Raw genomic sequence first — 107,114 nt, 5'->3', positions numbered from 1 at the left:
TGACCGGTGGCGGTGCCCGGACCGTCACGAGTCCCGGTGGAAACTGGGGAAGCCACGGTTCACGGGGAGTCGGTCGTCCCGTCCACCAGTCGAGGGGTCGTTTATGTCACTCGCCCACGAACCGTGCGACCACCGATCATGGACCTGTTCTCGTCTCCCGCCCGACGCCGATGGGTCGGCTGGGGCCTGCTGGCGGCGGCGTTCTTCCTCGTCAGCCTCCACCGCTCGTCGACGGCCGTCCTCTCCGAGCAGTTGATGCGGTCGTTCGACACCACCGGAACGAGTCTCGGCCTCCTCCACGCCTCTTTCTTCTACCTCTACGCGGCCTTCCAGGTGCCGGCGGGACTGCTCACGGACCGCTACGGCGCGCGGGTCATCGCGGCGGGCGGGACGGCGCTCATGTCCGGGGGAGCGCTCGCGTTCGGCCTGAGCGGGACCTACGCGGTGGCGTTCCTCGGCCGCCTGCTGGTGGGGCTGGGCGCGAGCGTGCTGTTCGTCACCGTCCTCCGGTTCTGCGCCAACTGGTTTCGCCCGGACGAGTTCGGGACGATGACCGGCATCACGTTCACCGTCGGCATCCTCGGGGGGCTGGCGGCGACGACGCCGCTCGCCGTCGCCGTGACGACCCTCGGCTGGCGGCCCACGATGGCCGGACTGGGGGGTGTCGGTCTGCTGGTCGCACTCGGCGTCGTCCTCCTGTCGCACGATACCCCCGCACGGGCCGGGTTCGAACCCATCGACGGCGTCCCCGACCGTCCGGCGGTGTCCGCGAACGACCTCAAGGGACACACCATCGCGGCGCTCCGCGAACCCGAGACGTGGCTCATCGGCGTGATGCTCTTCTTCATGACCGGCGTCGGCATCACCGTCTTCGGCCTGTGGGGCATCCCGTATCTCGTCCAGACGTACGGCATCTCCGTGACCGAGGCGTCGGTCTACCTGCTCGTGGGCAACGTCGGGGGGATGGTCGGGCCGACGGTGTTCGGGTGGCTCTCGGACCGCCTCGGCCGCCGGACTGAACTCATCGTCCTCTCGACGGTCGTGTTCGCGGCGACGTGGGGCGTCTTCGCCGTCTTCGGCTCGATTCCCCTCCTGCTGGTGGGTGTCGTCTTCCTGTTCGGGCGCGTCCTCCGGGGCGGCGTCCCCCTCGCGTTCGCCGTCATGAAAGAGCGCCACCCGGACGGCGCGAGCGGAACCGTCGTCGGCATCGTGAACACAATGGGCTGGGCGGGGGCCGCGGCGTTCCCCGTCGTCCTCGGTGCCGTGCTGGACGCCTACTGGACCGGCGAGACGGTCGGCGGCACGCGCGTCTACACGGCGACCGGCTACCGGGTCGCCTTCGCCGTCGCCGTTGCCGCCGGTCTCGTCTCGATACTCTGTGCCCTCTCGCTCCACCGTCGCGTGCGCGAGGAACGCCGGACGGCCGCCGAGTCGGGGACCGAGCACCCGACGGACTGACCTCGCCCGGTCGGGTCAGTGCTCCCGCTGGCTCTCGCCCTCACCCTCGTCCCCGCCCCCACCCACGTCGAACAGGCCGGCAACGTCGGACTCCCGGTGCTCGCGCCGGTCGACGTGTTCGCCGAGTCGCCGGACGACCAGCCCCCGGTTTCGCCCCTCCACGAGGTCGTACAGCAGGGCGACGAACGGACTGGTCGCCCGCCCCTCGTCCAGGTCCGCCCGGGCGAACTCGACTGCCCGCTCCACCATCGCCCCGTCGAGCGCGTACTCCTCGACCAGCGCCTCGACCGCGAGAACGAGCGCGTCGAACGGGAGGTCCGCGGGGTCGAGCGCCCGCCCCGCGACGGTCAGTCTGACTGGGGGGCCGCGCTCGACGACTTCGGGGTCCGCGGCGAGGGCTTCGAGGTACTGCCTGACCGGAGCGAGGGCGACCCCGCGGTAGGTCTCACCGAGACCGTCGAGGTAGCCGAGTGCGCCCGCGGCGAGGCCCGTCGCGCCCGTCCAGTTCCCCCGACGGGCGTGGTAGACGGCGGCCGTCGTCTGGACGAGTCCCTGGAAGAACCGACGTTCGGTGCCGTCCTCGGGCGTGTCCTCGCGGTCCGCGAGCGCCAGCCAGTGGGCTTCCCACGGGTCGTGGGCGGCGTGGTACTCCCCGGCGTCGTAGAGGACGACGCCGGCGTGGAGGCGGCGCTCCGCGACCGACTCCTCGGACTCGCCCGGTCCCCCGCCCGCGCCGTCGGTCCCGTGCATACCCGTCCGTGCGCCCGCGGGGGCAAGTGTCTCTCGCACCACGAGTCCGCCCCGCCTGCGAACGCTTATCGGGGGCCGCCGAGACGGGTGGGCCGTGAGCCACGACCAGACCTACGAGGACGTCACCGTCGGCGAGACGCGCTCGTTCGGCGAGTACGAGGTGACGCGCGAGGAGATCCTGCGGTTCGCGGGGCAGTACGACCCCCAGCCGTTCCACGTCGACGAGGAGGCCGCCGAGTCGTCCATGTTCGGCGGCCTCGTCGCCAGCGGCTGGCACACCGCCGCGATGACGATGCGGATGCTCGTCGACGGCGAGTTGAACGAGTCGGGCGCGCTCGGCGCGGTGGGCGTGGACGAACTGCGCTGGCCGAACCCGGTCCGCCCGGGCGACACGCTCTCGATAGAGACGGAGGTGCTGGAGAAAGAGCCGTTCCGCGAGGGTATCGGCCTCGTCCACTCACGGACGGTGACGACGAACGACGACGGCGAGACGGTCATGTCGATGGTCGGTCGCGTCCTCTTCCCGATGGGCTGATTCGACGGCCGCCTCAGCGTCGCTTCGTGGCGACGCTGAACGTCTCCACCTGCCCAGGCATCTCCCGGACGAGGCGGGCGGCCCGGCCGGGCGCGTAGAAGTCGTCGCGACCGAAGTACGGCATCGCGTACAGGGCGCGAACGCCGTCGCCCGCGCGGTCTAGCGCCTCCCCGAGCGTCACCGACGCGTACTCGCCGAGTATCGACTCCCGCGAGAGGCCGTAGGCGACGGCCGTCCCATCGCCCGACGCCGTCGCGGCCGGTTCGGGTGCCGAGGCGGCGTCCGGGAACAGCGACCCGAGGTCGGCGACGGCCCCCGCCGCACCCCGCCCGACGACCCAGAGGTCGAACGCCGCGTCCGGGTCGAACCCCGCCGAGCGTTCCGCCGACGCCAGTGCGTCGAGGGTGTCGCCCCACCCGGGGTGGACCAGCGACGCGAGCGGGCGGTCCGGGTCGCTCACGGGGACCGACACCTCGACGCGCCCGCCGGGGTCGAGGGCGGCGTCGACCGATCGCGTCCCGCGGGCGACGGGCGAGACGTCGCGGTCGGCCACCAGACGGGTCGCCTCGAGTTCCGAGACGTACAGGCCCGCGTCGAACGGGAGGACGGACACCCCGTGGAGGTGGCCCGCGTTCCCGTCGTCTGGCGTCTCGATTCGCACGTCGAGGGTCCCCTCGCGGACGAACCGGACGTCGTCGAGCGCGTGGAACACGGAGACGTGGTCGCCGTCGCCGGCGTAGGTGCCGGCGGCGTACCCGGAGACGTCGCCGACGAACGTCCACCCCTCGGCGGTCCGGACCGAGACGGCGTGGTCGTGGAAGCCGAGCGAGGAGCCGTGGAGCCACAGGTCCACCCGGGGGCGGGCGTCGGGACCCCTCGCCGTCGCGAGCGTCTGGGCGTAGGCGAACAGGTAACGGTCGCGGGCGACGGTGAGCGTGTTCACCCGCGGGGCGTCGGGGACGGCGTCCTCCCCGGCCCGGTTCGGGAGGTAGGGGTCGAAGCCCGTCCGGGTCTGCTTGTAGGCGGTGCGGGCGTACCATCCGACGCCCGCCGCGCCCGCGCCCGTGGCGGCGCGCAGGTCCATCCGCATCGCGGCTTTGCTCGGCGTGTGCCGCGGGTTGACGGTGTGGGCCTGCCCGAGGAAGAGGGCGGGCGCGTCGGCGTGTCGCCGCGCGTTCGCGACGAGACTCCGGACTGCGGCGTTCGCGGGGCCGGGACCCACGTCCTTCTCGTACCACCCGCGGTAGAAGTCGGTGAACACGAAGTCGGGGCGGGCGTCCCGGTCCGCGAGTGCGTCCATCAGGTCCGCGAACACCGCCGGCTGGCGCGACTCGACGACGTACGGGAAGTGCAGGAAGGTTCCGACCGCGACGTCCGGTGCCGCCTCGTTCACGGCCGCCAGTTGCGCCTCGAATATCTCCGGGCCGTACGACTGGAGGTTCTCGACGGACTGGTCGTTCCACGCGCCGCCCTCGACCCAGTCGCCGGCGACGGGTGCCTCCTGCCAGAGGACGAGTCGACCCTCGGGCATCGCCTCGCCGTACCGTCGGGCCACCCTGCGCAGGGCGTCGAGGTGTCGCTCGCGGGCGTCCGGGTCGGAGACGAACGCCTCGGCGGTGAGGCTCTTGAGGACGCCCGTGTTCAGCCAGACGGGGACGTCGCGGGCGGCGGCGGCATCGAGGACCGTCGAGAGGCGGTCGACCCCATCGCGGTCCGTCGCGTCGGCCTGTGCGACCATCATCGCGAGGCCGTTCCGGGCGGCGAACGCCAGCAGGTTGCGCCGCAGGCCCGCTTCGCGCCAGAGGTCGCGTTCGGCCCAGACGAAGTCCTCCCGGCCCGTCGCGTCGGACCCGGGGGTGGCCGTGGCTGACCCGGCGGTGCGCGTGCGGTTCGCGTCGGTGCGCTCGGGCGTCCGGTTCCCACCGTCACCCAGCAGCGACGACCCGACGACGGCCCCCGTCGCCCCGGCGGCGAGGAGACCACCGGTGGCGAGCACCCGACGGCGCGTGGGGTCGGTCATCGTCACTCACCAGTGGGGCCGTCGACAAGAAACGTTGCCCTACTCGCCCCGGGCGACGACGAGCGACCCCGTACCGTCCGGCGAATCCTACCCGGCGTATTCGACGTCGTGACGCTCCCTCCCGCCGAGAGGAGCCACAAAGTACTCCCCGGTCGCCCCCACACGGGAGTGGTACGGTTCGGACAGCCGAACCGTGCTCTGCATGACAGCAGTTCCGGCGGGATGCCGGGACGAGGAGGACGGGCGGTCCCACCTCGCCGTCCGTCGGGAGTGAGGTCGATGGTCGTTCCTCGATGACCGTCTGGTTCGGCGGAGAAGAGACAGACAGTTCTCGGCGAAAATTTCTCACAGATTTAGCGTCCTGACGGAGTCTCACGCGAGCTGCGCGGGACCGAAGGTCCCGCTGGAAGCCGGCGCGAAGCGCCGGCGACGAAACGAGCGTGAGGCACGTCAGGGCGCGCACGAGCGAACCGCTCTGCGGTTGTGAAGTAAGCGTCCTGACGGAGATTTGAACGCGCCGAGACTCGCTGGCGCTCGTCTCGTCTGCTCAAATCACCGCGCGGCGTTTCGGTGCGCGGTCGCTCGCTACGCTCGCGACGTTGCGCACCTGAAAACGTCCTGACGGAGATTTGAACTCCGGTCCCTGGCTCCGCAAGCCAAGAGGATAGTCCACTACCCTACCAGGACTCATCCTTTCGTACCGGCCTTCCAGTTAAGTCGGTTACGGTTCGTCCGTCCCCGTGAACATCGCTAGCGATACAGTTATCACACAGTAATATTACATTCATACGAATGGGCGCGACGGACGATTACCAGTCGTCGGTGGGTGAGGGGGCACTCACCACCTGCGACAACGTGCTGTACCAGACGCCATCGATGGGATACGCCGCTACCGGTGCCTGTCTCGACGCGTGTCACGACGTGAGCGACGACCTCGACCGGATGGACCTGCTCGCGGTCACCTACACTCAGTCGGCCGAGGAGTGGCTGAGCGAGTGGACCACGGAGGTCGGGGGGCTCCCCGGCCGGACCGCCGTCGTGGGCGTCGAGGACACCACGCGGTCGGCCGCCGCCTCGTCGTTCCCCGCTGGCGAGGTAACCGGCCAGAACCACGCGCTCAAATCCGCCGAGAGCCCCGACGACCTGACGGGCATCGGCATCACGCTGAGCCAGCACCTCTCGTCGTGGGGCGGCGACGACACCGAGACGGTGCTCTGTTTCGACTCGCTGACTGCGCTGCTCCAGTACGTCTCGCTCGAACGGGCCTACCGGTTCCTGCACGTCCTCACCTGGCGGACGGCGGCCGTGGGCGCGCACGCACACTTCCACGTCGACCCGGACGCCCACGGCGAGCGAACCCTCGCCACGCTGACCTCGCTGTTCGACGGCGTCGTCGAGACGGGCGAGGGCACAGACCGGCGAGTCCGCACCCGGTAGTTCGGACCCAGAAGTTCACACCCGCGAGTTCGCACCACTCCCGAACGTTTTTGCGGGAGGCCGGGACCATCCCGGACCATGCATTGTCGCACGGACCGACAAGGATTAACAGCGCTGTTGCCATGAGCGAACTAATGGGTTCTATCGAGGACGTCTACGCCGACCTCGAGGCGGATGTCGAGGAGGAGGAGTTCCGCGAGGCGGTCGCCGAGAAGGTCGAGCAGATGAACGGACTGGTCGACGAGGAGACTGCGGCGATGCTCCTCGCCAGCGAGTTGACGGACGACGACGTCAACGGCGTCGCCGACATCGAACCGGGGATGGAGGAGGTGAAGTTCCTCGCGAAGGTGGTCAGCGTCGGCGACCTCCGGACCTTCGAACGCGACGAGGGCGAGGGGAAGGTGCTGAACCTCGAGGTGGCCGACGAGACGGGCCGCGTGCGCGTGGCCCTCTGGGACGAGGACGCGGAGGCCGCGACGGAGGAACTCGCGCCCGGGGACGTCCTCCGCATCTCGGGTCGGCCGAAGGAGGGGTACAACGGGCTGGAGGTATCCGCCACCCGCGTCGAGGGCGAACAGGACGTCGACATCGACGTCGACCTCGGCGAACCGGGGACCGTCGAGTCGCTCTCGCTCGGCCAGAGCGACGTCACCCTCCGGGGGAAGGTTCTGGGGACGGAACCCGTCCGGACGTTCTCGCGCGACGACGGCTCCGAGGGGAAGGTGTCGAACCTCGTCCTCGGCGACGAGACGGACCGCGTGCGCGTGACGATGTGGGACGGGCAGGCAGACACCGCCGACGACCTCTCGGAGGGAGTGGTCGTCGAAATCGTCGACGGCTACGTGCGCGAACGCGACGGCGCGCTCGAACTCCACGTGGGCGAGCGCGGGAAGATAACCGAAATCGACGAGGAGGTCACCTACGTCCCCGAGACGACGCCCATCGACGACCTAGAAATCGACACCGTCGCCGACATCGCGGGCGTCGTCCGCTCTGCGGACCCCAAGCGCACGTTCGACCGCGACGACGGCTCCGAGGGGCAGGTGCGGAACGTCCGCGTCCAGGACAAGTCCGGCGACGTGCGCGTCGCCCTCTGGGGCGAGAAGGCCGACGCCGACATCGGCCCTGGCGACGAGGTACTGTTCGCCGACGTGGAGATCAAGGACGGCTGGCAGGACGACCTCGAGGCGTCCGCCGGGTGGCGCTCGACCGTCTCGGTCCTCGACGAGGGGAGCGCCAGCGCGAGTCGGGAGCGTACCACCGAGGACACCGACACCGGGGCGACCGAGACCGGTCTTTCGGCGTTCGCGAACGGGTCGAACTCCGGGGACGACGGCGGGAACGCCGACGCCGGGGCGACCGTCGACGTCGGAGAGGAAGCGACCGACGACGCCGGGGCGACCGTCGACGTCGGAGAGGAAGCGGCCGACGACGGCCCCGTCGAGTTCACGGGCACGGTCGTCCAGACGGGCGACCCGGTGATGCTCGACAACGGGAGCGAGACGGTCACCGTCCTGACGAGCGAGGACGTGCGTCTCGGTCAGGAGATCACCGTCCGCGGGCGGTTGACCGACGGGCGACTGGACGCCGAGGAGGTGTTCTAAGGGCGACCCCGGGAGGAGGTCGGGTCAGCCCGCCTGCTCGACGCCGTCGTCGACGCCGGCCCACTCGGTGACGGCCCGGAGGAGCGGTTCGGTCGCGTCGAACCGCGGTCCCTTCTCGACGGAGTCGGTGGCCGGTCGCCACTCGATGACGCGTGCGTCGTCGAGTTTCGGCAAGTGGACGTGGCGGTAGTGCTTCCGCGTCGTCCCCTCGGTGTCGGCGAGGCGGTCGGCGGCGTCGACGGCGCCGTCTGCGAGTGTGCGAAGGAGTCGGCGGCGGTCGCCGTCCGCGAGCAGTTCGAGCGGGTCGGCGGCGGCGCCCGTGTGGTCGTGAGGACGGATCGCGTCCCCGGCTGTAGGTCCGGTCATCGTGGGTGGTGGAACGCGTCTAGACCGTCTGGTGCGCCCCGGACACGATGGGGGTGGTGGGTGTCGGCGGCCCTCCGGCCGCCTGCACAGTGTGTACTCTCGGTTCCACCGGGCTAATATCACGCGCTCGGAAAAGCGCTTTGCCGGACCGTCACCCGCTGAGGGCGCGCTGTCACGGCGAACAGCGGGGTCGCTCGCGAGGGCCGGATGCGGGTCCGACCTGGGCGGCGGGCAGCGACTGCCGGACGCGGAACGCTTAAGCCCGCGACAGTCCCGTGTCACGCTATGAGCGTCGAGCTTCCGTTCGCGCCGGTTGACGCCATCATCCGGCGGAACGCGGACGAGCTCCGGGTGAGCGCCGACGCCGCCGAGGCGCTCGCGCGACGCATCCAGGACCACGGCGCGCGGCTGGCGGTGGAGGCCGCCGAGCGGGCGACCGACGACGGTCGCAAGACGCTGATGGCGGCCGACTTCGGGGCCGAGGGCCGGAAGGTGGGTCTCGAACTCCCCATCGCCCCCGTCGACCGTATCGCTCGGCTCGACATCGACGACCGGTATCGCGTCTCGATGGACGCCCGCGTCGCGCTGGCGGCCGTCCTCGAGCAGTACGCCGACGACGTGGCGGCCGCCGCGGCCGTCCTCGCTCGCCACGCCGACCGACGGACGGTCGTCGCCGCCGACGTCGAGGCGTACTTCGAACTCATCCCACACTTCGAATGAGGTTCGGCTACCGTGAGGTCTGTCTCGACCACGACACAGGTGCTCGCCACCCCGAGCGACCGGACCGCCTCCGCGCCATCCGCAGGGCGCTCTCGCGCCTCCACGGCGTGGTCTACGACGACCCCGACCGGGCGAGCGTCGAGGCGGTGAAGGCCGTCCACGACGCCGACTACGTCGAGTCCGTCCGCGAGTTCTGCGAGGGCGGCGGCGGATCGTGGGACGCCGACACGGTGGCCGTCGAGGCGACGTGGGACGCCGCCCTCGCCAGCGCGGGGCTGGCGCAGTGGGCCGCCCTCGAGGCCCTCGACGGGGCCGACGGCAACGACACGACGTTCTCGCTCGGCCGGCCGCCGGGCCACCACGCCGTCGAGGACGACGCGATGGGCTTCTGTTTCTTCAACAACGTCGCCGTCGCCGCACAGACCGCCCTCGAGGCGGGCGCGGAGCGCGTGGCGGTGTTCGACTGGGACGTCCACCACGGCAACGGCACGCAGGACATCTTCTACGACCGGGGCGACGTGTTCTACGCCTCGGTCCACGAGCGCGGCCTCTACCCCGGCACGGGGGAGGTCCCGGAGACCGGCACGGGCGACGGCGAGGGGGCGAACCTCAACCTCGCGTACCCCCCCGGCGCGGGGGACGCCGAGTACGCCTACGGCTTCGACGAGGCCGTCGCGCCCGCCGTCGAGCGCTTCGACCCCGACCTCTTCCTCGTGAGCGCGGGCTTCGACGCCCACGAACGCGACCCCATCTCCCGCATGCGCGTCTCGACGGAGGGGTACGGCCTGCTCACCGAGCGCTGTATCGACCTCGCCGAGGGGACGGACGCCGCACTCGCGTTCGTCCTCGAAGGGGGGTACGGACTGGAGTGTCTCGCCGAGAGCGTCAGCATGGTCCACGAAGTCTTCATGGGCCGGGACCCGATGACGCCCGACCGGGACGCCAACGACGGGGCGCGCTCGGTCGTCACGGACGTCCGCGAGGCGCTGAACCTGGAGTAGAGACGGAACCGGGTCAGGGCCGCGGGTCGAAGTACGCCGCGAGGTCGGCGCCGAACCGGTCGGCCAGCACCGCCGTCTCCTCGCCGACGAGTACGTCGTAGCCGCCCCGGAGTGCCGACTCGACGCGGACGCCGAGTGCCACGTCGAACAGTGCGTCGCTCGCGAGGAGGACCTCCGGGGTCGTGAACTCGCGTTCGCGTTCGACGACGTAGCGGTCGCCGTCGACGAACGGGCCGTACACCGACTCGTCGGCCGCGTACGTCTCGTAGAAGCCGGCCGCGTGCGCGTCGACGTGGACCGGCGGGCCCTCGTGGCGCTCGACGCGCGGGCGCTCCGCGACGGCACACTCGACGAACAGGGCGGCGATGGGCACGTCCCCGTCGTCGCCGTCGTCGCCGTCGTCCCCTGCGGCGGAGTCGAGCGAACGGGTGCGCTCCGCCTCCGGCGCGGCGAGCACCGTCCCTCGGAGGGCGTCGAACCCGCGTCGGTCGAGTTCGCCGACGATACCGCCGAGGGACTTCTCTAACTGGGGGTACAACTGGTCGTCCACGAGGGCAGGCGCGTCGAAGACGACGGCGAGGGCCGTCGTCCCGCGCCGATCGAGTTCGGCGGCCATCGCCTCCGGCGTGAGCGGGTTGCGCGGCGACTGGTCGAAGACCGACTCGTCGGGGGCCGCGAGGAACTGCCGGGCGTGGTGCGTGAGGCGGGCGACGTTCGCCGCCGAGCAGACGGCCGCGACGTTGCGTGCGGGGTCGGTGGGGTCGACCACGACCAGCGGGTCGTCGTGGACGCGGGTGCCGTGGCCCTCCGGGTCGAGTTCGACCGGGGGGAGCCAGTCGCGGGCGGCGTCGAGGAGCGGGCGAAAGCCCCCGTACTCCAGGACGAGCAGTTCCGTGAGGTACCCCGAGAACCCCTTCGTCCGGAGGTCGCTCCCGTAGACGCCGACGCCCTTCAGAAACGCCTTGGCGACGCGCACGTCGTCCGCGAGGTCCGGGCCGATGCGCTCGGCGAGGTAGGCGTTGTGGAACGGCGTGCGATCCACCGCCGAGCGGATGTCCGTCGCGCGCTCCAGTCGGTAGCAGGGCACGAGGTCCACGTCGAACCCCTCGACCTCGCCCTTGATGTAGGGGTGTTCGGCGAACTCCTCGCGCCCGTCGGGGACCGCGGCCCGGCCCACCTGCAATCCGTAGCGTTCGAGGTCCTCGCGCGCGACGTCCGGCGGGAAGCGGACGAACACGTCGATGTCCCGGTCGCCCGCCACCCACGTCCCGCGGGCCGTCGAGCCGACCTGTACCACGTCCGCCTCGACGGGCAGGTCCACGATGGCCTCGCGCGCGTCGGCCATCACCCGGTCCGCGACCGCCCGCAGGCGCTCGCGCTCGTCGGCGTCGGGAGTGACCCGCCCGCGGACCGCCGCGAGGACGGCCTCGACGTCGTCGCCCGCTGGCTCGTCGCGCTCGGTCATTGCTGGGGGTTCGCCGCTACCGGGTGAAAGCGTGTCGATGGGGTGGGGCCGTGCGATTTCGTGTCGAAGGCGTGACGAAGCGAAACCCCTATGAAGCAACTGCGGCAATGGTGAATCGAGCCGCCGTAGCTCAGCTGGTAGAGCACCTCGCTGTTAACGAGGTTGTCCCAGGTTCGAGCCCTGGCGGTGGCGCTCACATTTCTGCGAGCGGTCTCGTCCGCGAGCGACCGTTCCGTGAGTGCCGCGTCGAGAGGTCGAGCAGACCGGAGGCAGTCCGCGGAGCCGAATGTCGTGAGGCGAGCAGGAACCTCCGGGCGTGTTCGAGCCCTGGCGGTGGCGCTCACTACTCTTTGGGAAGCTACGTCGCCAGCGTCGGCTGTACCCCGTCGATACCGCCTGCTATCCCGCGAGGAAGTCCGCGACGAGTCCGGCGTCCTCACCGTCGGCGCGCCGGCTGGCGGCGTAGTCGTCGGCCACCGCATCCCACGCGCGCCGGACCGCGCCGCGTCGGTGCTGCATGGGACAGGGAGGGGCCGCAAGAGGTTCGCTGTTGCGCCCGGACGAGGCGAACGGGGAGGCGAGGCGGGCAGACCCCGGCGGCGTTAAGCCGTCGGGGCGAAACCACGAGACAATGCGACTGGAGGACTACTGGGGGGTCGGACCGAAGACCGCCGGGGCGCTCCGAGAGGAACTGGGCGAGGAAGCCGCCATCGCGGCCATCGAGGCGGCGGACAGCCGTGCGCTCGTCGGCGCGGGCGTGAGTCGGGGGCGCGCGACGCGCATCCTCCGGCGGGTCGAGGGGGGCGAAGGACTGGACCTGCTCGCGACGCGGGACGCGCGGGCGGTGTACCGGGACGTGGTGGAACTCGTCGAGTCGTTCGCCATCACCGAGTACGCCGCAGACCAGTTACGGGTGCTGACGCCGCTGACCGACCGCGAGGCCATCGAGTCCCGGCTGGACGAGACGATGGCAGCCGTCGAGGCGTGGCGAGCGCTCGACGAGGGGACCCGCGAGGCGGTCCTCGACGCCTTCTCGGGCTACGACAGCCGTGCCGGGGGGGAGGCCGCGAGCGTCGAGACGGCCCTCGCCCTGCGCGAGGTGGGCGTGCGCGAAGGGGTGTTCGCCCCGCTCGCGGACCTCGACGCGGACGCGCTCTCGGAGGCGGGCGTGGCGCTCCGGGCGCTTCCCGAGGACGGTGGGACGGTCGAGACGGGCGCGGACGACGAACTCGACCGCCTGCGGGCGGATCTGGGCCGTGTCGAGGACATGGCCGCCGCGCCCGACGAGGTGCTGGAAGCGGTGCAGGGGACGGCCCGCGACGCGAGCGCGTTCCGGGACGCACTCGCCCGTCACGTCACCGACGAGACGGGCGTGGAGGGGGCGGCGGTCCGGGAGGCGATGCCCGGCGAGGCGACGGACGCCGCCGACTTCGTCTCCGAGACGCTCCGCGGACTGGCGCGCGCACTCCGCGAACGGGTGGACGAACGCGAGGCGACCGTCCGGGAGGAACTGGAGGCGGCCGTCGAGACGGCCCGCGAGGACGTGGACGCGGCGGTGCAGGCCGTCGACGACATCGCGGTGCAGGTGTCGCTCGCCCGGTTCGCGCTGGCGTTCGACCTGCGGCGACCGACGCTCACGACGGGCGAGGGCGGGGCCGAGAGCGACAGCGTTCTGGCCGTCGAGGCGGCGCGGAGCCTCGACCTGCTGGCCGCCGGGGTGGACGTCCAGCCCGTCACCTACGCCGTGGGCGACCACGACCTGTCCGACGTGCCGACGGGCGACCGGGTGGGCGTCCTGACGGGGGCGAACTCCGGCGGGAAGACGACCCTGCTGGAGACGCTCTGTCAGGTCGCCCTCCTCGCGCACATGGGTCTGCCCGTCCCCGCAGAGCGCGCCGAGGTGTCGCTGGTGGACTCGCTGGTCTTCCACCGGCGACACGCCTCGTTCAACGCGGGCGTCCTCGAATCCACTCTCCGGTCGGTCGTCCCGCCGCTGACGGGCGGCGGGCGGACGCTGATGCTCGTCGACGAGTTCGAGGCCATCACGGAGCCGGGGAGCGCGGCCGACCTGCTCCACGGTCTCGTGACGCTGACCGTCGAACGCGACGCGCTGGGGGTGTTCGTCACCCACCTCGCCGAGGACCTCGAACCGCTGCCCGACGTGGCGCGCATCGACGGTATCTTCGCGGAGGGCCTCACGCCGGACCTCGACCTGCAGGTGGACTACCAGCCCCGGTTCGGGACGCTCGGGCGCTCCACCCCGGAGTTCATCGTCTCGCGACTCGTCGCACAGGCGAGAGACGGCGAGGAGCGCGCGGGGTTCCAGACGCTGGCGCGGGCCGTCGGGAGCGAGGCCGTCCAGCGGACGCTCGCCGACGCGAAGTGGACCGCCGAGAACTGACTCGGTCGCGAACTACCCCTCCCGTTCGAGCACCGCGGGCCGGTCGAGGGCGAGTTCGAGGTCGGTGCCGTCGTCGAGTTCCCCGACCGCATCGACCGACTGGGTCGGCCAGTCTCCCCCGTCGGTCGCCGTGAGTACCTCGTAGCCCTCCCCGGTGACGAGCACCGTGTCCTCGCTCTTGGCCCCCTCGACCGTCGGGTTCCACGCGTAGCCCATCGGGAGGACCACCGGCGCTTTGCCCCCCGGCGTGGCGATCCACTCGCGGCCCGCGAACCCCGCCGCGCCCCCCTGGTGGTGCCGTCGCCACTCGTCGGGCCAGCCGACCGCCTCGTAGGCCGACTGGAGGGCCGCGAACACGTCGCCCGCGGTGCCGCCTTTCGCCTCCTTGGCCGCCTCGGGGGAGCCCTCGAACCCCACCGCGCGGGTCGCGGCGAGGGCGCTCACCTCTACGGCGGAGGCGGCGTCGTGACGTTCTTCGAGCCACTCGGGCGGGTCGAACGCCACCGTCCGGGTGCAACTGGCGTACAGGCCGCCGCGCCGGGCCGTCACCGACGCCAGCGCGTACCCCCCGATTTCGGTGTCCGTCGGTGTGTAGTGGCGGTACGTGGGGGCGCGTTCCTCTCCGCCGACGAGTGCCACCGGGGAGTCGATGCCCGCGCGCGCCAGTCGCTCGCGCAGGTCGGCGGCCACCTCGCGTTCGGTGTCCTCGGGCGAACACTCGCGGCAGACCGCCTCGACGGCTTCCGCCGTCTCCCGGCCCAACGCACGGTAGGCCTCGCAGTCGTCGTCGGTCAGCGGTTGGCGGAGGGGCGAGGCGTCGAGGTCCTCGAACGACGACCCCGGCACGTCGAAGTCCACGGCGGCGGGGCGGGCGCTTCGCTCCGCGACGGCCTCCCCCAGTGTCGCGCCGAACCACTCGTAGGCCTCGACGGGCACGTCGTCGGGGAGTTCCTCCGCTCGCAGTCGGGGAGCCTCGATGTCGTCGGTGACGACTTCGAGTCCGTCGCCGTCGTAGCCCACCGCCGCGACGCCGACGTCGCCCGCGCGGTCCACGACGTTGTCGCCGCCGGTGAGCCACGCGAAGGAGGCGGAGCGGGCGAACCAGACCGCCTCGACGTCCTCCTCGTCGAGGAACTCGTCGAGTCGGGCGCGTTTCTCGGGGTGCATGCGTGGAAGTGGCAGGGTGGACGGTTGGGTCTGTCGGCGAGGGAGAGGAAACTACTTGACGACGGGGCGTTCACGCGAAAACGAGGGCCCTTAGCTAAGTCTGGTTACAGCCCCCGGCTCATATCGGTTCGCTGTCGTCGTGGCAGGTCCGTGGGACACCGGGTGATCGCTGGTTCAAATCCGGCAGGGCCCATGAGACCGACGCGCGTCAGCGCGTCGTGTCGAATCACCGCTGCCGATTTGAATGAAGGAAGTCGCAACCGCGAGCGGAGCGAGCGGTCCGTCTTCCTCTGGTTCAAATCCGGCAGGGCCCATCTCTGACGCGCGTCACCATCGAGCACCGCCGAGCGGCAGCGAGGCGTGTGCGAGAGCCGAGCAACTCGCGTCGGAGGGGCCGACCCGGATTTGAACTGTCGAGCAACTGGGAGGTGCGAGGTCTGGTTCAAATCCGACAGGGCAGACGGGAGCGACCAACTATCGGACTCGAAACGGAGGAGAGATGTGTTTCACTTCTCGGCCAGTACCTTCCGCATCGCCGTCGCCACCTCCTCGAACTGGGCGATTGGCATGCGGTCGGTGGTCGCGAACGCGCCCCGGTCGCCGTGCATCACGCGGACGACGTAGCCGTGGGAGAACGCCCGGACGGTGTACTCGTAGTCGCCCAGTTCCGTGTCGCCGTAGGTCTGCTGGGCGTCCACGCCGTGGCGTTCGTTCTCGACGAAGGCGTCGAGGGCCGCGCCGCGTTCGAGGTCGCTTCGCAGGTACAACTGCTCGAACTCGTCGGGCGTGAAGTAGACGAGGCTCCGCAGGTCGTCACCGATTGCGGTGCGAGAGGCGCTGACGAGCGATTCCCGCAGGGGGTCGGGGAGTGTCGTGGTGCTCATACGGGTAGGTACGGGGCCGGAGCGACATAGCGTTGTCCCGTGTTATCAATACTCACGATTCCGGCTGGTCGCGGACCCGACGCTCACCACCCCGAGAGCGCACGTCGCCCGTGGCTCCGCGAGAGGACGCCGAGGAAGGTGGCGACGTCACCGAGCGAAGCCCGGTTGGCCAACCGAAGCGCGATGCGCACCGGTGACGGCGGTGAGCGCCGCGCCCCCGCCGACCCTTCGGGGCTACTCGACGACGACGTGTTCCTCGACGACCAACTGGAGCATGTCGTCGTCGCCGGCGAAGTTCGCGAGGTCCGTCGCCGTCGCCTCCCCTGCCTCGCTCGCGAGGGCGGCGTCGAGTGCCGCCCGGTCGTCGAACCAGAGTTCCGCGAGGCCGTCGTACTGCGAGCGGTCCGGATCGTCGGGGAAGGAGACGGTGTACCGGCGGAGACCCGGGAGTTCGGCGGCGATGGGGGCGTGTTCCTCCAGCCAGTACTCCCGGAACGCCTCGAAGTCGGTGTCGTCGGGACGGTTCAGCCCGAAGACGAGTTTCTGCATGTCTCCCGGAACGTGTGCGCCGACCTAACCGTTCGGGCCGGACCAGTTCGGTAAGGGTGATAAGACCGGGGCAAGAACCACCCCGACAACCGTGAACACCGGAGACAGCTACGACCGGCGGACGTTCCTGAAGGCGAGTGCTGGCGCGGGCGCGGCGGCCCTCGGCGCCGCGACCGGCGCGGCGAGCGCACAGCAAGGTAACGAGAGCGGCAACCAGACCGCGGGGAACGGGACCGGTGGCAACCAGACGAGTGGGAACCAGACCGGGGGGAATCAGACCGGGGGGAATCAGACTGGGGGGAACGCGACGGCCGGCAATGCGACGGCTGGAAACGCCACGACGGGGAACCAGTCGACCGGAAACCAGACGAGCGGGAACGGCACCGGGGCAGGCAACGCCACCGGCAACGGGAGCGGTGGTGGCCAGACCGGCGGCGACGCCTCCGGTAACGGGTCCGGAAACGCCAGCGGCGGAGGCGGGTCCGGCGAGGGCGGGCCGGACGTCGACCCGACCTCCCTGCTGCTCATCCTCGGAGCGGCGGTGACGGCGGCGCTCTCGCCCGTCGTCCTCGCCGTCGTCCTCGCCATCACCGGTCGGGGCAGGCGGGAGGACGGCGGCCGAAGTCAGAAGTTCTGAGGCGAACGGGCCGGACGCTTATCAGCGTCCCCGTCCTTCCTCGGCCATGAGTGGCCTCTCGCTCGACCCGGAACAGCTAGACAGGTACTCCCGGCACATCATCATGGACGACGTGGGGCCGGCGGGCCAACAGCGCCTGCTCGACAGCCGCATCCTCTGTCTGGGCGCGGGCGGCCTCGGGTCGCCGGTCATCCAGTATCTCGCCGCCGCGGGCGTCGGGACCATCGGCATCGCCGACGACGACGTCGTCGAACGCTCGAACCTCCAGCGACAGGTCATCCACGGCGAGAGCGATATCGGCCGGTCGAAAGTCGAATCCGCCGCGGACTTCGTCGCCGAGCAGAACCCCGACGTGACCGTCGAGACGCACGAGACGCGCGTTACGAGCGAGAACGTCGAGGACCTCATCGGGGAGTACGACATCGTCGTCGACGGGTCGGACAACTTCGCCACCCGCTACCTCGTCAACGACGCCTGCACGCTGGCGGGCGTCCCCTTCTCCCACGGCGCCATCCTGCGCTTCGAGGGACAGGTGACGACCTTCGAGGCGCGCGAGGACGGCCCCTGCTACCGGTGTCTCTTCCCCGAGGCACCCCCCGCCGGGACGGTCCCCAGTTGCGCCGAGGCGGGCGTCCTCGGCGTCCTCCCGGGGACCGTCGGCTGCATCCAGGCGACCGAGGCGGTCAAGCTCGCGATGGACTACGGCGAGACGCTGGACGGCCGGCTCATCCTCTACGACGCGGGCGACATGACGTTCGACACCGTCGAGGTCAGGAAGAACCCCGACTGCCCGGTCTGCGGGGAGGACCCCGACATCGAGTCGGTCCACGACGTGACCTACGAGGACACCTGCTCGGTGGACGCGGACTGACTAGTCGACCCGGACCGCCTCCTCCTCGAACCGCTCGCCCGTCCAGCGCCAGCTCCCCACGAACGGCGCTGTCCCGTCCAGCGAGACGATGACGTAGGAGGCGTCGGGCCACGTCGCCTGCGCCTCGTCGGTGGCGCTCGGTCGCCGCGGCCCCCTCGGGTGGGAGTGGTAGAACCCCACCACCTCCCCATCGGCGTCCTCGACGGCACGCATGGCCGCCAACTGGTCGCCCGGGTCCAACTGGTAGCGCGTCTCCGGCGTCGAAGCGACGTTCGGGACTCGTTCGGCGCGTGAGACGCGACAGGTCCCAGCCTCCCGGCGACCCCCGAGCACCCCGCAGACCTCCTCGGGCGCGCCCTCGCGAGCGTGGGCGACCACGGCGTCGTACACCTCGGCGGGGAGTTCGAGCGTCGCCATCTCAGGGCGTGCCGTCGGACACCGTGCGGAGGGCGTCGAGGGGTCGGGCGGCGCTCGCCGGCAGCGTCTCGAACAGGTCCGGGTGGAGCAGGGCCGCGAGGTACTCGAGTGAGTCCACGAGGCGCACGCCCGGTCGGTTCACGTACTGGTGGCCGTCCATCGCGTAGGCGCGCCCCTCGCGGACGGCCGTCAGGTCCGCGAACCCCTCTCGGTCGGTGAGGTCCGCGAGGTTCTCGGCGGTCTGGTCGAGGTCGAACCCGCAGGGCGCCGCGACGAGCACCTCCGGGTCCACCTCGCGCACCGTCTCCCACTCCCGGGGCGTGGACGCGTCGGCGGGGAGGACGCACTCGCCCCCCGCCCACTCGATCATCTCGGGCACCCAGTGGCCCGCCGTCATCACGGGGTCCAACCAATCCAGGACGAGCGTCCGGGGACGCTCGTCGGCACGGGCGGCCGTCTCGCGGACCGCCTCGACTCGCCCCCGGAGGTCCGCGATGAGTTGGTCGGCGCAGTCCTCGCGGCCCGTCGCCGCCCCGATCCTGCGGACGTCGTCGAGGACGTCCGCGAGGCTGTGGGGGTCGGTGGTGAGTATTTCGCAGTCCAGCCCCAGTTCGTCGACGGCCTCCTCGACCAGCACCTCGTCGACGGCGCAGACGTCACAGAGCCCCTGCGTGACGACGAGGTCCGGGTCGGCCGCCGCGAGGACGTCGAGTCTCAGTTCGTAGACGCCGCCCCCCTCGCGTTCGGCGGCGAGGACCTGTCGGTCGATCTCGGCGCTCGACGCGCTCGCGTCCACGCGGGCGGCGTTCACGGCGGGCTTCTCCGCCGCCTCTGGCGGGTAGTCACACTCGTGAGAGACGGCCACGGGTTCGACGCCGAGGGCGTAGACGAGTTCGGTCGCCGACGGCAACAGCGAGACGACGCGCATACCTCGCCTACGCGGGCCACCGCCGTCAACCTCCGGGTAGTGTGCGATTTGAACTGAAGGTCACTATATAGAGAAAGTACTTATCGTCTGACTACCAACAGGGGGTATGGACAGCGCAGAAACCACCGTCGGATGGGGCGAGGGCGACAGTACGATTCGGCGTCTCGTGAGCGAGGCGGCAGAGGCGGGCGTGAACGCGTATCTCCGACACCGGTAGGCGCGTCGTTTTCGACAGCGAATTAGGCCGCGGCCCGATAGTGCCGCCGATGGACCGACTCCGCGTCCTCGACAGCACGCGCGCGGCCGACGAGTTCCTCCTCCTCGACCCCGAGACGGCCGACCCGACGTACGTCGCCCGGACAGGCTACGACGACCCGCTCGCGGAGCACGTCGCCGCGGTGGAACCCGGCAACCTCGTGGCGTGCGAGGTGGACTGGACCGGCGAGCGACCCCGCTTCGACGCCTGCGAGGTGGTCGAACGGACACGTTTCGCGTTCGCCCGCGACGTGACGAACCTCTTCGAGGCGGCCGTCGAGTGCTGGCGCGAGGCCGAGCACGGCGGCGAGGCGATGAACTCTCGCCTCACGCGGGGCACCGACGGGGACGTCAACGGCGTCTGTTACGTCTTCGCCGACCAACCCGGCCAGCGCGACCTGTTCGAGGAGTTCCGCGACGGCACGAAACCCCTCGACCCCCTGCTCGCGGCCGTGACGGGAGCCGACCCCCCCTACGAGGTGTTCGTCCTCGACCCGGCCGACCACCCGTTCGTCGTCGTCTACATCGCGCTCGAACGCGGCGGCCTGCTGGCCCGGACCGTCCGCGAGACGTACGGGCTGGACGGCGAGGCGGACGACGGAAGCGGCAGGGCGGACGAAGACGGCGGCGATAGAGCCGGCGGAGACGACGAGTTCGGCGGCCTCGCGGACCTCGACGGGCTGACGGGCCCCGACGACGCCGGGGACGACCCGACGGGCTGACGTGGCCGACCGCACGCTTTTGTCCGCGCCCGCCGTTCCTCGGGGTATGTCCGGGCTCGACGTCGATGCGCTCGCCGACCACCTCGAGACGAACCTGATGAGTCAGAACGTCTACCTCGTGGACGCGGGGACGGTCGACGGAACGCTCGAACTCGTCTACGAGACGGTCGTTCCCGCCGGGGGGGTCCCCCCGCGACAGGTCGGGCAGGTGGTCGTCGCCCTCCGGAAGTACGACGGGTGGGAACACCGGGACATCGGGGCGACCCTCACCAACCCCGAGGGCGTCGTCCACGGGACGTGGGAGGTCCGCGAGTCGTGGCTCCGCGCCCTCGACGACGGCGAACTGAGCGAGGTGGAGTTCTCCGAGAAGGCCATCGACGCCGTCCGTGGGTGGGGACCGCGGACGGAGACCGACGCCGAGACCGAGGCCGACGCGGGCACCGAGACCGAGTAGTTACCTCCCCCCGCGACCCTCCCCCGATATGCACGACGTCTTCGAGAACCGCGTGCGCTTCGCCGAGACGGACCAGCAGGGGGTCGTCTTCTACGGCGAGTACGTCACCTTCCAGGACGAGGCGATAAACGCCTTCTTCCGGGCCATCGACTACGACTACGCGGCCATCCGGGCCGCCGACTGGGACGTCCACGTCGCGCACGTCGACCTCGACTACCGCCGTCCGGCCCACTTCGAGGACGAACTGGTCACCGCCGTCCGGGTCGAACGCATCGGTCGCGCGAGCATCTTCTTTGCCACCCGGACCCGACGAAAGCGCGACGACGAGGTGCTCGCAGAGGGCCACGTCGTCCACGTCGCCGTGGACGGGGACGGCGAGACGACCCGCGTCCCCGACGACTTCCGCGAGGCCGTCGACGCCTTCCAGGACGAACCGCCCGAACAGGAGTGAGCGAGGGTTCAAGTGAGAGGGCGGGACCACCCGACCCCATGCACTGACGAGCGACGCCGGACGTGACGCGGGTGCGGGGCGCGACGCGCCCCGGCGTCGGTCACGACGCGCGACTGGGCGTTCGGTGAGGGAAAGTCGCCTGTTCGCCAGACGGAATCGTAGCGTTGCGGTCGGGGGAAAGAGAGCGTCCGCGTCGCGGAGCGACGCGGTTCTGGGAGCCTGCGAGACGCTTCGCGTCTCGCAATGCAGGGTTTTTCGAGGAGGGCGAGACGGCGGAGCCGTCTCGCTTCCCCACGGGCGACTCACGGGTCGCCCGTGGAGAGCGGTGGCGCTTCGCACCATCCGACGACGAAAAGCGTGGGGACTCCTAGCAGACGGGCTTCGGGTCGATGCCCATCCCTTCGAGGCTCTCGGCGTACTCCTCGTAGGCCAACTGGATGGTCTGGACGGCGGCCGTCTGCGCGCGCTCCCACTGGGCGTCCTCGGCACAGAGGTCCGCAAGGAGCCGTGCGCCCGACTCCACCTGTTCGTCCGTCTCCGCACGGATGTCCCGGAAGAGGTCGGCCGTCGCCTCGTCCGACTCGTTGACGAAGTAGTTGATGGTCTGGAGGAGCGACCGCGAGGAGACCATCCCGCGGGCGACGACGCCGGCGGCGACGCGCTCGATGGCGTCGTCCAGGCCGCGGAGATACTCGTGCAGTTCGTCCTCGTCGGCCTCGGAAACCGTCTCCAGGTGTTCTGCGATGCGGTCGTAGTGGTCCTGCTCCTGTCCGAGGATGCGCTCGAAGGTGGTCTGCGCCTCGGTGTTGGCCTCCGTCGTCGACCACTGCTCGAACGTCTCGATAGCGCGCTGCTCGGCCTGCGCCGCTGACTCGAGGACGCGGTCGTCCTCCAGCTGGGCAGCCGTCGTCGCGACCAGCGCCTTCTCGCTGCCGAGGCGGTCCAGTTCCTGTGCGCACTCCTCGCGGACGGTCGCGGTGAACTCCTCCTCGTTCATGCTCGACGGGACTCGCGCCGGCCGTATGAAGGATGTCCCCCACGAGCTGATACGTTCGCCCGGGAGCTTATTCGCCCGCCGAGCGTCCCCCGGTACGTGAGCCAGGAGTACCCGGATCCCGAACGACCGGTCACGTCGCTCGACGCGCGGGAGGTGCGGCGTCGACTCGCCGCCGGGGAGTCGGTCCACCTCCTCGACGTGCGCAACCGGAGCGAGATAGACGCGTGGCGCATCGAGGGCGAGAACGTCGACCGGACCGACGTCCCCTACATGAAATTCGTCGCCGCCGAGGCGACCGACAGCGTCGCGGACCTCGTCGAGAACGTCGCGGAACCCGTCGTCGCCGTCTGCGCCCGTGGGGAGGCGAGCGCGTACGTCGCGAGCCTCCTCGAAGGGGAGGGCATCGAGGCGGCGAACCTCGCCGGCGGGATGGAGGGGTGGGCGCGCCTCTACGAAGCGACGACCGTCTCCGAGGAGCCACGGGTCGTGCAGTACGCGCGCCCGTCCAGCGGGTGTCTGGCCTACCTCGTCGTCAGCGACGGCGAGGCGGCCGTCGTCGACCCGCTTCGCGCGTTCGCCGACCGCTACGTCGAGGACGCACGGGAGTACGGCGCCGAACTGCGCTACGCACTCGACACCCACGTCCACGCCGACCACGTCTCCGCACTCCGCGAACTCGCCGAGGAGGGAGTCGGGCCGGTCCTTCCGGCCGAGGCGACGGAGCGTGGACTCGCCGACCCGGAGCGGTTCACGCTCCTCGAAGCGGGCGACTCGCTCGCGGTGGGCAGAGCGACCGTCGAGGCGGTGGCCGCGCCGGGCCACACCACCGAGATGACGGCCTATCGCGTTCGGAGTGGAGGCGACGAGACCGAGGACGGCGGACGCGAGGAGGGAGGAGACGTCCTCCTGACCGGTGACGGCCTGTTCACAGAACGCGTCCCCCGGCCGGACCTCGAAGCGGGCGACGAGGGGGCCGCCGACCACGCCCGCGACCTCCACCGGACGCTCGTCGGGCGGTTCGCCGACCTGCCCGACGACGCCCTCGTCGCGCCGGGGCACTACGACCCCGCGGACGGCGGGGCCGGCCCGCACGTCGCCCGACTCGGGGACCTGCGCGAGTCCCTGCCCGCCTTCGGGATGAGCGAGGAGGAGTTCGTCGCGTACGTCACCGAGCGCATGGGGGCGCGCCCGGCGAACTTCGAGCGAGTCATCGCGGTGAACCTCGGGCGCGAGGCGGTCGACGAGGGAACCGCCTTCGAACTCGAACTCGGGCCGAACAACTGCGCAGCGGGATGAACGTCGAGAGCGACGTGCGGGCGTACCTGCTCTCCGAGCACCGGTCGCTCGTGGTGGCGGTGCTGTCGTGTGCGGAGGCCGTCGAGGGGACGCCGGACGACCGACTCGGGGACTACCTGGAGGCGTGCCTGCGCGAGTCGGGCGTGTTCGATCGCCTTCCGAACGTCCTCGCCGGAGCGGTCGACGCCGCGGGCGAGGAACTCCGGGCGCGGCCGGTGGCCGGACCGCCCTACGTCGTCGTCACGGGCGTCGGCCCCGTCCTCCGTGCCACCCTCGACCCGGGGCGACTCGTCGTCACCGTCGCGGCCTTCGAGAAGGGGCCCTCGGGATACGTCCGGGCGGGCCGGACGCCCGAGGAGGCCCTCCGCGTCGAACTGCGCTGAGTTCGGAACCCCCAGGACTCAGAACAGCGTCAGTTTGTCGCGGTTGTAGAGGTCGAGTTCGCTCACCATCGAGGGGGACTGTCGGGCGACGTAGGCGACGGCCTCGGCAACCTCCTCGGGTTCGACCGCCTCGCCGGGCGCGAACCGGTCTTTGAACTTGCCGCTCCCGTCGAGGTCACCGCTGCCGGGCACCTCGAACTCCGTGCGGACGGCCGCGGGGTTGATGACGGAGACGGCGACGCCCTCGTCGCCGACCTGTGCGGCCACGCTGTGGGCGAACCCGCGGGTCCACCACTTCGTGGCGGCGTACACCGGGTTGAAGGGGCGGGGGTACTGCCCCGCGAAGCTCCCGATGAAGACGATCGTCCCCTCGGACTCGCGGACGTGAGGGAGGGCCGCCCGCGTCGCGAAGAACATCCCGTCGACGTTCGTGTCCATCATCAGCCGGTACTCGTCCGTCGAGAGGTCCTCGACGCTGGACCCGCGGGCGAGGCCGGCGTTGTTCACGAGGACGTCGAGGCCGCCGAACCGGTCGACCGCCGTCTCGACGAGCTCCTCGACCATCACCTCCTCACGCACGTCGGTCGGGACGGCGGCCGCCTCCACGTCGAACTCGTCTTCGAGTTCCTCGCGCAGGTCGACGAGGTGCTGTTTGCGCCGGGCCGCGAGCGCCACGTTCGCGCCGTCCCGAGCCAGGTGGCGGGCCGTCGCCGCGCCGATGCCGGAACTCGCGCCAGTCACTACCGCCGACTTCCCGTCGAGGGGTCGTGTCATGCGATGACGTTCCGCGGGGGAGGGCGTCGTTCTTTCGCTCCGGACGACGCCTACGCGGACGTGCCGCCCCCGTCGAGGGCAGCCAGCACCTCTTCGGCGTGGCCCGCCGGCGAGACCCCCTCGAACACCGCCACCACGTCGCCGTCGCGGACGACGAACGTGTTCCGGAAGGCCCCCTCGAAGGTCTTCCCGCCCACCCGTTTCTCGCCGTAGGAGTCGTACTGTCGGGCGACCGACCCGTCGGCGTCCGACAGCAGGCGGAAGGGCAGATCGTACTTCTCCGCGAAGTCGGCGAGGTCGTCGACGGAATCGTCGCTGATGCCGAAGACGGGGACGGCACGCTCCTCGAAGGCGTCCCACGCGTCGCGGAAGCCGCAGGCCTCGGTGGTACAGCCGGGCGTGTCCGCCCGGGGGTAGAAGTAGACCACCGCGGCCCCCTCCTCGGGGAGTTCGACGGTGTCGCCGTGCTGGTCGGGCAGTTCGAACCGGGGGGCGTCGTCACCGGGAGCGAGCATGGAGGTGTGTGGGCACAGGACGGGGAATCGCTTGCGGTCGACGCCGGACCTGCTCCCGGTTTTATGTCACCACACCCCGTGGCCCGTGTATGCGATTCGACGGCAAGACGGTCTTCATTACGGGTGCTGGTGCGGGTATCGGGGAAGCGACGGCACTGCGGGCCGCCGAGGAGGGTGCACACGTCGTCGTCACCGACGTCGACAGGGAGGGTGCCGAGGCGACGACGACCGCCATCCGCGAGGCGGGTGGCGAGGCTGTCACCCACGAACTCGACGTGACGAACGCCGACCGCTTTCACGACCTCGTGCAGGCCACCGACGAGAAGTACGGCCTCGACGTCCTCGTCAACAACGCCGGGACGGGCCATCCGCCCGCCTACACGGAGGAGACGGACGCCGAGACGCGCGACTTCGTGATGGACATCAACGTCAACGGGGTCTGGAACGGCTGTCACGCCGCGTTGCCCATCATGAAAGAACAGGGGTCGGGGAGCATCGTCAACGTGGCCTCGCTGGCGGCGCTGTACGGTCTCCCGAAGCAGGCCGTCTACTCGCTGACGAAGGGCGCGGTGTTGAACTTCACGCGGGCCGTCGCCGCCGAGGCGGGGCCGAAGGGCGTGCGCGCCAACGCCGTCTGTCCGGGCTTCGTCAACACCGACCTCGGCAGACAGCACTGGGAGTCGAAGGAGGACCCGGAGGCGGCGAAGCAGGCAATGTTGCGTCGGTACCCCCTGCGCCGACTCGGCGAACCCGAGGAGATCGCGGACGCCATCTGCTTTCTCGCCAGCGACGAGGCGTCGTGGGTGACGGGCCACGGACTGGTCATCGACGGCGGGTTCTCGACGAGCTAGGGAGGGGAACGCGGTTCTTCAGCGCCGCCGGCCGAGCAGGAGTGCCGAGAGGGCGAGGGCGAGGGCGGCCGCGAGGACGCCGAAGCCCGGCCCGTCGCCGCTGGAGGTGGTCGTGGTGGGGGCGGGCGTGTCGGTGGGTTCGCTGGTGGTCGGTTCGGGCGTGTCGGTCGCCGTCCGGGTCGCCTGCCCGGCGCTGACCCCCTCGACGGTCACCGACTCGGCGGTGACGTTGCCCGTCGTCGCGGCGAGTTCGTGGTCGCCGGCCGACGGGATGCGGACGCGGGCGACGCCGTCGGCGCCGGTGGTCGCCACCGACTCGCCGTCGAGGGTGAGGGTGGCGTCCGCGACGGCCTCGTCGTACTCGTCGGTCACCTCGACGCGGACCGTCTGGTTGACCACGACCTGCGTGTTCGCGGGCGAGACGGTCAGCGAGGGGGTGCGCCGGATGCCGTAGGTGACGGTGGTGCCCGACTCGTTGACGACGAGTCGTTCGGTCCCGGTCCGGTAGCCGTCGTTCGAGACGCGCACCTCGAAGACGGAGTTGACGGGGATGCCGATGGTCGCCGCGCCGTCCTGCGAGGTGTTGAGCGTCGCCAGCGACCCGACGCGGACCGTCGACCCGGCGAGCGTCCGGTTCTCCGCGAAGTGGTCGTCGACGACGCGGAATGTCACGGAGACGGACCCCTGTTCGAGCGACACCGTCCGGAAGACGTCGCCTGTGACCGACAGCGAGCGCTCGACGGCGTAGTAGCCGGGCTTGACGATTCTCAGGTCGTACGACCCCTGCTCGATGGTGCCCGTCTGGAACCCGCCGTTCTCGTTGGTCGACCCGCTGACGACCGCCTCGCCGTCGCGCGAGACGACGACGTGGGCGTTCGCCAGCCCCTGACTCCCCTCGGCGACGCGGACGACGGCCGACCCCTGCCGGGCCACCTCGACGGTCACCTCGCCGCCCTGCGCGTCAGTGACGACGAACGGCGCGTTGCGGACGTAGCGGTCGTCCGCGACGGTGATGGTCACGTCGCTGCCCTCGGGAACGTCGATGAGTGCCTGTCCGTTCGACCGGGTCGTCTCGGTGGCCTCGCCGCCGTCCCACGAGACGGTCAACTCCGCACCGCCGACCGGGTCGCCGTCCTCGTTCACGACGGTCACGGTGAGCGTCACGTCCTCGGTCTGTGCGAGGGCTGTCGGTGCGATGGCCGACGCGAGGACGAGAAGCGCACAGACCACCACGTAGTTCGTTCTCATACCGACGGGTGAGTGTCTTTCTTACAAATCAGTATCGTCTCAGTACGTAGTGGTGAGAGGATTTCGAGTTACGGCGTCGCCGTCGGATTACTGACTGCGCCGGTCTCGCTCGTCGTCCATCCGCGCGACGACCTCCGCGATGTCGGCCGCAGTCGCCGTCGAGAGCGGTCCCGGAACCGTCCGCGCCAGCGTCTCGGCGGCGACGGCGTCGGCCAGCGTCTCCGCCGCCCCCGCGCCCGCCATCGTCCGTGCGAGGACCACGCCCGCGAAGGCGTCCGCCGCCCCGGTCGGGTCGACGACGCGCGTCTCGGTGGCCGCACGCTGGTGGCAGGTCGCGTCCTCCCAGAGGACGCCGCCCCGGTCGCCGCGCGTGAGGGCGACGCGCTCGAAATCGTGGGCCGTCGCCAGTGCGTGGGCCAGTTCGCGGGCCGTCCCGTCGCGCCCGAGGACGGCCCGCACGTCCGACTCGCGAGCCACGAGGACGTCCACGTCCGAGAACAGGTCGCGGACCGTCTCGCGGGCCGCCTCGGGCGACCAGCGCCCCCGGGGGCCGAGGCCGAACGCCGTGCGGACGCCCGCGTTGCTCGCCGTCGCCAGCAACGTCGCGCAGGTCCGCACGAGGTCACGCGAGAGCGCCATCGTCGCCGCCGTCGTGTAGAACGCCCCCGCGCCCCGGAGGCGGTCGACGCTGAGGTCCTCCGGGGCCAGTCGCGTGACCGCCGCCCCCGCCGCGTCGTCGACGGTGACGTCGGGACGCGGGTCGCTCCCCCGTTCGAAGTAGCGAACACCCTGTCGCTCCCCGCCGTCGGCCCAGACGACGTCCGCGTCGAGGCCGTGCCCGCGCAGGGTGCCCGCGATGCGCCGCCCCAGCGGGGAGTCCGGGAGCTTCGAGAGCCACACCGACTCGACGCCGAGGCGGGCGGCCGCAACCGCCGCGTTCGACTCCGCACCGTCGACGTGGACCCGGAGGCCGTCGGCCGTCACGAGTCGCTCGCGGTCGGGCGCGGCGAGGTGGAGCGACGCCTCCCCGAACGTGACGAGCGTCACGGTTCCACCCGCCCGCCGGACGGTGTCGATTCCGTGTTCATATTTTTGACTGTCTCTACTCGGATAAAATCATTCCGCCCGTCGCCCCGCGTGGCCGGGGTAGTCCCGTTCGAAGCGGTCTTCGATCTCCTCGCGGTCGAACGCGACGACGGTCGGCCGCCCGTGCGGGCAGGCGTAGGGGTTCTCGCAGTCGTCCAGTCGGGAGAGCAGGTCGACGACCGACCCCTCCGTCAGCGACGTGTTGCCCGTGATGGAGGGGTAGCAGGCGAGGTCAGCGAGCAGTTCGTCCGCGGCGGCCTCCACGGTGGCCGCCCCGTCGCCCGCGACGAACGCCGTCAGCAGGTCCCGGACGAGGTCCTCGCGCCCTGTCAGCAGGGCCGGAACCGTCCTGACCTCCGCGATTCGGTCGTCGTCCGGCGCGAGCGAGGCGTGGAAGCCGAGCGACGCGAGGGCGTCCGCGAACTCCTCGAACAGCGCCGCCTCGCGGGCCGTGAGTTCCAGTCGGACGGGTTCGGCGAGCGACTGGACGTCCACGCCGTCGGCGAACGCCGCCCTGAGTCGTTCGTAGTTCACCCGCTCGTCGGCGGCGTGCTGGTCGACCAGCACCAGACCGTCGTCGGTGGCCGCCACGACGTACGTGTCGTCGTACTGCCCGAGGACGTCGAGGGCGGGCAGGCGGTCGTACTCGCGTTCGGACTCGGGCGCGCGCCCCGACAGGCGGGTCTGTTCGGTCGCCGCGCGGAACTTCCGGTCCCGGCGGTCGTGGGGGTCAGTCGAGGACTCGGGTGAGGAACCGTCGTCCGTCCCCGTCGCCCGATTGCCGCCACGTTCCTCGACGGTGGACGAATCGGTGGATTCGTCGTCGCTCGCCGCACTCGACTGTCCGACGTCGACCGACTCGACGCCCGCCGAGTCGACGTCCGCGGCGGCCCGCCCGCGCGCCTCCCACCCGTCGTCCGCGTGGGCCTCGCTGTCGGTACGACTGGCCCGTCCTCGCCGACTCCGCTGACTCTCCCGACTCGCCGACGTCTCCGGCGTGCCCGGGTCGGGGGCGTCGTCCGTCTCGGCCTCTTCGCCAGACTCGGGTGCGATTTCGGTCTGGTCGGGGGCCGACCTGCCACGAGGCGCGCCCGAGCGAATCAGGCCCTCGTCGAGGAGGGCGCGTTCGACGGCGTGTTCGACCTGCGCGCGGGCGCCCGCCTCGTCGGCGAACCTGATCTCCAGTTTGCGGGGGTGGACGTTGACGTCCACCGTCGCGGGGTCCACGTCGAGGGAGACGACGGCGAGGGGGTAGCGGTCGGGGGCCAGTTGCGTCCCGTAGGCGTCGACGATGGCCTCGCGGACGGCGCTCGCGGTGACGAACCGCCCGTTGACGAACGTGGCGCAGTACTCCCGACTCGCGCGGGTCGTCTCGGGGTGGCTCACGAGGCCGGAGACGCCGTCGAGGGGGCCGTCCGGGAGCGTGTCGGGGGCCACGGGGACCATCGCGCTCGCCACCTCTCGTCCGTAGACGTTCATCACTGTCGAGCGCAGGTCGCCCCGCCCGGTGGTGGCAAAGCGCTCCCGCCCGTCCGCCTCGAAGGCGACGGCCACGTCTGGGTTCGCGAGGGCGTAGCCCGTGACGATTCGCTGGACGTGGTCGGCCTCCGTCGAGGGCTGTTTGAGGTACTTCCGGCGCGCCGGGACGTTGAAGAACAGGTCCGACACCGCTACGGTGGTCCCCTCAGGACATCCCGCCGGCCCCACGGACTGCACGTCGCCGCCGCGGACGACGAGTTCGGTTCCCTGGCCGCCGCCACGGGGTTTGGTGGTGGCGGTGAGTTCCGAGACGGCCCCGATGGCGTGGAGGGCCTCCCCCCGGAAGCCGAGGGTGGCGACGCCCGATTCGAGGTCCTCGATGTCGCGTATCTTCGAGGTGGTGTGCTGTTCGACGCTCCGCTCGACCGCCTCGCGGGACATCCCGACGCCGTCGTCGGTGACGCGGACCCCGTCGATGCCGCCGCTCTCGACGGCGACGCGCACCCGCGAGGCGTCGGCGTCGATGGCGTTCTCGACGAGTTCTTTTACTACAGAGGCAGGCCGCTCGACCACCTCGCCGGCGGCGATTCGCTCGACGGTCTTCGGGTCGAGCGCACGGATGTCCCTCGTGTCCGTCACCGGGCGCTCACCTCGCTCTCGGGCGTGCGGGTCATACGAGCGACCGAGGGGAGTCGCTCACATGAATCCCGCGCTCTCTCACATCAACTGCGTCGAGTCGGACACCTCGTACTTGTAGAGTTCCACCTCGCCGCCGACGAAGTCCGGAATCTGCTCCTGGAACGCCTCGAAGTGCTCGCTGGTCATGTGGGCCTCGACGGCCTCCTCGTCCTCGTACTGCTCGAAGATGCGAATCACGGCGTCATCGTCCACGTCGGTGGTAACGCGGTACTCGAGGACACCCTCCTCCTCGCGGGAGCGCTGGCCGAGTTCGGTGAGGGCCTCGATGGCCTCGTCGTGGCTGTCCGGGTCGATGGGGATGATGGCGTACTGGAGTATCATCGTCCGTCACCTCAGTCCCGGGCGACAAAAAGCCACCCCGCGTGTGCGGACGGGGACCGACTACTCCTCGCGCCCGAGGACTCGCTCCAGCGCCGACCGGCAGCGGTCGTTGAGTCGGTCCCGCGCGCGTTCGGGCGTCGTCCACTCGCTGTCGACGTGTTCCTCGGAGAGCGTCACGTCCGCCTCGTCGGTGGCACAGCGGTAGTAGACGAAGAACTTCCCCCGATCGTGGCGCTTCCGGACGGCGGTGTGGACCGGACCACCGACCGTGACCGACAGGCCCGTCTCCTCGCGGAGTTCGCGGTGGAGCGCCGGCATGACCGCCTCGCCGCGGTCGATGCGCCCGCCCGGGAACTCCCAGTCGCCGTCGGCCTCGCGCAACACGAGCAGGCGGCCGTCGGGGCCGAACAGGATCGCCTTCTGACTCACCGTCGCCAGCATGGGCTTCGGCGCCTCCCTACTCGCCTCGCCGTCGACGTCCTCCCGGGGTTCACTCATCGGGCAACCGCCCCCTGAGGTCGCCGACCAGTTGCAACGCCTCGATGGGCGTCAACTCGTTCGGGTCCGTCGCGCGCAAGTCCGCGAGGACGGCCTCCGTCTCCGGGTCGAGCGACGGGGGCGGTTCCTCTCCCCCGTCGGCGGACGCCTCGGGGGCGTCGTCGGTGCCGGTGGTGAACTGCCCCGACCCGAGGTCGAAGACGGCCTGTACCGACCCGCCGCCGCCTCCCTTCGCCTCGATGGCCTTCTCCTCGCGCAGGTGGTCCAGCACCTCCGCCGCCCGGTCGACGACCGGCCCGGGGACGCCCGCGAGGTCCGCGACGTGGACCCCGTAGGAACGGTTCGTCGCCCCCTCCTCGACGGTCCTGAGGAAGGTCACGTCGCCGTCGGACTCGTCCACCGCGCGGGACTCCGTCCCGCTGGCAGCCGAGGACCCCTCGTCGACGGCGACGTGGACGTTCGCCACCCGGGGGAGGTGGTCTGCCAGCCCCGTGAGTTCGTGGTAGTGCGTGGCGAAGAGCGTCTTCGCGCCCACCGTGTTGTGCAGGTACTCGGTGGCGGCCCACGCGATGCTGATGCCGTCGTACGTCGCCGTCCCGCGGCCCACCTCGTCGAGGATGACCAGCGAGTCCTCGGTGGCAGAGTGGAGGATGTTCGAGAGTTCCTGCATCTCTACCATGAACGTCGAGCGCCCCTGCGCGAGTTCGTCGAGCGCCCCCACGCGGGTGTAGATGCCGTCGACCAGCCCCACCGTCGCGGACCGGGCGGGGACGAAACTCCCCACCTGCGCGAGCAGGGTGATGAGGGCGGCCTGTCGCATGTAGGTGGACTTCCCGCTCATGTTCGGCCCCGTCACGACGAGGAAGCGCCGGTCCTCGTCCAGCGAGAGGTCGTTCGGGACGAACTCGGTGTCGGCCTCCACGACGGGGTGGCGGCCCGCCTCGACGTGCAGGGGACCGGACGCCACGAGGTCGGGACGCGCCCAGTCGTTCCTGACGGCGTGCGTCGCGAGACTCGCCAGCGTGTCGAGTTCCGCGACGGCACGGCCCACGTCCTGCAGGAGTTCGGCGTGGTCGGCGACCCGTTCCCTGAGTCCCCGGAAGACCTCGTACTCCAGGTCGCCGCGCCGTTCTTCCAGTCTGAGTATCTCGCGTTCGCGTTCGCGGAGTTCGTCGGTGACGTACCGCTGGGCGTTCTTCAGCGTCTTGATGCCCTCGTAGTGGTCTGGGACTGAATCCGCCTCCGACTTCCCGACCTGGATGTAGTAGCCGTCGGTCTTGTTGCGGTCCACCGAGAGCCGTGAGATGCCGTGTTCGCGCGACTCGCGGTCCGCGAGCGTGTCGACCCACTCGACGGCCGACTCGTGGCGCGCGATCAGGTCGTCCAGTTCGTCGTCGAACCCCTCGCGGATGAGACCGCCCTGCGTGACCGTACTCGGTGGGTCCTCCGCGAGTGCCTCCTCCAGTGCGTCGTGGAGTTCGGCGGCCGCCTCGCGGTCCGGCCGGTCGAGTATCTCGCGGACCGGCGAGTCCGTCAGTCGCGGCGTCGCGTCCACGAGGGCCGCGAGTTCCGGCAGGAGCGCCAGCGTCTCCTTCACCCGCAGAAGGGCGGCGGCGTCGGCGCTCCCGGACACCGCCCGACTCGCCAGCCGTTCGAGATCCGACGCCTCCGAGAGCGTCTCGCGCAGTTCCTCGCGGGCGAGTGCGGCCTCGCAGAACGCCGCAACCGCCGACTGTCGCCGGTCGAGTTCGCCCCGCGCCCGCCGCGGGCGGCCCAGCCACTCCTTCAGGAGACGAGCGCCCGCGCTCGTCGTCGTGTGGTCGACGGTGTCGAACAGCGACCGACCCCCGCCGGTCATCGTCTCCGTGAGTTCGAGGTTGCGCTGGGTCGTGGCATCGAGCGAGACGTGGTCGTCCCCGCGGTAGGTCCGCAGGCGGGTGACCGACGCCAGCGCGCCCGTCCCCGTCTCCCGCAGGTACGAGAGCGCCGCGCCCGCCGCGCGCACCGCGAGGTCCGAATCGAGTCCGACCGACTCGTCGGCCGCGCCGAACTGTTCGCGCACGGCGTGGCGCGCTCTCCCCGGCGCGAAGTCGTCCGTCGCGTGGAGCGTCAGCGTCGCGTCCAGTCGCTCCCGGAGTCGGCCGAGCAACGCGTCGTCGTTCCTGACCTCGGGACCCGGGAGCACCTCCGTCGGCGCGAAGCGGTACAGTTCGGTCAGCGCGCTCGCCCCGTCGTCGGCCGTCGTGACGTGAAACTTCCCGGTGGTCACGTCCACGAACGCGAGGCCGTACTCGTCTCCCGAACCTCCGCGGACGACACTCGCGAGGTAGCGCGCGTCTCCGTCGCTCGTCTCCAGCAACGTTCCGGGCGTGACGACCCGTTCGATGCGCCGCGCGTGCCCGTCGTCCGTCTCGTACTGGTCCGCGACGGCGACCCGGTAGCCGCGTTCGACCAGCGCGCTCAGGTACGGCGTCAGGTCGTCCAGCGGGACGCCCGCCATCTTGTACGCCTCGCCGCCCGAGGAGCGCTCCGAGACCTTCAGGTCCAGTTCGCGCCCCACGAGTTCGGCGTCCTCGTGGAAGAACTCGTAGAAGTCGCCCATCTGCATCGCCAGCACGTCCGCGTCGGTCTCCTCCTTCAACGCGAGGTACTCGCCGACGATGCCCTCCGCAGTCATGGTTCGGAAGTGACGGGTGCCGGAGTAAAACGGTGTGGGTTCCCCGGTGGCCGAAACACTATTGAACACGTCGCGGCCGGGGTACTCGATACACGACGACGGCCGGTGAACGAATCAGACGAACGTTATCCAGGTGACGGCGAACACGTGCCCGTCCCGCTCGAAGTAGTACCCGGAGACGTCCGTCCCGTTGGCCGTCTTCGAGTAGTTGTACCGGGCGAACGCGTCCTCGGACGCGGACGCGTTTTCCGATTGCACGATGTACTTCGATACCGTCCCGGAGCCGTTCGACAACGGTTCGACGTCGAGCGCGCGTTCGAGATGAGGGTTCGACGTGTCCTCTGCCGAGTACGTGTTGAGTATCGCGTCCTCGGGAGGATCCGTCACGTAGACGACAGTCACCTGGATGTCTCCGGACCCGGTCTCGGAGCCGTCACTCGTGCGTGGAGGGTCCTGAAGGAGTCGACCATGAGCCTCCTCGAACGCGTGAAATCGGCGTTCCGCACCCAGGAGACCATCGCCTGGGAGTGCAACGACTGTGACACCGTGTTCACGACCACCGTCCCCGAGTCCGACGCCCCGGCCGGCGTCAGATGCGAGGAGTGTGGGTCGACCGACGTGGTGGAGATAAGCCGGTCGTACGGGTGACGGCTCAGTTCTCTTCCAGTCTATCGAGGAGCGTCAGCGTCCGCTCCCGGAGTACGTCGGCCTCCCGCGCCAGCACCAGCGTCGTCGGTTCGTAGCCCACCCGTGCCGGGTTGACGACCGCCCGCGGGGTCCGACTCGCCGCCGTGAGCGTCCGCCGGGCCGCCGTGAACTCCCCGCGCTCGCCCTCCTCCTCGTCGGCTTCGTCCCCCTCGCTTCCGCCGTCGGCCGTCGCAACCGGCCACGGCACGCCGTCGAGGGCGCGTTCGACCCGGTCGTCGAACCGGAGGTTCACCGCGAAGCGGAGTTCCGGGTCCACCTCCCGCGCGCCGAGGAGGAACTGGCCGACGTGGCTCGACGCGCCGAAGCGCGTCCCGCGCGTGGGTTCGACCCCCGAGAGGGTCCGGGCGATGCGCCCCTCGACGGCCACCACCTCGTCGCCCGACTCGGCGTACGCGCCCGCCCCGACCACGTTCGTCCCCACCTCGGGGACCAGCGGGCCGACGTCGGCGTCCACGAACGCCCGGACCAGTTCCTCGACGGCCTCCTGCGTCGGCTGGCGGTCCGCACGCTCGCGCAGGGCCACGAGGTGGTGGACCGCGCCCGGCCCCTGCCCAACGTCGTGGTGGTACCTGACCGCGCGTTCCATGAACCACGTGGCGTCGCCAACCGCCGCGGCGGGGGCCTCGTCGTGGGCGAGATGGGTCGCGATTGCACTCGACAGCGTACACCCCGACCCGTGGGTCGCGTCGGTGTCCACCCGTGCGTGGGTGAACGTCTCTCGCCCCTCCGGGCCGACCAGCGTGTCGATCACCTCGTCGCCCGAGTCGACGTGCCCGCCCTTCACGAGGGCGTACTCCGCACCCATCTCGCGGAGGGCCTCGCCCGCCTCGCGGGCGCTCGATTCGTCCTCGACGTCGACGCCCGTCAGGACCGCCGCCTCGTCGGCGTTCGGCGTCACCACCGTCGCCTCGCCCACCAGTTCCTCGTAGGCGCGTTCGGCCGCCTCCGCCAGCAGTCGGTCGCCCGACGTGGCGACCATCACCGGGTCCACGACCAGCGGCGCGTCCAGTTCGCGGGCGCGGTCGGTCACCGCCTCGACCACCTCGCCCGTCGCCAGCATCCCGGTCTTGACCGCCCGCACGTCGAAGTCACCGAGGACGGCGTCGAGTTGCGCCTCGATTTCGTCGAGTGGGAGGACGAACGACGACTCCACGCCGCGGGTGTGCTGGGCGGTGACGGCGGTGACGACGCTCGTACCGAAGCCGCCGCCGGCCTCGATGGTCTTCAGGTCCGCCTGGATGCCCGCGCCGCCGCCGGAGTCGCTCCCCGCGACGGTGAGCACGACGGGACGCGAGACGGGCGCTGGCTGTCGCATGGCGCGACGATACGGGGAGTCGACACTAAGCGATACTGGTCGCTAGCAGAGTCGGGGAACCACGAAGCAGTTGTCGGTGCCAGCGACGACGGGAACGACTCCGAAGCCCTCGTCCGCTACCCTCGCGCCACTCGCTGCGCGCTTCGCTCTGCTCGCTCCGCTCACGCCGCTGCAGTGCTTACTTCGTCGTGCTTCGGGTGGCGCACTCGCCCGCGTGAGACGCTTCGCGTCTCACTGGCTCTCGTTCGCTCGCGACGCTCACTCACGAGAACTTCGAGCCCACCAGGACCGCACCACGACCGCACCCGTCACCTCAGCCTTCGACCGCCTCTTCCGTGTGACGTTCGAGGAAGGTGACCACGTCCCCTGCCCCGGTGAAGCCGTCCGCGAGACGGGCCACCTCCTCGCCGTCTCGGACGAGGAGGAGCGTGGGGACGGAGCGGATGTCGAATCGGTCGACGAGGCCGATGTCCTCCCCGGGGTTGACCATCGCCACGGTCACGTCGGTGGCGCGCGACTCGTGGGTCGCTTCGCTCCCCGCTCTCTCGTTCCGAGATGCTCGCTTCGCTCCCATCTCGCGCGCGACGTTCCCGAGGACGGGTTCCATCGCCTGACACAGCGCACACCCCTTCGTGTAGAACTCCACGAGGACGGTGTCGTGGGCGGCGAGGACCTCGTCCAGTTCGTCGCCGTCGGCGGGGCGAAGCGGGGTGGCCGTCGCTGACTCGTTCGTGCTCATACCGGGAGAAGGGGTGCGAGCGACTTGGACCCTCGCCTCGGCTACTCGTCTGCCTGTAGCTTCCCCATGTACTCCTCGAAGGTGCCCCAGAAGGGGTCCACGCCGGGGTGGTCGACGTCCTCGCCGCTCACCTCGATGCCCGACCCCTCGACTACCTCTCCGACGGCGGCGGCCGGGATGCCCTCCTCGTCGAGGGCCGCGAGCACGGAGTCGACGCGGTCGGCGGGCACCGTCGCCAGCAGGGTCCCCTCGCTGATGGACGCCCACGGGTCGACATCGAAGAACGCGCAGGCCTCGCGGACGCCCGGCAGGACGGGTATCGCATCGCGGTCCACCTCGATGCGCACCCCGGCGGCCCGCGCGAGTTCGTAGAGGCCGCCGTAGACCCCGCACTCGGTAGCGTCGTGCATCGCCGTCGGCGGGCCGGCGGCCGCGACGGTCAGGGCGTCGCGCACGGGCGACATGTCGTAGAACCGTTCTTTCGCGGCCTCGATTGCGTCGTCGGCCACCTCGCCGCGCATCAGCGACTCGAACTGGATGGAGAGGAGGCCGGTCGCTTCGACGGCGGGTCCCTTCGTCACGACGACACGGTCGCCCACCCGCGCGCCGTCGGGCCGGACGAGCTGGTCGGGGTCGCCCACCCCGAGGACCGTCGCGCCGCCGACCATCGGGTAGTTGCACCCAGCGTAGCGGGCGGTGTGGCCCGTCACGACCGAGACGTCGAGGTCTCTCGCCTCGCGGTCCATCGTCGACCAGACCGTCTCGAACTCCTCGTCGGTTATCTCGGGCGGGAGGTTGAAGTCGATGCTCAGGTGCGTCGGCGGGATGCCCGACACCGCGACGTCGCTCATGAGAATGTGGAAGGCGAACCACGCCGCGCGCTCGAAGCCGAGCGACGGCATGACGAACACGGGGTCGGTGGCGAGTGCCACCGTCTTCCCGCCGACGTCGATGGCGCCGAAGTCCACGCCGTGTTGCGGGGCGAGCGTCACGTCTTCCCGGTCGGCACCCAGATAGGGGTAGATGAACTCGTCGAAGAACTCGCGGTCGACCTTCCCCAGTTCGGGCGGGTCACCGCTCTCGCTGTCGCTCATGGGCGGTGGTACGAGCGGGTGGTATTAGCCGTGGTGGTCGCACCCACACGTCAGTCCATCAGCCGCGTCGCGATGGCTCTCAGCGGGCCGAGGTCCACGCCGAACCGCTCCTCGAAGCTCAACAGGAGCATCACCTCCTCCTCCTCGACGCCGAATCGAAGAGCGACAACGGCGTAACAGACCGCGAAGACACTCCCGGCGACGGCCAGTTGGACGACCGGGTCCGCGAACGCGCTCGTGACCGCGAGATAGAGGGCAACCGCGAGGAACCCGCTGAGAGCGGCGATGCGCGCCAGCGTGCCCGTGACAGGATGGAAGCCGGCGAACCGGTAGAGCTGTGCGGCGTACAGAGCGTTCAGGAGGACGTAGGAGACGGCCGTCGCCACCGCCGCCCCAAGGAAGGTGTACTGCGGGATGAGCGCCACGTTGAGGACGACGTTCACCGCTGCAACCAGTGCGTTGTCGTACATGATGAGGCGCGTCCGGCCCAGCGAGGTGAGCGCGTCGGCGTTCGGTCCGGCGATGGCGTGTGTGAAGAACGCCACCGAGAGGACGACCAGCGCCGTCGTTCCGGGGAGGTACTCGGGGCCGAAGGTGAGTGCGATGGTCGCCTCCGGGAACAGCACCATGAGGACGAACAGCGGGAACGTGGCGAGGAAGATCCACTTCGTGACGACCTGATACAGCCGTCCTAACGCGTCCTCTTCGCCGGCCGTCTGGAGTTCCGAGACGACGGGCATGAAGATGAATCCGAAGGCGCTCATCGCCACTGTGAGCAGTTGTGCGAGGGGGTAAACCGTGTTGTACACCCCGACGTCGCCAGTCGAGGCGTAGATACCCAGCATGAACATATCGATGTCCGAGAAGACGAGTGTCATCGTCGTCGAGACGACCAGCGGCGCGGAGAACGATAGCAGTTCCCGGCGCATGGGGACTGCCTCAACCGCCCGGTCGAACAACGGGGTGTCCCGCCAGAGGAAGTACAGCCCCACCCCTGCCGCAGCGGCGTAGGAAGCCGCGTAGGCCCACGCCACGCCCGTCGAGCGGAAACCCAGCAGAATGGCGACGACGACGCCCGCAAAGCGCGTCAGCGGGAGCGAGACGTTCCTGATGAACACCTTCGGGAGCGAGGACTGGAGCCCCTGCACGCCACCGACAGCGAGTTTCATCACTGCCGCCAGTGGAATCGCCAGCCCGAACACCCGGAGGACGGGAGCGATAGAGGAGTCGTCGAACACTGCCCCCGCCAGCCACGGAGCAAGGAGGGCGATGGCCCCCCCGACGAGCACCGAGAGCGGGATGGCGAGTTCGAACGCCGATAGCAGGACCCCCTTGCGCCGGCCCGGGTCCTCGTAGCGCGGGAGAAACCGTCCGATGCCGGTATGCAGACCGAGGACGACGAGCGTCGAAACGAACGCCGTGAGAGTGATACCGAGCGAGACGGCTCCGTAGTCGACCCGGCCGAGCACTCGCGCGATGACGAGTTTGGCGACGAACGAGATTGCCAGTTCGAGCAGGAGGCCGAGGAAGAGCACGCTTCCGCCCTTGAACAGCGTTCGGAGGGAGTCGCGAGGGTCCGAGTTGCCCATCAGTCGGTGACGGCGTACTCGGCGAGTTCCGGAGGCACCTCGACCAACAGGTCACGATAGGTCGGGCGTGCCGACATCTCGAATATTTCGCGCCAGTCCTTCCGCCGGGCGTTGTACACTCGGCCCGCGAGCGCACCGGCGAGGATACCTGTGAGGTAGACGGGGGTCCCCGCGACTGCTGTGGGGAGAGAGTGCTGGGTGTAGAGGAACCGGAACAGTTGGGCAGGGGTGAACCCGATGCGGTACAGCCCCTTCGCCGATCGGAAGCCCCGCTGGAGGCGCTGTTTCGGCGTCCGCTCCGGCGAGTCGATGTTCCGGGTGTACAGGACGGGGAGGTACCGGAGTTTTCCAGCGTCCTCCAGCCGGTCGGTCAGCTCGTGGTCCTCGCCGCGCATGATGGGGCGATAGCCGCCCACCTCCAGCAGAAGGGTACGTGGGGCGAAAAAGAGGTTGCCCGCGGTGCGGAGGGCGACGGGCCCCTCCCGTACTTGCACGTCGTGGTAGACATCGAGAATCGGACCGAGAATGTCGCCGTACTCCTGGTCGAAGTCGTAGTTGGCGATGACGTGCTCGCCCCGGGCTTCCACCAGCGCGCGCTGGCGCCCCTCGCCGCGGTTACAGCCGGGGTCAACGATGAGACGGAGCGCGTCACTCTCGGCGGCCAGTCGTCTCAATACAGGGAGACTACCGTCGTCGCTCCCGGCGTCCACGACCACTACTTCCGTCGCAGGAGGACACTGAGCGAGGATACTCTCAAGACTCCGCTCTAGCGTTCGTCCCTGATTGTAGTGGGTCAGACAGACGGAGTAGTCGGGGTCGATCATCGCTTGACCACCGCTCGGAGCGTCCGACTATAATCCTCTGCGATTCGCGCGTAGTCGAATCGCCGGACGTACTCCCGGAAGTCCTCGCTCCCACCCATCTCGTCCGCCTCGCGGACCGCGCGGGCGATCTCCGCCGGGTACGGCTCACAGAACGAGACGAACGCCCCGAAGCGCTCTTCCGCCCGTCCGGCGGCCTGCACGACGCCCAGTCCGGCCGCGCCGTACTCCAGCACCTTCAGCGTGTGCGGGTCGTCCACCAGCGAGACGCCCACGTCCGCCGCGTGGAGGTAGCCCGGAACGTCCTCGTGGGGGACGGTCCCGAGGAAGACGACGTTCTCCCGGTCGCGGGCGGCCCGTTCGACCCGCCCCTCAAGCGACCCCGCCCCGAGGACGACGAGCGTCCAGTCTGGCAGGTGGACCATCGCCGCCAGAAGCTGGGGGACCTCGTAGATGGGTTCGAGGCCGCCGACGTAGACGAGGACGTTCTCCGACCCGACGCCCGCCTCGTCGAGACGAGTGCGCGCCCGGTCGACGCTCTCGGGGTCGGGGTCGGCAAAGCGGTCGAAGGAGACGCCGAGGTCCGTCGCCGTCGCCTCACGGGCGTACCGCCGGACCCGCGCTTCCTCCTCCTCGTAGACGTACAGCGTATGGTCGGCGAGGGCGAAGGCGGCGTTCTCGGCGGCACGGACGGCGAGGGAGAGCGCGCGGGGGTGCGTGCGCTCGAACTGCTGGATAGGGTCGACGTGGTCCACGACGAGGGGCGTCCCGAGCAGTTTCAGCGCGCACCCGGCGAGTGCCCCCGCGCGGGTGGTGCCGACGACGGCGTCGTAGGCGTCGCGTTCGCGGAGGGACTCGCGGACCGTCGCGGGGGTGGTCCCGCGGAGGGTCACGTCGAACCCGTCCGCTTCGAGGCACTCCGCGATGCGTCGCCGCCCGACGCTGATGTTCGCGGGCTTGTCGGGCGTGAGCCAGAGGACGCGAGTGGACTCGACCATTGGATGCGGGGACGCGACTCGGCGGGAAATACGTCCCGTTCCGCGGACCCCCCTCAGACCCGCTCGGCCAGCACGTCGACGATGCGCTCGCCGGCCCGCCCGTCGCCGTAGAGGTCCGGGTGGCCGGTCATGGCGGCGCACGCGGCGTCGTCGGTCAAGAGCGCCTCCAGTCGGGGCGCGAGCGTCTCGGGTCCGACGAGTTCGTTGACGCCCGCCTCGACCGTCTCGGGGCGTTCGGTGTTCGGGCGGACGGTGAGACACGGGACTTCGAGGATGGACGCTTCCTCCTGGATACCGCCCGAGTCGGTGACGGCGACGCGGGCGTTGGCCAGCAGGTCCAGGAAGTCGAGGTAGTCGAGCGGGTCCACCAGTCGCAGCGACCCCGACGGGTCGTAGCCCATCCCGTCGAGGACGCTCCTCGTTCGGGGGTGGGCCGGGAGGACGACGGGCGCGTCGGCGTCGTCGAGGGTGTCCACGACCGCCCGCAGGCGGTCGGAGTCGTCCGTGTTCGAGGGGCGGTGGATGGTCGCGACGACGTAGTCCTCGCCCGCGAGGCCGAGGTCCGAGCGCACCGTCGAGTGCTCCGCGGCGAGGGGGGCGTGCTCGCGGCAGGCGTCGACGACGGTGTTGCCCGTCCGGAAGACGCCGGCGGTGACCCCCTCGCTCTCGAGGTGGGAGACGGCCTGGTCGGTGGGAGCGAAGGAGAAGTCGGCGACGTGGTCCGAGACGACGCGGTTGACCTCCTCGGGCATGGTCCGGTCGAAACTCCGGAGGCCCGCCTCGACGTGACCGAAGGCGACCGGGAGTTTCGCGGCGGCGAGCGCCGTCGAGAGGACGGCGTTGGTGTCGCCCTGTGCGATGGCGGCCGCCGGGTCGCGGTCGGCGAGCATCGACTCGACGCCCACGAGCGCCTGTCCGGTCTGTTCGGCCTGCGTCCCCGACCCGATGGCGAGGTTCTCGTCCGGTGTCGGGAGGTCGAGCGACTCGAAGAACGTCCCGCTGAGTTCGGGGTCGTAGTGCTGGCCCGTGTGGACCAGGTGGAGGTCGAACCGGCCCTCTGCGGCCCGTATCACCGGCGCCATCTTGATGATTTCCGGCCGGGTCCCCACGACGACCGCGAGTTCGCGCATACGCCTAGGGCATCGGACGCCCACTTGCCTCTTTCTGCCCCCGGACGGCCTGTGCGTGGGACTGTTCCACGCGAAACGGAGGGGTTCGCCGGTCCGTCAGGCCCCCCGGTCCGACCCCTCGAGGACGTCCCCCTCGTAGACGACGCCTCGTTCGGCGTCCAGCGTGACGACGGTCCCGTCCGGCACCCGGTCGACCGGGAGGGCCGCCCCGCTGACCATGGGGACGCCGAGTTCGCGGGCGACGATGGCCGGATAGCCGGTGAGACCGCGCTCCGCGGCGACGATGCCGGCGACCCGCGAGAGGTCGCCCGTGAACTCCGCGTCGAAGTCCGCGGGCAGACAGAGTATCGCCCCCTCGGGGGCGTCCGTCAGGTCTCCCCGGGTGTGGAAGACGGGGCCGACGACCCGCCCGGAGACCGCCACCTTCCCGGTCGCGAGCGTCTCGGCGGCGACGTGTATCTTCAGCGTGTTCGTCGTGTCGTCGGTGAGGTCGGACATCATCCCCGAGAGGACGACGACGGTGTCGCCGCTCTCGGCCACGTCGGCGACGAGGGCGGCGTCCACCGCGCCCGTGATGACCGCCTGCGTGCCGTGGGCCACCTCCACGGGGAGCGGCCGGATGCCCCACGAGAGCGCCAGTCGCCGCCTGACCGCGTCGTCGGGCGTCGCGGCGACGATGGGGACGCTCGGGCGGTACTTCGCCGTCTTGCGGGCGGTGTAGCCCGACTCGCTGGCGGTGACGACGGCACGCGCGCCCACGTCCCGGGCGAGGTAGCGCGCCGACCGGGCCAGCGAGTCGGCGCTCGTCGCCCCCGCCTTCGGCACCCGCTGTTCGCGGAGTTCGGCGTACTCCTCGCTCGCCTCCACCTCGCCGACGATGGTCCGCATCGTGCGAACGACGCGGACGGGGTGGTCGCCCACCGCCGTCTCCCCCGAGAGCATCACGGCGTCCGTCCCGTCGAGGACGGCGTTGGCCACGTCGGAGGCTTCGGCGCGGGTGGGTCGACGGGACCGGGCCATCGAGTCCAGCATCTCCGTGGCGACGATGACCGGCACGCCCGCCGCCTGACACCGGCGGATGACCCGCTTCTGGATGAGCGGGACCTCTTCGAGGGGGTACTCCACGCCCAGGTCGCCCCGGGCGACCATCACGCCGTAGGCCGCCTCCACGATTTCGTCGAGGTGTTCGATGGCTCCCCGGCGTTCCAGTTTGGCGACGACGGGGACGTCGCCGCCGCAGTCCTCGATGGCCCCCGCGACGGTCAGGACGTCAGCCGCGTCCCGGACGAAACTCGCGGCGACGAAGTCCGCACCCGTCTCGACGGCCAGTTCCACCTCCTTCCGGTCGGCCTCGGTGAGCACGTCGAGGTCGAAGTCCACGTCGGGGGCGTTGACGCCCTTCCGTCCCCCCAGTTCGCCACCGCTCTCGACGCGGGCGACGACGGCGTCGTCCTCGACTCGAACCACCACCGTCTCGATGCGCCCGTCATCCAGCAGGATTCGGTCGCCCTCGCTCGCGCCGACGACGGCCGTCGAGAGGCCCACCTCCTCGGGCGTGGCGGTGTCGCCCGCGACGAAGCGCACCTCGCTCCCCTCCGCGAGGTCGACGGGCGAGTCGAGCGGCGCGGTCCGAATCTCCGGCCCCTGCAGGTCGACCATCACCGCGAGGGGGTGGGGGACTTCCTCACCGACCGCCCGGACGCGTTCGACGAGTGCGCGTCGCTCCTCGCGGGTCCCGTGGCTGGCGTTCAGGCGGGCGACGCGCATCCCCGCCCGCGCGAGGTCGCGAATCGTCTCGTGGTCGTCCGAGGCGGGCCCGAGCGTGCAGACGATCTTCGCGTCCGTCTCGGTCATGTGACGGCTTCACTCGCCCGCGCGCGGACAAAAAGCTACTCGCGGTCGTCAGGTTCCCTCGACCAGTCGTTCCAACTGCTCGGGGGGCACCGCGCCGCGGGCCGCGTAGCCCTCGTAGGCGAACGTCGGGACGCCCGTGACGCCGTGGCGCTGTGCTTCGGTGAACTGCTCGTTCAGATGCTCGCGCAGGTCATCGTCGTCGAGGGCCGCGCGGACCGCCTCGGGGTCCAGTCCCGAACCCTCGGCGAGGTCCGCGAGGACGTCCTCGTCGCCGATGTCGCGGCCGTCCTGCCAGAGCGCCGCGAATATCGCCTCGTCGAACGTCCGCCACTGCTCGGGGTACTCTTCTTTCACGTAGATGGAGGCCAGTTGCGCGTTCAGCGAGTCCACGTCCGTCGCGATCTCCTGAGCCATCTCCACGTCGTACTCCTCCTGCAGGCGCTGGACGTTCTCTCTGGCCTGCGCGTAGTAGTCCTCGTCCTTGCCGTTGTCCACCGAGTGGTCGATCTCGCCGTCCGGCCCGCGCTGCTGGCTCCGGAGGTCGAAGGGGTGCCAGTCGACGTCGAGTTCCGCCTCGCGCGTCTCCTGATATCGGTCGAGGGACTTCCGCCCGAGGTAGCAAAACGGGCAGACGTAGTCCGAGTAGACGGTGAGTCGCTCCTCGGCCTGAGTTTCGCTCATGGTGTCCCGTCGTCGGGCCTCGGGGTAAAAGAACGCGGCCCGGGTGTGACCTGCCGGTACATTACCGCCGTCTCCCGAATCACCCCTCCAGCACCCAGACCGCGAGGGCGACGACGGCGAACGGGAGGAGCGTGAGGCAGGCCACGGCGACGGCGACGGTCCCGACGGCGAGGAGCACGCTCGCGGCGGTGAGGAGGGCGCTCCCGAACAGTACCTCGACGAGGGCGAGCGCCGAGAGGACGGTGAAGACGGCGAACGCGAGGGGGTCGAACCGAGCGAGCGTAGCGGCCTGCGGACGGGTAGTGTTCATGTCTCTGTAGAGTCCACTCTGGGGGATAAAGACGCGCAGAAGGGCGTTTCAGTCCGACTGTGGACCGAACTGGAATTCACCAGCCGACGAACCCGGCGTAGGCCGTCAGCAGAGCGTAGGCCTCGCGGTCGCTCACCGCGAGGTCGGTGCGCAGTATCGTAAAGCGGAGGACGGTGGCGGCGGTGAGGACGCCGAACGTGGGCACCGCGACGGCGAAGTCGATGGTGGCAGCGCCGGCGAGGAGGACGCCCACTGGGAGGGCGACCAGCAGGCCGAAGGTGTTGCTCCCGAGGACGTTCGCGAGGCTGGTGACCCCCCCATTGTCGCGGGCGGCGCGGACGCTCACGAACGCGTCGGAGAGACTCGTACCCGCCGCGATGACCGTGAGACCCCAGAGGATGGGCGGGGTGTCGAACGCCCGCCCGAACCCGAGGGCCGCCTGCACGAGGCCCTCGACGTCGCGCCGACCGCGAGCACCGCGTACCAGAGAAGACTCGCCACGTGCGCGACGTCGGCCGCGTATCTCTAAAATCCCCGTCCGGCTGCCAGCGCTCAGTCGTCGCCGACGCGCGGGTCGAGCGACTGGTGGGAGAGATCCTGAAGCAGCGTGCCGGCGACGCCGACGACGACGATGACCGTCGTCGTCCCCAGGACGAGCGGGAGGTCTCGGGCGAAGATGGCGTCGTAGGCGAGCGACCCGAGGCCGTCGATGCCGAAGACGTACTCGATGACGAACACGTCGACGACCAGCACCGCGAGCACCTCGGTGACGAACAGGGCGACCAGCGGGAGCGCCGCGTTGCGCAGGACGTGCCGGGCGACGCGCCACTCGCTCGCCCCCTTCGACCGGACGAGGCGGACGAAGTCCTCGTTGGCGTACTCCAGCACCTCGGTCCGCACGTAGCGAATCTGACTCCCGAGGAGGCCGAGGGTGAGGACGAGCACCGGGAGTATCGTCCGGCCGACGCTCACTGGGCCGACGGTCCGCGGCAGCCCCGACCCGAGGACGTCGAGGGGGATGGCGAGGACCACCGGCACGAACGCCGCGAGGTAGAAGTTGGGGAACCCGGACCCGAAGTACGACAGTACGGACCCGACGCGCGCCGTCCGGGAGTCGGGGTTGAGCGCCCCGTGCGTCCCGAGGGTGACGCCGACGCCCACCGCGAGGGCGAGGGCGGGGAGGACGTACCGCAGGGTGTTCGGAATCCCCCGGGCGAGCGCCGTCGTCACCGGCATGGGGACGGGGTCGCCGTCCGGCCCAGCCATCGTCTGGCTCCGCGAGTCGCCCCAGTCGAGCGTCGTCATGTCGACCAGCCACGTCCGGTAGCGGACGAGCAGGGGCCGGTCGTAGCCGCGCGCCTCGCGATACGCCTGGATGGCGCTCTCCGTCTCGTTCGCGGAGGTCTGGTCGTCGACCGCACCGGCGTAGCGCAACTGCGCCTCGTTCGGGTCCGGCGTCAGCGCCACCGCGGCCCACGTCAGCGAGAGGATGAGGTAGACGGCGAGGACGGCGAGGACCACCCGCCGGGCGAGACTCAGCCACCGACCCACGAAGTCGCACCTCCGGTCGCAGTCATCTCCCGAAGGCGGGAACGGCGGGTGCAAATACCCGACCGGTTGGTGAAACAGAGACTTCACTAACCCGATAGGGGATACGACGGCACGGAGACACGACGCGCAGACGGATGGCGACCGACATCGACGACCGGTTCGAGGACATCGACTGGGACAGCGAGCGCTCGGCCCCCCGGGTCGGCTGGCGAACGGGGGCCACCGTCGCCGTCCTCCTCGGGGTCGTCGCCGTCCTGTTCGCGGACCAGCACGGCCTCGGCCCGACGGACCAGTTGAACTGGACGGTGACCCGCATCGACTGGCTGTTCTCGCTCTCGCTGGCCCTCTTCGTCGTCCACGTCGTCGTCCCCCTCGCGCGTGACCGCGAACGAGCGCTCGGCTACTGGCAGCAACTCAGGGAGGACAGCCTCGCGAGTGCGGCCGCCGCCTACATCAGCGTGTTCTTCCTGCTCGGCCTCGTCGGCCCCCTCGTCCTCGGGACGCCCGTCATCGGCAAGAAGGTAGCCTTCCAGCCCCCCGTGTTGTTCTCCATCGACGCGCGCGTCCCCTACGAGTGCGTCGGGCCCGTCGTCGCCAGTCGCTGTGTCGGGACGATGGCCCACCCCCTCGGGACGACGTTCGAGGGCAAGGACGTCCTCCTGATGGTCGTCATGGCGATGCGCATCACCCTGCAGGTGGGCCTCATCAGCGCAACCATCATCGTCCCCGTGGCGACAGTGGTCGGAACCGTCGCGGGCTACGTCGGCGGGTGGGTCGACGACGTCCTGATGTACTACGTCGACGTCCAGCAGGCCATCCCCGCCTTCCTCGTCTACATCGTCGCCATCTTCCTGTTCGGTCGCTCGCTGTTCCTCATCGTCCTCGTCTTCGGACTCTTCTCGTGGGGCGGCGTCGCCCGCCTCGTGCGCTCGGAGGTCCTCCAGCGCCGCGAGGAACTGTACGCGCGGGCGGCCCGCACCGCCGGTGCGAGCCACCTCCAGGTGGTCCGCCGACACGTCCTCCCGAACGTCTCGGGGACGGTCATCACCGCGACGACGCTCCAGATACCCGCCATCGTCCTCGCGGAGGCGGCGCTCGCCTACCTCCGCCTCAGCAGGTCCACCCTCCCCTCCTTCGGCGACATCATCGCCGGGGGGACCATCGGGGCGGTGCTCCGGTGGACGGACTTCGTGCAGGCGTGGTGGATTGCGACTATCCCCGCGGTGTTCCTCGCGCTGACCGTCCTCTCCTTCGGCGTCCTCGGCGACGCCCTCCGGGACGTTCTGGACCCCCGGCAGGGATAGCACTAACCCCGCGGCGCGCGTGGGGAGGGTGTGACCACCAGCACCAGAACCGTCGCGCTCGTCGCACTGCTCTCGCTCGCCGTCGCCGTCCTCGGTCTGCGGCGCGCCCATCGCACCCCCGCCCTCGAGGCGCCGTTCTGACCGCCGGCCCGCCACACCGCGGCCCCGCCGGACAGTGTCGGAACCGAGACGTACAGCACGACAGCGGAAAAGAAATATCATTCCAGTAACCCAATCGCCACGAGGAGGAACAACACATGTCAATGGACGCAGTCGTCTACAAGGGCGAGAAGGAAGTGGCGGTCGAGCAGGTCGACGAACCGACGATAGAGCACCCGAACGACGTCGTCATCGACATCACGACGACGTGCATCTGCGGGTCCGACCTCCACATGTACGAGGGTCGGACCGCGGCGGAACCGGGCATCGTCTTCGGCCACGAGAACATGGGCGTCGTCACCGAGGTGGGCGACGCAGTCACCACACTCGAGGAGGGCGACCGCGTCGTCGCCCCGTTCAACGTCGCCTGCGGGTTCTGTCGCAACTGCGAGAACGGCTACACGGGGTTCTGTACGAACGTCAACCCCGGCTTCGCCGGCGGGGCCTACGGCTACGTGGCGATGGGCCCCTACCAGGGCGGGCAGGCCGAGCAACTCCGCATCCCGTACGCCGATTTCAACGCCCTGCACCTGCCCGAGGGGGACGAACACGAGGACGCCTTCGCCCTGCTGGCGGACATCTTCCCGACCGGGTGGCACGGGACGGAACTCGCCAACCTCCAACCCGGCGAGTCCATCGCCGTCTTCGGCGCGGGGCCGGTCGGCCTGATGGCCGCCTACAGCGCGAAGGTCAAGGGCGCGGCCGAAATCTACGTCGTCGACCGCGTCCCGAGTCGCCTCGAACTCGCCGAGGAGCACTGCGACGCCCACGCCATCAACTTCGAGGAGGGCGACCCGGTCGAACAGATCAAGGAGATGCACGGCGACGGCGTGGACAAGGGCGTCGACGCCGTCGGCTACCAGGCCATCGACCCCGAGACCGACCCCGGGTCGGACGCCTACGACCCCGCCCGCGAGAACCCCGCCGTCGTGCTGAACCAGTTGATTCAGGTCGTCCGACCGACCGGTGAACTCGGCATTCCGGGGCTGTACGTCCCCTCTGACCCCGGTGCGCCCGACGAGATGGCCGCGCAGGGCCGCCTCGGCATCGACTTCGGCAAACTGTTCGAGAAGGGCCAGAAACTCGGGACGGGCCAGTGCAACGTCAAGCAGTACAACCGCGAACTGCGCGACCTCATCATCGAGGGCCGGGCCGACCCCTCGTGGGTCGTCTCACACCGCGTGGACCTCGAACGGGCCCCCGAGATGTACGAGAAGTTCGACAAGCGCGAGGAGGGCGTCACGAAGGTCCTGCTGGAACCCTAGCGTCGACCCTCGACACAACCGTTATTCTTCGACGCCGGCTACCCCACGTCATGTGCCTGTACTGCAATATGGGGATGGGCTGGGAGCGCCTGCTGGAGTACGACGAGGTGTACCAGACCGCCATGCGCGGGAGGACCGAGTCGACGTACGGCTTCCACGAGTCCTACGAGGACCTGCGCGACCAGCTAGCCTGAGTCGGTCAGCGCTCAGCGCAACAGCGTCTCCATCGGGAACGGGTCCTCGCCCACCCACGCCTCGCCCTCGTCGACGAGACAGTCGTCCAGCCCCGCGGTCAGCGTCTCCTCGTCCAGTTCCCGCCCGATGAACACCAGTCGCGTCGCCGGGTCGTCCCCACCCCACTCCCCGATGGGACCCGCCCGGAGCGAGGGACCGGCCTGACTCAGGCCGATTACCTCCTCGGGCCGACTCGCCAGCCAGCAGAAGCCTTTCGCGCGAACCACCGACCCGTCCCACGACTCGAGGAATCCCGCGAACCGTACCGGGTTGAACGGCCGGTCGCGCTGGTACACCACCGACTCGACGCCGTGGGCCTCGGCCGCAGACCGCCCGGCGTGGTCGTGGCCGGCGTGCACGCCGTCCCCGTCCGGGTCGTGACGCCCGGCGAGTTCGCGCTTCCACCCCTGCTCTCGCTGGGCCGCCCCGAGGTCGAACCGGCCCGTGTCGAGCACCCGTTCGGGGTCGATTGCCGACTCCGTCGTCCGGTGGACCGCCGCCCGTGGCCCGAGGCGGCGGACGACGCCCTCGATATCGTCCATCGCGTCGTCGGGGACGAGGTCGCACTTGTTGAGCAGGAGGACGTCGCAGAACTCGATGCCCTCCACGAGGACGTCCGCCAGCGGCCGGTCGGGGTCGTAGCCCGCCGGGAGGGCGGCACCGGCGTCGAACTCCTTCCAGAAGCCGTAGCAGTCCACGACGGTCACCAGCGTGTCGAGTCGGTAGCGCCCGGTCGGGTCCGGCCCCTCCCCGTCGCCCCCCGAGAGCGTCCGGGCGATGGGGAGAGGTTCGCTGATGCCCGACGCCTCCACGACGAGGTGGTCGAAGTCGCGTTCGCGGGCCAGTCGGTCCAGCGAGTCGAGTAAGTCGCCCGAGAGCCGACAGCAGATACAGCCGTTCGAGAGGTCGACGATGCCCTCGTCCTCCGACTCGCGTTCGACCAGTTCGGCGTCGACGTTCACCTCGCCCATGTCGTTGAGGACGACGGCGATACGGCGACCGCCCGCGTTCCGCAGGAGGTGGTTCACCAGCGTCGTCTTGCCCGCCCCGAGGGGGCCGCTCACGAGGGTAATGGGGATTCGCTCGTCGGCGACTCCCCCCTTCTCGCCGCCGTCCCCCGCCTCGCGCGTGTCGGTCATGCCCGCGGGTTCGTGTCACACACCTAAGTAGTCGCCGGGGCGGTTTTCCCGTCGGGCGGCGAACCCTCGGCCATGCCCACGGGCGTCATCGTCGCCGGCGGTCGCTCGACACGGTTCGGCGAGGCGGACAAGGCCGTCGCGTCGTTGGGAGGGACACCGATGGTCCGTCACGTCGCCGATCGCCTCGCGAGCGTCGTCGATTCGCTCGTCGTCAACTGCCGGGCCGACCAGCGCGGGCGTATCGAGGACGCCCTCGACGGCTACCCCCTCCCGGTCCGGTTCGCCGTCGACGAGGCCACCGACGAGGGGCCGATGGCCGGTATCGGGACGGGACTGCGGGCCGTCGAGAGCGAGTACGCCGTCGTCGTCGCCTGCGACATGCCGTTCGTCGACCCCGGCGTCGTCTCGTACCTCTTCGAGCGAGCGGCCGGTCACGACGCCGCGGTGCCAAAACTCGACGACGGCTGGTACCAGACGACGCAGGCCGTCTACCGTGCCGACGCGATGGCCGACGCCTGCGAGGCGGCGCTCGCGGCGGGCGAACACAAGATTCTGGCTCCACTCGACCGCCTCGACTGGGTCGTCGTCGGGGAGGCGGGGCTCCGGGAACGCGGGTCGCTCGACACCTTCGAGAACGTCAACACCCGCGAGGAGCTCCGTGCGGCGGAGGAGCGTCTGCGACGGCGTTGACGGTTCTCAGACGGTCCTGACGACCTCGCCGTGCGAGGTGAGCGCGACGTGCGGGACGTGGAACTCCTCTGCCAGCAGGTCGTGGATGCCGTGGGCGATGCGGCGGGCGGTCACCAGCAGGTCCCCGTCGTCCACCTTGTTCAGGACGGGGACCACCGTCGCGTCCCGCGGGACGCCCTTCAGCCCCCCGCGGGCGTGTGCGAGCACCTGCGCGACGTGCTCCGGTTCGACGGTGTCGCCCGTCGAGAGGCCCGTGAGGTCCGCGACCCGTTCGGGCCGGTGGACGAACTCCTCGGAGAGGGGCTTCCCGACGACGTGGACGCTGGCGACGGGGAGGACGGTGTCGGCGTGCTCGGGGATGCGGGGTTCGTCCTCGCCGGGGGCCTTGAACTCCCGCGTTCGGGCGCCGTCGGCCTTCACGAGGACGGGACCGGGCGCGTGGGCGGACAGGTCGTCCACCACCTCGGGGTCGTACCCCCGGTAGCGGTCGTCCTCGCGTTCGGGGACGAGACCGAGTGGCCACTCGCCGTTCCCGTCGAGTTCGCCGACCGGGTCGTCGGTCACGACGACCCGCGAAACCTGTTCGTCGAAGAGGGGGATGCGAACCGTGGCGGTGAGGACGGCGCGCTCGGCCGCGTTCGCGAGGGCGTACAGCGTCGTCTTCTTCCCGCCCGCGCCGACGACGCACGTGAGGCCGTCGGCGTACAGCGCCTCGATGAGGTCCATGTCGCCGCCTCGCCCGCCGCGGGTTTCACTCCTGCGACGGGGCGTCGGGTTTATCCCGCGGAGTCGTCTCGAACGGGAGTGTGACCGAAGACCCGCGCTTCGAGTGGTGGAACGACCGGTACGCGGCCGACGACACGCCGTGGAGCGTGGGCCGCCCGCAACCGGCCGTCGTGCGCCTCGTCGAGACGGGAGCCGTCGAGGGGCGCGTCCTCGACGTCGGGTGCGGCCGGGGAGAACACGCCCGGTATCTGGGCGAGCGAGGACACCCCGTGGTGGGGATAGACGGCTCGGAGCGGGCGATCGAGCAGGCGCGGGCGGCGACCGACGCGGCGGACGTCACGTTCCGCGTCGCGGACGTCCTCGCCCTGCCCGCCGACCTCGGCCGGTTCGACACGGTCCTCGACTGCGGCCTGTTCCACGTCTTCGCCGACACCGACACGCGACGGCGCTACGCCGACTCGCTGGCGGGAGTGGTCGATGCGGGCGGTCGCGTCCACGTCCTCGCGTTCGCCGAGGGCGCGCCGGAGGACTGGGGACCCACGCCGGTCCCCCGCGGGGGGTTCGCGGCGGCGTTCGAGGACGGGTGGGCGGTCCGGGGGGTCTCGGAGACAGTCTACGAGTCGGCGGGCGGCGAGGTGCCGGCGTTCGTCGCACGGGTCGAGCGCGTCTGAAGCGGTCGCTGGTCGAGAGAGAAACGGGAGAGTCGAGTCGGGTTACTTGCCGCGGTTGCGGTTCGAGTTGACCGAGGGACGGACCTTCTCGGCACCCTTGCCGCGGTTCCGCAGGCCACGGCCCTTGAGGCCGGCCCCGGTCTTGCCGCGGAACGCGCGACCCCTCTGGGAGTCGTCACAGATCCAGTTGAGGTCGTCGTCGTTCTGGATGGCGGGGTGCTCGGGGTCGAGGAGGATCACCTCGAACCACTTCTGCGAGCCGTCCTCGCCGACCCAGTAGCTGTTGAGGACGCGCAGGTTGCGGTAGCGGCGCTGGGAGCGCTCCTCGGCGATGCGCTGGAGGTTCTTGCGCCGCGTGATCTTGTTGACCCCCTGGCGCTTCGACCGGCGGCCGGCCTTGAAGCGCTGTTTGCGGGCCCCGCCCTTGCGGACGGAGACGCGGGCGACGACGACGCCCTGCTTCGCCTTGTAGCCCAGCGTGCGGGCCTTGTCGAGGCGAGTGGGGCGCTCGACGCGTTCGATGGCGCCCTGGTCGCGCCACTCCTGCTGTCGCTGCCACTGGAGCTCGGCGAGTTTCCCCTCCTTCGGGGACTCCCACGCCTCGCGGATGTGCGAGTAGAAACTTCGTGCCATTGTGTAATCACCGACGGGCGTTGCGTGGTTCAACCCGGCGTCCTCCGGACGCGAGTCACATCCCGACCTGCCGAGGCAGGTGCCCACTGGTGCCCGTCCGCCCAGCGAGTTGTCCCTACTACCTAGCTGGGCTACTTAGGGACTTCGAAGGTCACGCCGACTGTGATTCGGTGGCACGGCCGACGGCGGCGAAGCCGCGTTCGAGGTCCGCAATCAGGTCGTCGACGTGTTCGACGCCCACGCTCACCCGGAGGAGGGTGTCCGTGATGCCCACCGCCTCGCGTTCGGCACGCGGCAGGGGTTCGTGGGTCATCGCCGCCGGGCACTCGATGAGGCTCTCGACGCCGCCGAGACTCACGGCGAGCGTGAACTCCTCCAGCGCCCCGACGAACTCGACGACGTCGTCCATCTCCCCGGCGAGTTCGAACGAGAGGACGCCCCCGAAGCCCGTCATCTGCTCGCGGGCGAGGTCGTACTGCGGGTGGGAGTCGAGGCCGGGGTAGCGCACCCGCTCGACGCTCGGGTGGTCCGCGAGGAACTCGGCGACTGCGGTGGCGTTGGCCTCGTGCTGGCGCATCCTGAGGGGGAACGTCTTCAGCCCCCGCAACTGGAGGTAGCTGTCGAACGGCGCGAGGGCGTTGCCGAGCGCCACCTGCTGGTGGAAGGCGAGGGTCTCGGCCAGCGAGTCGTCGTCCGTGACGACGCACCCGCCCACGCTGTCGGAGTGGCCGTTGAGATACTTCGTCGTGCTGTGGGCGACGACGTCCGCGCCGAGCGCCAGCGGTTGCTGGAAGTACGGACTCACGAACGTGTTGTCCACGCCGAGGAGCGCGCCGCCCTCGTGGGCGACGTCCGCGATGGCCGCGACGTCGCACAGACGGAGCAGGGGGTTCGTCGGCGTCTCCATCCAGACGAAGCGCGTCTCCTCGCGCATCGCCCGTTCGACGTTCTCGACGTCGGTGGCGTCCACGAACGAGACGGACACGTCGAGTCGGCGCTCGAAGAGGTCCTCCAGCAGACGGCGCGTGCCCGCGTACAGGTCGTCGAAGGCGACGACGTGGTCGCCCGGTTCCACGACGGAGAGCAGGACGGTGGTGATGGCCGCCGTCCCCGAGGCGAAGGCGAAACCGTGCGTGCCGCCTTCGAGGGCCGCGAGCCGCTGTTCGAGGGCGTGGCGCGTCGGGTTCGACAGGCGCGCGTAGAGGAACTGGCCCGCGTCCGGGTCGGCGTCGTCCAGTCCCATCGAGGGGTCGAGGCGGGGGAGGGCGTACGTCGAGGCGAGATGGACCGGCGAGACCACGTCGCCGTACTGCGCACCCCGGCGACTCCCCGCCGCGGGCGAGTCAGGGTAGGGCTTCTCGCCGTGGCTGACCGCGAGCGTCTCGATGTGCGAGCGGGACTCGTCCATACCTCACTCAGACCGGAGTCGGGGAAAATCATTTCGGAAATTCGATAATTTGTCGGCGGGCGAATATTACCGGAAGGAATCGGGTTCCGGATCGCTGGATTCGGGGTCGGTCAGTCCTCGTCGTCCCAGCCCACGAACGCGAGCGCGGCGCCGAGCATGGCGAGGTTCTTCAGGAAGTGGTTCTTCTCGGACTGCTTCGACTCCTCGTCGGCGTTCCAGAAGTCGTGCATCGTCGGCGTCGTCACGGCGAGGAACGTCGCCAGCGCGCCCGCGAGGAACTTCGGCGCGCGCCAGAAGACGACGCCGAGGCCGCCGACGAGGAGCATCCCGCCGGTGAACGGAACCATCTTCCCGGGCTTCGGGACGTCCTTCGCGTCCGCGTACCCGGCCATCTGCTGGAGGTTCGAGAGCTGCGTGTAGCCGTTGTACGCGAGGACGCCGCCGAACAGCAGGCGGGCGACCAGTGGGGGCTTCCGCCGGCCCGTCCGCTCCTCACCCTCGTCCGTCGCGACGTCGACGTCGCCGATGTCGTCGAGGCGCTCGGCTGACTGGCTGGACTGGTCGCTCACTGTCGCTCACCTGCAGAATTCGGTGCCATACGCTCCCGGACTCGTGGGGAGGGTTTAGTCGTTGGCGAGGCGGTCGATAGTGCCGGCGACGGGTCAGTCGAGTCGGGTGACGGCCTCGACGGCCCGGTCGACCGTCATCGGGTCGTACGTCCAGAAGCCGAAGAACGCCCCCGGGGTGCGTTCCTCGGCCGCCAGCGCACACGAGTTCGACCCCGTCGGGTCGTCGAAGACGAGGAACCACGTGTCCGTGACCTCGGGGGTCGTCGAGGGGTGGAACGTGATGCCCTCGGTGAGCGGCGGATCGCGGTCCGCCTCGCCGTAGACGTGGATGTCGATGCCCGTCCGCGCGAGGTGGCGGTACACCTCCCGTTGCGCGTCGAGCACCGAGAACCGCTGGAACCCGGCGTACAGCGTCCCCTCGGCCGTGCGCCACGCCCGGTCTTCTATCTCGCGGGAGGTCGCGAGCATCTGCCGGCGGTCGTACGACGAGAAGAGGGTGTCGTCCAGGTGGACGAGCAGGTCGCGGTAGTCACACCCCTCGAAGCCCGGGCGCCACGGCGCGTCCGTCGCCGGGGCCGCGAGCGAGCGCGCCGCGCCGGCGCAGATGCGTGCCAGGATGATGTTCCCGTCGGTCAGCAGTATCTCGGCGTCCTCGCCGTCCTCGACGGGTACGTGTTCGACGGTGACGTTCTCCGTCGCGAAGTGTTCGGCGAGAGTCGCGGAGAGACCCGCCTCGTCCGACGGGGCGCGGACAGTGATCTCCCTGCGGCGACCCTCGACCTCACGAATCAGCTCTCGGAGTGTCATACGAGTGGTGGTGGCGGTGCCCCGCCGTCGTTCGCCGGGAGGTACGTCCCCCGGGACATTAAGGTCCCGTCTCGGGGGGACAGAAACCCCCCGCGAACGTCAAGTAGCGCGGTCGCTTACCTCACGTGAATGCACGGGCCGGGCGGCGGCCGGTTCCACGGCGGGTGGACCGACGCCGCAGACGACGGGGAGGGGACGTCGAACGACCCGGTGGGCCGGTTGTTCGGGCGGTACGCGGCGGACGAACTGTGGCTGTTCGTCGTCGGCGTCCTCGCCAGCATCCTCGGGCGGGGCGTGAGCCTCGTCCCTCCCCTCGTGTTGGGCGTGGCCATCGACGCCGTGTTCAACGGCACGACGCCGTACCGCCTCCCCCTCGTCCCCCCCGAACTCCTGCCGACGGACCGCGTCGCGCAGGTGTGGCTCTCGGTCGGTCTCGTCCTCGGGGCGTTCGTCCTCGGCGTCGTCTTCACGTGGACGCAGGGCGCGACGCTCTCGCTGTTCTCGAACCGCGTCCAGCACGCCATCCGCGTCGACGCCTACCGGGCGATGCAGGGCCTCGACATGGCGTTCTTCGACGACAAGCAGACCGGGCAGGTCATGTCCATCCTCAACGACGACGTGCGCAACCTACGGACGTTCCTCGGGTCGACAGTGAGCAACGCGCTCACCCTCGTCGTCACCGTCGTCGGCATCGCGGGCGTGCTGTTCTGGCTGAACTGGCAACTCGCGCTCGTCACCCTCGTCGCTGTCCCCCTCCTCACGGCGTTCACCGTCTGGTTCATGCGGACCATCCGCCCTCGCTACCGCGCGCTCCGCTCCAGCGTCGGGGCGCTGAACACCAGACTGGAGAACAACATCAGCGGGATGGAGGTCATCAAGACCTCGCACACCGAGGCCCACGAGGAGGCGCGCATCCGGGAGGCCTCCTTCGACTACTACCTCCGGACGTGGGCCGTCGCCCGCCTGGAGTACCTCTATCAGCCGACGATGGAACTGCTGGCAGGGGTCGCCTTCGCCGCCACCTTCGCGCTGGGGGGCTACTGGCTCGTCGCCGGGCCGCCGGGTCCCTTCTCGGGGACCCTCCTCGTCGGGGAGTTCGTCACCTTCCTGTTCATGACCCAGCGGTTCATCGACCCGCTCTCGGGGGCGGGGCGCATCGTCGCCTCCTACGAGGACGCCCGCGCCTCCGCCGAACGCGTCGTCTCCTTCCTCGACCGGGAGGTGGTGGTCCGCGACCGGGAGGGCGCGGTGGTCCCCGACCGCATCGAGGGCCGCGTGGAGTACGAGGACGTCACCTTCGGCTACCGCGAGGACCTCCCCGTGGTCCGCGACCTCTCGCTGTCGGTCGCCCCCGGTGAAACCGTCGCGTTCGTCGGCCCGACGGGCGCGGGGAAGTCGACCGCCGCGAAACTCCTCTTGCGCCTCTACGAGGTCGACGCCGGGATCATCCGGGTGGACGGCCTCGACGTGCGCGACGTTGCGGTCGACAGCCTCCGGGACGCCATCGGCTACGTCTCGCAGGACGTGTTCCTCTTCGACGGCACCGTCCGGGAGAACGTCGCCTACGGGAGTTTCGACGCCACGGACGAGGAGATAGCGGACGCGGCCCGCGCCGCGGAGGCCCACAAGTTCATCGAAGACCTGCCCGACGGCTACGACACCCGCGTCGGCGAACGCGGCGTGAAACTCTCCGGCGGTCAGCGACAACGGGTCGCCATCGCCCGCGCGATGTTACAGGACCCCGAGATTCTGGTGCTCGACGAGGCGACCAGCGCCGTCGACACCGAGACGGAGGTGCTCATCCAGCGCGGACTGGCCCGCCTGACCGAAGACCGGACCACCCTCGTCATCGCCCACCGCCTCTCGACGATCAAGGACGCCGACTGCATCTACGTCGTCGACGAGGGCCGCATCGTGGAGTCGGGGAGTCACGACGACCTGCTCGCCCTCGACGGCCTGTACGCCACGCTCTGGACGATTCAGGCGGGCGAACGGGCCGCCGAGGCGCTGTTCGCCCGCCGCGCGCGGACCGACGGCGACGGAGAGGAAGACGGTCCGTGACCCGCCCTGTCAGACCGCGAGGAACCGCAGGAGGTTGCTTGCCCCCGGGAGGAAGCCGACGCTCCCGGCGACGAACAGGAGCGCTCGTCCGACCGCGGGCGACTCCTCCAGTTCCGGACGGACGAGCGAGACCAGCACGAGCGCGAGGCCGAGTTTCACGAGGACGAACAGCCACCCCGTTCCGAGCACTGGCGCAACGGGCAGGTCGCCCGCGAACGCGAGGACGGCCCGCGAGGCGGCCACCCGCTCGGTGAAGGAGAGCACGTCGACGGCTACGAGCGTCGAGAGGCCGTCGAGCGTCTGCCCGAACACGACGAACAGGCCGAGACACCCGCTCGCGGTGAGCGACGGCCGGTAGCGCCGGAGGGCCACCCAGACGCCCGCGCTCGTGGCGACGGCGGCGACGAGGACGACGGCCGGCCAGACGAACGGGGACAGCATCGACCGGGAGGTGGGACGGAGGTCGCATAAACGGACCACCGGGTTGGTGCGAGGGGCGTCCGTCCGCTCCCGACGACGGAGAGATACCCCCTCCGAGACAGTCACGAACTCGATTGATATCGCGGCTCGTGGTTTATCGGCGGCAGTCGGTGACGCTCCCGCGAAAACCGTGGTCAGACGCTAGCGCTCCAGAAGACGTCATTTCGGAAGTTTCCGAGGAGAGATGTGTCGAACTCGCCGTGTGGTCCGGAGGCGAGGCCCACCGTTCGGCGTTCGAGGCGCTCGCTGTGCTCGCCCTGCTCGCGGTTCTCGGGCTCTTCGAGCCCCCCGAACCGCGCTCTTCTCACGGCTCACTCCGGTTGCCGTTCGTGTCTTCGAGCTTCTCGTCCCCTTCCGGTCGCTCCGAACCGCGCCTTACTCACGGTTCGCTTCGCTCACCGTTCGTCATTCGAGGCGCTCGCTGGCGCTCGCGCCTCGCACTACTCGTACGTCAGGGTGTACCCCCCGTCCCACAGGAGGTCCCCGCCGTCGAGGTACTTCCCGTTCTCCGAGAAGGCGAAGGTAAACAGGTTCGCCACCTCGGCGGGCGTCATCATCTCCTTGACGCGGGCCTGCCCGAGCATCACGTCCTCGACTACTTCCTCCTCCGAGATGCCGCGCTCCTGTGCGGTGTCGGCGATCTGGTTCGTCACGAGAGGCGTCTTCACGTAGGCGGTGGAGACGGTGAACGCGCGGACCTTCCCCTCGCCCTCGGCGGCGATGGACTGCGTGAGACCCCGGAGGCCGAACTTCGCCATGTTGTACGCCACCTTGTCCTTCGTCACGTAGTGGCCGTGGATGGAACACATGTTCCCGACCGCGCCGACGCCGTCCTCGCTGTCGCGGATGTGGGGCAGACAGCGCTTGGTGAGGTAGAGGGGCGCGCGGAGCATCGCGTCGTGCATCAGGTCGTACTGCTCCATCGGGAAGTCCTCGATGGGCGCGACGTGTTGCAGGCCCGCGATATTGACGAGGAACTTGATGTCGCCGAGCGAGGCGGCCTCCTCGACGATGGCGTCCATGTCCTCGTCGCTGGTCAGGTCGCCCTCGACGGTGTGGACGCCCTCGATACCGAGGTCATCGGCCTTCTCGGCGGTCGCTTCGAGGCCCTCTTCGTCGATGTCGGTGGCGAGAGCGGTGAGGCCGTTCTCGGCCATCCCGAGGGCGACGGCCTGCCCGATGCCCGACCCGCCGCCGGTGACGAGGGCGACGTTGTCGCGCGTGAAGTAGGGGTCGTCGAGCGTCAGGAAGTCCTCGCGGGCGAGCGTCGGCGCTTCGGTGAGGTCGTCGGTCATGTTCGTCCGAACCTACCTCCGAGGGGCCGATAAGCCTAGGTGCGCGCCGCACGGGACAGTCCGCGGGTCAGAGGAACGCGCGGACCGACTCGAACTCCCCGTCACGGATTGCCGTCGCGAGGGCGGCAAGGTCCGGGTCGTCGACCTGCTGAGGGTACTTGCGCTCGAAGTAGCGCAGGAGGTTCTCCAGGTCGCGGTCCAGCAGTTCGTCGGCGTTCTCGTGGTCCGTGGCGACGGCCTGGGGCCAGTCGAACACGGTGACGCCGTCGGTGTCCACCGAGACGTTGTACTCGCTCATGTCGGCGTGGACGTAGCCCGCGCGGTACGCGCCGTCCACCTCGTCGAGGACGAGGTCGAGGACGCCCACCACCTGCCTGTCGTCCAGTCCCGCCTTCGAGAGTTCGACGCCGCCCAACTGTTCCATGACGATGGCGTGGCGGTTCTGGTCGATGGGCCGGGGGACCCGGACGTCGGGATAGAGCGCTTCCAGCACCTCGTACTCCCGTTCTGCGGCCTTCCGAGCCGTGTAGAACCACGAGACGTGCTGGTTGTCGGCGGTGTACTCCCGTTCCTTCCTGACTTCCCGGAAGTTGGTGTAGCCCTCGCGGTGGAACTTCAGCGCCAGCGGCTTGTACGAGCGCACCTCGTAGACGTCGCTCTCCTTGCCCACCCCGAGGGGCGCGCCGAACCCCTCGATGGTGTCGCGTTCGGCGAACGTCCGCAGGGCGAGGGCGTCGTACCCCTCGAAGGTGAGCCGGAAGCCCTGATACTGGATGGTCTTGCGCTCGACCAGGCCGCGGTCCTCACACCGGTCCAGTCGGTAGTCGACCTCCTCACCGTCGAGGCGAGCGAACTCGGTCAGGCGGTCGCGGTCGACCCACCGCGAGAACCGCATCCCGTGTTCCAGCCCGGAGAGCAGATAGAAGTCCTCGGGTTCGAGTTCGCGGAAGAACTCCGCGACGTTCCGCACCATACCCCCGATTCACGGTCAGCGAGTAAAAGCCCCGCGTGTCGGCCGGATAAACCACCGAGCGCGATACGAAATGCTCGGATTCGGGAGAGTCGTCTCCCGGAGACGACCGGCCGGCGCGCGGCGGGCCAACGGCTATCGGGCAGGCGGACCAACGGGGTGACATGAGCGAGACAGTTCCTGAGCCGGTCCGCGCGTTCGCCGACGGCGTCCTGAGCGCCGAGGAGGGCGAGACCTACGAACAGACGTTCGACGGCGAGACCGTCGGCGTCCCGGCGCGGTTCGACCGCGAGTCGCCGGTCGCTCGCTGGCGCTTCGACGGACGACTGGCCGTCACCGTCCACCGGGCGGGCGAGTGAGTCAGTCGACCTGAAAGCCCTCCTCGCGGAGGACGTCGGGGAGGCGGGCGGCGTGGTCTCCCTGCAGTTCGATGTGCCCGCCGTCGACGGTGCCGCCGGTCGCGAGGCGGCGTTTCAGCGTCGACGCGAGTTCCCGGAGGTCGACGCTGTCGTCTTCGAACCCCTCGACGATGGTCATGGGCTTGCCGTAGCGGCGCGACTCGACGCGGACCGTGAGGTGCTGTTCCGCGCGAGCGAGGTCGTCCCCGATGCCGAGGTCGTCCGGGAGGCCGGTGACGTCACTGAAGTCCTTTTTTGCCACGGCCGTGCTAGCCGCCCGGACGAGATAACCTTGCCGCGGGTTCCCACGGCGGAGGCCGGGGGTTATCGTCCCGCCGCGCCCTCCCCGCGCAGGGTCATACAGGTACTGGAGAGGCGGGCGACCAGACGGCCCTCCTCGTCGTGGACGTCGCACTCGACGAGGCCGATGGTCCGCCCCCCGGAGACGACCCGTCCGGTCGCCTCCAGTCGCGCGTCCCACACGGGCCGGAGGTAGTTGACGTCGAGTTCGAGCGTGGTGAACGACTCCTCGGGGCCGAGGGTGCTCGCGTAGGCGACTCCCATCGCCGCGTCGCCCACGTCACAGAGGATGCCGCCGTGGAGCGTCCCCATCGGGTTGGCGTGTTCGGGGCCCGCCTCGAACGTGACCAGCGACTCGCCGTCGCCCATCGACTCGATGTCGAAGCCGACGAGTGCCGCTACCGGGGGGCGGGGCACGTCCGAGTCGGTGGCCCGGTCTTCCGGGTCGGCCTCGCGGAACCCGCCCGCCTGCGTGAACGCGACGGACTCCTCCTGTTCGACCCGGTCGAGGGTCGCCGCCCGGACGAACGCCTCGGGGTCGTCGGCGACGTCGGTCAGACGGTCGTACTCCTCGGCGGAGAGGGACAGTTCGACGGTGTGGTCGGTCATGCGAGTGAGTCCGCCCGGGGCGTAATAGCTCCCCGGGACGGGCGACCCGGGCGGCGTCAGTCGTCCGTCGAGAGTGGCTGGAGGGCGGCTTCTATCTGCGAGCGCATCGACTCGAACTTCGGGGGGAGGACGAGCGACGACCCCAGTTCGTCGAGAGGTTCGTCGACCGTGTAGCCCGGTTCGTGGGTCGCGAGTTCGAACAGGACACCACCGGTGTTCGCCTCGCGCGTGCCGCCGCGGAAGTACACCGAGTGGAACCACTCGCGGTCGATGACGGGCGTCGGCTGGAAGCCGAGGTCCGTCAGGGAGTCGCGCCACGCCGCCTGGTCCTCGTCCGTGGGAGTCCGGAACGCGACGTGGTGGACCGTGCCGTAGCCCTGCGTCCCCTCCCTGTCGGTGGGCACGAGGTCCACGACCGCTCCGAGGTCGCCCGAGGACTCGAAGCGCGTTCGGTCGTCCGCCGCCTCGCCGTCCACCTCGGTGTAGCCCATGGTCCGCAGGAGTTCGGCCGTCGGACCCACGTCGCGGACGGCGAGGGCGACACCGTGGAACCCCCGAATCGCGGCCTCCTCGGGCACCGACTCGGTCCACGGCACGCCCGCGTCCGGACCCTCGACGAGTTCGAGGGGCAGGCCGTCCGGGTCGCGGAACGGGAGGACGCGCTCCCCGAACCGTTTCACCGGCGCGTCGTGGTCCACGCCCTGTTCCTCGAAACGGTCGAGCCAGAAGTCGAGCGACCCCTCGGGGACGCGGAACGCGGTGGTGCTCACCTGCCCGGCACCGACCCGTCCCGACTGCATCCCCTCCCACGGGAAGAACGTCATGCTCGACCCCGGCGACCCCTCGGCGTCCGCGTAGAACAGGTGGTAGGTGGTCGGGTCGTCCTGGTTGACGCTCCGCTTGACCAGCCTGAGACCGAGCGTGTCGGTGTAGAACTCGTAGTTCTCCTGCGGGTCGCCCGCGATGCAAGTGACGTGGTGGATGCCCGGAATCGGCGGTGGCGTACTCGTCATACCCCGCCTACGCCCTCGCGGTACTTCAGTCGGCGCGGACACGCGGGTCAGGTGGTGACGCGCGTGTCACCGCTCGCGACTCACGACTCGTGACTCGTGGACCCCCGCGGACGCGACCAGCTAAGCCCTCCCCCCGCCAAGCGCCGCCCATGACGGAAACCGACGTCCAGATAGTGCTCTACGAGGGGTTCGACGAACTCGACGCCGTCGGCCCGTTCGAGGTGTTCGCCAACGCCGCCCGGTATGGAGCCGACCTGACCGTCTCGCTCGTGACGCTCGAACCGCGGGAGACGGTGACCGCGAGTCACGGCCTCCGCGTCGGCGTCGACGGGGTCCTCGACGACCCGGACCTCCTCGTCGTCCCCGGCGGCGGGTGGAACGACCGGAGTTCGGCCGGCGCGTGGTCGGAGGTCGAACGCGGCGACCTGCCAGAGGCGGCCGCCCGCGCCCACGAGGAGGGCGCTACCGTCGCCTCCGTCTGCACCGGGGGCATGATTCTCGCGCACGGCGGCGTCCTCGACGGCCGTCCCGCCGTCACCCACCACGGCGCGCTCGACGACCTGCGCGAGTTCGACGTGGAGGTCAGGGAGGACCGGGTCGTGGACGACGACGACGTGGTCACCGCCGGCGGCGTCACGTCGGGTATCGACCTCGCCCTGCACCTCGTGGAGCGACTGGTCGACCGGGAGACGGCGGAGCGAATCGCGACGGAGATGGAGTTCGAGATTCGGAACGACCGGAGGGTGTGAGAATCTCGGTGAGGCGAGCGGCGAAGCCGCGAGCGACGAGATTCGGAGCGAGTAGCGAGGCCTGACCAGCGGGAAGGCCTCGGAGAATCTGAACGGCGAACGGAGGGAGCCGTGAGGAGTAGCGCGGTTCGGAGTGAGCGCGAGCGAACGAGAACCGCGAGAATGCGAACGGTGACCCGTGCGGGAGCCGCGAGCGACGAGGTTCGGAAGCGAGTATCGAGGCCGAGTGGAGACCCCTCGGGAACCACGCCGAGTCCGTGCCCCACCCCACATCGGGGGACGGTTTATCCGACAGGACGGAATAAGAGGAGTCATGAGCGAACGAGCGGGGGGCGTCGCCGCCGAGTCCGGGGTCGACGTCGGGCCCGAAGACGCGGGGGGTGCCCTCCCCGACGAGGCGTCGGCCGTCGACCCCAGCGAGGCGTTCGCCCCCCTCGGCAACGAGACGCGGGTGCGCGTCCTCGCGGCCCTCCTCTCCCCCGAGGGCGAGGAGGGGGTTGGAAACGAGGTCGCACCGCGGACGCGGACCTTCTCGGAGCTATTCGAGGCGTCGGGGGCGGACACGACGGCCGGGTTCGCCTACCACCTCCGCCAACTCACCGACCACTACCTGCGGGAGGTCGAGGGCGGCTACACGTTCACCGACGCGGGCCTCCGGGTCGCCCGCGCCATCGTCTCCGGCGCGTACACCGACAGCGTGGACCGCGACCCGGTCCCGGTCGGCGACCCCTGTCCGTTCTGCGACGGGGAGACGCTCGTGGCCGGCGCGGCCGACAACACCGTCGCCGTCTCCTGTACCGCCTGCGAGCGCGACGTGCTCTCGCTGTCGTTCCCGCCCGGCGGCCACCGGAGCCACGACGACGACTCCCTCCCGGCGGCGTTCGACCGCCTCCACCGCCACCGCGTGGCGCTGATGACCCGGGGCAGTTGCCCGGAGTGTGGCGGCGCGAGCGACTCGCGCGTCGAGTACGCCCGGGAAGAAGGAGACGAGATGGACGACGACGCGGACCCGTCGCGGCCGGTCCGCCTCGAACTGGAGTGTGCGGCCTGCGGGTACGCGATGCGCTGTCCGGTGACGCTCGCCGTGCTCGACCATCCCGCCGTCGTCTCGTTCTACCACGATCACTCGGTCGACGTGCGCGAGCGACCCATCTGGAACGTCGGACCGGAGTGGACCGAGGGCGTCCTCTCGGACGACCCGTGGTGCGTCCGGGTGGCGACGGAACTCGACGGCGACGGACTCGAACTCCTCGTGGGGGCCGACGGGAGCGTCGTCGAGTACGAGGAGTACGCGGCGGGGACGGCGAGCTAGGAGGGACAGTCGCGTTCGAGAACGGGCGTCAGTCGGATGACCGCTCGATTCTTCCGAGGCTTCGCTACTCGACGTCTCGCTCCTCGCGGGTCGCTCAACTCCCCGCTCAGCGTTCCGCGGCTCTCACTCGCCGTGCTCGTTCGAGTCGCGCTCCTCGAACCCGTCCTCGGTGATGACGACGACGGCGATGCCCCCGAGGCCGTCGTCCTCCTCGTCCTCCGACTCGTCGTCGGTCAGCACGTCACGGGCGAGGGCGACGGCGTCCTCGATGCCCATCGCCTCGTCGTACTGCTCTTCGAGGTCGGACTGGATTCCCTCGCTACCCCCGCCGATGGCGGTGGCGCGCCACTCGATGGCGGTCCCCGAGGGGTCCGTCTCGAACAGGCGCGGCCCCTCCTCGCTGAAGCCGGCGATGAGGAGCGCCGCGCCGAACGGGCGCGTCCCGCCGGACTGGGTGTACTCCTGGATGTGTTCGCTGACCTCGGTGGTGAGCTGTTCGGTGGTGATGGGCTCGCCGTAGCGCAGGCGTTCGACCTGCGCCGCGCGGCGGGCCTGGTCGACCAGTTGGCGGGCGTCGGCGACGTGCCCGGCGCTGGCGACACCGTGGTGGTCGTCGACCTTGTGGAGCTTCTCGACGCTGCGGGGTTCGAGGAGTTTCGAGCGCACGCGGCGGGTGGCCGCGAGGACGACGCCGTCCTCGGTCCGGATGCCGACGCTCGGACTGCCCTGTTTGACCGCCTCGCGGGCGTACTCGACCTGGTAGAGTCGCCCGTCCGGCGAGAAGATGTTGCTGTTGCGGTCGTACGCCTGTCGGTCGCTGTTGCCCATCATTGTTGGAGAACCTCGTTCGCGTCGTCGTAGCTCTCGATGTCCACGCTGTCGGCGGTGAGACGCGCGACGGTGATACCGTTACCGGATGCGGTGTCGCGCTCGCTGGCGGCGGCGACGGCCTCGGCAGCCACCTCCACGCCCTCCGCGAGCGAGAGGTCCTCGCGGTAGAGGCGTTCGAGCGCGCCCGTCGCGACGGTCATCCCGCTCCCCGTCGCGCCGTAGGCGTCTTCGAGGACGCCGCCCGCGCCGTCCACCGAGAAGACACGGGGCGTTCCATCGCGTTCGACGCCGCCGAGGAGGGGGCTGGCGGGCTTGCCGCGGAGGAGGTTCCCCGCGAGTCGGGCGAGGGCGTCCATGCTCATCTCGCGCCCGCGGCGCGTCTCGTAGAGGTCCGCCTCGACGCGCAACTGTCGGATGAAGTCCTGTGCGCCGCCGACTGACCCGGACATCGTCACCGCCGCGCGGGGGTGGACCTGTTCGATCTTCACCGCGTTCTTGTTCGAGACGAACCGCCCGCCCAGCGAGGCGCGCCGGTCCGCCGCGAGGACGACACCGTCGGCCGTGGTGAGGCCGACCGTCGTCGTCCCGGTCTTGACGACCGTGTCCTCTGCGTCCATACCTCCAGTGCGAGTGCGCGTCGGATAAGTTCTCGCTAAAAGAGTCTTTAGCTGGTCGCGTGAGACCGACTCACGCGCTCTCGGGGTTGGCAGGCGTCGCCTCGTAGCCGGTGTGTTCGATGGCGGTCAGGAGGGTGGCCTCGTCGACGTGCTCGTCGACCGTGACCGCGACGGTCCGGGTGTGGAAGTCCGCGTCGACCGTCTCGACGCCGTCGACCCGCCGGAGGGCCGTCTCGACGCTCCGCTCACAGCCGGTACAGCCCATCCTCTCGACGCGGAAGGTGCGTTCGTCCATGCGTGAGGGAGGGGCCGAGCGACCAAAACGGGTACCTCGTCTCCCGCGCCCGCCCCACAACCGCTATCCGTGGCCGGGCGAATCGTCGGACATGGCGACGGACGACGCGGGAACCGCGGGACCACTCGCCGACCGGGAGTGGCGACTGGTCCGCGAGGAGTCGTTGCCGGGACCGATGTGCATGGCGCTGGACGCCGTCGCCGCCGAGACGGCCGCCGCGGGCGGGCCACGGACGGTCAGGGTCTACCAGTGGAACCCGAGCACCCTCTCGCTGGGCTACCGGAACGACCCCGCCGACATCGACTGGGAGTACTGCGACCGGGAGAGTATCGACGTGGTCCGGCGACCCACCGGCGGCGGCGGCATCTACCACGACACCCGCGGCGACATCTCCTACTCGACCATCGCCCCCGCCGCCGAGTTGCCGGGCGACCTGATGGAGACGTACGAACTGCTCTGTCGGCCCCTGTTCGACGCCTGCGCCGCGATGGGCGTCTCCGCCGGGTTCGCCGAGGAGTCGTACCCCGAACTGTACCACCCCGCCTGCTACCTGCGGGAACTCCACCCCGCCCACGACGTGGTCTACCGGGGCCGGAAGCTCTCGGGAAACGCCCAGTACCGCCGCCGGGACAGCGTCATCCAGCACGGGTCACTCACCTACTCGGCGACGCCCGAGCGGACCCTCGGCTGTTTCGTCGACCCCGGTCTCACGCCCGCGGAGGTCCGCGAACGCGTGACGGGCATCGACGAACACGGCGAGGTCACCCGCGGGGAGGCCGTCGCGGCGCTGGAGGAGGCGCTCGCGGCGTGGGCCGGCGCCGAGGAGGGGACCTGGACCGACGCCGAACTGGAGCGGGCCGAGGAGATCGCGACCGGGAAGTTCGGCAGCGAGGCGTGGAACCGCGACAGGGTCGACCCACTCGACTGACGCGAGAGGGTCGAGTCAGTCGGTCTCCCAGGCGGCCCGGAACGCCGCGTGGTCGTCATCGGTGGGCGAGTCGCCGAACTCCCGTTCGATGGCCGCGCGCAGTTCGGCCATGTCCGGTCGGTCGAGCGTCGGGTCGAGGGCGTGGTCGCCGAGCCACACGTGTCGCACCGTCCGGTCGGTGCCAACGAGGAACGTCGAACGGCGGGACCGGGCGAACACCCCGAAGGTGCGGTAGTCGACGTCGAAGGCACGCGCCATCGCGAGGTCCGTGTCCGCGAACAGCGGGAAGGAGAGCCCGAGGTGGTCGATGAACTTCCGGTGGGTGCCGACGCGCGAGCGACTCACGCCGACGACCTGCACCGCGCCGTCGACGGCGAACCACTCGTAGTCCCGGAACGCACACCACTCCCTCGTGCAGTCCGGGCTGAAGTCGTTCGTGTAGAACGCCAGCAGCACCGGCCCGTCGGCGAGCAACGCCGTCAGCGCCGTCTCCTCGACCGGCCCGTCGGGCCGGACGAGCGACCCCGAGACGTCGGGGGCCCGCTCCCCCACCGCGAGTCCGTCCGCATCAGTCATGTGTTCGATAACGTATCAGTGGTACAAATACCCCCCTCGGAAATCGGGACCCGATACGCGGCCCGGGCTTCGAAGTCCCTTTGAGCGCCTGTCGCCAGCCTCCGGTATGCTACGCGTCGGAGCACACGTGTCCATCGCCGGCGGCATCGACAACGCCGTCGGGAACGAACGCGCCGTCGGCGGGAACTGCGGGCAGATATTCACCCACTCGCCGCAGGTCTGGCAGGACCCGAACGTCGGCGACGAGGAGGCCGAGGCGTTCCGCGAGACGACGGCGGAACACCTCGACGGCCCGTGGGTCGTCCACACCTCCTACCTCGTCAACCTCTGTACGCCGAAGGAGGACCTCCGCGCGAAGTCCCTCGATTCGATGCAGAAGGAGGTCGACGCCGCCGACAAACTCGGCATCGAGTTCGTCAACGTCCACCTCGGGGCGCACACCGGCGCGGGCGTCGAGGCCGGCCTCGACAACGCCGTGAGCGTCCTCGACGAGTTGTCGATTCCCGAGGGCGTCACCGTCCTCATCGAGTCCGACGCCGGCAGCGGGACGAAACTCGGCGGCGACTTCGAACACCTCGCGTACGTCCTCGAAGAGAGCGACCAGGACCTCGACGTCTGTGTGGACACTGCCCACACCTTCGCCGCGGGCTACGACCTCTCGACGGCGAAGGGCGTGAAGGACACCGTCGAGGAGTTCGACGACGTGGTCGGACTGGAGCACCTGCGCTGTATCCACCTCAACGACTCCAAGCACGCCTGCGGGACGAACAAGGACGAACACGCCCACATCGGCGAGGGCGAGATCGGGGTCGAGGGGATGGAGACGCTCCTCAACCACCCCGAACTGGCGGACGTTCCGCTGGTGCTGGAGACGCCCACCGAGGACGGCAAGAGCTTCGAGTGGAACATCGAGCGGGTTCGCCAACTCCGCGAGGAGTGACCGCGGCGGCCGACCGCACCCGTTTTCACGCCCCGCGTCCCATCGAGGGCAGATGCGACGCTTCTCCGCCGAGTACCTGCGCGACACCCGCCGCGGGATGTGGGCCGAGGGCGAGCGGGCGGCCCTCGAACCGCTCTCGCTCCCCGACCGCGAGGTAATCGTGGACGTGGGCTGTGGGACGGGCGAACTGTCGGTGGTGCTGGCGGCGGAGGCGAGCGAGGCCCGCGTGGTCGGCGTCGACCGCGACCCGGACCTTCTGGGGGAAGTGCCCGCCCCCGTCGAACCCGTCCGGGGGGACGCGCTCTCGCTGCCCGTGCGCGACGGGACGGCGGACCTCGTGGTCTGTCAGGCACTCCTGGTGAACCTGCCGGACCCGACGGCGGCGATTCGGGAGTTCGCGCGCGCCTCCGCGGACCTCGTTGCCGTCGTCGAACCCGACAACGCGGCGGTCACCGTCGAGTCTACCGTCGAGGCGGAGGAGCGTCTGGCCGCGCGCGCACGCGACCACTACCTCGACGGGGTGGCGACCGACGTGGGCCTCGGCGCGGTGCCCGACCGGTTCGAGGCGGCGGGGCTGGTGGACGTCGAGACGGCCCGCTACGACTTCGCCCGGACCGTCGAACCGCCCTACACGGAGGCGGACGTGGCGGCCGCCCGTCGGAAGGTCAGCGGGTCGCGACTGGCCGACCAGCGCGAGGTGTTGACCGCGGGCGAGTTGGACGCGGAGGCCTACGACGCCCTCCGGGAGGAGTGGAAGGCGATGGGTCGCGAGGTGGCCGAGGCGATGGCCGAGGGGACCTACCGACGGCGCGAGGTGGTGCCCTTCTTCGTCACCGTCGGGCGGGGGGCCTGACCCCCGAACCTGTAACTTGGCGGACCGAACGACGCTTCTGAAAACCGTTATCTGACGCCCGCCGAACCGTCGGGTATGGACCCCCGAATCCGGGAGCACGCCGAAGTCGTCGTCGACCACTCCACGCGCGTCGAAGCGGGAGACAACGTCGTCATCAACGGGTCGCCGCAGGCCGAGGACCTCGTCGTCGCCATCGCGGAACTGTGCGGCGAGCGGGGTGCGGTCATCGACACGGCCCTCGGGAGCGACCGCGTCCAGCGAGCGTACAGTCGCGCCATCGACGAGGACGACGTCACCCTCAACGAGATGGCTCGGGCCCGCTACGAGCAGGCGGACGTGCTCATCAACGTCCGGGCGAACCGCAACGTCAACGAGGCGAGCGACGTGCCGCCCGCGAAGACGGCCGCGATGGGGCGGGCCAACAAACCCATCCAAGACATCGTGATGGACAAGCGCTGGAATGCCACGCAGTTCCCCGCGCCCGGCGACGCCCAGAACGCCGAGATGAGCACCGAGGCGTACGCCGACTTCGTCTTCAGCGCCGTCAACAAGGACTGGGACGCCGTCCGCGAGCATCAGGACCAACTCGTCGAACTGCTCGACGGGGCCGACGAGGTCCACGTCGTCTCCGGCGAGACGACGGACGTGACGATGTCCATCGCGGGCAACGTCGTCCAGAACGACTACGGCGAACACAACATGCCCGGCGGCGAGGTGTTCACCGCGCCCGTCCCCGACAGCGTCGAGGGCGAGGTGCTGTTCGACAAGCCCGTGATGGTCCAGGGCCGGGAGGTCCTCGACGTGCGCCTCGTCTTCGAGGACGGCGAGGTGGTCGAGCACGAGGCGGCCAAGAACGAGGAGGTGCTCACTTCCCTCCTGGAGACCGACGACGGTGCACGTCGACTCGGCGAACTCGGCATCGGGATGAACCGCGACATCGACCGGTTCACCTACAACATGCTGTTCGACGAGAAGATGGGCGACACCGTCCACATGGCCATCGGGATGGCCTACGGGGACACCGTCGGCGAGGACAACGAGCGCAACGACTCGGCGGTTCACACGGACATGATCGTGGACATGAGCGAGGACTCGTTCATCGAGGTCGACGGCGAGCGAATTCAGGAGGACGGGACGTTCGTGTTCGAGGAGTAGGGAGGTTCTCGCTTCGCTTGAACCTCCGAACTTCCGAGCGGCGAAGCCGCGAGGAGAGCGAGGACTGAGCGAGCACAGCGAGCGAAGTCCTCGGAGACCGAACGGTGAATCGTGCGGGACGGCGAAGCCGTCCCGCTGGAAACCGGCGGCTAGCGGCCGCCGGTGACGCAGTGAACCGCGAGGAGAGCGAGACCGAGTGAAACGAGCCCTCGAAGCGGAGCGGAGAACCGGAGTGACCCGCGGAGTAGCGCGGGTCGGAGCGAAGCGAGAACCGCTATCGGGTCAGGCCGGCGGGCGGAAGCTGTCTTCCTCCCCCCCTCCGCCACCTTCTCCGCCCTCCCCACCTCCGCCACCCTCTCCACCTTCTCCGCCACCCTCTCCGCCACCTTCCCCCTCGCCGGGACCGGCACATCCGGCGAGGGCGGCCAGTCCGACGCCGGCGGCGGTAGTCAGGAGCGTCCGTCGGTCGATGACGTCGCGTCGTCGGGTCATACACCACGGGTGACACTCCCACCACGCATCAACGTACGGCCTGCTCGGGCGGGAATTTGGGTGAGACTCTAGTCCGACTTCGGAAAAACGGTATTCGAACGTGATACCTACCCGCACCCGGGGGGTGAGACCGCGACCGGAACCGCATCCATCCCCTCCGTCGGGTCGTCACAGGTCAGACGACGTCCCCTCGGACCGAGGGTCCCTGCTGGCGCTCCCGGAACTCCCTGACCGCCGCCGCCGCCGTCTCCGCTTCCTCCGTGTCCATCCCGAGCATCCCGAGCGCGTCCGACAGCGTCGGGAAGACGAGGTCACCCTCGCGGAGTTTCTCGAAGGCCTCCTCGCTGCGGGTGCCGTCCACCCAGAGGCAGACCCCGCGCGGGTCGAGGATCTGCTCGTAGTTCTCCCGGGCGCGGGCACCCTTCAACCGCTGGGTGACGTTGTTCTCGAAGCCCGTGTTGCACACCTCGAGGTGGACCGGTTCGTCGTCGCCCAGTAGGTGGGCGGCGAGGCACTTCTCGGGGGCGGCGTGGCCGCTGTGGTTCGCTCGGAGGAACTCGGGGTGTTCGTCGGCCCACTGGGCGCTGACCGTCTTGCCGACGCCCTGCACGCCGTGTGACTCGACGAACTCCTCCTCCCGGTCGCCGTCGCGACCGAACAGGAGGTCCTTCGTCAGGTAGACGTCGAGGCGGCTGACGGGGTCGAGACCGAGGGCGACGTCGCCGTACACCCACACCTCACGGACGGGAACCGGCATCGGTCCCGCCTCGACCGCCTCGACGAGTCGCTCGACCCGGTCGACGGCCGCCGCACGGGAGAACTCGTTCATCGTCGGGCGTAGACCGCCGACGCGAAAAACCGTTTCTCACCCGCCCGGTAGCCGGGAGGGATATGAGCGCCCTTTCCTACGGACCCCCATGGCCGGAACGGTCGTGCTATATCAGGGGCAGAGCGCGCTGCTCGCGGGGTTCGCGGGCCTGTTCGCGCTCGCCACCGCGGAGTTGCTCGCCGCGATGGTGGTGGCGGCCGTCGCCTCGTCGGCGAGCGACCGGACGGGGGTGCGCGTCCTCCCGGAACGGTTCCGCGCCGCCCGCGACCGGTTCGCCCCGCGGCCGCTCGACGCCTTCCTCGCCGCCGGCCTCGCGCTCGTCGCAGTCGAACTGCTGCGGTCGCGAACCGCCGTGGCCGTCACGCTGGCGGTCCTCTGTCTGGGTACGTTCGGCGTTGCCGCCGTCCTCTTCGGGACGTTCTCCGAGGATGGGGTCGACGACTGCCAAGGGACCGAGAGCTGTGAGGGAGGTTGCGGGGACGGGACGGACGAGGGAGCCTCCGGCGTGGCGACGCCGTCGACGGGCGACTGACGACCGGCGACTCCCACGATACGCCTCGCCCGCGCCGAGGTGGAAGCGTTAACCCGGTCGACCCGAAACGCTCCCCATGGACTGCGACAAGTGCGGCGACGAGGCGGTGATGCACGCCGCGTACTCGGGGCTGCACCTCTGTGAGTCACACTTCTGTCGCTCCGTCGAGAAGCGGGTGCGCCGGCGCATCCGCGAGGACCACCTGCTGTCGGACGACGCCACGCCGGAGGACCCGGAGACGTGGGTCGTCGGCCTCTCCGGGGGGAAAGACAGCGTCGTCCTCACCCACCTCCTCCACGAGACGTTCGCCCACGACCCCCGAATCGAACTGGTCGCGCTGACCATCCACGAGGGTATCGAGGGCTACCGCGACGAGTCGGTCGCCGCCTGCCTCGAACTCACCGGGTCGATGGACCTCCGTCACGAGGTGGTCAGCTACGAGGAGGAGTTCGACCTCCGGATGGACGACGTGGCCCGCGACGACCCCGAGGGGATGGCCCCCTGTGCGTACTGCGGTGTCTTCCGTCGAGACCTCCTCTCGAAGTACGCCGAGGAGTTCGGCGCGGACAAACTCCTGACGGGCCACAACCTGGACGACGAGGCGCAGACCGCGCTGATGAACATCCTCGACGGGGACGTCCGACAGGTCGCCAAGCACTTCGACGCCTCGCTGGGCGACTTCGAGGAGCGCGGGACCGACCACGACGAGACGTTCGTCCCGCGGGCGAAACCCCTCCGGGACGTCCCCGAGAAGGAAGTCGCTCTCTACGCCCACCTCCGTGACCTCCCTGCCCACATCACCGAGTGCCCGCACGCGAGCGAGGCCTACCGCGGCGAGATTCAGGAACTCCTCCTGAAGTTAGAGGAGAACCACCCCGGAACGCGCCACTCGGTCATGGCCGGCTACGAGGAGCTGGCGGGTATCGTCGCCGACCGGTACCGGGGCGAAGAGGGCGACGGCCCGGACCTGCGCGAGTGCGAGCGCTGTGGCGCGGCGACCACGGGCGAGGTCTGTCGCAAGTGCCAGCTGGTCGAATCGATTCACGCGGCCTGACTCGACTGCGACTCGCTCGCAGCGACCACGGCGGAGTTATCCCCTCGGGCGACCATCCGACCCGCAGATGAGACGGATAGAGACGAGCATCGACATCGACGCTCCACCCCGAGTAGTGTGGGACGTGCTGACCGACTTCGCCGCCTACTCCGAGTGGAACCCTTTCATGACCGTCGAGGGGGAGCCACGCGAGGGTGAGCGGTTGGCCGTCCGCCTGACCCCGCCGGGCGCGCGGGCGACGACGTTCCGTCCGACGGTCCTCGTCGCCGACGGGAGCGAACTCCGCTGGCGGGGTGACCTCCTCGTTCCGGGCCTGTACGACGGGGAACACTCGTTCGCGCTGGAGAGACGCGACGACGGCACTACCCGCCTCCGCCACGACGAGGTGTTTTCCGGGGTGCTCGTCGGCCTCATCAACCGACGAGTCGGTCCCGCCGTCGAACGGGGGTTCTGGGCGATGAACGCGGCGCTCAAGGAGCGAGTCGAGGGAGCACGTCTTACGCCCGACGACGGCGTGCGGAACAGTACCAGATAGCGACCTGTCAGTTCTCGCAGCGCGACACCATACTCACCAATCCGCTGACAGCACCGCGAAAAGAAATGAAAATCAGGTGAACTATCGGATGACGTCCAGCCCGTTGTTCTGTTCGAGTTCCGAGCGGCCGCCGTCGGTCTCGCCGTACTCGATGGTCTCGCCGGTGTTGTACGTCTCCTGGGTGCCGTTCGCGGCGTTCGACCCGTTCGACCCACCCTCGATGGCCTCGCGGGAGGCGTCGGCCTGTTTCTGGGTCGTCGGGCCGAGGATCTGGGCGCTCTGGACGCCGGTCATGATGGCCATGACGCGGACCTTGCCCTTGTACTCCTCCTGGATGCGCGCGCCCCAGATGACGTTCGCGTTCGCCTCGAGGCGTTCGGTGATGTTCTGGGCGATGCCCTCGGCCTCCTTCAGCGTGAGATCGGGGCCGCCGGTGATGTGGACGAGACCGCCCGTCGCACCGCGGTAGTCCACGTCGAGGAGGGGGTGGTTCATCGCGTCGCGGACCACTTCCTCGGTCTTGTTCTTGTCCTGCGTCTCGCCGACCAGCATCACCGCGACGCCGCCCTGCCCCATGATGGCGGTCATGTCGGCGTAGTCGAGGTTGATGAGCGAAGGCTGGGTGATGGTCTCCGAGATGCCCTTAACCGTCTCGGCGATGATCTGGTCCATCACCGAGAACGCCTTGCCGATGGGCAGGTTCGGGACGTAGTCCAGCAGGCGGTTGTTGTCGAGGACGATGATGGAGTCCGCCTCGTTGCGGAGCTTCTCTAGGCCCTCCTCGGCTTTGACCGTCCGGGCACGCTCGACGTTGAACGGCGTCGAGACCATGCCCACGACGATTGCGCCCTGTTCCTTCGCGATCTTCGCGACGACGGGGGCCGCGCCCGTGCCGGTACCGCCACCCATACCGGCGGTGACGAACACGAGGTCGGCGTCGCCCAGCACGTCCTTGACGGTGCCCTGGGCCATCTCGGTGGCGCGCTCGCCCATCGAGGGGTCGCCACCGGCACCGAGCCCCTGCGTGAGGGACTTGCCGACGAGAATCTTCGTGTCGGCCTCGATCATCTTGAGGTGCTGTTTGTCGGTGTTGATGGCGACGGTGTCCGCACCGTCGACGCCGATGTTGTACAGGCGGTTGACGGTGTTGTTACCGGCCCCACCACAGCCCACGATGACGATGCGCGGGTCGCCGAACTCGTCGTCGGCCGCGTCCGACTCGGACATCTTGCGGGACTCCTTCTCGGCGTTCTCGAGCGCCGAGTTGACGATGTCCTGCATTCAGGCCCTCGCCCACGGCCGTTTGTTCTGGCGGCGGCGCTCCGCGTTCTCCTCGTTGATCATGTCGCGGACGGCCGCACGGATGGCCTCGCTGCGATTGGGGTACTCCCCCGTCTCGACCATGCGTTCGACCTCTTCGATCTGCTGCTTCGGAATCCGTAGTGTCACACGCTCCATTGTTGTATTTCCCCTTTGGGTAAGACGACGAGCCGTCTGCCACGGCGACTCACACGTCTTACACGTCAGAACCGCACCACGGCGAGCGGTTTCGCCCGGCCCGGCAATCGTGTAAGACGACCGTCTTACGCAGGTGTTTGCATAGTCCGGGGTATAATAAAAGTTGTGTCTATCGTAAGACGCCGGTCGAGTGGGTCGCGTATACGTACGCGAGAGCGCCCGTAGACACGTTTACGGATTGTCGAGCACGTCGGCCGCCGGTGTCCGACGTCCGCACCCGGGGCAGAACCCCCAGTCCGAGCGGAGCTCGTCGCCACAGTCACAGAAGACCCGGTGAGAGGTCTTCTCGCCGCAGTTCGAGCAGTAGACCGCAGACGCCGGGACGGCCTCTCCGCACTGGTTGCACTGTTTACGCGACTCTCCGGCCTCCTCCGCCGGCCGCCGGTCCGGGGCGGTCGTCTTACGCGCTTCCCCCTCTCGGTCGGACGCCTCGTCGTCCGCCACGCGGGGCTGTCCGTCGACGGTGACGTTGACGTTGATGTCCTGCGGCGTGCGTCCGACGCCGTCGAGGCGGTCTGCGAGCAGGGCGTCGAGACGGTCCTCGACAAGGGTGTCGATGCGCTCGTGGAGGTACGCGTCGATGGAGTCCGTCGCTTCGCCGTCGGGCCGTTCCGTGCCGTCCGCGGGTGCGGAGTCGGTCTCACCCGCGGTCTCCGCGAAGTACGCGCGGAGCGCCTCCCGCATGACCTCGCTCTTGGAGGTGTCGTACTCCTCCAGACGTGCGACGAGGTCATCGTCGGCGCGGAACGTTATCTTGCTCATTCGGTCGGTATCGCGTTGTGACTGTCTATATATCAATCTTGCCACAACGTCATACGCTCGTCTGTCACGTGGTGTGGAACCCGCCGACGGCGAAGGATAAGCGTTAAATTCTATCGTCTGTTCCAGTCTGATAGACCGCTCTTAGCTCAGTCTGGCAGAGCAGTCGACTGTAGATCGACTTGTCCCCCGTTCAAATCGGGGAGAGCGGACTGAATTTCAGCACCCGTGAGCGACAGCGAACGGTGCTGAATATGAAGGACATCTCGACCCGATTTGAACAGGGAGCGACCGGAGGGAGCGAGTGTGTTCAAATCGGGGAGAGCGGACTTCTTCGTGACCGAACCCGCGAGCGGAGAGCGCGGTGAGGTCAGAGAATCGACCTCGAAACGATTTGGATAGGGAGCGACTGAAGCAGCGACCGGATTCAAATCGGGGAGAGCGGACTCGTTTCTGACGCCGCCTGCGAACGGAGTGAACCAGTGGCGTCTATCGGTGTGCCCTCGACCAGATGGGTAGTGAGTGCGCGGGAGGACGGCGACCGCCCCGTTCGGGTGACGGTCCCCAAAAGTCGGTGCTGTCGGCACGCTTTTCCCCCACCTCTGTGAGAACCCACCTAGGCTCGTCGGTGCGTTCTCGCACGTCGACACGGCGAGCGAACTGGCCGGCGCGACCGAGCGCCGACAGACGGTCGAGTTCGAGTCGGCCCGCCGCCGAGATACCCGGAATGTCGACCGGCCGCTGCGGACGAGGGCTTCACGTGGTCAACGGGTCCGCAGAGCGGAACGTCCGTCGCCGTGTCTCGGCGTCGTCACTTGTCACTTCTTCGAGCGCGCCGCCACGACCCGAGCAGCCGTCGCTCCGGACGTGGGGCCTCTAGAAGTCGTCCCCTTCCGGGGACGTGGGCTTCACGTGGGGCCTCAGCGCCCCATCCCTACGGAGGAATCCTCCGTGATGAACCTGCCGGCCGAGTGGTCGAGGGGTCGGGCGAGCCAGTCGTCGGCGAGACCCGTGTCGGCCCGGGGAACGGGCCCACCGACACTGACGGCGGGAGCTAAGTCCCCCGCGTGCGGAGGGTGGTGCATGTACGAGCGCATACTCGTCCCGACCGACGGTAGCGACATCGCGCTCGCCGCGACCGACCACGCTTACGAACTGGCCGCGGCTCTCGGGGCGAGCGTCCACGTCGTCTACGTCATCGACGAGAGCATCGAGAGGATGCTCCTCAGCACGCAGAGCATGCGGTCGGTCCTCGAAGCCCTCCGGGAGGACGGCGAGGGAGTCCTCGCCGAGGCGGAGCAGCGAGCCGAGGAGTATGGCATCGAGGTCACCACCGAACTCACCCACGGGACGCACGTCCACGAGACCATCCTCGAATACGCCCGCGACCACGACGTCGACCTGGTCGTGATGGGTACGCAGGGTCGGGAGGGGCTGGAGCACCTGCTCGGCAGCACCACCGAACGCGTGCTGATGGGGTCGTCGATTCCCGTCCTCGCGGTGTCGCCCGAGGGCGTCATCGACCCGTCAGCGGGGAGCGGGGGCAATGGCGCGGCGTGACCGGCGTTTCGAAACGCTTTTTCAGGTAGTGGGCGTCGGTTGAACTGAGCCGCCTTAGCTCAGACTGGGAGAGCACTCGACTGAAGATCGAGCTGTCCCCGGTTCAAATCCGGGAGGCGGCATCCCGATTCTACGCGATTCGTGACCGACGGTCACCGTACTCAACCGGAGACCGAACTGTCCCCGTTCTCGCGAGCGAAGCGAGCGCGGCGGATTCAATGAGTGAAATCCGACCGGATTCTGAACCAGCGAGCAAATCTCAGATTTGCGAGCGAGATTCAAATCTGGGAGGCGACCGCACCCGCCGCCACGGTCGGACCGCGGGGACCTCCCGAGTGCGCCTCTGGGCCACCTAGACCTGCGGGACACCCACGGACGACTCGTCCCGAGGTGCACACGAGAGGAACTGTGGACACCCACAGAAACGCCCCGGACAGCCGGTGGAACCGAGGGCGATTCGACCGGAGAGTGAAGATGCGGTCGTTCGACCACGGTAAAGTCTCGTTTGAGGATATTCGTCCACAGAACTCGCAGAATACTACAAGAGATACACAACCCTTATGAGTGGCAGTCCACTCCGTTCAGATGTAATGGCGAAAGGGAAGGTTGATTTCTTCAACGACACTGGCGGCTACGGTTTCATCTCGACGGACGACGCGGACGACGACGTGTTCTTCCACATGGAAGACATCGGCGGCGACGACCTCGAGGAGGGACAGGAAGTGGAGTTCGACATCGAACAGGCCCCCAAGGGCCCCCGCGCGACGAACCTCACCCGGCAGTAAGTCGGGAGTGGGTCGCCAGCGGGCGACCTGACGACGCGTGATTTCTTCGACGACGCTACACCGAACAGTCACATCTTCAGGGGTGTCGTCGGTATCGGCACGCGGGCAGCGCCGGGAGCGGCCGGTCTGGAGTTATCCCCGCCGAGCGCCTCGAACCAGGCATGACGCTCACCGTGGACACCCTCCTGGCGATCCTCCTCGGAGGCCTCGCACTGGTCGTCCTCGTCACGGGGGCAGGCGCGGTGGTGGACCGGTCGGTGTCCCTCGCCCAGCGCTACGGTCTTCCGGACGTCCTCGTCGCCACCACCGTCGTCGCGGTGGGGACGAGCCTCCCCGAAATCGGGTCACACGTCGTCGCCTCGCTCGGCATCCTCTCGGGGACGCTCGACTACCGCGTCGCGTCCGCGACGGTCCTCGGGGGGAACGTCGGGTCGTCGGTCACCCAGCAGTTGCTCCTGTTCGGCGTGTTCCTCCTCGGCTACGGCCGCTACCAGCTCACGCGGGCGGTCCTTCGGGGGAGCTACCTGCACATGGTCCTGGCCGCGGCGTTGCTCCTCCTCGTCGCGGCCGACGGTCGCATCTCGGCGTTCGACGGGGGCGTGCTCCTCGTCGCGTACGCCCTGTCGGTCGTCGACGGCGTCCGACTGCGGCGGCGCGAACCCCCGGTCCCGATTCTCGACGGCGCGAGCGAACACGTCGCGCGTGACGTGGGGGTCCTGCTAGCCGGTCTCGTGGCCGTCCTCGGGGGTGCGTACGTCGTCCTCGCGGTCGTGGGGGCGGTCGTCGACGACCTCGCCCTCGGCGGGTCGATGGTCGGCGTCGTGACCCTCGGCCTCGCCTCCGCACTCCCGGAACTCTCGACGGTGGCCGAGGCGCTCAGGCGGCGCGCGCCGAACGTCGCCGTCGGCACGCTCCTCGGGAGCAACGTCGTCAATCCCCTCCTCGCGGTCGGTCTGGGCGGGGTGCTCTCGACGTACCACGTCCCGCCGGTGGTCGTCCTCTGGGACCTGCCGTTCAAACTCCTCGCCGCCGTCGCGTTCCTCGCGTACTGGCTCGCGGTCCGGGACCGCACGCTGCGTCGGCGAGACGGCTTCTACCTCGTCGCGTGCTACTTCGTGTTCGTCAGCGGGCGATTGCTCCTGTTCGCGGGCCAGTGAGGGTCAGAACCTCCACCACATCATCCGCGTCGAGGGGGAGCCTCGCCTCCTCGAACTCCTCGGCGAGGGCGGCGAACGTGCGCTCGTAGACGGGGAGACGCGTTTCCGGGTCCACCTCGGCGGCGGAGAGGCCCTCGCGGATCTCGGTGGGGTCGTTCCCGAGTTCGACGTCGAGGGGGTCCGACAGGGAGTGGGCGGGGGAGCGTTACTCGCTCAGGCGGGCCATCTCGTCGTCGGTGAGTTCGAGCGACGAGGCGGCGACGTTCTCTTCGAGGTGGTCGACGCTCGACGTCCCGGGGATGGGGAGCGTCACGTCGGAGAACTGGAGCAGCCACGCGATGCCCACCTGCATCATCGAGGCGTCGTGGGCCTCCGCGATCTCCTCGACCACCTCGCCTTTCTCCCCGAGGTCGCCCGCGCCCAGCGGGAACCACGGGACGAACCCGATGTCGTACTCCTCGCACGCCTCCAGCACGTCGTCCTGTTCGCGGTTGCCGACGTTGAAGCGGTTCTGGACGGTCGCCACCTCGACGACGTCGCGGGCCGTCTCCAACTGGTCGACGGAGACGTTCGAGAGGCCGACGTGGTCCACGAGGCCGTCGTCTTTCAGTTCCGCGAACGCCTGGACGCTCTCCTCGAAGTCCGTGTCGGGGTCGGGGCGGTGGAACTGGTAGAGGTCGATGGTGTCCACCCCGAGGCGGTCCCGCGAGCAGAGCACCTGATTTCGGATGTAGTCCGGGTCGCCGTGGGGGAGCCAGTCGCCCTCGCGATTCCGCAGGAGGCCCGCCTTGGTGGCGATTACGGCGTCGTCGGCGATGCCCGACTCGCGAATGAGGCGTTCGCTGACCCCCGGCCCGTAGGAGTCGGCGGTGTCGACGAAGTCCACGCCGAGGTCGACGGCCCGCCGGAGGACCTCCTTCGCCCCCTCCTCGTCGTCGGGGCGGCCGATGATGTCCTCGCCGGTGATGCGCATCGCACCGTAGCCGAGGCGGTTGACGGTCAGTTCGCCGCCGATGTCGAACGCGCCGCTCTGGTTGTCGACCATGCCCGTAGTCCGCGAGGCGGCTCAATAGGTGTTGGTGGACCGGCAATCGACCGGACAGGTTCGGTGTCGGACAGGAGTCTGACGCACGTTCAAGCGCGTGCGGTCACTACGTCTCCCGCCATGGCCGAGCGACCGCCACCCGAGCAACCCTCCCTCGGCGAGCGCTTCGACCCGACGGTCCGCCAGCAGGTCCAGACGGCGCGGCGCAGGGGCGTAGCCCGGTTGCGGTCGTACGCCGTCGGGCGCTCGCCGCTCCACTACGAACGCGGGGACATGCGCCGGGACTACGGGTGGCAGCGCGCGGCGTTCCTCACGGCGGTGACAACGGGTCTGCTGGCGCTGGCGTGTCGAGTCGTCCTCACCGGCCTGTTCGTCGCGTTCGTCTCGCCCGACGTGTCACGCATCGCCGCGTTCAACGCCGCGCTGAGCGGGGTGACGGCGCTCGCGGGCGTCGTCGCCACGCTGACCGGTCCCGCCGTCTGGCGCAGTTGGCGTCGTCGCCTCGTCGGGGCCGCGAGACGGCGGCGACGGCGACGCGACCAGCCCTCCATCGCGGTCGTCGTGGGCCGTCGCCGGGGGCGGCGACGACGGGGCCGGCACGGGCGGGGGCGCTCGCGGGCGAGACAGGTTTATCGCCCGCGCTAGCCCACGTACAGGTATGACAGAGATAGCCACCCTCGCCATCGTGTTCGTCGCCATCGTGATAGTGAGCCTCGCATTCACCGTCGGCGCACTGCTCGTACAGCGAGTCATGGGCCAGTTGAGCGCCGAACGCCTTCCCGCGCCCGTCGAGGCCGTCGTCGACACCATCGAGACCAGTCCCGACAGCGACCCGGTCGACCCGCGCGGCGGCGTCTACTGACACGTCGGGCGACAGCGCCACCCACGGCATATAATGCCGACCGCTGGATATAGAGATTTTAAGCTAACTAGTAATCGGCTTTTTATCTGTAGAGTCCCCCGTATCGGGTGAGACTCGCGTTCGAGCGCACTCGGACGCTACTGCACCTGACTATGACCCCGACACTCATCCAGCGACCCGACGACCGACCCGAGACCGTCACCCGCCGAACGACCACCTGCCCCGACTGCGACGCCGACCTCGTCAACGGGCAGGGCCTCGCCGCCTGCGTCGACTGCGATTGGAGCGGTACCTACGAGTAGTCCGACCCCTTCGTTTCGTGTCCACGACACGACCGGATGAATCGAGTTACTCCCAGAGAATCTCGGTGCCGCCCTCGTGGCCGTGTATCTCCTGTACCTCGCGGATGTTGTCGTAGATGTTCAGGCTGCCGACGTCGGTGGTCCACGCCACGACGCACTTGCCGTTGGGCGGCGGGAACTGTACGCCGTAGGCGACGATACCGGTCCCGGAGACGCCCGTCTCGTCCTCGCTTCGGTAGAGCGCGAACTTCCGGAACCGGGGGTTCTGCGAGAAGGGGTCAGGCATCGCGCGTCCCCTCCGCTGTCCGTCGAGTCGGCCACAGGATGGTGGTGGTCACGGCGGTCAAATCCACCCGGAGGGAGGCACCGCCGACGGGATACGCTTTCGGTTACTCGAGGCGGTGGCTCCACACCACTTCCGTGAGTGTCCCCTCGTCGTCTTCCGCTTGCTGGACTGGCACTGCCGGGGTACCCGTGTTCTCCGTGTCGGTGTAGCGAGCCATTGCGTTTCCACCGTCGGGTCCCACCCACTTAATCTACACGGTTGTTCATGATGTTTGCCGAGCGGCCCGTCGATGACCGGGTCCGGAACGTCGGGGGGGTATCGCGCACGCGGCGCTGGTCGGGCGTCGAAGGGGACAGAAACGGCGGTGTCAGGCCTCGCCGGTCGGCGTCGGGAGCGCCCGCAGGTCGCGGGGCGGGACGAGAAAGTTCCCGCGACGGCGCACGAAGATGTACTCGAGGATGCCGTTGTTCACCCGCTGGCGGACGGCGGGCGTCACCTGCGTGACGTCCTCGCCGTTCATCGCCTTCCGGACCGCCTCGAACTCCGAGATGCCACGCTGGAGCGAGGGGAAGTGGAGGCTCGCGCGGTTCCCGTCCGTGGACTCGAAGTGCCGGCGGAGGAGTTTCACGTTCCCCGCCTCGTCGCGGTTGGCGCGGGCGGCCTTCTGGGCGTGGCCGACTCGTCCGTACTCCCGCGCGTGCTCCTCGATGTCCTCGACGAAGCGGTCGATTCCGCTGTCCCCACCCAGGTTTCCCCCGATGCCGTCGACGAGGTCCTCCGCGACGTGGCCGGGGCTGAACATCTCCATCACCCGCTGGTCGAAGTCCTGTTCGCCGTACCAGTCTTCGAGGCTCTGACCGATGTTGGCGACGTGTTTCGTCGTCCCGTCGGCGAACGGTCCCTCCCCGATGGCGACATAGTCCTCCGTCGCCTGATTGGCCCGGAACCCCGCCATGAACCCCATGAACAGCGGCGAGTCCTCCGGGATGGGGTTGTCCGCGGGGACGCCGGTGAGGTCCGTCTCCTCGGCCTTCTGGTGGGGCAGACCCTTCCGCATGAACCCCGTCCGGCGGTCCGCGAGGTCCAGTACGTCCGTCAAGGCCGTTTCGACGGGCACGCCGTTCGCCTCCTCGGCCTCGCCGCGGAGGGCCTGTTCGGCCTCGAGGAGCGCGTCGGCCCGGTCGCTCCCGAGGTGGAGGAGGGCGTCCTGCGTGTCCAGTTCGGGTTGCTCGAACGACGAGAGCCGTCGTGGTTGTGGGAGGTCCACGCTCTCCGGGAGCGACTCATCGAAGCGCTCGAAGTACGACGGCGAGTAGCCGACGGAGTAGACGAGGCCCTCGTTGCTCCGCTCGTAGGCCCGGTCGAGCGTCGAGAGGGCCGTCTCCACGCCCTCGCGGGCGTCGGCGCTCGGCGCACCCTCTCCCGGCAGGGTCAGGTACCAGAGCGTCTGGTGGTGCGGGAGGAGGGTGTTGCCGGCGTCGTCCGTCGGGAGGTGGTCGCCCCACGCGTACTGGCGGACGGGGAGCGTCGAGGGGTCGGAGACGCCGCCCGGGACCGGTTCCTCGCCCTCGAAGCGGTCGAGACACGCCGAGAGGGCGCTCGCGCCGCCGAGGGCGACGGCGGCCTTCAGGAACTCGCGTCGCGGGAGGTCGGAGTCGAGGGGTGGGGACATGGGTGGGTATTGGGAGGTGGGAGGGAAGAGCGTGGCGTCAGAGCGTGAGCGTCCGGTCGGGCATCTGGCGGAACGCCGTCTCGTAGCCCTCGTGGCGGGCGACCTGCGGCATCGTCGTCACCGACAGGGTCAGTTCGTCACCCGACTCGACCGAGGGGACGACGGCCCCGTAGTGGTAGTTCAGGTTCGGGTCGAGCGTCCGCCGGAGGGTGCCCTCGAAGGCCGCCTCGCCCCCGCGGGCGAGCGTCCCCTCCAGCCCCATCGCGGGGAGAATCATCCGGTTGTAGGGCGTCCGCGCCGAGACGGCGAGGTACTGGCCGTCGCCCTCGACGCCCTCGGGCGGCGAGTCGAGGACGGTGACCACGAGGACGGCGTCGCCCGTCGTGACCTCCCCGCGCATCTCCCCCGGCAGGTCATCGCGGGCCGGGGCGAACGAGGCCGGGCGGACGGGCATGTCCATCGGTTCGACCGCACCCCGTTCGCCCGCGTCCTCGCGGTTCTGGAAGGGGAGGCGGTCGCGCTTCTCCCGTTCGTAGCTGAAGTCGATGTCCACCGACGCCGGTTCCGCGAAGCGGTCGGCGAACGCCCCCGTCCGCCGGGTCGACATCCCGCCGACCTGGACGCGGCCGGTGTACTGCCCGTCGCCGTCGAGCGTGAAGTTCGACCCGTAGTGAAAGCCCATCGGCTGGGAGAGCATCGGGTAGATGACCTCCTCGCCGACGGACTCGCCCTCTTTGAGGACGTCCACCGACAGTCCGGTCTCGGGGAGGACGATGTCCGTCTCGGTGTCCCACACCGTCGCCATCAGGTGGACGTCGCCGCTCACCTCCGAGAACTCGACGTTCGAGCCGTTGGCGTTCCAGAAGCGGTGCGGGTAGCTGTAGTTGAGCATGAACTTCAGCCCGTCCGTCTCGGCGGTGCCGAGCATCCCCATCCCCTCGGTGTGCGTGGGGACGTACACGGCGTTCGGTCGCTCGTCGAGGAGTGGTGGGACGCGCGCCGAGCGGGTCTCGAAGAGGCCCGTGCACCCGGCGAGCGCGCTCGCCCCCCCGAGGCCGCCCGCGCGGAGGAACGTCCGTCGGTTCATTGGCGGGGCTAGTCGGCAGACGGGAAAGGCGCTTGTGGTCGGACCGTCGAAGCCCTCACTCCTCCAAGAGGTCGTCGACCAGTCGGGTGAAGCGGTCCACCAGTCGGCCGGGGAGGGTCGGCTCCGCCCGCCGGAGCAGTCGCGCCGTCGCCGCCGGACGGGCGACCCGCAGGGTCAGGTCGGCGCCCGACTCGTCGCGGACGAGGACGCCCGCCTCCGTGAGGCGGGCGACGTGCCACGAGAGCGTGCTCCGAGCGATGCCGACGCGCTCCGCTACCGTCGCGGGCGGGAGCGGCCCGTCGTCCAGCAGGCAGGCGACGACGTCCGCGCTCGTCTCCCGCCGGAGGAGCGCGAGCGCCCGGCGCTCCCACGGGTCGTACGACGGCGGGTAGTAATGGGTCTGCCCGTAGAGAGCGTCCTCGACGAGGCCCCCGTCGTCGACGAGTCTCCGGAGGTGATACTGGGCCTGCCCGGGGGCGATGTCGAGCGCCCGCCGCAGGTCGCTGAAGTGGACGCCGGGGTCCTCGCGGACGTGCGCGCGGACGCGCTCTCGGGTGTCGCTCACGACGGCCACCCCGAGGCCGGGCGGGTCACGCCGGTCCACCCCGCGCGTCACGGGTGACGGCCACCGCCGCGATGACGAGGGCGGCCATCGCCACGTCGAGGCCGTGTTCGAGGACGTGGTGGAGGTCCGGGTCGAGGACGGACTCCATCGTGAGGACGCCCACGAGCGCCCGCGCCAGGAGGGTGCCGAGGGCGAGGGCGACGAGGAGGTACGACCACGATCGGCGCCGGGCAACCGCCGCGAGGGCGACGCCGAACACCAGCGCCGCCAGCAGGGCCGCGGCGGCCAGCACGTACGCCAGCATCACCGACCCCCGCGGTGTCGCCGCGTGTTCCCGAACGCCCGGTTCATGCGCCGAGTAGCGCCAGCGTCGGAAAGACGGTTGCGGTCGGGGGACTAGTTCCCGCTCGACTCCCGGAGGAGTCGCCGGACGGTCTTCCAGTCGAGGTGGTCGTTGTCGCCCGCGACGCCCGTGTTCGGGATGGTCTCGCCGTTGGCCCACATCGAGACGGCGCGCTCGACTTCGGAGCGCTGGACGGTGCCGTCGCCGTTCCAGTCGACGGCCTCGGGCAGGGACTCGACGGGCGCCTCCTCGTCGTGAACCCGGAAGGTGAACAGCCCGGTGACCATGTCCGAGACGACGACGACGTCCTTCTCCGCGTTGTAGTTCGCGCCCCACGCCATCGGGGCGGCGCCGGTCCACGTCGGCCCCTTCGCCTCCCCCTCGCCGTCGATGGTGAGGTACTGGTGGGCGGGCACCGGGTTCTCGGGGTCGGTCACGTCGTAGACGACGAACCCCTCGTGGTACGCACCGTCGACGAGGAAGGTGGAGTCGCCCTTCTGTACCACGTCGTGGTTGTGAGTCGTCCAGTCGTACAGCGCCTCGTCTCTGACCTGTTCTTTCGCGTTCGGACTGTGGGTGAACCCGAGGTGCTTCGGGTCCTCCAGCGACCCCGACCCGTAGCCGATGTCGAGGACGTGCTTGCCGCCGGGGATGCCCTGTCCCTTCTCGTCGCCGACGTAGACGAGGTCACGGTTCGGGTCCGCCCGCGCGTAGTGACACACCTCGAAGCCGGCCGTGCCGACCTCCTCGTAGTCCGGCCGGTCGGCGTAGGAGAACCGACCGACCTCCTCGGGGTTCCGCGGGTCGCTCACGTCGTGGGCCATCCAGCCGACGAACTGGTCGCCCGCGATGTACGCCGAGTGGACGAGGTCGCGTTCGGCGTCGAAGGTGACGTCGTGGTTGTAGCCGCCCGGTCCGACCGCGGCGACCTGTTCGGGCGAACTGGGGTCGCTGGTGTCGTAGACGCTGACGCCCACCGCGTTCCCCTCGCTGTCGGTGCCGTTGACGAGGTAAATGACCGGTTCCTCGGGGTGGACGTCGAGGTTGTGGACGCCCGAGGTGCGGTCGATACGGGCGACGATTTCCGGGGACTCCGGGGACCCGCTCTCGTAGCCGTAGTCGATGACCTCGACGCCGCCGCCCGCGCCCTGTTCGCGGGGTTCGATAGACCGGTAGTAGATGCCGTCGCGAGCGTCGAACTTCACGTCCGCGTTCCACACCGTCTCCTCGGAGGGGACCCGGTGGACCTGCGAGGGGTTCGCCGGGTCCGAGAGGTCGACGAGGAACGATCCGCCCGTCCCGAAGTAGCTTCCGAGGGCCGCGTAGCGCCCGTCGGCACGGATTTCGCTCTCCGCGTACCCGCCCGCCGGGTCCGAGAGCAGCGAGTGACCGAGCAGTTCGATTCGCCCGTGGGGGGAGGACTGTGCCGCGCTGGCGGGGCCCGTGGCGAGCGACGTGCCGACCGCCGCCGCACCGAGGCCCCTGAGGACCGTTCGCCTGTTAACGTCTCTCATCAGCGGTCTGAAACAACATCCGGTCGCTGATAAATATATCCAAATAGTATTAGACTATTATCAATTTCGCCGGGCGAGGGCGACGGTCCCACCCACGAGGGCGACGAGAGCGACCGGGAGGCCGAAGCCGGGGCCGTCGGCGTTCGTCCCGCCCGAACCGGTCGTCGCGGGGTCGGTGGCCCCGCCCTCCCCGGACCCGGTTCCGGATTCAGTGGCGGTCGACGAGGACGTCTCCGTCGGCGTGTTCACCTGCGGTTCGTCCGAGTCGTCGGGGGTGTTCACGTCGGGGGCGTTCGTCGCGTTCCCGTCCGACCCGTTCGAGTCGTTCCCCCCCGCCGACCCGTCGGGGGCGGCGCTCGCGCCCTCGGGCTTGCTGATGAAGAACTTCGTGCCGACGACGCTGTCCCCCGCGGTGACGGGCGACCCCACCTCGCCGGTGTGGACCTGCGCGTGGACGGCGAAGCGGTCGCCCTGCCCGTCGAAGAACGACGGGTCGAGCGAGACGGTGACGTCCTCGTGGACGCCCGACGCGAGGGGTTTCGAGGCCACCACTTCGCCCGCGCCGTCCTCGCCGTGCGCCCGGACGACGAGGTGGCCGTCCTCGGGGAGGGCGACGCGAGGTATCGTGACCGACCCGTCGGGACTCTCCTGTGCGCCGAAGCCCTGCGCGACGACGTGGGCGGGCGCGTCACCCTTCGAGAGGACGAACCGGTCGCCCGCGACGCTCCCGAAGTTGGTCAGTGCGTTGTCCGACCCGGGGTCGTACTCGCCGTCGTTGTCGGCGTCGTTGTGCAACACGGCCCAGTAGGTGCGCGCGCCCGACTGGTCCGACCACACCGAGTCGGGGAGCGAGACGGTGATGGGCGCGACGAACTCGCCGGGGTGGGGGAACTCCGCCACGGCGACGGCCTCGCCCGGTTCGCCGCCCGCGTCGGCGTGGACGACGATGAGGGCCTCGCTCGCCGCGAAGCCGTTCTCGATGACGACGGTACCGTCTTCCGACACCTGCGCGTCCACGGTGAGGTGGTTCGAGTGTAACCCCGCGGCCGCCGGGCCGACGGCCAGTGCGACCACCGCGGCGAGTGCGAGGACGAGCGTTCGGCGACGTCCCGTCATACCGTGAGCTCCATCGGGGGCATCTCGACGAACGCCTCCTCGTAGCCCTCGTGGCGGGCCACCTGCGGTATCGTCGTCACCGACAGAGTCAGTACGTCGCCCGACCGGAGCGTCGGCACCGTCGCGCCGTAGTGATAGCGCAGGTCTGGGTCGAGCGTGCGGGCGAGTCCGCCCTCGTAGCGCGTCCGGCCGTCGCGGGTCGCCGTCAGCGAGAGGCCCATGGCCGGGATGAGCAGGCGGTTGTACGGCGTCCGCGCCGAGACGGCGAGGTACGACTCGTCGGCCGAGTCCGTCTCGACCTGCGTGAGGACGAAGACGGCCTCCCCGCTGGTCGCCTCGCCGACGACGCTCCCGGGCAGGTCGTCCGTCTCCGGGGCGACGGCCTGCGGGAACATCGCGTCCATCGGTGCGAGGGCACCGCGGTCGCCGCCCTGTTCGACCTGCTGGGTCGTCACCTCGGAGCGCGTCGTGTCGGTGAACTCCAAGGGAACCTCGGCGGTGGCGGGGTCGCCGAACGTCCCCTCGAAGGCCCCACGGCGCTGGATGCTCGTCCCACCGACGCTCAGTCTCGTCGTGTACTGGCCGTCGCCGGGCAGGGTGAAGTTCCCGCCGTAGTGAAAGCCCATCGGCTGAGAGAGCATCGGGTAGATGACCTCCTGGCTGACCGTCTCGCCGTCTCGCAGAATCTCGGCCGAGAGGCCCGTCTCGGGCAGGACCGTCTCCGTCTCGGTGTCCCACACCGTCGCCATCAGGTGCACCGAGTGGTCCGCCTTCGGCGTCACCTCGACGTCGGACCCCGTGACCGTCCAGAACGTGTGGGGGACGGTGAACATCAGGGCGAACTCGTAGGGACCGGCGCTGGCCGTCCCCTGCATCGACATCGACTCCTCGAAGGACTGGACGTAGACGCCCCGGAGGTCGGACTGGTCGGTCGTGCCGGTGGCGTTCCCCGACCCGTTCGGCCGCCTACCGGGTGCGCTGGAGGTAGGGGACCCGCCGTCTGAGGTGGACGAACACCCGGCCAGCGCGAGCGCACCCACACCCGCGCCGAGACCGAGGAAGTCACGGCGTCGCATGGTTCGGTAGCAGTCTCCGACGGCGAAATAATCTTGTGGTGGGTTCGAACGCCCCCGTCCACGCACCACCGTGCACTCTACGTCCCCTCAGTCGGCGAGGTGGTCGGGCAGGTCCGCCGGGAGACGGTCCCGGTCGTGGTCGGTGCGGAAGTCGTGGTCCGGCCCGACTGCGACAATCTGCGTGGGGTTGATGTCCGTGTGCGTCGTGTAGTAGTGTTCCGTGATGTGGTCCATGTTCACCGTCTCCGCCACGCCCGGCAACTGGTACAGTTCGAGCAGGTAGTTCCAGAGGTTCGGGTACTCCGCGATCTTGCGGACGTTGCACTTGAAGTGCGTGTGGTAGACGTGGTCGAAGCGGACGAGCGTCGTGAACATCGCCACGTCGGCCTCCGTGGGGCGGTCGCCCGCGAGGAATCGCTGGTCTGCCAGCACCTCCTCCCAGCGGTCGAGCGCCGAGAACAGGTCGCCCACGGCGGTCTCGTACGCCTCCTGTTTCCCCGCGAACCCGGCGCGATAGACGCCGTTGTTGATGGGGTCGTAGATGGCGTCGATGATTCGGTCGACCTCCTCGCGGTAGCCCTCGGGGTAGAGGTCGACGTCGTGGTCCGCGAGGTCGTCGAAGGCCACGTCCAGCATCCGCATGACCTCCTCGGACTCGTTGTTGACGATGGTTCCCTCCTCTTTGTCCCAGAGGACGGGCACCGTCACGCGCCCGGTGTAGTTCGGGTCCGCCTCCACGTACGCCTCCCGGAGGTAGTCGAAGCCGTTGACCGAATCCGCCGTACAGCCCGCCTTCTCGGGGGTGAACTGCCAGCCCCCCTCGTCGCGGTAGGGGTCGACGACGTCGACCGAGACGACGTCCTCCAGCCCCTTCAGCGCGCGCGTGACGAGCGTGCGATGTGCCCACGGGCAGGCGAGCGAGACGTAGAGGTGGTACCGCCCATCCTCGACGGGGAACTCGGCGTCGGGGTCGGGGTCCTCGCCCTCTCGAACCTGCTCGCCGCCGACCCAGTTCCGGAAGGTGGTCTCCTGCCGGTCGAACTCGCCGTCGGCGTCGGCGAACTCGTAGGTGTCCGTGCGCCACTCGCCGTCGACGAACATGTTGACCATCGGTACTCACGACTATGGCCCGAACCCTGAAAGACCTGCAGGGGACACGCGTGTCACCGGATGGGGGGGGTGACTGGTGGAGTACACGGGACAGAGCAGTAGCGGTACTGTGCGGGTGCGGTGCGGAACGCCAGCGTACTCCCCCGCGAGCGAGTGAGCGCCAGCGAACGAGCGAGCGGCCTTTTTAGTCCAGGTGTTTCGAGGAGTGGGTCGCGGAGCGACCCCGACGAAGAAAAAAGTGGTTCGAAGGCTTTAACCGCGAACTCGTCCTTCCCTCACGTAATATGTCCGATAAGCCCGCCTCGATGTACCGGGACATCAACAAGCCGCCATACACGCGGCGAGAGTACATCACGGGGATTCCCGGCTCGAAGATCGCCCAGCACAAGATGGGCGACGTCGACGCCGACCCCGACGACTTCCCGGTCCAGATCAGCCTCGTCGTCGAAGAAGCCGTCCAGATTCGACACGGCTCGCTGGAGGCCTCGCGCCTCTCGGCGAACCGCCACCTCATCAAGGAACTGGGCGAGAAGAACTACAAGATGATCCTGCGCAAGTTCCCCCACCACGTCATCCGGGAGAACAAGCAGGCGACCGGCGCGGGTGCGGACCGTGTCTCCGACGGGATGCGCCTCTCGTTCGGGAAGATCGTGGGCACCGCCGCCCGCATCCCGAAGGGCGAGCGCGTGTTCACCATCTGGTGTCAGCCCGAGCAGGCACCCGTCGCGAAGGACGCGCTCCGTCGCGCGTACAACAAGGTCTCGCCGCCGTGCCGCGTCGTCGTGGAGCGCGGCGAGGAGTTGCTCGTCTCGTAAAACGAACGAGCAACCCCTCGCTCCGGTCCGAGACCGCGGCGAGGAACTGCTCGTCTCGTAGACCGACTCGGCCAACCGACCCCGGCGGGTCATCTACGCTTTTCATCTTCCTGCCCCTCCTCAGCGCATGCTCCGCCTCGCGGTGACGACCCGCGCCGAGACCTACGAGCGCATCTGCGACCCACTCGCCGACCGCGGGGTCGAGGTGTGTCACGTCGCGAGCGACGAACGACTCGTGGACCTCGCGGGCGACCCGTTCCCCGACGTGGACGTGGGGTTCGTCTACCCCTCGCGCCTCGCGGAGGGGGGCGTCGTCGACGCCTGCCTCGGCGTGCCGTGGGTCAACGACCGCGAGGCGATACTGCGCTCGCGGCACAAGGGCGAGGCGCTGGCGCGCCTCTCCCGGGCGGGCGTTCCCGTCCCCGACACCGTCGTCGTCTCGAACCCGACGGGTGAGGCCGACCTGTGTGCCGCCTTCGAGCGCTTCGACGGCCCGGTGGTCGTGAAACCCAACGCCACGACGCGCGGGACGGGCATCGCGAAGGCCCACGACGTGGACTCCCTGCTGGGAATCGCGGACTACCTCTCGCTGGTCCACGACTACCGGGCGACCGGCGACAAGTCCTACCTCCTCCAGGAGTTCCTGCCGGACGCACGCGACTACCGCGCGATGGTCGTCGACGGGCGGTACGTGGGTGCCGTAGAGCGCCGCCTCCCCGAGGACGCCCTCGCCGCGGGCCAGTGGAAGCACAACGTCCACCGCGGGGCCGAGGCGACGGGCGTCTCCCTGCCCGACGAGTTGCGACGCCTCGCGGAGGAGGCCGCCCGCGCCCTCGACGTGGACTACCTCGGCGTCGACATCGTGGTCAGCGGGGACCGGGCGGTGGTCAACGAGACGAACGCCCGCCCGACGGTGGACGAGGAGACGAAGTACGAACCCGGGTTCTACGACGACCTCGCCGACCTGATTCGCTCGCGGGCGCCCTGACTCGACTCGTCACACTCTATCCCTCGAAGAGTGCCACCCACAGGAGGCGGGCGACGACGCCCACCCCCACGAGTCCGAACGCCAGTTCGGGGGCGACCCAGCCCGCGCCGACGAGGACGCCCCCACCGAGAGCGGCGAGAGCGAGGGTGCTCCGGTGGTCGAATGTCCGCTCCTCCCCCCGACTCACCGAAGGAGGCGAAGGGGACGACGGTAGTTCGCTCGCCGTCGCTCGTGACGACGGAGGGCAGATGCAACAGCGCGAGTCTCCTGCCGAACGGCACGACCGAGAACAGCACGACGACGAGGCCGGCCGACTCGAACTCGCCGCGTGCGACGAACGAGACGACCAGCGCGGCAATCGCACCGGTGACGCCGACGGGCACCCCGCCGAGGAGGCAGACGGCGACGGTCCGGAGGGCTCGGCGGAGGGGACCACACGGGAACTGACAGTCAGCGGAAGAAGAGCGGTTCGGGGGCCGGGCGGGTCAGGCCCACCACTCGCCGCGGCGTTCGCCGAACGTCGAGGTCTCCCGGAGCGGTTCGGGCAGTTCCTCGCCTTCGAGACCCATCCCCTGTCCGAGCCAGCGGGCGACGTGCCACGCGACGGCGTCGGTGTCGAGGTCCGTGAGCGTGATTTCGAGGCGGGTGTACGTCTCCAGCGCGCCGTCGCCGTCGGGATCGAGGCCCGCGATGGCCCCGCAGGACCCCGGCCCGGGTTGACAGGGCGACTCCTCGCTGAACCGGACCACGACGTCGGCCTCTTCCGGCGAGCGCGCCCGGACGAACGACACCTCCTCGGGCACCGTCCCCTCGGCCCCGTCCTCGAAGTAGCCGAGGGCGGCGTCGACCTGCCGGCGGGTCTCGGTCAGGTCGTCCGGGGGCACCGTGGCGGTGTCGACGTACACCGAGAGCGTCGAGCGGTTCCACGGGAGCGCCTTCTCGCTCGCGTTCCGCTGGGGGAGCGTCGTCAGCACCGACCGGGCGTTCATCACGTCCGCGGGGGCGTCGTCGTGGCCGAGGCCGAGCGTGTGACCCAACTCGTGTTGCAGGACGAGGACCGTCGAGTCGTCGGAGAAGCCGCTGCGGACCCGGACCGTGACGGGACGGTCGACGGGGCCGGCGGTGACGAGGGGAGCACAGCCGGCGACGTGGTCCTCGCGGCCGCACTCGTCGACCGACTCGACGAACCTGACGAGGAGGTCCGCGTCCTCGGCGTCGGACACGAGGCGGTACTCGACGGAGTAGCCGACGTACCGGCGGTCGTTCGCCTCCCAGAAGTCCAGCGCCTCGCGGACCAGCGGTCGGAAGTCCCGTCCAGTGTCGGCCTCGTCGCTGATGGCGACGGTCAGCGTCTCCTCCTCGTAGGGGTTGGGCCGTGGGACGGCGGTCCCGGTGGGACCGACCGTCGCGCCCGCCGTCGTCTCGATGGCCCGTTCGTCGGTCGTGGGCGGGGCCGGGGTCGGACTCGACTCGTCGGCGAAGGGCGGGCCGTCGGGGAGCGACGGAATCGCGGCGCACCCGCTCAGAACGACGAGACAGACCAGCAGGAGGGCGCGGCGGCTCATCTATTCGGGAGGTAGTGAGCGACGGAGCAATACTGTTGTGGCGCGGTCGCTCGTCGGGAGAGAGTGTGGCTGCGGGCCGTAAGCCCCCTTCTGTTCTAACCGGCATTCGGCTGAGCGCCCGCGGCGGTCCCGTTCGGGAGCCGAGTCGTCTCGGCGGCCGGGCTACCTTACCGACCGCGGGCTTGCACCGGTGAGGATTCGCCGTTCCATCCGTTCTCCCCGTTAGCGCGCCTGCTGGCGCGAGCGTGCCCGCTGGCACGGGGTCGCTCGGCGGGTCAACTCCCCCTCGTCTCCTCGGGGTTCGCACGCCTCATCGCTGGCGGGGAGGGGTCTCGTTTCTGTTCCAGTGCCGACGGTCTCCCGTCCCGGGCTTGCGCCCGGTCACCTGCCCGGCCGGTGGGGGGACTTTCCTCGTGCGCGTGCCTGCTGGCACGTCTGTCCACGGCGGCCGGTCACCCGCTGCCACACCCGAAGTAGTCGGCAGGCGTCCAAAGGTCGTTCGGTTACTCGTCTTCCGCGCCGAACCCGACGAGTTCGGCGTCCTCGGCCGCCCGGTCGGCCGCCGCGTCCACGTCGAACTCGCGGATCACCTCGCCGTCCCGGACGAGGGGTTCCATGAGGTCCTCGGCGCCGTCGGGGGCGGCCTCGTCGACCGGGCGGACCTCGTGGCGGCCGTCGGCGGTGCGGTAGACCGACTTGACGCCGGGAAGTTTGCCTCGTTTGGCGGCCGGTTCGCTCTCGCGTTCGACGATGTCCAGCGCGAAGTCGACGGGGTCGGCGTTCGAGACGTAGCCTCCGACACCGAAGCCGTCGGCCACGTCGCGCAACTCGCGGAGTTCGGCGGGGCCGAGACCGCCCGAGAGGAAGACGTCGAGGTCGTCGAACCCCTCCTCGTCGAGTTTCCAGCGCACCTCGCGGACGATGTGGCGGAAGTCCCCGCGTCGGGAGCCAGTGGTGTCGAGGCGGACGCCGTCGAGGTCCGTTATCGCCCGCGCCGCCCGGAGGCTCTCGTCGGTCTCGTCGGTGTAGGTGTCACAGAGCGCGATTCGGGGCGTCTCGGGCGGCGAGGCCTCGTCGAAGGCCCGCCACGCCGCCTCCTGTTCGCCGGGACCGAAGCAGATGACCAGCGCGTGGGGCATCGTCCCGCTGGCGTCTCGGCCCAACTGCTCGCCCGCCGCGACGTGTGAGAAGCCGTCGAACCCCGCGATGAGCGCCGACCGCTCGACCATCGTGGCGATGGACGGGTGGACGTGGCGCGCGCCGAACGAGAGCAACGACGAGTCGGGGGCGGCCCGTCGCGCCCGGAGGGCGTTCGTCGCGACGCCGCTCGCGTGCGAGAGAAAGCCCAGCAGGGCCGTCTCGTAGCGCGCGAAGTCGGTGTACGTCCCCTCGATTCGCATGACCGGGCCGCCGTCGAACAGGGTCCCCTCGGGGAGGGCGTCGGCGTCGACGGGGAGGCCCTCCAGCAGGTGGGCGGCGTCCTTCAGACCGGCGAGGAGTTCGAACTCGCCGGTGGGAAACTGGTCGGCCGTGACCTCCGCGACGACGTGCGGGTCGCGGTCGGCGGCCGCCAGTGCCTCGACCGTCCGGTCGAAGTAGGCGTCCGTGGCCCGCCCCTCGCGGATGGCGTCGGCGGAGACGATGTCGAACATACCCCGAGTAGACGGGGCCGCTCCAAAAATGGAGGTAGTTCGCCCCGCGGGCCTCGCACACCCTCACTCGCGGGCGTGGACCCGGTCGAGGGCGTCCGTCGTGGGCGCGTTGACGATGGTGACCGTCGTCCCCTCGCGCGTCACGCGGAAGGCGTCGGCGTAGCCCCCCTCCGGGATGACGTACACGTCACCGTCGCGGGTGGCGTTGTACGTCGCGAGCAGGTCGCGGTAGCCCGCGAGGAACACCCGGGCGTTCTCGGGGGTGTCCCACTCCGTCTTCCAGACGTAGCCGTACTCGGTCGCCCCGCCCTCGTCCAGTCGGTACGGGACGAGTCGGTCGCCGGCCCACCCCGCCGACAGTGGGTGGGAGTAGTTGTACGTCGCGTGGTCCTCGCCGACGACGCCGGTCTGCGAGAAGGTGACGTAGATCGACGCCTCCCCGAGCGTCTGCGTCGGGTGGTCGACGTCGAAGCGCTCCCACCCGCCCGAGGTGCGGTCCTCGACGGTCACCTCGACGGGAGCCTCCGCGCCGTACTTCTCGGGGTGGATGGTCTGTTCGGTGCTCGCGGGGAAGTCCTCGTAGGCGTCGTTCACCGCCTCCCAGCCGCCCCGCTCGCGAAGCGAGTCGACGAACCGCGGACCGATCACGTACGGGTGGATCGCCGTCTGGTAGATGCCCTCGACGAAGCCGTCCGGCCGGGTCGCCCCGGACTGGTTCAGGAGGGCGAGGCAGGACCACTCCGACTCGCAGCGCTCCGCGTAGCGCGCCTCGACGTAGTTGGCGTCGCCCTCGACGAGGCCGTTGCGCGCGAGGTTCCCGTCGCGGGTGGGGCGGTTCGGCCCGAGGCTGAGTCGCTGGTCCTGCAGGGCGTGGACGAGTTCGTGGGCCAGCGTGCGCGGGTCGAGCGTCGGCGTCTCGCTGTCGCTGACGATGACGATGTTCCCGTTGCGCGAGTAGAACCCGAGCACCGCGGATCCGAACACCGTCTCGCGGGCCTCCGCCGCGTCCCGCGTCTCGCCGACGACGAACGACGCCTCCCAGACGACGTCCTCGAAGGCGCGGCGCGCGGCGTCCGTCTCCCCGCCGCCGCGCGACTCGCGGTACTCCTCGCGGGTCACGAGGCGGACGGGGACCGACTCCCGGAACTCGAGGTCGCGGATGAGTTCGACGCGGGCCATCGAGCGGGCGACGACGGCCTCGCGTTCGCTCTCGTTCAGACCGTCGTCCTCGGTGACGGGGAGGCTGGCGTTCGCGGCGTAGCCGTTCTCCCACCCCAGCCGGTCGTTCGGGTCCTCGCGGAGACCGAACGGCGGCAGGCTACAGCCAGCGAGGACGAGCAGTGCCGCGAGGGCGACGGCGAGTGCGGGACGACGAGCGAGGGACATCCCTCAGTCGCGTCGGGTTCGCGTGCGGGCGAACAGTGCTGCGACGAGGAGGGCGACGACGGCGGCGACGACGCCGAAGCCGGGGCCGTCACCCGTCGAGGCGTCCTCGTCGGACGTGTCCTCGCCGGCGTCGGACGTGCCGGCGGTCCCGTTTGTCCCGTTCGTGACGTTCGTGCCGTTCGGCACCTCCTGCACCTCGATGCGGTCGTCGACGCCCGACAATGAGTCGACGGTCGGCGCGTTGACGATGGTGGTCGTGTTGCCCTCGACCATCACGTGGACGGCGTCGCCGTAGCCGCCCGAGTCGGGCAGGACGTAGGTGTCCTCGCCCACCCGCTCGGCACCGCGGTAGTCCAGCAACTGCCGGTAGCCGGTGTAGAACTCCTCTGCGTCATCGGGGGAGTCCCAGGCGAGCTTCCAGACGTAGCCCGTCTCGTTGGTGTCGGCGGAACCGTTGGTGACGTACGGGAGCAGTTTGTCCCCGTCCCACCCCGCGCTGTACTGGCTGGTGTAGTTGTACGGGTCGAGCGGGTTGATTTCGCCTGCGCCGTTACGGTTGAAGAACGAGGCAGCGGGGATGATCTGTGTCTGCCCCTGCGTCTCGAGAGCAGGGTACATGAACATCGAGAAGACACCCGCCTCGCCGAACTCGGCGTAGTCGAGCGAGTCCGGCAGGTCGAGGGGTTCCCACGACTCGTTCGAGCGGTCTTCGATGCGAATCGGCGTGGGGGCATCCTCGCCGTACTTCTTGGGGTGGATGGTCTGTTCCGTGCTCGCGGGCGGGTTCTCGTAGACGGCGTTGACCGCCTCCCAGCCGCCCCGTTCGTGGAGTTGCTTGACGAACGGCGGGCCGTCGCTGTAGGGCTGGTAGACCAGCAGATAGAGGCCGATGTTGGCGAGTTGGCCGCCACCGGTACCGTTGGTGGGGGTGTCCTGGAGACACTCGCCCCAGTAGCCCTCCGCACCCTCGTTGAGTTCACAGCGCTGCTGGTAGAGGTAGTCGACGTAGTTGCCGTCACCCTCGACGATGCCGTCGATGGCGTTGTGCTTCTCGCGGGTGGACTGGTTGAACGACGTGAGGTCGTACTGCTGGTCCTGGAGCGCGTGGAACAGTTCCTGGGCGAGTGTCACCTCGCTCAACTGCGGCGAGGTGGTGTTGTCCGAGACGACGACGATGCGCTTCTCGGCCGGCGAGTAGTAGCCGCCGACGCTCGCGCCCTGATTGGCCTCCTGGACGGCGACGGCGTCGGTGGTCTCGTTGACCATGAACAGCACCTCGTACTTCACGTTCTGGTGGAGGCTGTTCTCGATGGAAACGTTGCTGTAGCCCTCGCGGTTCTGCTCGCGGAACTCAGCCCGCGAGAGGATGTCGACGGGGACCGTGGACTCGAACTCCAGTTGGCGCACCTCCTCGACGCGCGCCATCGAGCGGGCGACGACGGCGTCGAGTTCCGTCTGGTTGAGGCCGTCGCCGGAGTTCACGGCGACGGATTCGTTGTACCAGTAGCCGTTCTCCCACCCGAGGACGTCCCGTTCGGGGTCTGGCGGGGCGCTGGACTGGGTGGCGGGCGCGTCGGTGTCGGTCGGTGCGGCCGGGGCGGCGGCAGTCGGTGCGGCCGCGGACTGGAGGGCCACCGCCGGCGTGACGACCGACAGCACCACCAGCGCGACCACGACGAGCGCGGGGCGTCGCATACACCCCACCTGCGGGACCCTCGGTTAAAGGTCCGACCCTTGACCCCGCTGCACACGGGGCGTGTGGCCAATGATCGACCCACACGCGACCGGGGGCCGCGCCGGCCCCGAACCCCCAAACGGTATCCGGGTTCTGTCCGAACACACGCGACAGAGACCGACCCCTATGATCGACTCGACCGACCCGGACCGCGAGGGGAACGGCTGTGAACTCCTCGTCTCGGGACGCCCACACGAGGCCAGTCCGTGTACCAACGGCACGCTGTCGGCGGACGACTACACCCGATGTCGGAACAGGGCCGTCGGCGAGTTCCGTGTGTGCCCCGACCAGGGTGGCGAGGTGGTCGTCCGACTGTGCAGGGCCCACCGGGAGGAGTACGCGGAACACGTCGCGGGGACACCCACCGAACAGTAGTCGAGGGCGACCGACGGGGCACCCCGGGAGGTCCGTTTATCACCCGTCACCACCTGTCACCAGTCATGCAATTCGACCCCGACAGCACCGCGGCCGTGGTCGTCGACATGCAGAACGGCTTCTGTCACCCGGAGGGGAGCCTCTACGCGTCCGACAGCGAGGCGGCCATCGACCCCGTCGCCGACCTCCTCGCGCGGGTTCGGGACGCCGGCGCGCACGTCGTCTTCACGCGCGACGTCCACCCACCCGAGCAGTTCGAGGGCAACCACTACTACGACGAGTTCGAGCGCTGGGGCGAACACGTCGTGGAGGGGACGTGGGAGACCGACATCGTGGACGGACTGGAGGTCCGCCCCGACGACCACGTCGTCACGAAACACACCTACGACGCCTTCTACCAGACGGACCTGGAGGGGTGGCTGAACGCCCACGGGATTCACGACCTGCTCATCTGCGGGACGCTCGCGAACGTCTGCGTCCTCCACACCGCCGGGAGCGCGGGCCTGCGCGACTTCCGGCCAGTCGTCGTCGAGGACTGCGTGGGGTTCATCGAACCCGGCCACCGCGACTACGCACTGGAGCACGCGGACTGGCTGTTCGGCGAGGTGCGCGAACACGCGGACGTCGAGTTCGCGTGAGTCAGCAGACGCTGTAGGTCACGACGAACTCCCCCTCGGGCGTGAACGCGACGAGGACGTTCCCGTAGCACTCGGTCGTCCGGACGAGCACCGACTTCGACTGCCCGTCGTGGGTCGCCCGGACCGTGAACGCCCGAATCTCGCCGCTCGCCAGCGACGAGAAGTCGAAGGCGTCGCGCCCCTCGTAGGGACCGAGGTCGTACGTCTCCTCGTGGACGACGGCGCCGTCCTCCGCCGTGACACGAATCGAGACGCGCCGGGACTCGTCGCGGTCGTTCTCCAGGCGGACGACGTGGTCGTAGCTCACCCGCTGGTCGGCGTGGACGCGCGTCCGGGTGGGGTCCGGGTGGGGCGTCGTCGTCGCGTTCGGGTCCGGCGAAGGGGTCGGTGTCGGCGTCATCGTGGCCGACTGGGTCGGAGAGGAGTCGCCGTCCGAGTCGTCGCCGAGACACCCGGCGAGCGCCAGCGTCGAGGCCGACGAGAGCGCCCCCGCGAGTCGTCGGAGGGCGTCACGTCTGGTGGAGGGTGGGACCATGGGAGACAGTCTTCCCGAGGGACACGTAGTTCCTCCGGAGGGTCAAATCAGCCCTGAAAGAGTCGGTACGCGCCCTGCCCGACCGCGACGGGACGTTCGCCCTCGTTCGGCGTCTCGCTGGTCACGGTCACCTGACTGACGCCGACGCTCCCGCCCGTGCGGATGACCTCTGCGGTGGCGGTCATGTCGCCCGCGGCCCGCCGGAGGTAGTTCACGTTCAGGTTGATGGTGGCGACGCCCCCCTGGATGGGGTCGTCGATGGTCGTCCGGAGGGCGACGCCGCCCGCGGTGTCGATGAGGGTGGCCGCGATGCCACCGTGCATCGTCGGGGGCGACGTGGGGTTGGTCAACTTCTCGTCGAAGGGGACGCGGAGCGTCACCCCTCCCTCGTCCAGGTCCTCGACGGTCGTGCCGAGCCACGAGAGATAGCCGTGTTCCTCCTCGATGAACCGCTGGAGGAGGTCTCGCGCGCCCGCGAACGGGTCGGAATCGGAGTCGTCCGGCATACCCCCCCTTGGCCGGAGGTGCGTTTGTACCCGGCGATCGGTGGCTCCGGGAACCGCAACGTGACCGCCGCTGCCGACCGCATCGGGCCGCCTCGTGGCAGGTGAGACGTCGTATCCGGGTAACGACAACGCCCCGAGAGACATGAGAAATAGTGTGTAACATATGTAAAATTGGAGAACTGTTATGAGATATTATCATACAGGTGAAATACAGGTTCGAAGATATGTACGACAAGTTACTGTTCAGGAGGGGGTTCGTGCTCTTCGAGGACGGGTGCGGCGTCGACGTACCGTCCCGAATCGAGGACTGGGGGAGGGAACGGTTCGGTCGGTACGTCCTCCGCACCCATCCCGACCTCCGGTACTCGGCGGTGGAGACGGGCGGTACGAGCGTGGGAATCAGCGGACGGGTCTTCGACCCGGTCGGCGGCGTCGCGGATACGGACACCATCCTCGCGACCCTCGCTCGGCGGCTGGGAGAGTCCGACGACCGGTTCTTCGACTATCTCGACCGCCTCAGCGGCAGGTTCGTCCTGCTCGCCGAGGCGGGAGAGCGGGCGTTCGCACTCCAGGACGCGACGGGGAACCACGCGCTGTTCTACGACGACGACGACCCCGAGCGCTGCGTCCTCGCGACCCATCCCGGACTCGTCGCGGAGATGGGGGGCTACCGACCGACGGGCGGGGCGGCGGCGATTCGGAGCGCCGACGCGCCCTGGTTCCCGGGCGCCGCGACCCCGTACGCGGAGGTCAAACTGCTGACCCCGAACACGCTGCTCACGCTCCCCGAGAACGCGGTCAGGCGGTTCTTCCCGCGCGAGCGACTCCCCGAGAACCCGCTGACCGACGACCTGGTCGCCGACGTGGCCGACGTCTTCCGCACGTCTGTGGAGTTGCTCGACCGTGACAACGACCTGTCGCTGTCGCTGTCCGCCGGACTCGACAGTCGGTTGAGCCTCGCCGCGACCCGGGACGTCTCCGACGACGTGTACTACACCACCTGGGTGACCGGCGACGGCGACGAGGAGGTGGCGACCGTCGAGGAACTCTCCGAGAACGTGGGTGTCGAGTACACCCCCACCGACCTGTCGGAGACCCCCGACGACTCGTTCGCGGACTGCTTCACGACGAACACCGCAGGCATGTCGCGTCCGAACCGATGTCGGAACGCCTACAACCTCTTCCACCGGCGTCGACCCGCCGAGGGCACGGTCGGAATCAGGTCGAACGTCGCCGAGATAGCGAGGACGTTCTACCGGGACCGGTTCCGGTTCCTCCCGGACGAGGTGGACGCGGAGGTTCTGGCGAAGCTCTACGGCTTCGAGTCCCAGACCGCCTACGTCCAGGCGATGTACGAGGACTTCATCGACAGGGCCGAGTTCCCGCGGGGGGACGTCCACGGGTACGACGTCTACGACCTGTTCTACTGGGAGTGCCGAATCGGCTGCTGGCTCTCGCTGTGGTTCCTCGAGACGAGTATCGCCCAGGAGGAGATATCGCTGTTCAACAACAGGTATCTGCTGAAGAAGATGCTGTCGGTGGAGTACGAACACCGTCGGAGCAACGAACTCTTCTACCGAGTCATCGGGGAACTGTGGCCCGAGTGCCTCGACATCCCGGTCAACCCGCACGAGGAGCCGAGTATCGAGGGGATGGAGCGGGTCGACCGGTTCCTCTCCGGGATGATGTTCAGGGCACCGACGCCGGTCTACACGATGGTGCGGAACGTCCGGCGGATGACGTAGTCGGGACGTCGCCGTCCCGCGAATCGTCACCGCGGCCCTGGGGTGACGTGAGTCGGACGCCGGCCAGCGACGGTCACTCCCCAGACGAGGGGTTGTACGCGGCGTACCCCGCGGGCGTCAGGGTGTAGGCCCACCCCTCGTCGACGGGGACGACGCCGGGAAGTCGTTCGATCACCTCGAACAGCGTCGAATCGAGCCACGCTTCGCCGACGTCGCCCGCTCCGACGCCCGCCGCGGCCCGGCGGAGCGCCGCCGGTTCGCACTCTCCCCGCTGGAGTGCCGCGAGCGCCCCCGCTGCGGCCAGTCGCTCGTCGTCGGACAGGCCGAGGTCGGTCAGGGCCTCGGTGGCGCTGGCGTAGGGGTCGTCGTCCCCGGCCCCGCGGACGGCGCGCGCGAAGCGCACGTCCGCACCGGGGTCGGCGACGCCGGGCGTGCCCGTGAACCGCCAGAAGCCCGTCTCGCCACCGTCGTCGGTGGGTGCCTCGACGTACGGGACCGCGGCGAGGTGGTCGCGGACGGCGTCCCACCACACCGTCGGCGTCTCGAAGTCGAGTGGCACCTCGCTGAACACGCCGTCTCGCACCTCGGCGGCCGTCGCCCGCCCCCAGAAGCGCAGGAACGCGAAGGCGGCGCAGACGGCGTCGATGTGGTCCGCGCGGAGGTCGCGGGCCTCCAGCGCCCGGACCACGTCGGGCGGCGCGTCGAGCGAGTTGTCGCCGGTGCCGTCACCGGGACCCCCGAGGACTTGCCGGCCGCTGTCGGTGAGTGCGAACTCCCCCTCGTCTCGCTCGCGCACGAGACCGTTGTCCGTCAGGAAGGCGAGACGCTCGCCGAGCGTCGCCGGGGGGAGGTCCACCCGCCCGTCGAGGGCCGCCCGCGGGACGTCCCCCCCTCGGAGCGCCGCGAGGACGGCGAGGTCGGCGTCGGTCATCGTCGAGTCGTTGGTGTCGGTCATAGTCTGGCCCCGAGGGTCGAAGCACCGGCCGCCCGTCGGGGGACGACCGCCCGACCCAGAGCACCCCTCGTGTCAGGGAGTGACTAGGAGGCCGCCCGGGCGGATAGCTCTGCCGTCGGTCCGGGCGCGAGTGCGCCCGTGTCCGTCGGCGCTCGGACCACGGGGAGTCGCTCGACGGGCGGCGCGTCGGCAAGCAGCCGACAGATACGCGGAGAGGCTCTCGGAGAGGACGTATCAGCATGTCCCTCATCCACGCTCTCCCGCGCGTCCGTTCGGCCGACACGGACGAGTCGGACCCGGGGCGGTCCGACCGTCCCGGGTCCCGACTGCTCGCCCGCTCCGCGCTCCGGGGCACGGTCGGCGGCCTCATCGCGACGCTGGTCATGACGCTCTACCGGGCACCGGTCTTCCGGACGCTCCCCCCGACGGCCGAGGTCTGGGCGAAGTACGTGGCCGGCGGCGAGGCCGAGGACCACCAGGGGGTCGGCCTCCTCCTGCACCTCCTCTACGGGACCGTCGCAGGGGCGCTGTTCGGGCCGGTGTTCCACTCGCTCGACGGCCGCACCCCCCTCTCGCGGGACCACCTCGGCGCCGCCGGCGGCCTCGCGTTCGGCCTCCTGCTGTCGGCGTTCGGCTCCCGCGTCCTCATGCCGTACGTCGCCGGGACGGCCCTCGACGACGACGAACGGCTGGTGTTTCACGTCGGCCACGTCGTCTACGGACTGACCCTCGGGACGTGGGTGGCGACGCGCCGGCGCATGGGCGAGGTGTACGACTGAGCGGACGGCCTGCGCGCAAGCTATTTCCCTCCGTTGACCGACCACGAGCTATGCAGTACTACGAGGACATCGAGGTCGGTGCCGTCCACGAACTGGGGAGCACGTCGGTCACGCGCGAGGAGATACTGGAGTTCGCCGAGAAGTACGACCCCCAGCCGTTCCACCTCGACGACGAGGCCGCGGAGGAGACCATCTTCGGCGGCCTCATCGCCAGCGGGTGGCAGACCGCCGGCCTCGTGATGCGCCTCCTCGTCGACGAGCACCTCAACGACTACGCGAGCATGGGCGCGCGCGGCGTCGACGAACTGCGCTGGCGCGCCCCCGTCCACCCCGGTGACACCCTCACCGCGGAACTGGAGTTCCTCGAGAAGCGCCCCTCCGAGAGCAACCCCCGCATCGGCCACGTCGAGAGCCGAATCAGCGCCCGCAACGGCGACGACGAGGAGGTCATCTCCTGGGTCGGCCTCGCGATGTACGAACGTCGGGACCACGCCGAGGACGCGTAGCCCCGCCGACGAGGCTACACCTATCGCCGCCGGCACCGGGTCGGGCGACAGGTGTAGCCACCAGAGAGGTGGGCGACGGGCACTGCCGTACCGATGCGGGACGAGACCCACGGAGGACCCCGCCCTCCGTCGTCGGACACCGACTCCCTCGGGGGAACTTCGCTCATCGACACCCGGCGGGTGCGCCCGCCACCCGCACTCCATCACCGGCCGCCGTCCGACCGGCCGACCTCCACCTTCACGCCCGCCAGCCACGGGCGAGGCTTTTGGCGTCCGTCGCCAACGACCAGTCGTGACCGACAGTGCACCCCCCATCGACCGCGTCGCCGTCGTCGGCGCGGGGACGATGGGCTACGGACTGGCCGTCCAGTGCGCCCTCGAAGGATGCGTGGTGACGCTCACTGACCACCGCGAGGCGAACCTCGACCGCGCCGCGGAGCGTGTCGGGGCCGCCGTGGAGTTCCTCTCGGAGGCGGGTCGGACCGGCAGGCGCCCCGAGTCGGTGCTCGGCACCATCGGCGGGACGACGGACCGCGCGGACGCCGTCGCCGATGCCGGCATCGTCCTCGAAACCGTCAGCGAGGACCTCGCGGTCAAACGCGAGGTGGTGGGCGACGTGGCCGCCCACGCGCCCGACGACGCGATTCTCGCCTCGAACACCTCGGGGCTCCCCGTCACCGCGCTCGCAGAGGGCGTCCCCGACGCCGCGGACCGCGTCGTCGGCTGTCACTGGTGGAACCCGCCGTACCTCCTCCGACCCGTCGAAGTCGTCCGCGGCGAGGCGACGAGCGACCGGACGGTCGAGCGAACCCGAGCGTTCGTGGAGAGCGTGGACCGCGACCCGGTCCTCGTCGAACGCGACGTCCCCGGCTTCGTCTGGAACCGCGTGCAGTTCGCCGTCCTCCGGGAGTGTGCGCACCTCGTCCGCGAGGGCGTCGCCAGCGTCGAGGACGTGAACCGGGCGGTCCGCGACGGCTACGCCCGCCGCACCGCCGTCGTCGGCCCGTTCGAGACGGTCGACCTCGCGGGGCTGGAGCTGTTC

Annotated in this window: 116 protein-coding genes, 5 tRNA genes, 1 other RNA gene and 1 pseudogene (1 of these 123 cut by a window edge); 50 read left to right on the top strand and 73 right to left on the bottom strand. The window is 69.8% G+C overall.

Going from position 1 to position 107,114, the window contains the following annotated elements; all coding sequences use genetic code 11:
- The first annotated feature begins 138 nt into the window (after positions 1–138).
- Positions 139–1,458: an MFS transporter gene (locus NKG96_RS02685; protein ID WP_254536913.1), complete on the top strand. Its 1,320-nt coding sequence runs from the start codon at positions 139–141 to the stop codon at positions 1,456–1,458.
- Between the two features lie 15 nt (positions 1,459–1,473).
- Here NKG96_RS02685 and NKG96_RS02680 read toward each other — a convergent pair whose 3' ends face one another.
- Positions 1,474–2,208, bottom strand: a complete 735-nt coding sequence (locus NKG96_RS02680; protein WP_254536912.1) for a DUF309 domain-containing protein — start codon at positions 2,206–2,208, stop codon at positions 1,474–1,476.
- Between the two features lie 94 nt (positions 2,209–2,302).
- Between NKG96_RS02680 and NKG96_RS02675 the strand changes: the two genes are divergently transcribed.
- Positions 2,303–2,743 (top strand): MaoC family dehydratase, encoded by a 441-nt coding sequence (locus tag NKG96_RS02675; RefSeq protein WP_254536911.1) that lies wholly within the window; start codon positions 2,303–2,305, stop codon positions 2,741–2,743.
- A gap of 13 nt (positions 2,744–2,756) precedes the next feature.
- Here NKG96_RS02675 and NKG96_RS02670 read toward each other — a convergent pair whose 3' ends face one another.
- Both NKG96_RS02670 and NKG96_RS02665 read right to left on the bottom strand, forming a co-directional pair.
- Positions 2,757–4,763: a hypothetical protein gene (locus tag NKG96_RS02670; protein ID WP_254536910.1), complete on the bottom strand. Its 2,007-nt coding sequence runs from the start codon at positions 4,761–4,763 to the stop codon at positions 2,757–2,759.
- A gap of 614 nt (positions 4,764–5,377) precedes the next feature.
- Positions 5,378–5,450: transfer RNA gene (locus NKG96_RS02665), tRNA-Arg, on the bottom strand.
- Positions 5,451–5,555: 105 nt separating this feature from the next.
- On the opposite strand from NKG96_RS02665, the gene NKG96_RS02660 reads away from it, so the two are divergent.
- On the top strand, positions 5,556–6,200 hold the full coding sequence (locus NKG96_RS02660; protein WP_254536909.1) for a DUF7504 family protein: 645 nt from the start codon (positions 5,556–5,558) through the stop codon (positions 6,198–6,200).
- Between the two features lie 134 nt (positions 6,201–6,334).
- Complete coding sequence (locus NKG96_RS02655; RefSeq protein WP_254536908.1) at positions 6,335–7,804, top strand: single-stranded DNA binding protein; 1,470 nt, start codon at positions 6,335–6,337, stop codon at positions 7,802–7,804.
- Positions 7,805–7,828: 24 nt separating this feature from the next.
- Here NKG96_RS02655 and NKG96_RS02650 read toward each other — a convergent pair whose 3' ends face one another.
- Positions 7,829–8,170: a hypothetical protein gene (locus tag NKG96_RS02650; protein WP_254536907.1), complete on the bottom strand. Its 342-nt coding sequence runs from the start codon at positions 8,168–8,170 to the stop codon at positions 7,829–7,831.
- Between the two features lie 285 nt (positions 8,171–8,455).
- Here NKG96_RS02650 and NKG96_RS02645 point away from each other — a divergent pair, with 285 nt between their 5' ends.
- Together NKG96_RS02645 and NKG96_RS02640 are read left to right on the top strand one after the other, a co-directional pair.
- Positions 8,456–8,890: a histone family protein gene (locus NKG96_RS02645; RefSeq protein WP_254536906.1), complete on the top strand. Its 435-nt coding sequence runs from the start codon at positions 8,456–8,458 to the stop codon at positions 8,888–8,890.
- On the top strand, positions 8,887–9,891 hold the full coding sequence (locus NKG96_RS02640) for a histone deacetylase family protein (protein WP_254536905.1): 1,005 nt from the start codon (positions 8,887–8,889) through the stop codon (positions 9,889–9,891). Before NKG96_RS02645 ends, NKG96_RS02640 begins: the two co-directional genes overlap by 4 nt.
- Before the next feature lie 13 nt (positions 9,892–9,904).
- On the opposite strand, the gene cca is transcribed toward NKG96_RS02640, so the two are convergent.
- A complete protein-coding gene (gene cca / locus NKG96_RS02635; protein WP_254536904.1) occupies positions 9,905–11,356 on the bottom strand; it encodes a CCA tRNA nucleotidyltransferase in 1,452 nt (483 codons plus the stop codon).
- Between the two features lie 119 nt (positions 11,357–11,475).
- Between cca and NKG96_RS02630 the strand changes: the two genes are divergently transcribed.
- Both NKG96_RS02630 and NKG96_RS02625 read left to right on the top strand, forming a co-directional pair.
- Positions 11,476–11,548, top strand: a tRNA-Asn gene (locus tag NKG96_RS02630).
- Positions 11,549–11,987: 439 nt separating this feature from the next.
- Positions 11,988–13,757 carry a MutS-related protein gene (locus NKG96_RS02625; RefSeq protein ID WP_254536903.1) on the top strand — a complete coding sequence of 590 codons (1,770 nt, stop codon included), beginning with the start codon at positions 11,988–11,990 and terminating at the stop codon, positions 13,755–13,757.
- Positions 13,758–13,769: 12 nt separating this feature from the next.
- Here the strand turns inward: NKG96_RS02625 and NKG96_RS02620 are convergent, their stop codons facing one another.
- Positions 13,770–14,924 (bottom strand): M24 family metallopeptidase, encoded by a 1,155-nt coding sequence (locus NKG96_RS02620; protein ID WP_254536902.1) that lies wholly within the window; start codon positions 14,922–14,924, stop codon positions 13,770–13,772.
- Positions 14,925–15,008: 84 nt separating this feature from the next.
- On the opposite strand from NKG96_RS02620, the gene NKG96_RS02615 reads away from it, so the two are divergent.
- Positions 15,009–15,117, top strand: a tRNA-Ile gene (locus NKG96_RS02615).
- 313 nt (positions 15,118–15,430) lie between these two features.
- On the opposite strand, the gene NKG96_RS02610 is transcribed toward NKG96_RS02615, so the two are convergent.
- Both NKG96_RS02610 and NKG96_RS02605 read right to left on the bottom strand, forming a co-directional pair.
- Positions 15,431–15,808 (bottom strand): DUF7522 family protein, encoded by a 378-nt coding sequence (locus tag NKG96_RS02610; RefSeq protein WP_254536901.1) that lies wholly within the window; start codon positions 15,806–15,808, stop codon positions 15,431–15,433.
- 234 nt (positions 15,809–16,042) lie between these two features.
- Complete coding sequence (locus NKG96_RS02605) at positions 16,043–16,357, bottom strand: EthD family reductase (RefSeq protein WP_254536900.1); 315 nt, start codon at positions 16,355–16,357, stop codon at positions 16,043–16,045.
- A 91-nt stretch (positions 16,358–16,448) separates the two neighbouring features.
- Between NKG96_RS02605 and NKG96_RS02600 the strand changes: the two genes are divergently transcribed.
- Positions 16,449–16,994, top strand: a complete 546-nt coding sequence (locus NKG96_RS02600) for a hypothetical protein (RefSeq protein ID WP_254538176.1) — start codon at positions 16,449–16,451, stop codon at positions 16,992–16,994.
- Positions 16,995–17,040: 46 nt separating this feature from the next.
- Positions 17,041–17,865, top strand: a complete 825-nt coding sequence (ubaA, locus tag NKG96_RS02595) for an SAMP-activating enzyme E1 (protein ID WP_254536899.1) — start codon at positions 17,041–17,043, stop codon at positions 17,863–17,865.
- Here ubaA and NKG96_RS02590 read toward each other — a convergent pair whose 3' ends face one another.
- Positions 17,866–18,282: a desampylase gene (locus NKG96_RS02590; protein ID WP_254536898.1), complete on the bottom strand. Its 417-nt coding sequence runs from the start codon at positions 18,280–18,282 to the stop codon at positions 17,866–17,868.
- Position 18,283: 1 nt separating this feature from the next.
- Positions 18,284–19,210, bottom strand: a complete 927-nt coding sequence (locus tag NKG96_RS02585; protein WP_254536897.1) for an ABC transporter substrate-binding protein — start codon at positions 19,208–19,210, stop codon at positions 18,284–18,286.
- A gap of 266 nt (positions 19,211–19,476) precedes the next feature.
- Here NKG96_RS02585 and NKG96_RS02580 point away from each other — a divergent pair, with 266 nt between their 5' ends.
- Genes NKG96_RS02580 through NKG96_RS02570 form a run of 3 tightly spaced genes read left to right on the top strand, consistent with a single transcriptional unit; the run spans position 19,477 to position 21,092 of the window.
- Positions 19,477–20,187, top strand: coding sequence for a DUF6663 family protein (locus NKG96_RS02580; protein WP_254536896.1), 711 nt, complete (start codon positions 19,477–19,479; stop codon positions 20,185–20,187).
- Positions 20,188–20,233: 46 nt separating this feature from the next.
- Positions 20,234–20,641, top strand: coding sequence for a DUF8159 domain-containing protein (locus NKG96_RS02575; protein WP_254536895.1), 408 nt, complete (start codon positions 20,234–20,236; stop codon positions 20,639–20,641).
- A gap of 28 nt (positions 20,642–20,669) precedes the next feature.
- Entirely contained in the window at positions 20,670–21,092 is a 423-nt protein-coding gene (locus tag NKG96_RS02570; RefSeq protein ID WP_254536894.1) for an acyl-CoA thioesterase, read from the top strand.
- A gap of 367 nt (positions 21,093–21,459) precedes the next feature.
- Here NKG96_RS02570 and NKG96_RS02565 read toward each other — a convergent pair whose 3' ends face one another.
- Entirely contained in the window at positions 21,460–22,089 is a 630-nt protein-coding gene (locus NKG96_RS02565) for a rubrerythrin family protein (RefSeq protein WP_254536893.1), read from the bottom strand.
- A gap of 96 nt (positions 22,090–22,185) precedes the next feature.
- Here NKG96_RS02565 and NKG96_RS02560 point away from each other — a divergent pair, with 96 nt between their 5' ends.
- Together NKG96_RS02560 and NKG96_RS02555 are read left to right on the top strand one after the other, a co-directional pair.
- On the top strand, positions 22,186–23,385 hold the full coding sequence (locus NKG96_RS02560) for an MBL fold metallo-hydrolase (protein WP_254536892.1): 1,200 nt from the start codon (positions 22,186–22,188) through the stop codon (positions 23,383–23,385).
- Entirely contained in the window at positions 23,382–23,768 is a 387-nt protein-coding gene (locus NKG96_RS02555) for a DUF7988 family protein (protein ID WP_254536891.1), read from the top strand. The genes NKG96_RS02560 and NKG96_RS02555 overlap by 4 nt, the downstream gene beginning before the upstream one ends.
- Before the next feature lie 18 nt (positions 23,769–23,786).
- Here NKG96_RS02555 and NKG96_RS02550 read toward each other — a convergent pair whose 3' ends face one another.
- Positions 23,787–24,542, bottom strand: a complete 756-nt coding sequence (locus NKG96_RS02550; protein WP_254536890.1) for an SDR family oxidoreductase — start codon at positions 24,540–24,542, stop codon at positions 23,787–23,789.
- Positions 24,543–24,592: 50 nt separating this feature from the next.
- The gene (locus tag NKG96_RS02545; RefSeq protein ID WP_254536889.1) at positions 24,593–25,057 is read right to left on the bottom strand and encodes a peroxiredoxin; all 465 of its coding nucleotides are present in this window, start codon (positions 25,055–25,057) and stop codon (positions 24,593–24,595) included.
- An 89-nt stretch (positions 25,058–25,146) separates the two neighbouring features.
- On the opposite strand from NKG96_RS02545, the gene NKG96_RS02540 reads away from it, so the two are divergent.
- The gene (locus tag NKG96_RS02540; protein WP_254536888.1) at positions 25,147–25,908 is read left to right on the top strand and encodes an SDR family NAD(P)-dependent oxidoreductase; all 762 of its coding nucleotides are present in this window, start codon (positions 25,147–25,149) and stop codon (positions 25,906–25,908) included.
- An 18-nt stretch (positions 25,909–25,926) separates the two neighbouring features.
- Here the strand turns inward: NKG96_RS02540 and NKG96_RS02535 are convergent, their stop codons facing one another.
- The 7 genes from NKG96_RS02535 to NKG96_RS02505 form a co-directional block, all read right to left on the bottom strand.
- Positions 25,927–27,156, bottom strand: coding sequence for a carboxypeptidase regulatory-like domain-containing protein (locus tag NKG96_RS02535; protein ID WP_254536887.1), 1,230 nt, complete (start codon positions 27,154–27,156; stop codon positions 25,927–25,929).
- Positions 27,157–27,243: 87 nt separating this feature from the next.
- Positions 27,244–28,203: a sugar kinase gene (locus NKG96_RS02530; protein WP_254536886.1), complete on the bottom strand. Its 960-nt coding sequence runs from the start codon at positions 28,201–28,203 to the stop codon at positions 27,244–27,246.
- A 69-nt stretch (positions 28,204–28,272) separates the two neighbouring features.
- Complete coding sequence (gene mutL, locus NKG96_RS02525; protein WP_254536885.1) at positions 28,273–30,360, bottom strand: DNA mismatch repair endonuclease MutL; 2,088 nt, start codon at positions 30,358–30,360, stop codon at positions 28,273–28,275.
- Between the two features lie 78 nt (positions 30,361–30,438).
- The gene (locus tag NKG96_RS02520) at positions 30,439–30,741 is read right to left on the bottom strand and encodes a putative quinol monooxygenase (protein ID WP_254536884.1); all 303 of its coding nucleotides are present in this window, start codon (positions 30,739–30,741) and stop codon (positions 30,439–30,441) included.
- A gap of 60 nt (positions 30,742–30,801) precedes the next feature.
- Positions 30,802–31,239: an NUDIX hydrolase gene (locus NKG96_RS02515; RefSeq protein WP_254536883.1), complete on the bottom strand. Its 438-nt coding sequence runs from the start codon at positions 31,237–31,239 to the stop codon at positions 30,802–30,804.
- Positions 31,232–33,916, bottom strand: a complete 2,685-nt coding sequence (gene mutS, locus NKG96_RS02510) for a DNA mismatch repair protein MutS (protein ID WP_254536882.1) — start codon at positions 33,914–33,916, stop codon at positions 31,232–31,234. Before mutS ends, NKG96_RS02515 begins: the two co-directional genes overlap by 8 nt.
- Positions 33,917–34,030: 114 nt before the next feature.
- Complete coding sequence (locus NKG96_RS02505) at positions 34,031–34,318, bottom strand: hypothetical protein (RefSeq protein WP_254536881.1); 288 nt, start codon at positions 34,316–34,318, stop codon at positions 34,031–34,033.
- 66 nt (positions 34,319–34,384) lie between these two features.
- On the opposite strand from NKG96_RS02505, the gene NKG96_RS02500 reads away from it, so the two are divergent.
- Complete coding sequence (locus tag NKG96_RS02500; protein WP_254536880.1) at positions 34,385–34,564, top strand: hypothetical protein; 180 nt, start codon at positions 34,385–34,387, stop codon at positions 34,562–34,564.
- A gap of 4 nt (positions 34,565–34,568) precedes the next feature.
- Here the strand turns inward: NKG96_RS02500 and thiD are convergent, their stop codons facing one another.
- The 12 genes and pseudogenes from thiD to NKG96_RS02440 all read right to left on the bottom strand — a co-directional run bounded on the left by thiD (position 34,569) and on the right by NKG96_RS02440 (position 46,706).
- Complete coding sequence (thiD, locus tag NKG96_RS02495) at positions 34,569–35,939, bottom strand: bifunctional hydroxymethylpyrimidine kinase/phosphomethylpyrimidine kinase (protein ID WP_254536879.1); 1,371 nt, start codon at positions 35,937–35,939, stop codon at positions 34,569–34,571.
- 313 nt (positions 35,940–36,252) lie between these two features.
- Positions 36,253–36,678: a thioredoxin family protein gene (locus NKG96_RS02490; protein ID WP_254536878.1), complete on the bottom strand. Its 426-nt coding sequence runs from the start codon at positions 36,676–36,678 to the stop codon at positions 36,253–36,255.
- A 41-nt stretch (positions 36,679–36,719) separates the two neighbouring features.
- Positions 36,720–37,772 carry an AIR synthase family protein gene (locus NKG96_RS02485; protein ID WP_254536877.1) on the bottom strand — a complete coding sequence of 351 codons (1,053 nt, stop codon included), beginning with the start codon at positions 37,770–37,772 and terminating at the stop codon, positions 36,720–36,722.
- A 50-nt stretch (positions 37,773–37,822) separates the two neighbouring features.
- Positions 37,823–39,361, bottom strand: a complete 1,539-nt coding sequence (locus NKG96_RS02480; RefSeq protein WP_254536876.1) for a flippase — start codon at positions 39,359–39,361, stop codon at positions 37,823–37,825.
- A complete protein-coding gene (locus tag NKG96_RS02475; protein ID WP_254536875.1) occupies positions 39,361–40,185 on the bottom strand; it encodes a glycosyltransferase family 2 protein in 825 nt (274 codons plus the stop codon). The genes NKG96_RS02480 and NKG96_RS02475 overlap by 1 nt, the downstream gene beginning before the upstream one ends.
- A complete protein-coding gene (locus tag NKG96_RS02470; RefSeq protein WP_254536874.1) occupies positions 40,182–41,180 on the bottom strand; it encodes a glycosyltransferase in 999 nt (332 codons plus the stop codon). The genes NKG96_RS02475 and NKG96_RS02470 overlap by 4 nt, the downstream gene beginning before the upstream one ends.
- 53 nt (positions 41,181–41,233) lie before the next feature.
- On the bottom strand, positions 41,234–42,310 hold the full coding sequence (gene wecB / locus NKG96_RS02465) for a non-hydrolyzing UDP-N-acetylglucosamine 2-epimerase (RefSeq protein ID WP_254536873.1): 1,077 nt from the start codon (positions 42,308–42,310) through the stop codon (positions 41,234–41,236).
- Positions 42,311–42,406: 96 nt separating this feature from the next.
- Complete coding sequence (gene pyk, locus NKG96_RS02460; protein ID WP_254536872.1) at positions 42,407–44,164, bottom strand: pyruvate kinase; 1,758 nt, start codon at positions 44,162–44,164, stop codon at positions 42,407–42,409.
- Positions 44,165–44,212: 48 nt separating this feature from the next.
- A complete protein-coding gene (locus NKG96_RS02455; protein ID WP_254536871.1) occupies positions 44,213–44,845 on the bottom strand; it encodes a DsbA family oxidoreductase in 633 nt (210 codons plus the stop codon).
- A 79-nt stretch (positions 44,846–44,924) separates the two neighbouring features.
- Entirely contained in the window at positions 44,925–45,155 is a 231-nt protein-coding gene (locus tag NKG96_RS02450; RefSeq protein WP_254536870.1) for a hypothetical protein, read from the bottom strand.
- 76 nt (positions 45,156–45,231) lie between these two features.
- A pseudogene (locus tag NKG96_RS02445) lies at positions 45,232–45,612 on the bottom strand (sodium:calcium antiporter); the annotation flags it as partial.
- A gap of 95 nt (positions 45,613–45,707) precedes the next feature.
- Entirely contained in the window at positions 45,708–46,706 is a 999-nt protein-coding gene (locus tag NKG96_RS02440; RefSeq protein ID WP_254536869.1) for an ABC transporter permease, read from the bottom strand.
- Between the two features lie 134 nt (positions 46,707–46,840).
- On the opposite strand from NKG96_RS02440, the gene NKG96_RS02435 reads away from it, so the two are divergent.
- From NKG96_RS02435 to NKG96_RS02425, 3 genes are all read left to right on the top strand, one after another.
- A complete protein-coding gene (locus NKG96_RS02435; protein ID WP_254536868.1) occupies positions 46,841–48,010 on the top strand; it encodes an ABC transporter permease in 1,170 nt (389 codons plus the stop codon).
- Positions 48,011–48,273: 263 nt separating this feature from the next.
- On the top strand, positions 48,274–49,434 hold the full coding sequence (locus NKG96_RS02430; protein WP_254538107.1) for a glutathione-independent formaldehyde dehydrogenase: 1,161 nt from the start codon (positions 48,274–48,276) through the stop codon (positions 49,432–49,434).
- Between the two features lie 50 nt (positions 49,435–49,484).
- Positions 49,485–49,628 (top strand): hypothetical protein, encoded by a 144-nt coding sequence (locus NKG96_RS02425; protein WP_254536867.1) that lies wholly within the window; start codon positions 49,485–49,487, stop codon positions 49,626–49,628.
- 12 nt (positions 49,629–49,640) lie between these two features.
- On the opposite strand, the gene NKG96_RS02420 is transcribed toward NKG96_RS02425, so the two are convergent.
- The gene (locus tag NKG96_RS02420; RefSeq protein WP_254536866.1) at positions 49,641–50,807 is read right to left on the bottom strand and encodes a CobW family GTP-binding protein; all 1,167 of its coding nucleotides are present in this window, start codon (positions 50,805–50,807) and stop codon (positions 49,641–49,643) included.
- 72 nt (positions 50,808–50,879) lie between these two features.
- Here NKG96_RS02420 and mobA point away from each other — a divergent pair, with 72 nt between their 5' ends.
- A complete protein-coding gene (gene mobA / locus NKG96_RS02415) occupies positions 50,880–51,497 on the top strand; it encodes a molybdenum cofactor guanylyltransferase (protein WP_254536865.1) in 618 nt (205 codons plus the stop codon).
- Positions 51,498–51,503: 6 nt separating this feature from the next.
- Here mobA and yqeC read toward each other — a convergent pair whose 3' ends face one another.
- A complete protein-coding gene (gene yqeC / locus NKG96_RS02410; protein WP_254536864.1) occupies positions 51,504–52,223 on the bottom strand; it encodes a selenium cofactor biosynthesis protein YqeC in 720 nt (239 codons plus the stop codon).
- 80 nt (positions 52,224–52,303) lie between these two features.
- On the opposite strand from yqeC, the gene NKG96_RS02405 reads away from it, so the two are divergent.
- Positions 52,304–52,894 (top strand): class I SAM-dependent methyltransferase, encoded by a 591-nt coding sequence (locus NKG96_RS02405; RefSeq protein ID WP_254536863.1) that lies wholly within the window; start codon positions 52,304–52,306, stop codon positions 52,892–52,894.
- Between the two features lie 42 nt (positions 52,895–52,936).
- Here the strand turns inward: NKG96_RS02405 and NKG96_RS02400 are convergent, their stop codons facing one another.
- From NKG96_RS02400 to NKG96_RS02385, 4 genes are all read right to left on the bottom strand, one after another.
- Positions 52,937–53,527, bottom strand: a complete 591-nt coding sequence (locus NKG96_RS02400; protein WP_254536862.1) for a 50S ribosomal protein L15e — start codon at positions 53,525–53,527, stop codon at positions 52,937–52,939.
- Between the two features lie 151 nt (positions 53,528–53,678).
- Positions 53,679–54,935, bottom strand: a complete 1,257-nt coding sequence (locus tag NKG96_RS02395; protein ID WP_254536861.1) for a trans-sulfuration enzyme family protein — start codon at positions 54,933–54,935, stop codon at positions 53,679–53,681.
- A gap of 110 nt (positions 54,936–55,045) precedes the next feature.
- Positions 55,046–55,504 carry a DoxX family membrane protein gene (locus NKG96_RS02390; RefSeq protein WP_368409272.1) on the bottom strand — a complete coding sequence of 153 codons (459 nt, stop codon included), beginning with the start codon at positions 55,502–55,504 and terminating at the stop codon, positions 55,046–55,048.
- Positions 55,505–55,597: 93 nt separating this feature from the next.
- Positions 55,598–56,311 (bottom strand): DICT sensory domain-containing protein, encoded by a 714-nt coding sequence (locus NKG96_RS02385; protein WP_254536860.1) that lies wholly within the window; start codon positions 56,309–56,311, stop codon positions 55,598–55,600.
- A 210-nt stretch (positions 56,312–56,521) separates the two neighbouring features.
- Between NKG96_RS02385 and NKG96_RS02380 the strand changes: the two genes are divergently transcribed.
- A complete protein-coding gene (locus NKG96_RS02380) occupies positions 56,522–58,372 on the top strand; it encodes an ABC transporter ATP-binding protein (RefSeq protein WP_438267415.1) in 1,851 nt (616 codons plus the stop codon).
- Positions 58,373–58,381: 9 nt separating this feature from the next.
- On the opposite strand, the gene NKG96_RS02375 is transcribed toward NKG96_RS02380, so the two are convergent.
- The 3 genes from NKG96_RS02375 to NKG96_RS02365 form a co-directional block, all read right to left on the bottom strand.
- The gene (locus tag NKG96_RS02375; protein ID WP_254536858.1) at positions 58,382–58,813 is read right to left on the bottom strand and encodes a DUF63 family protein; all 432 of its coding nucleotides are present in this window, start codon (positions 58,811–58,813) and stop codon (positions 58,382–58,384) included.
- Positions 58,814–59,292: 479 nt separating this feature from the next.
- Entirely contained in the window at positions 59,293–60,147 is an 855-nt protein-coding gene (locus NKG96_RS02370) for an SDR family oxidoreductase (protein WP_254536857.1), read from the bottom strand.
- Between the two features lie 67 nt (positions 60,148–60,214).
- A complete protein-coding gene (locus NKG96_RS02365; protein WP_254536856.1) occupies positions 60,215–61,120 on the bottom strand; it encodes a serine/threonine-protein kinase RIO2 in 906 nt (301 codons plus the stop codon).
- Between the two features lie 161 nt (positions 61,121–61,281).
- Between NKG96_RS02365 and NKG96_RS02360 the strand changes: the two genes are divergently transcribed.
- Positions 61,282–61,476 (top strand): cupredoxin domain-containing protein, encoded by a 195-nt coding sequence (locus tag NKG96_RS02360; protein WP_254536855.1) that lies wholly within the window; start codon positions 61,282–61,284, stop codon positions 61,474–61,476.
- A gap of 1 nt (position 61,477) precedes the next feature.
- Here the strand turns inward: NKG96_RS02360 and yciH are convergent, their stop codons facing one another.
- The 3 genes from yciH to NKG96_RS02345 all read right to left on the bottom strand — a co-directional run bounded on the left by yciH (position 61,478) and on the right by NKG96_RS02345 (position 63,437).
- Positions 61,478–61,777, bottom strand: coding sequence for a stress response translation initiation inhibitor YciH (gene yciH / locus NKG96_RS02355; RefSeq protein WP_254536854.1), 300 nt, complete (start codon positions 61,775–61,777; stop codon positions 61,478–61,480).
- 62 nt (positions 61,778–61,839) lie between these two features.
- A complete protein-coding gene (locus NKG96_RS02350; RefSeq protein ID WP_254536853.1) occupies positions 61,840–62,424 on the bottom strand; it encodes a PaaI family thioesterase in 585 nt (194 codons plus the stop codon).
- A gap of 56 nt (positions 62,425–62,480) precedes the next feature.
- Positions 62,481–63,437 carry a ring-cleaving dioxygenase gene (locus NKG96_RS02345; RefSeq protein WP_254536852.1) on the bottom strand — a complete coding sequence of 319 codons (957 nt, stop codon included), beginning with the start codon at positions 63,435–63,437 and terminating at the stop codon, positions 62,481–62,483.
- A gap of 149 nt (positions 63,438–63,586) precedes the next feature.
- Here NKG96_RS02345 and NKG96_RS02340 point away from each other — a divergent pair, with 149 nt between their 5' ends.
- Positions 63,587–64,186: a DJ-1/PfpI family protein gene (locus NKG96_RS02340; protein WP_254536851.1), complete on the top strand. Its 600-nt coding sequence runs from the start codon at positions 63,587–63,589 to the stop codon at positions 64,184–64,186.
- A gap of 313 nt (positions 64,187–64,499) precedes the next feature.
- Positions 64,500–65,498 (top strand): DUF7351 domain-containing protein, encoded by a 999-nt coding sequence (locus tag NKG96_RS02335; protein ID WP_254536850.1) that lies wholly within the window; start codon positions 64,500–64,502, stop codon positions 65,496–65,498.
- A 123-nt stretch (positions 65,499–65,621) separates the two neighbouring features.
- Here the strand turns inward: NKG96_RS02335 and psmA are convergent, their stop codons facing one another.
- The 3 genes from psmA to NKG96_RS02320 form a co-directional block, all read right to left on the bottom strand.
- Positions 65,622–66,329, bottom strand: coding sequence for an archaeal proteasome endopeptidase complex subunit alpha (gene psmA, locus NKG96_RS02330; RefSeq protein ID WP_254536849.1), 708 nt, complete (start codon positions 66,327–66,329; stop codon positions 65,622–65,624).
- Positions 66,326–66,946, bottom strand: coding sequence for an Ntn hydrolase family protein (locus NKG96_RS02325; RefSeq protein ID WP_254536848.1), 621 nt, complete (start codon positions 66,944–66,946; stop codon positions 66,326–66,328). Before NKG96_RS02325 ends, psmA begins: the two co-directional genes overlap by 4 nt.
- A 70-nt stretch (positions 66,947–67,016) precedes the next feature.
- On the bottom strand, positions 67,017–67,241 hold the full coding sequence (locus NKG96_RS02320; RefSeq protein WP_254536847.1) for a heavy-metal-associated domain-containing protein: 225 nt from the start codon (positions 67,239–67,241) through the stop codon (positions 67,017–67,019).
- Between the two features lie 91 nt (positions 67,242–67,332).
- Here NKG96_RS02320 and NKG96_RS02315 point away from each other — a divergent pair, with 91 nt between their 5' ends.
- Positions 67,333–68,169, top strand: coding sequence for a lipoate--protein ligase family protein (locus NKG96_RS02315; protein ID WP_254536846.1), 837 nt, complete (start codon positions 67,333–67,335; stop codon positions 68,167–68,169).
- Between the two features lie 15 nt (positions 68,170–68,184).
- Here the strand turns inward: NKG96_RS02315 and NKG96_RS02310 are convergent, their stop codons facing one another.
- Positions 68,185–68,745, bottom strand: a complete 561-nt coding sequence (locus NKG96_RS02310; RefSeq protein ID WP_254536845.1) for a peroxiredoxin — start codon at positions 68,743–68,745, stop codon at positions 68,185–68,187.
- A 106-nt stretch (positions 68,746–68,851) separates the two neighbouring features.
- On the opposite strand from NKG96_RS02310, the gene NKG96_RS02305 reads away from it, so the two are divergent.
- From NKG96_RS02305 to NKG96_RS02295, 3 genes are all read left to right on the top strand, one after another.
- The gene (locus NKG96_RS02305) at positions 68,852–69,685 is read left to right on the top strand and encodes a deoxyribonuclease IV (RefSeq protein ID WP_254536844.1); all 834 of its coding nucleotides are present in this window, start codon (positions 68,852–68,854) and stop codon (positions 69,683–69,685) included.
- A gap of 52 nt (positions 69,686–69,737) precedes the next feature.
- Positions 69,738–70,538: a class I SAM-dependent methyltransferase gene (locus tag NKG96_RS02300; RefSeq protein ID WP_254536843.1), complete on the top strand. Its 801-nt coding sequence runs from the start codon at positions 69,738–69,740 to the stop codon at positions 70,536–70,538.
- 75 nt (positions 70,539–70,613) lie between these two features.
- Positions 70,614–71,693: an aminopeptidase gene (locus tag NKG96_RS02295; protein WP_254536842.1), complete on the top strand. Its 1,080-nt coding sequence runs from the start codon at positions 70,614–70,616 to the stop codon at positions 71,691–71,693.
- A 282-nt stretch (positions 71,694–71,975) separates the two neighbouring features.
- Here the strand turns inward: NKG96_RS02295 and NKG96_RS02290 are convergent, their stop codons facing one another.
- Both NKG96_RS02290 and NKG96_RS02285 read right to left on the bottom strand, forming a co-directional pair.
- Positions 71,976–72,185, bottom strand: coding sequence for a hypothetical protein (locus tag NKG96_RS02290; RefSeq protein ID WP_254536841.1), 210 nt, complete (start codon positions 72,183–72,185; stop codon positions 71,976–71,978).
- 175 nt (positions 72,186–72,360) lie between these two features.
- The gene (locus NKG96_RS02285; RefSeq protein WP_254536840.1) at positions 72,361–73,014 is read right to left on the bottom strand and encodes a DUF7095 family protein; all 654 of its coding nucleotides are present in this window, start codon (positions 73,012–73,014) and stop codon (positions 72,361–72,363) included.
- Between the two features lie 88 nt (positions 73,015–73,102).
- Here NKG96_RS02285 and NKG96_RS02280 point away from each other — a divergent pair, with 88 nt between their 5' ends.
- The 3 genes from NKG96_RS02280 (at position 73,103) to NKG96_RS02270 (ending at position 75,135) form a co-directional block, all read left to right on the top strand.
- Positions 73,103–73,546 (top strand): hypothetical protein, encoded by a 444-nt coding sequence (locus tag NKG96_RS02280; protein WP_254536839.1) that lies wholly within the window; start codon positions 73,103–73,105, stop codon positions 73,544–73,546.
- Positions 73,547–73,622: 76 nt separating this feature from the next.
- Positions 73,623–74,600: a tRNA 2-thiolation protein NcsA gene (ncsA, locus tag NKG96_RS02275; protein WP_254536838.1), complete on the top strand. Its 978-nt coding sequence runs from the start codon at positions 73,623–73,625 to the stop codon at positions 74,598–74,600.
- A 67-nt stretch (positions 74,601–74,667) separates the two neighbouring features.
- Positions 74,668–75,135, top strand: a complete 468-nt coding sequence (locus NKG96_RS02270; RefSeq protein WP_254536837.1) for an SRPBCC domain-containing protein — start codon at positions 74,668–74,670, stop codon at positions 75,133–75,135.
- An 81-nt stretch (positions 75,136–75,216) separates the two neighbouring features.
- Here the strand turns inward: NKG96_RS02270 and ftsZ are convergent, their stop codons facing one another.
- From ftsZ to NKG96_RS02255, 3 genes are all read right to left on the bottom strand, one after another.
- Positions 75,217–76,416, bottom strand: a complete 1,200-nt coding sequence (gene ftsZ, locus NKG96_RS02265; protein ID WP_254536836.1) for a cell division protein FtsZ — start codon at positions 76,414–76,416, stop codon at positions 75,217–75,219.
- Positions 76,417–76,593, bottom strand: a complete 177-nt coding sequence (cdrS, locus tag NKG96_RS02260; protein WP_254536835.1) for a transcriptional regulator CdrS — start codon at positions 76,591–76,593, stop codon at positions 76,417–76,419. It abuts the gene before it with no gap.
- Between the two features lie 231 nt (positions 76,594–76,824).
- Positions 76,825–77,415 carry a double zinc ribbon domain-containing protein gene (locus NKG96_RS02255; protein WP_254536834.1) on the bottom strand — a complete coding sequence of 197 codons (591 nt, stop codon included), beginning with the start codon at positions 77,413–77,415 and terminating at the stop codon, positions 76,825–76,827.
- A gap of 135 nt (positions 77,416–77,550) precedes the next feature.
- On the opposite strand from NKG96_RS02255, the gene NKG96_RS02250 reads away from it, so the two are divergent.
- The 5 genes from NKG96_RS02250 to NKG96_RS02230 all read left to right on the top strand — a co-directional run bounded on the left by NKG96_RS02250 (position 77,551) and on the right by NKG96_RS02230 (position 80,914).
- A tRNA-Tyr gene (locus NKG96_RS02250) sits at positions 77,551–77,624 on the top strand.
- Between the two features lie 871 nt (positions 77,625–78,495).
- On the top strand, positions 78,496–78,972 hold the full coding sequence (locus tag NKG96_RS02245) for a universal stress protein (protein WP_254536833.1): 477 nt from the start codon (positions 78,496–78,498) through the stop codon (positions 78,970–78,972).
- Positions 78,973–79,020: 48 nt separating this feature from the next.
- A tRNA-Phe gene (locus tag NKG96_RS02240) sits at positions 79,021–79,094 on the top strand.
- Between the two features lie 468 nt (positions 79,095–79,562).
- Positions 79,563–79,757, top strand: a complete 195-nt coding sequence (locus tag NKG96_RS02235; protein ID WP_254536832.1) for a cold-shock protein — start codon at positions 79,563–79,565, stop codon at positions 79,755–79,757.
- A 161-nt stretch (positions 79,758–79,918) separates the two neighbouring features.
- The gene (locus NKG96_RS02230) at positions 79,919–80,914 is read left to right on the top strand and encodes a sodium:calcium antiporter (protein WP_254536831.1); all 996 of its coding nucleotides are present in this window, start codon (positions 79,919–79,921) and stop codon (positions 80,912–80,914) included.
- Here NKG96_RS02230 and NKG96_RS02225 read toward each other — a convergent pair.
- The gene (locus NKG96_RS02225; RefSeq protein WP_256558116.1) at positions 80,880–81,101 is read right to left on the bottom strand and encodes an arsenical pump-driving ATPase GET3; all 222 of its coding nucleotides are present in this window, start codon (positions 81,099–81,101) and stop codon (positions 80,880–80,882) included. The two genes, NKG96_RS02230 and NKG96_RS02225, sit on opposite strands and share 35 nt — an antisense overlap.
- An 18-nt stretch (positions 81,102–81,119) precedes the next feature.
- Complete coding sequence (locus NKG96_RS02220) at positions 81,120–81,959, bottom strand: aldo/keto reductase (protein ID WP_254536829.1); 840 nt, start codon at positions 81,957–81,959, stop codon at positions 81,120–81,122.
- 120 nt (positions 81,960–82,079) lie between these two features.
- Here NKG96_RS02220 and NKG96_RS02215 point away from each other — a divergent pair, with 120 nt between their 5' ends.
- From NKG96_RS02215 to NKG96_RS02205, 3 genes are all read left to right on the top strand, one after another.
- Positions 82,080–82,604 carry a hypothetical protein gene (locus NKG96_RS02215; protein ID WP_254536828.1) on the top strand — a complete coding sequence of 175 codons (525 nt, stop codon included), beginning with the start codon at positions 82,080–82,082 and terminating at the stop codon, positions 82,602–82,604.
- 13 nt (positions 82,605–82,617) lie between these two features.
- On the top strand, positions 82,618–82,821 hold the full coding sequence (locus tag NKG96_RS02210) for a hypothetical protein (RefSeq protein WP_254536827.1): 204 nt from the start codon (positions 82,618–82,620) through the stop codon (positions 82,819–82,821).
- 152 nt (positions 82,822–82,973) lie between these two features.
- Positions 82,974–83,123 carry a hypothetical protein gene (locus NKG96_RS02205; RefSeq protein WP_254536826.1) on the top strand — a complete coding sequence of 50 codons (150 nt, stop codon included), beginning with the start codon at positions 82,974–82,976 and terminating at the stop codon, positions 83,121–83,123.
- 46 nt (positions 83,124–83,169) lie between these two features.
- Here NKG96_RS02205 and NKG96_RS02200 read toward each other — a convergent pair whose 3' ends face one another.
- From NKG96_RS02200 to NKG96_RS02160, 9 genes are all read right to left on the bottom strand, one after another.
- Entirely contained in the window at positions 83,170–83,409 is a 240-nt protein-coding gene (locus NKG96_RS02200) for a hypothetical protein (RefSeq protein ID WP_254536825.1), read from the bottom strand.
- 367 nt (positions 83,410–83,776) lie between these two features.
- Positions 83,777–85,081, bottom strand: coding sequence for a DUF7405 family protein (locus NKG96_RS02195; protein ID WP_254536824.1), 1,305 nt, complete (start codon positions 85,079–85,081; stop codon positions 83,777–83,779).
- Positions 85,082–85,118: 37 nt separating this feature from the next.
- Complete coding sequence (locus NKG96_RS02190; RefSeq protein ID WP_254536823.1) at positions 85,119–86,168, bottom strand: twin-arginine translocation signal domain-containing protein; 1,050 nt, start codon at positions 86,166–86,168, stop codon at positions 85,119–85,121.
- 55 nt (positions 86,169–86,223) lie between these two features.
- Positions 86,224–86,733 (bottom strand): winged helix-turn-helix transcriptional regulator, encoded by a 510-nt coding sequence (locus NKG96_RS02185; protein WP_254536822.1) that lies wholly within the window; start codon positions 86,731–86,733, stop codon positions 86,224–86,226.
- A gap of 25 nt (positions 86,734–86,758) precedes the next feature.
- On the bottom strand, positions 86,759–87,037 hold the full coding sequence (locus NKG96_RS02180) for a DUF7471 family protein (protein WP_254536821.1): 279 nt from the start codon (positions 87,035–87,037) through the stop codon (positions 86,759–86,761).
- Positions 87,038–87,129: 92 nt separating this feature from the next.
- Positions 87,130–88,590, bottom strand: a complete 1,461-nt coding sequence (locus NKG96_RS02175) for an LVIVD repeat-containing protein (protein WP_254536820.1) — start codon at positions 88,588–88,590, stop codon at positions 87,130–87,132.
- Positions 88,591–88,650: 60 nt separating this feature from the next.
- On the bottom strand, positions 88,651–89,706 hold the full coding sequence (locus tag NKG96_RS02170; RefSeq protein ID WP_254536819.1) for a DUF7282 domain-containing protein: 1,056 nt from the start codon (positions 89,704–89,706) through the stop codon (positions 88,651–88,653).
- On the bottom strand, positions 89,703–90,782 hold the full coding sequence (locus tag NKG96_RS02165) for a DUF7350 domain-containing protein (RefSeq protein WP_254536818.1): 1,080 nt from the start codon (positions 90,780–90,782) through the stop codon (positions 89,703–89,705). Before NKG96_RS02165 ends, NKG96_RS02170 begins: the two co-directional genes overlap by 4 nt.
- 87 nt (positions 90,783–90,869) lie before the next feature.
- Positions 90,870–91,892 carry a glutathione S-transferase family protein gene (locus NKG96_RS02160; RefSeq protein WP_303651786.1) on the bottom strand — a complete coding sequence of 341 codons (1,023 nt, stop codon included), beginning with the start codon at positions 91,890–91,892 and terminating at the stop codon, positions 90,870–90,872.
- 284 nt (positions 91,893–92,176) lie between these two features.
- Between NKG96_RS02160 and NKG96_RS02155 the strand changes: the two genes are divergently transcribed.
- Together NKG96_RS02155 and NKG96_RS02150 are read left to right on the top strand one after the other, a co-directional pair.
- Positions 92,177–92,707 carry a 50S ribosomal protein L16 gene (locus tag NKG96_RS02155; protein WP_254536817.1) on the top strand — a complete coding sequence of 177 codons (531 nt, stop codon included), beginning with the start codon at positions 92,177–92,179 and terminating at the stop codon, positions 92,705–92,707.
- A 127-nt stretch (positions 92,708–92,834) separates the two neighbouring features.
- The gene (locus NKG96_RS02150; protein WP_254536816.1) at positions 92,835–93,695 is read left to right on the top strand and encodes an ATP-grasp domain-containing protein; all 861 of its coding nucleotides are present in this window, start codon (positions 92,835–92,837) and stop codon (positions 93,693–93,695) included.
- Between the two features lie 16 nt (positions 93,696–93,711).
- On the opposite strand, the gene NKG96_RS02145 is transcribed toward NKG96_RS02150, so the two are convergent.
- The 6 genes from NKG96_RS02145 to NKG96_RS02120 all read right to left on the bottom strand — a co-directional run bounded on the left by NKG96_RS02145 (position 93,712) and on the right by NKG96_RS02120 (position 99,993).
- Positions 93,712–93,882: a hypothetical protein gene (locus NKG96_RS02145; protein WP_254536815.1), complete on the bottom strand. Its 171-nt coding sequence runs from the start codon at positions 93,880–93,882 to the stop codon at positions 93,712–93,714.
- Between the two features lie 298 nt (positions 93,883–94,180).
- Positions 94,181–95,260, bottom strand: coding sequence for a zinc-dependent metalloprotease family protein (locus NKG96_RS02140; RefSeq protein ID WP_254536814.1), 1,080 nt, complete (start codon positions 95,258–95,260; stop codon positions 94,181–94,183).
- A gap of 67 nt (positions 95,261–95,327) precedes the next feature.
- An RNA gene (gene rnpB, locus NKG96_RS02135) (RNase P RNA component) lies at positions 95,328–95,724 on the bottom strand.
- A gap of 39 nt (positions 95,725–95,763) precedes the next feature.
- Positions 95,764–96,912, bottom strand: coding sequence for a nicotinate phosphoribosyltransferase (locus tag NKG96_RS02130; protein WP_254536813.1), 1,149 nt, complete (start codon positions 96,910–96,912; stop codon positions 95,764–95,766).
- 63 nt (positions 96,913–96,975) lie between these two features.
- Complete coding sequence (locus NKG96_RS02125) at positions 96,976–98,298, bottom strand: Hvo_1808 family surface protein (protein ID WP_254536812.1); 1,323 nt, start codon at positions 98,296–98,298, stop codon at positions 96,976–96,978.
- Positions 98,299–98,301: 3 nt separating this feature from the next.
- A complete protein-coding gene (locus tag NKG96_RS02120) occupies positions 98,302–99,993 on the bottom strand; it encodes an Hvo_1808 family surface protein (protein WP_254536811.1) in 1,692 nt (563 codons plus the stop codon).
- Positions 99,994–100,159: 166 nt separating this feature from the next.
- On the opposite strand from NKG96_RS02120, the gene NKG96_RS02115 reads away from it, so the two are divergent.
- Complete coding sequence (locus NKG96_RS02115) at positions 100,160–100,408, top strand: hypothetical protein (protein WP_254536810.1); 249 nt, start codon at positions 100,160–100,162, stop codon at positions 100,406–100,408.
- 65 nt (positions 100,409–100,473) lie between these two features.
- Complete coding sequence (locus NKG96_RS02110; RefSeq protein ID WP_254536809.1) at positions 100,474–101,046, top strand: cysteine hydrolase family protein; 573 nt, start codon at positions 100,474–100,476, stop codon at positions 101,044–101,046.
- A 1-nt stretch (position 101,047) separates the two neighbouring features.
- Here the strand turns inward: NKG96_RS02110 and NKG96_RS02105 are convergent, their stop codons facing one another.
- Positions 101,048–101,581: an Ig-like domain-containing protein gene (locus NKG96_RS02105; protein WP_254536808.1), complete on the bottom strand. Its 534-nt coding sequence runs from the start codon at positions 101,579–101,581 to the stop codon at positions 101,048–101,050.
- 47 nt (positions 101,582–101,628) lie between these two features.
- On the bottom strand, positions 101,629–102,087 hold the full coding sequence (locus tag NKG96_RS02100; protein ID WP_254536807.1) for a PaaI family thioesterase: 459 nt from the start codon (positions 102,085–102,087) through the stop codon (positions 101,629–101,631).
- 224 nt (positions 102,088–102,311) lie between these two features.
- On the opposite strand from NKG96_RS02100, the gene NKG96_RS02095 reads away from it, so the two are divergent.
- Complete coding sequence (locus tag NKG96_RS02095; protein ID WP_254536806.1) at positions 102,312–103,832, top strand: hypothetical protein; 1,521 nt, start codon at positions 102,312–102,314, stop codon at positions 103,830–103,832.
- Positions 103,833–103,905: 73 nt separating this feature from the next.
- Here the strand turns inward: NKG96_RS02095 and NKG96_RS02090 are convergent, their stop codons facing one another.
- Positions 103,906–104,787, bottom strand: a complete 882-nt coding sequence (locus NKG96_RS02090; RefSeq protein WP_254536805.1) for a hypothetical protein — start codon at positions 104,785–104,787, stop codon at positions 103,906–103,908.
- Between the two features lie 239 nt (positions 104,788–105,026).
- On the opposite strand from NKG96_RS02090, the gene NKG96_RS02085 reads away from it, so the two are divergent.
- The 3 genes from NKG96_RS02085 to NKG96_RS02075 form a co-directional block, all read left to right on the top strand.
- On the top strand, positions 105,027–105,566 hold the full coding sequence (locus NKG96_RS02085) for a hypothetical protein (protein ID WP_254536804.1): 540 nt from the start codon (positions 105,027–105,029) through the stop codon (positions 105,564–105,566).
- A gap of 50 nt (positions 105,567–105,616) precedes the next feature.
- Positions 105,617–106,072 (top strand): MaoC family dehydratase, encoded by a 456-nt coding sequence (locus NKG96_RS02080; RefSeq protein ID WP_254536803.1) that lies wholly within the window; start codon positions 105,617–105,619, stop codon positions 106,070–106,072.
- Positions 106,073–106,364: 292 nt separating this feature from the next.
- On the top strand, positions 106,365–107,114 hold the 5' portion of the coding sequence (locus NKG96_RS02075) for a 3-hydroxyacyl-CoA dehydrogenase family protein (protein WP_254536802.1). Its footprint extends 207 nt past the window's final position; 750 of the gene's 957 nt are visible here — the first part of the coding sequence; the start codon lies at positions 106,365–106,367; its stop codon lies beyond the right edge, outside the window.

It is taken from the genome of Halomarina litorea (assembly GCF_024227715.1).
GTDB classification, from domain to species: Archaea; Halobacteriota; Halobacteria; order Halobacteriales; family Haloarculaceae; genus Halomarina; species Halomarina litorea.
This window is presented reverse-complemented; position numbering and strand designations above follow the sequence as displayed.

Bases quoted from the DNA above. Each gene is read 5' to 3' on its own strand.
- NKG96_RS02670 (WP_254536910.1), bottom strand. From the start codon at position 4,763: ATGACCGACCCCACGCGCCGTCGGGTGCTCGCCACCGGTGGTCTCCTC.
- NKG96_RS02385 (WP_254536860.1), bottom strand. From the start codon at position 56,311: ATGACACTCCGAGAGCTGATTCGTGAGGTCGAGGGTCGCCGCAGGGAG.
- NKG96_RS02350 (WP_254536853.1), bottom strand. From the start codon at position 62,424: ATGACCGACCACACCGTCGAACTGTCCCTCTCCGCCGAGGAGTACGAC.
- NKG96_RS02080 (WP_254536803.1), top strand. From the start codon at position 105,617: ATGCAGTACTACGAGGACATCGAGGTCGGTGCCGTCCACGAACTGGGG.
- ncsA (WP_254536838.1), top strand. From the start codon at position 73,623: ATGGACTGCGACAAGTGCGGCGACGAGGCGGTGATGCACGCCGCGTAC.
- mutS (WP_254536882.1), bottom strand. From the start codon at position 33,916: ATGACTGCGGAGGGCATCGTCGGCGAGTACCTCGCGTTGAAGGAGGAG.
- ftsZ (WP_254536836.1), bottom strand. From the start codon at position 76,416: ATGCAGGACATCGTCAACTCGGCGCTCGAGAACGCCGAGAAGGAGTCC.
- NKG96_RS02685 (WP_254536913.1), top strand. From the start codon at position 139: ATGGACCTGTTCTCGTCTCCCGCCCGACGCCGATGGGTCGGCTGGGGC.
- NKG96_RS02555 (WP_254536891.1), top strand. From the start codon at position 23,382: ATGAACGTCGAGAGCGACGTGCGGGCGTACCTGCTCTCCGAGCACCGG.
- NKG96_RS02195 (WP_254536824.1), bottom strand. From the start codon at position 85,081: ATGTCCCCACCCCTCGACTCCGACCTCCCGCGACGCGAGTTCCTGAAG.
- NKG96_RS02580 (WP_254536896.1), top strand. From the start codon at position 19,477: ATGGACCGACTCCGCGTCCTCGACAGCACGCGCGCGGCCGACGAGTTC.
- NKG96_RS02610 (WP_254536901.1), bottom strand. From the start codon at position 15,808: ATGAGCACCACGACACTCCCCGACCCCCTGCGGGAATCGCTCGTCAGC.
- NKG96_RS02605 (WP_254536900.1), bottom strand. From the start codon at position 16,357: ATGCAGAAACTCGTCTTCGGGCTGAACCGTCCCGACGACACCGACTTC.
- NKG96_RS02200 (WP_254536825.1), bottom strand. From the start codon at position 83,409: ATGCCTGACCCCTTCTCGCAGAACCCCCGGTTCCGGAAGTTCGCGCTC.
- NKG96_RS02425 (WP_254536867.1), top strand. From the start codon at position 49,485: ATGTGCCTGTACTGCAATATGGGGATGGGCTGGGAGCGCCTGCTGGAG.
- NKG96_RS02515 (WP_254536883.1), bottom strand. From the start codon at position 31,239: ATGAGTGAACCCCGGGAGGACGTCGACGGCGAGGCGAGTAGGGAGGCG.
- NKG96_RS02345 (WP_254536852.1), bottom strand. From the start codon at position 63,437: ATGACGAGTACGCCACCGCCGATTCCGGGCATCCACCACGTCACTTGC.
- NKG96_RS02215 (WP_254536828.1), top strand. From the start codon at position 82,080: ATGGCCGAGCGACCGCCACCCGAGCAACCCTCCCTCGGCGAGCGCTTC.
- NKG96_RS02300 (WP_254536843.1), top strand. From the start codon at position 69,738: ATGCGACGCTTCTCCGCCGAGTACCTGCGCGACACCCGCCGCGGGATG.
- NKG96_RS02095 (WP_254536806.1), top strand. From the start codon at position 102,312: ATGTACGACAAGTTACTGTTCAGGAGGGGGTTCGTGCTCTTCGAGGAC.
- NKG96_RS02340 (WP_254536851.1), top strand. From the start codon at position 63,587: ATGACGGAAACCGACGTCCAGATAGTGCTCTACGAGGGGTTCGACGAA.
- NKG96_RS02480 (WP_254536876.1), bottom strand. From the start codon at position 39,361: ATGGGCAACTCGGACCCTCGCGACTCCCTCCGAACGCTGTTCAAGGGC.
- NKG96_RS02085 (WP_254536804.1), top strand. From the start codon at position 105,027: ATGTCCCTCATCCACGCTCTCCCGCGCGTCCGTTCGGCCGACACGGAC.
- NKG96_RS02490 (WP_254536878.1), bottom strand. From the start codon at position 36,678: ATGAGCACGAACGAGTCAGCGACGGCCACCCCGCTTCGCCCCGCCGAC.
- NKG96_RS02285 (WP_254536840.1), bottom strand. From the start codon at position 73,014: ATGAACGAGTTCTCCCGTGCGGCGGCCGTCGACCGGGTCGAGCGACTC.
- NKG96_RS02620 (WP_254536902.1), bottom strand. From the start codon at position 14,924: ATGCACCCCGAGAAACGCGCCCGACTCGACGAGTTCCTCGACGAGGAG.
- NKG96_RS02570 (WP_254536894.1), top strand. From the start codon at position 20,670: ATGCACGACGTCTTCGAGAACCGCGTGCGCTTCGCCGAGACGGACCAG.
- NKG96_RS02585 (WP_254536897.1), bottom strand. From the start codon at position 19,210: ATGCGCGTCGTCTCGCTGTTGCCGTCGGCGACCGAACTCGTCTACGCC.
- NKG96_RS02435 (WP_254536868.1), top strand. From the start codon at position 46,841: ATGGCGACCGACATCGACGACCGGTTCGAGGACATCGACTGGGACAGC.
- NKG96_RS02520 (WP_254536884.1), bottom strand. From the start codon at position 30,741: ATGATACTCCAGTACGCCATCATCCCCATCGACCCGGACAGCCACGAC.
- NKG96_RS02535 (WP_254536887.1), bottom strand. From the start codon at position 27,156: ATGAGAACGAACTACGTGGTGGTCTGTGCGCTTCTCGTCCTCGCGTCG.
- NKG96_RS02395 (WP_254536861.1), bottom strand. From the start codon at position 54,935: ATGGACGAGTCCCGCTCGCACATCGAGACGCTCGCGGTCAGCCACGGC.
- NKG96_RS02315 (WP_254536846.1), top strand. From the start codon at position 67,333: ATGGCGACGGACGACGCGGGAACCGCGGGACCACTCGCCGACCGGGAG.
- NKG96_RS02375 (WP_254536858.1), bottom strand. From the start codon at position 58,813: ATGCTGTCCCCGTTCGTCTGGCCGGCCGTCGTCCTCGTCGCCGCCGTC.
- NKG96_RS02655 (WP_254536908.1), top strand. From the start codon at position 6,335: ATGGGTTCTATCGAGGACGTCTACGCCGACCTCGAGGCGGATGTCGAG.
- NKG96_RS02320 (WP_254536847.1), bottom strand. From the start codon at position 67,241: ATGGACGAACGCACCTTCCGCGTCGAGAGGATGGGCTGTACCGGCTGT.
- NKG96_RS02105 (WP_254536808.1), bottom strand. From the start codon at position 101,581: ATGGTCCCACCCTCCACCAGACGTGACGCCCTCCGACGACTCGCGGGG.
- NKG96_RS02325 (WP_254536848.1), bottom strand. From the start codon at position 66,946: ATGGACGCAGAGGACACGGTCGTCAAGACCGGGACGACGACGGTCGGC.
- NKG96_RS02450 (WP_254536870.1), bottom strand. From the start codon at position 45,155: ATGAACACTACCCGTCCGCAGGCCGCTACGCTCGCTCGGTTCGACCCC.
- NKG96_RS02235 (WP_254536832.1), top strand. From the start codon at position 79,563: ATGGCGAAAGGGAAGGTTGATTTCTTCAACGACACTGGCGGCTACGGT.
- NKG96_RS02360 (WP_254536855.1), top strand. From the start codon at position 61,282: ATGAGCGAGACAGTTCCTGAGCCGGTCCGCGCGTTCGCCGACGGCGTC.
- NKG96_RS02470 (WP_254536874.1), bottom strand. From the start codon at position 41,180: ATGGTCGAGTCCACTCGCGTCCTCTGGCTCACGCCCGACAAGCCCGCG.
- cca (WP_254536904.1), bottom strand. From the start codon at position 11,356: ATGACCGAGCGCGACGAGCCAGCGGGCGACGACGTCGAGGCCGTCCTC.
- cdrS (WP_254536835.1), bottom strand. From the start codon at position 76,593: ATGGAGCGTGTGACACTACGGATTCCGAAGCAGCAGATCGAAGAGGTC.
- pyk (WP_254536872.1), bottom strand. From the start codon at position 44,164: ATGACCGAGACGGACGCGAAGATCGTCTGCACGCTCGGGCCCGCCTCG.
- NKG96_RS02220 (WP_254536829.1), bottom strand. From the start codon at position 81,959: ATGGTCGACAACCAGAGCGGCGCGTTCGACATCGGCGGCGAACTGACC.
- NKG96_RS02175 (WP_254536820.1), bottom strand. From the start codon at position 88,590: ATGAGAGACGTTAACAGGCGAACGGTCCTCAGGGGCCTCGGTGCGGCG.
- NKG96_RS02140 (WP_254536814.1), bottom strand. From the start codon at position 95,260: ATGAGCCGCCGCGCCCTCCTGCTGGTCTGTCTCGTCGTTCTGAGCGGG.
- NKG96_RS02485 (WP_254536877.1), bottom strand. From the start codon at position 37,772: ATGAGCGACAGCGAGAGCGGTGACCCGCCCGAACTGGGGAAGGTCGAC.
- NKG96_RS02680 (WP_254536912.1), bottom strand. From the start codon at position 2,208: ATGCACGGGACCGACGGCGCGGGCGGGGGACCGGGCGAGTCCGAGGAG.
- NKG96_RS02295 (WP_254536842.1), top strand. From the start codon at position 70,614: ATGGACCCCCGAATCCGGGAGCACGCCGAAGTCGTCGTCGACCACTCC.
- NKG96_RS02400 (WP_254536862.1), bottom strand. From the start codon at position 53,527: ATGGCACGAAGTTTCTACTCGCACATCCGCGAGGCGTGGGAGTCCCCG.
- NKG96_RS02150 (WP_254536816.1), top strand. From the start codon at position 92,835: ATGCTCCGCCTCGCGGTGACGACCCGCGCCGAGACCTACGAGCGCATC.
- NKG96_RS02110 (WP_254536809.1), top strand. From the start codon at position 100,474: ATGCAATTCGACCCCGACAGCACCGCGGCCGTGGTCGTCGACATGCAG.
- NKG96_RS02455 (WP_254536871.1), bottom strand. From the start codon at position 44,845: ATGAGCGAAACTCAGGCCGAGGAGCGACTCACCGTCTACTCGGACTAC.
- NKG96_RS02180 (WP_254536821.1), bottom strand. From the start codon at position 87,037: ATGCTGGCGTACGTGCTGGCCGCCGCGGCCCTGCTGGCGGCGCTGGTG.
- thiD (WP_254536879.1), bottom strand. From the start codon at position 35,939: ATGCGACAGCCAGCGCCCGTCTCGCGTCCCGTCGTGCTCACCGTCGCG.
- NKG96_RS02170 (WP_254536819.1), bottom strand. From the start codon at position 89,706: ATGACGGGACGTCGCCGAACGCTCGTCCTCGCACTCGCCGCGGTGGTC.
- NKG96_RS02550 (WP_254536890.1), bottom strand. From the start codon at position 24,542: ATGACACGACCCCTCGACGGGAAGTCGGCGGTAGTGACTGGCGCGAGT.
- NKG96_RS02650 (WP_254536907.1), bottom strand. From the start codon at position 8,170: ATGACCGGACCTACAGCCGGGGACGCGATCCGTCCTCACGACCACACG.
- NKG96_RS02565 (WP_254536893.1), bottom strand. From the start codon at position 22,089: ATGAACGAGGAGGAGTTCACCGCGACCGTCCGCGAGGAGTGCGCACAG.
- NKG96_RS02255 (WP_254536834.1), bottom strand. From the start codon at position 77,415: ATGAGCAAGATAACGTTCCGCGCCGACGATGACCTCGTCGCACGTCTG.
- NKG96_RS02155 (WP_254536817.1), top strand. From the start codon at position 92,177: ATGTCCGATAAGCCCGCCTCGATGTACCGGGACATCAACAAGCCGCCA.
- NKG96_RS02120 (WP_254536811.1), bottom strand. From the start codon at position 99,993: ATGCGACGCCCCGCGCTCGTCGTGGTCGCGCTGGTGGTGCTGTCGGTC.
- ubaA (WP_254536899.1), top strand. From the start codon at position 17,041: ATGAGTGGCCTCTCGCTCGACCCGGAACAGCTAGACAGGTACTCCCGG.
- NKG96_RS02210 (WP_254536827.1), top strand. From the start codon at position 82,618: ATGACAGAGATAGCCACCCTCGCCATCGTGTTCGTCGCCATCGTGATA.
- NKG96_RS02305 (WP_254536844.1), top strand. From the start codon at position 68,852: ATGCTACGCGTCGGAGCACACGTGTCCATCGCCGGCGGCATCGACAAC.
- NKG96_RS02205 (WP_254536826.1), top strand. From the start codon at position 82,974: ATGACCCCGACACTCATCCAGCGACCCGACGACCGACCCGAGACCGTC.
- NKG96_RS02280 (WP_254536839.1), top strand. From the start codon at position 73,103: ATGGCCGGAACGGTCGTGCTATATCAGGGGCAGAGCGCGCTGCTCGCG.
- NKG96_RS02100 (WP_254536807.1), bottom strand. From the start codon at position 102,087: ATGCCGGACGACTCCGATTCCGACCCGTTCGCGGGCGCGCGAGACCTC.
- NKG96_RS02090 (WP_254536805.1), bottom strand. From the start codon at position 104,787: ATGACCGACACCAACGACTCGACGATGACCGACGCCGACCTCGCCGTC.
- NKG96_RS02335 (WP_254536850.1), top strand. From the start codon at position 64,500: ATGAGCGAACGAGCGGGGGGCGTCGCCGCCGAGTCCGGGGTCGACGTC.
- NKG96_RS02230 (WP_254536831.1), top strand. From the start codon at position 79,919: ATGACGCTCACCGTGGACACCCTCCTGGCGATCCTCCTCGGAGGCCTC.
- NKG96_RS02475 (WP_254536875.1), bottom strand. From the start codon at position 40,185: ATGATCGACCCCGACTACTCCGTCTGTCTGACCCACTACAATCAGGGA.
- NKG96_RS02420 (WP_254536866.1), bottom strand. From the start codon at position 50,807: ATGACCGACACGCGCGAGGCGGGGGACGGCGGCGAGAAGGGGGGAGTC.
- NKG96_RS02430 (WP_254538107.1), top strand. From the start codon at position 48,274: ATGGACGCAGTCGTCTACAAGGGCGAGAAGGAAGTGGCGGTCGAGCAG.
- yqeC (WP_254536864.1), bottom strand. From the start codon at position 52,223: ATGGACCTCATCGAGGCGCTGTACGCCGACGGCCTCACGTGCGTCGTC.
- NKG96_RS02160 (WP_303651786.1), bottom strand. From the start codon at position 91,892: ATGGTCAACATGTTCGTCGACGGCGAGTGGCGCACGGACACCTACGAG.
- NKG96_RS02540 (WP_254536888.1), top strand. From the start codon at position 25,147: ATGCGATTCGACGGCAAGACGGTCTTCATTACGGGTGCTGGTGCGGGT.
- NKG96_RS02130 (WP_254536813.1), bottom strand. From the start codon at position 96,912: ATGTTCGACATCGTCTCCGCCGACGCCATCCGCGAGGGGCGGGCCACG.
- wecB (WP_254536873.1), bottom strand. From the start codon at position 42,310: ATGCGCGAACTCGCGGTCGTCGTGGGGACCCGGCCGGAAATCATCAAG.
- NKG96_RS02245 (WP_254536833.1), top strand. From the start codon at position 78,496: ATGTACGAGCGCATACTCGTCCCGACCGACGGTAGCGACATCGCGCTC.
- NKG96_RS02115 (WP_254536810.1), top strand. From the start codon at position 100,160: ATGATCGACTCGACCGACCCGGACCGCGAGGGGAACGGCTGTGAACTC.
- NKG96_RS02365 (WP_254536856.1), bottom strand. From the start codon at position 61,120: ATGGTGCGGAACGTCGCGGAGTTCTTCCGCGAACTCGAACCCGAGGAC.
- NKG96_RS02590 (WP_254536898.1), bottom strand. From the start codon at position 18,282: ATGGCGACGCTCGAACTCCCCGCCGAGGTGTACGACGCCGTGGTCGCC.
- mobA (WP_254536865.1), top strand. From the start codon at position 50,880: ATGCCCACGGGCGTCATCGTCGCCGGCGGTCGCTCGACACGGTTCGGC.
- NKG96_RS02640 (WP_254536905.1), top strand. From the start codon at position 8,887: ATGAGGTTCGGCTACCGTGAGGTCTGTCTCGACCACGACACAGGTGCT.
- NKG96_RS02545 (WP_254536889.1), bottom strand. From the start codon at position 25,057: ATGCTCGCTCCCGGTGACGACGCCCCCCGGTTCGAACTGCCCGACCAG.
- NKG96_RS02645 (WP_254536906.1), top strand. From the start codon at position 8,456: ATGAGCGTCGAGCTTCCGTTCGCGCCGGTTGACGCCATCATCCGGCGG.
- NKG96_RS02165 (WP_254536818.1), bottom strand. From the start codon at position 90,782: ATGCGACGCCGTGACTTCCTCGGTCTCGGCGCGGGTGTGGGTGCGCTC.
- NKG96_RS02370 (WP_254536857.1), bottom strand. From the start codon at position 60,147: ATGACCGACGACCTCACCGAAGCGCCGACGCTCGCCCGCGAGGACTTC.
- NKG96_RS02575 (WP_254536895.1), top strand. From the start codon at position 20,234: ATGTCCGGGCTCGACGTCGATGCGCTCGCCGACCACCTCGAGACGAAC.
- psmA (WP_254536849.1), bottom strand. From the start codon at position 66,329: ATGATGGGCAACAGCGACCGACAGGCGTACGACCGCAACAGCAACATC.
- NKG96_RS02625 (WP_254536903.1), top strand. From the start codon at position 11,988: ATGCGACTGGAGGACTACTGGGGGGTCGGACCGAAGACCGCCGGGGCG.
- NKG96_RS02270 (WP_254536837.1), top strand. From the start codon at position 74,668: ATGAGACGGATAGAGACGAGCATCGACATCGACGCTCCACCCCGAGTA.
- NKG96_RS02310 (WP_254536845.1), bottom strand. From the start codon at position 68,745: ATGACTGATGCGGACGGACTCGCGGTGGGGGAGCGGGCCCCCGACGTC.
- NKG96_RS02290 (WP_254536841.1), bottom strand. From the start codon at position 72,185: ATGACCCGACGACGCGACGTCATCGACCGACGGACGCTCCTGACTACC.
- NKG96_RS02500 (WP_254536880.1), top strand. From the start codon at position 34,385: ATGAGCCTCCTCGAACGCGTGAAATCGGCGTTCCGCACCCAGGAGACC.
- NKG96_RS02190 (WP_254536823.1), bottom strand. From the start codon at position 86,168: ATGAACCGACGGACGTTCCTCCGCGCGGGCGGCCTCGGGGGGGCGAGC.
- NKG96_RS02660 (WP_254536909.1), top strand. From the start codon at position 5,556: ATGGGCGCGACGGACGATTACCAGTCGTCGGTGGGTGAGGGGGCACTC.
- NKG96_RS02125 (WP_254536812.1), bottom strand. From the start codon at position 98,298: ATGTCCCTCGCTCGTCGTCCCGCACTCGCCGTCGCCCTCGCGGCACTG.